The sequence below is a fragment of the Streptomyces sp. NBC_00237 genome, from assembly GCF_026342435.1.
Lineage (GTDB): Bacteria > Actinomycetota > Actinomycetes > Streptomycetales > Streptomycetaceae > Streptomyces.
Genome location: NZ_JAPEMT010000002.1, coordinates 977379 through 1092721, shown reverse-complemented (window position 1 = coordinate 1092721; position 115343 = coordinate 977379). Strand labels below are relative to the sequence as shown.

92 protein-coding genes (2 of these 92 cut by a window edge) are annotated in these 115343 nt (G+C 71.6%); 42 read left to right on the top strand and 50 right to left on the bottom strand.

The genetic code is table 11. The annotated features are described in order from the left end of the window. From OG897_RS19010 to OG897_RS18980, 7 genes are all read left to right on the top strand, one after another. Positions 1–419, top strand: the 3' portion of a protein-coding gene (locus OG897_RS19010; RefSeq protein ID WP_266658353.1) for an ROK family transcriptional regulator. The gene continues 886 nt to the left of window position 1, outside the view; the window shows 419 of its 1305 coding nt (coding positions 887–1305); the start codon falls outside the window, past its left edge; its stop codon occupies positions 417–419. Between the two features lie 51 nt (positions 420–470). Then, positions 471–1559, top strand: coding sequence for a substrate-binding domain-containing protein (locus tag OG897_RS19005; RefSeq protein WP_266658351.1), 1089 nt, complete (start codon positions 471–473; stop codon positions 1557–1559). 567 nt (positions 1560–2126) lie between these two features. Continuing rightward, complete coding sequence (locus OG897_RS19000; protein WP_266658349.1) at positions 2127–2906, top strand: ATP-binding cassette domain-containing protein; 780 nt, start codon at positions 2127–2129, stop codon at positions 2904–2906. 56 nt (positions 2907–2962) lie between these two features. Then, a complete protein-coding gene (locus OG897_RS18995; protein WP_266660307.1) occupies positions 2963–4219 on the top strand; it encodes a sugar ABC transporter permease in 1257 nt (418 codons plus the stop codon). Between the two features lie 265 nt (positions 4220–4484). Then, positions 4485–6407, top strand: a complete 1923-nt coding sequence (gene dxs, locus OG897_RS18990) for a 1-deoxy-D-xylulose-5-phosphate synthase (protein ID WP_266658347.1) — start codon at positions 4485–4487, stop codon at positions 6405–6407. A gap of 279 nt (positions 6408–6686) precedes the next feature. Further along, positions 6687–8126 carry an amino acid permease gene (locus OG897_RS18985; RefSeq protein WP_266660305.1) on the top strand — a complete coding sequence of 480 codons (1440 nt, stop codon included), beginning with the start codon at positions 6687–6689 and terminating at the stop codon, positions 8124–8126. 66 nt (positions 8127–8192) lie between these two features. Further along, a complete protein-coding gene (locus OG897_RS18980) occupies positions 8193–9650 on the top strand; it encodes a glycosyltransferase family 39 protein (RefSeq protein ID WP_266658345.1) in 1458 nt (485 codons plus the stop codon). Between the two features lie 21 nt (positions 9651–9671). On the opposite strand, the gene OG897_RS18975 is transcribed toward OG897_RS18980, so the two are convergent. Beyond that, complete coding sequence (locus tag OG897_RS18975; RefSeq protein WP_266658343.1) at positions 9672–10076, bottom strand: NYN domain-containing protein; 405 nt, start codon at positions 10074–10076, stop codon at positions 9672–9674. 81 nt (positions 10077–10157) lie between these two features. On the opposite strand from OG897_RS18975, the gene OG897_RS18970 reads away from it, so the two are divergent. Beyond that, on the top strand, positions 10158–11339 hold the full coding sequence (locus OG897_RS18970; protein WP_266658342.1) for a hypothetical protein: 1182 nt from the start codon (positions 10158–10160) through the stop codon (positions 11337–11339). A 153-nt stretch (positions 11340–11492) separates the two neighbouring features. On the opposite strand, the gene OG897_RS18965 is transcribed toward OG897_RS18970, so the two are convergent. After that, the gene (locus tag OG897_RS18965) at positions 11493–13625 is read right to left on the bottom strand and encodes a 3-hydroxyacyl-CoA dehydrogenase NAD-binding domain-containing protein (protein ID WP_266658340.1); all 2133 of its coding nucleotides are present in this window, start codon (positions 13623–13625) and stop codon (positions 11493–11495) included. After that, entirely contained in the window at positions 13622–14845 is a 1224-nt protein-coding gene (locus OG897_RS18960; RefSeq protein WP_266658338.1) for an acetyl-CoA C-acyltransferase, read from the bottom strand. Before OG897_RS18960 ends, OG897_RS18965 begins: the two co-directional genes overlap by 4 nt. A gap of 446 nt (positions 14846–15291) precedes the next feature. Between OG897_RS18960 and OG897_RS18955 the strand changes: the two genes are divergently transcribed. The 6 genes from OG897_RS18955 (at position 15292) to OG897_RS18930 (ending at position 22139) form a co-directional block, all read left to right on the top strand. After that, on the top strand, positions 15292–16569 hold the full coding sequence (locus tag OG897_RS18955) for an SAM-dependent methyltransferase (protein WP_266658336.1): 1278 nt from the start codon (positions 15292–15294) through the stop codon (positions 16567–16569). Between the two features lie 785 nt (positions 16570–17354). After that, positions 17355–18881 (top strand): glycoside hydrolase family 3 protein, encoded by a 1527-nt coding sequence (locus OG897_RS18950; RefSeq protein WP_266658334.1) that lies wholly within the window; start codon positions 17355–17357, stop codon positions 18879–18881. A 55-nt stretch (positions 18882–18936) separates the two neighbouring features. Then, the gene (locus tag OG897_RS18945) at positions 18937–19593 is read left to right on the top strand and encodes a papain-like cysteine peptidase (protein WP_266658333.1); all 657 of its coding nucleotides are present in this window, start codon (positions 18937–18939) and stop codon (positions 19591–19593) included. Positions 19594–19696: 103 nt separating this feature from the next. Beyond that, positions 19697–20473, top strand: coding sequence for a PIG-L deacetylase family protein (locus OG897_RS18940; RefSeq protein ID WP_266658332.1), 777 nt, complete (start codon positions 19697–19699; stop codon positions 20471–20473). After that, complete coding sequence (locus OG897_RS18935; protein WP_266658330.1) at positions 20467–21276, top strand: ABC transporter ATP-binding protein; 810 nt, start codon at positions 20467–20469, stop codon at positions 21274–21276. The genes OG897_RS18940 and OG897_RS18935 overlap by 7 nt, the downstream gene beginning before the upstream one ends. Further along, positions 21273–22139, top strand: coding sequence for an ABC transporter permease (locus OG897_RS18930; protein WP_266658328.1), 867 nt, complete (start codon positions 21273–21275; stop codon positions 22137–22139). The genes OG897_RS18935 and OG897_RS18930 overlap by 4 nt, the downstream gene beginning before the upstream one ends. A 140-nt stretch (positions 22140–22279) precedes the next feature. Here the strand turns inward: OG897_RS18930 and OG897_RS18925 are convergent, their stop codons facing one another. From OG897_RS18925 to OG897_RS18915, 3 genes are all read right to left on the bottom strand, one after another. Then, positions 22280–23569 carry a ribonuclease D gene (locus OG897_RS18925; RefSeq protein WP_266658327.1) on the bottom strand — a complete coding sequence of 430 codons (1290 nt, stop codon included), beginning with the start codon at positions 23567–23569 and terminating at the stop codon, positions 22280–22282. 247 nt (positions 23570–23816) lie between these two features. Beyond that, complete coding sequence (locus tag OG897_RS18920) at positions 23817–24482, bottom strand: response regulator transcription factor (RefSeq protein ID WP_189823049.1); 666 nt, start codon at positions 24480–24482, stop codon at positions 23817–23819. A 275-nt stretch (positions 24483–24757) separates the two neighbouring features. Further along, positions 24758–25453: a DUF3000 domain-containing protein gene (locus OG897_RS18915; protein WP_266658324.1), complete on the bottom strand. Its 696-nt coding sequence runs from the start codon at positions 25451–25453 to the stop codon at positions 24758–24760. 91 nt (positions 25454–25544) lie between these two features. On the opposite strand from OG897_RS18915, the gene hemE reads away from it, so the two are divergent. Then, on the top strand, positions 25545–26612 hold the full coding sequence (hemE, locus tag OG897_RS18910; RefSeq protein WP_266658322.1) for a uroporphyrinogen decarboxylase: 1068 nt from the start codon (positions 25545–25547) through the stop codon (positions 26610–26612). 84 nt (positions 26613–26696) lie between these two features. Here the strand turns inward: hemE and OG897_RS18905 are convergent, their stop codons facing one another. Next, a complete protein-coding gene (locus OG897_RS18905; protein ID WP_266658320.1) occupies positions 26697–28085 on the bottom strand; it encodes an FAD-dependent oxidoreductase in 1389 nt (462 codons plus the stop codon). Between the two features lie 236 nt (positions 28086–28321). Then, positions 28322–29440, bottom strand: coding sequence for a DUF4349 domain-containing protein (locus OG897_RS18900; protein ID WP_266658318.1), 1119 nt, complete (start codon positions 29438–29440; stop codon positions 28322–28324). 193 nt (positions 29441–29633) lie between these two features. On the opposite strand from OG897_RS18900, the gene hemG reads away from it, so the two are divergent. Further along, entirely contained in the window at positions 29634–31118 is a 1485-nt protein-coding gene (hemG, locus tag OG897_RS18895; RefSeq protein WP_266658316.1) for a protoporphyrinogen oxidase, read from the top strand. A gap of 4 nt (positions 31119–31122) precedes the next feature. Further along, positions 31123–31890 carry a hydrogen peroxide-dependent heme synthase gene (hemQ, locus tag OG897_RS18890; protein WP_266658314.1) on the top strand — a complete coding sequence of 256 codons (768 nt, stop codon included), beginning with the start codon at positions 31123–31125 and terminating at the stop codon, positions 31888–31890. 107 nt (positions 31891–31997) lie between these two features. On the opposite strand, the gene OG897_RS18885 is transcribed toward hemQ, so the two are convergent. The 5 genes from OG897_RS18885 to OG897_RS18865 form a co-directional block, all read right to left on the bottom strand. Continuing rightward, positions 31998–33623, bottom strand: coding sequence for an alpha/beta hydrolase (locus OG897_RS18885; protein WP_266658312.1), 1626 nt, complete (start codon positions 33621–33623; stop codon positions 31998–32000). A 178-nt stretch (positions 33624–33801) separates the two neighbouring features. Beyond that, positions 33802–34569 carry a TIGR04222 domain-containing membrane protein gene (locus OG897_RS18880; RefSeq protein ID WP_266658310.1) on the bottom strand — a complete coding sequence of 256 codons (768 nt, stop codon included), beginning with the start codon at positions 34567–34569 and terminating at the stop codon, positions 33802–33804. A 174-nt stretch (positions 34570–34743) separates the two neighbouring features. Continuing rightward, positions 34744–35850 (bottom strand): TIGR04222 domain-containing membrane protein, encoded by a 1107-nt coding sequence (locus OG897_RS18875; RefSeq protein ID WP_266658308.1) that lies wholly within the window; start codon positions 35848–35850, stop codon positions 34744–34746. A gap of 20 nt (positions 35851–35870) precedes the next feature. After that, positions 35871–37205: a DUF692 domain-containing protein gene (locus OG897_RS18870; RefSeq protein WP_266660303.1), complete on the bottom strand. Its 1335-nt coding sequence runs from the start codon at positions 37203–37205 to the stop codon at positions 35871–35873. A 218-nt stretch (positions 37206–37423) separates the two neighbouring features. After that, entirely contained in the window at positions 37424–38188 is a 765-nt protein-coding gene (locus OG897_RS18865; RefSeq protein ID WP_266660301.1) for a DUF4142 domain-containing protein, read from the bottom strand. 216 nt (positions 38189–38404) lie between these two features. Here OG897_RS18865 and OG897_RS18860 point away from each other — a divergent pair, with 216 nt between their 5' ends. Beyond that, positions 38405–39454 carry a hypothetical protein gene (locus OG897_RS18860; RefSeq protein ID WP_266658306.1) on the top strand — a complete coding sequence of 350 codons (1050 nt, stop codon included), beginning with the start codon at positions 38405–38407 and terminating at the stop codon, positions 39452–39454. Between the two features lie 3 nt (positions 39455–39457). Here OG897_RS18860 and OG897_RS18855 read toward each other — a convergent pair whose 3' ends face one another. Continuing rightward, on the bottom strand, positions 39458–40255 hold the full coding sequence (locus OG897_RS18855) for a peptidyl-tRNA hydrolase (RefSeq protein ID WP_266658304.1): 798 nt from the start codon (positions 40253–40255) through the stop codon (positions 39458–39460). A 72-nt stretch (positions 40256–40327) separates the two neighbouring features. Here OG897_RS18855 and OG897_RS18850 point away from each other — a divergent pair, with 72 nt between their 5' ends. From OG897_RS18850 to OG897_RS18835, 4 genes are read left to right on the top strand one after another with little or no spacing between them, the layout of a single operon-like run. Next, positions 40328–41005, top strand: coding sequence for an AIM24 family protein (locus tag OG897_RS18850; protein WP_266658302.1), 678 nt, complete (start codon positions 40328–40330; stop codon positions 41003–41005). A gap of 11 nt (positions 41006–41016) precedes the next feature. After that, the gene (locus OG897_RS18845) at positions 41017–41925 is read left to right on the top strand and encodes an ATP-binding cassette domain-containing protein (protein WP_266658300.1); all 909 of its coding nucleotides are present in this window, start codon (positions 41017–41019) and stop codon (positions 41923–41925) included. An 8-nt stretch (positions 41926–41933) separates the two neighbouring features. Continuing rightward, complete coding sequence (locus OG897_RS18840) at positions 41934–42602, top strand: ABC transporter (protein ID WP_266660299.1); 669 nt, start codon at positions 41934–41936, stop codon at positions 42600–42602. Positions 42603–42640: 38 nt separating this feature from the next. After that, on the top strand, positions 42641–42802 hold the full coding sequence (locus OG897_RS18835) for a hypothetical protein (protein ID WP_266658298.1): 162 nt from the start codon (positions 42641–42643) through the stop codon (positions 42800–42802). Between the two features lie 75 nt (positions 42803–42877). Here OG897_RS18835 and OG897_RS18830 read toward each other — a convergent pair whose 3' ends face one another. Further along, a complete protein-coding gene (locus tag OG897_RS18830; protein WP_266660297.1) occupies positions 42878–43732 on the bottom strand; it encodes a polysaccharide deacetylase family protein in 855 nt (284 codons plus the stop codon). 96 nt (positions 43733–43828) lie between these two features. Between OG897_RS18830 and OG897_RS18825 the strand changes: the two genes are divergently transcribed. Further along, positions 43829–44299 (top strand): GNAT family N-acetyltransferase, encoded by a 471-nt coding sequence (locus OG897_RS18825; RefSeq protein WP_266658296.1) that lies wholly within the window; start codon positions 43829–43831, stop codon positions 44297–44299. Positions 44300–44329: 30 nt separating this feature from the next. Here the strand turns inward: OG897_RS18825 and OG897_RS18820 are convergent, their stop codons facing one another. The 4 genes from OG897_RS18820 to zapE all read right to left on the bottom strand — a co-directional run bounded on the left by OG897_RS18820 (position 44330) and on the right by zapE (position 48482). Continuing rightward, complete coding sequence (locus tag OG897_RS18820; RefSeq protein WP_266658294.1) at positions 44330–45208, bottom strand: polyphosphate kinase 2 family protein; 879 nt, start codon at positions 45206–45208, stop codon at positions 44330–44332. A 169-nt stretch (positions 45209–45377) separates the two neighbouring features. Continuing rightward, positions 45378–46838 (bottom strand): alkaline phosphatase PhoX, encoded by a 1461-nt coding sequence (locus tag OG897_RS18815; protein ID WP_266658292.1) that lies wholly within the window; start codon positions 46836–46838, stop codon positions 45378–45380. A 113-nt stretch (positions 46839–46951) separates the two neighbouring features. Beyond that, a complete protein-coding gene (locus tag OG897_RS18810; RefSeq protein ID WP_266658290.1) occupies positions 46952–47377 on the bottom strand; it encodes an OsmC family protein in 426 nt (141 codons plus the stop codon). Between the two features lie 52 nt (positions 47378–47429). Further along, a complete protein-coding gene (zapE, locus tag OG897_RS18805; RefSeq protein WP_266660295.1) occupies positions 47430–48482 on the bottom strand; it encodes a cell division protein ZapE in 1053 nt (350 codons plus the stop codon). 125 nt (positions 48483–48607) lie between these two features. Here zapE and OG897_RS18800 point away from each other — a divergent pair, with 125 nt between their 5' ends. From OG897_RS18800 to msrB, 4 genes are all read left to right on the top strand, one after another. Beyond that, entirely contained in the window at positions 48608–49444 is an 837-nt protein-coding gene (locus OG897_RS18800) for a pyrimidine reductase family protein (RefSeq protein ID WP_266658288.1), read from the top strand. A 285-nt stretch (positions 49445–49729) separates the two neighbouring features. Further along, on the top strand, positions 49730–50200 hold the full coding sequence (locus tag OG897_RS18795) for an indole-3-glycerol phosphate synthase (protein WP_266658286.1): 471 nt from the start codon (positions 49730–49732) through the stop codon (positions 50198–50200). A gap of 42 nt (positions 50201–50242) precedes the next feature. Next, positions 50243–51652, top strand: coding sequence for a UDP-N-acetylmuramate--L-alanine ligase (gene murC, locus OG897_RS18790; RefSeq protein ID WP_266658284.1), 1410 nt, complete (start codon positions 50243–50245; stop codon positions 51650–51652). 16 nt (positions 51653–51668) lie between these two features. Next, on the top strand, positions 51669–52076 hold the full coding sequence (gene msrB / locus OG897_RS18785; RefSeq protein WP_266658282.1) for a peptide-methionine (R)-S-oxide reductase MsrB: 408 nt from the start codon (positions 51669–51671) through the stop codon (positions 52074–52076). Positions 52077–52086: 10 nt separating this feature from the next. Here the strand turns inward: msrB and OG897_RS18780 are convergent, their stop codons facing one another. The 7 genes from OG897_RS18780 to OG897_RS18750 all read right to left on the bottom strand — a co-directional run bounded on the left by OG897_RS18780 (position 52087) and on the right by OG897_RS18750 (position 58636). Then, positions 52087–53520: an MFS transporter gene (locus OG897_RS18780; protein ID WP_266658280.1), complete on the bottom strand. Its 1434-nt coding sequence runs from the start codon at positions 53518–53520 to the stop codon at positions 52087–52089. A 3-nt stretch (positions 53521–53523) separates the two neighbouring features. Beyond that, positions 53524–54039, bottom strand: a complete 516-nt coding sequence (locus OG897_RS18775; protein ID WP_266658278.1) for a DUF5825 family protein — start codon at positions 54037–54039, stop codon at positions 53524–53526. Continuing rightward, complete coding sequence (locus OG897_RS18770; RefSeq protein ID WP_266658276.1) at positions 54036–55919, bottom strand: RiPP maturation radical SAM C-methyltransferase; 1884 nt, start codon at positions 55917–55919, stop codon at positions 54036–54038. Before OG897_RS18770 ends, OG897_RS18775 begins: the two co-directional genes overlap by 4 nt. A gap of 112 nt (positions 55920–56031) precedes the next feature. Beyond that, positions 56032–56154, bottom strand: coding sequence for a hypothetical protein (locus OG897_RS18765; protein WP_266658275.1), 123 nt, complete (start codon positions 56152–56154; stop codon positions 56032–56034). 100 nt (positions 56155–56254) lie between these two features. Next, entirely contained in the window at positions 56255–56908 is a 654-nt protein-coding gene (gene pcp, locus OG897_RS18760) for a pyroglutamyl-peptidase I (protein WP_266658274.1), read from the bottom strand. A 55-nt stretch (positions 56909–56963) separates the two neighbouring features. Next, on the bottom strand, positions 56964–57932 hold the full coding sequence (locus OG897_RS18755; RefSeq protein ID WP_266658273.1) for a DUF979 domain-containing protein: 969 nt from the start codon (positions 57930–57932) through the stop codon (positions 56964–56966). After that, positions 57929–58636, bottom strand: a complete 708-nt coding sequence (locus tag OG897_RS18750; RefSeq protein ID WP_266660293.1) for a DUF969 domain-containing protein — start codon at positions 58634–58636, stop codon at positions 57929–57931. Before OG897_RS18750 ends, OG897_RS18755 begins: the two co-directional genes overlap by 4 nt. A 168-nt stretch (positions 58637–58804) precedes the next feature. Between OG897_RS18750 and OG897_RS18745 the strand changes: the two genes are divergently transcribed. Genes OG897_RS18745 through OG897_RS18730 form a run of 4 tightly spaced genes read left to right on the top strand, consistent with a single transcriptional unit; the run spans position 58805 to position 61879 of the window. Beyond that, positions 58805–59491, top strand: coding sequence for a GntR family transcriptional regulator (locus OG897_RS18745; protein WP_266658272.1), 687 nt, complete (start codon positions 58805–58807; stop codon positions 59489–59491). Then, complete coding sequence (locus OG897_RS18740; protein ID WP_266658271.1) at positions 59488–60273, top strand: LamB/YcsF family protein; 786 nt, start codon at positions 59488–59490, stop codon at positions 60271–60273. The genes OG897_RS18745 and OG897_RS18740 overlap by 4 nt, the downstream gene beginning before the upstream one ends. 38 nt (positions 60274–60311) lie before the next feature. Next, positions 60312–60944: an allophanate hydrolase subunit 1 gene (locus OG897_RS18735; protein ID WP_266660291.1), complete on the top strand. Its 633-nt coding sequence runs from the start codon at positions 60312–60314 to the stop codon at positions 60942–60944. Further along, positions 60941–61879, top strand: a complete 939-nt coding sequence (locus tag OG897_RS18730) for a biotin-dependent carboxyltransferase family protein (protein WP_266658269.1) — start codon at positions 60941–60943, stop codon at positions 61877–61879. Before OG897_RS18735 ends, OG897_RS18730 begins: the two co-directional genes overlap by 4 nt. Positions 61880–61884: 5 nt before the next feature. Here the strand turns inward: OG897_RS18730 and OG897_RS18725 are convergent, their stop codons facing one another. Next, complete coding sequence (locus tag OG897_RS18725; protein ID WP_266658267.1) at positions 61885–62019, bottom strand: hypothetical protein; 135 nt, start codon at positions 62017–62019, stop codon at positions 61885–61887. 538 nt (positions 62020–62557) lie between these two features. Between OG897_RS18725 and OG897_RS18720 the strand changes: the two genes are divergently transcribed. After that, a complete protein-coding gene (locus tag OG897_RS18720; RefSeq protein ID WP_266658265.1) occupies positions 62558–63061 on the top strand; it encodes a lamin tail domain-containing protein in 504 nt (167 codons plus the stop codon). A gap of 80 nt (positions 63062–63141) precedes the next feature. On the opposite strand, the gene OG897_RS18715 is transcribed toward OG897_RS18720, so the two are convergent. After that, positions 63142–69423, bottom strand: coding sequence for a DUF5979 domain-containing protein (locus tag OG897_RS18715; protein ID WP_266658264.1), 6282 nt, complete (start codon positions 69421–69423; stop codon positions 63142–63144). Between the two features lie 605 nt (positions 69424–70028). Next, positions 70029–72215, bottom strand: a complete 2187-nt coding sequence (locus OG897_RS18710; RefSeq protein ID WP_266658262.1) for a GTPase-associated protein 1-related protein — start codon at positions 72213–72215, stop codon at positions 70029–70031. A gap of 303 nt (positions 72216–72518) precedes the next feature. Between OG897_RS18710 and OG897_RS18705 the strand changes: the two genes are divergently transcribed. Beyond that, on the top strand, positions 72519–74006 hold the full coding sequence (locus OG897_RS18705; protein ID WP_266658260.1) for an aldehyde dehydrogenase: 1488 nt from the start codon (positions 72519–72521) through the stop codon (positions 74004–74006). 2 nt (positions 74007–74008) lie between these two features. After that, entirely contained in the window at positions 74009–74737 is a 729-nt protein-coding gene (locus OG897_RS18700; RefSeq protein ID WP_266660289.1) for a gamma-glutamyl-gamma-aminobutyrate hydrolase family protein, read from the top strand. A 393-nt stretch (positions 74738–75130) separates the two neighbouring features. Here the strand turns inward: OG897_RS18700 and OG897_RS18695 are convergent, their stop codons facing one another. From OG897_RS18695 to OG897_RS18680, 4 genes are all read right to left on the bottom strand, one after another. Further along, positions 75131–76357 carry an MFS transporter gene (locus OG897_RS18695; RefSeq protein WP_266658258.1) on the bottom strand — a complete coding sequence of 409 codons (1227 nt, stop codon included), beginning with the start codon at positions 76355–76357 and terminating at the stop codon, positions 75131–75133. Between the two features lie 134 nt (positions 76358–76491). Then, on the bottom strand, positions 76492–77238 hold the full coding sequence (locus OG897_RS18690; protein WP_266658256.1) for an arylmalonate decarboxylase: 747 nt from the start codon (positions 77236–77238) through the stop codon (positions 76492–76494). Positions 77239–77652: 414 nt separating this feature from the next. Next, positions 77653–77886: a tautomerase family protein gene (locus OG897_RS18685; protein ID WP_266658254.1), complete on the bottom strand. Its 234-nt coding sequence runs from the start codon at positions 77884–77886 to the stop codon at positions 77653–77655. Between the two features lie 30 nt (positions 77887–77916). Beyond that, positions 77917–81834, bottom strand: a complete 3918-nt coding sequence (locus OG897_RS18680; RefSeq protein ID WP_266660287.1) for an amino acid adenylation domain-containing protein — start codon at positions 81832–81834, stop codon at positions 77917–77919. Positions 81835–82139: 305 nt separating this feature from the next. Between OG897_RS18680 and OG897_RS18675 the strand changes: the two genes are divergently transcribed. Then, positions 82140–82757, top strand: coding sequence for a TetR/AcrR family transcriptional regulator (locus OG897_RS18675; protein WP_266658253.1), 618 nt, complete (start codon positions 82140–82142; stop codon positions 82755–82757). Here the strand turns inward: OG897_RS18675 and OG897_RS18670 are convergent. Further along, on the bottom strand, positions 82754–83092 hold the full coding sequence (locus tag OG897_RS18670; protein WP_266658251.1) for a helix-turn-helix transcriptional regulator: 339 nt from the start codon (positions 83090–83092) through the stop codon (positions 82754–82756). The two genes, OG897_RS18675 and OG897_RS18670, sit on opposite strands and share 4 nt — an antisense overlap. Before the next feature lie 101 nt (positions 83093–83193). Here OG897_RS18670 and OG897_RS18665 point away from each other — a divergent pair, with 101 nt between their 5' ends. Together OG897_RS18665 and OG897_RS18660 are read left to right on the top strand one after the other, a co-directional pair. Beyond that, positions 83194–84141, top strand: coding sequence for an NAD(P)-dependent oxidoreductase (locus OG897_RS18665; protein ID WP_266658249.1), 948 nt, complete (start codon positions 83194–83196; stop codon positions 84139–84141). An 83-nt stretch (positions 84142–84224) separates the two neighbouring features. Further along, on the top strand, positions 84225–85772 hold the full coding sequence (locus OG897_RS18660) for an FAD-dependent monooxygenase (protein WP_266658247.1): 1548 nt from the start codon (positions 84225–84227) through the stop codon (positions 85770–85772). A gap of 53 nt (positions 85773–85825) precedes the next feature. Here the strand turns inward: OG897_RS18660 and OG897_RS18655 are convergent, their stop codons facing one another. The 8 genes from OG897_RS18655 to OG897_RS18620 form a co-directional block, all read right to left on the bottom strand. Then, positions 85826–86401: a MarR family winged helix-turn-helix transcriptional regulator gene (locus tag OG897_RS18655; protein ID WP_266658245.1), complete on the bottom strand. Its 576-nt coding sequence runs from the start codon at positions 86399–86401 to the stop codon at positions 85826–85828. 112 nt (positions 86402–86513) lie between these two features. Further along, positions 86514–87977: an APC family permease gene (locus tag OG897_RS18650; protein WP_266658243.1), complete on the bottom strand. Its 1464-nt coding sequence runs from the start codon at positions 87975–87977 to the stop codon at positions 86514–86516. Positions 87978–87983: 6 nt separating this feature from the next. After that, positions 87984–88832, bottom strand: coding sequence for a fumarylacetoacetate hydrolase family protein (locus tag OG897_RS18645; RefSeq protein WP_266658241.1), 849 nt, complete (start codon positions 88830–88832; stop codon positions 87984–87986). Continuing rightward, entirely contained in the window at positions 88825–89763 is a 939-nt protein-coding gene (locus OG897_RS18640; RefSeq protein WP_266658239.1) for a 3,4-dihydroxyphenylacetate 2,3-dioxygenase, read from the bottom strand. Before OG897_RS18640 ends, OG897_RS18645 begins: the two co-directional genes overlap by 8 nt. A 2-nt stretch (positions 89764–89765) precedes the next feature. Then, entirely contained in the window at positions 89766–91256 is a 1491-nt protein-coding gene (locus OG897_RS18635) for an aldehyde dehydrogenase (RefSeq protein ID WP_266658237.1), read from the bottom strand. Positions 91257–91584: 328 nt separating this feature from the next. Further along, positions 91585–92388, bottom strand: coding sequence for an acetoacetate decarboxylase family protein (locus OG897_RS18630; protein ID WP_266658235.1), 804 nt, complete (start codon positions 92386–92388; stop codon positions 91585–91587). Then, a complete protein-coding gene (locus tag OG897_RS18625) occupies positions 92385–93620 on the bottom strand; it encodes an NAD(P)/FAD-dependent oxidoreductase (RefSeq protein ID WP_266658233.1) in 1236 nt (411 codons plus the stop codon). The genes OG897_RS18630 and OG897_RS18625 overlap by 4 nt, the downstream gene beginning before the upstream one ends. A 7-nt stretch (positions 93621–93627) precedes the next feature. Continuing rightward, positions 93628–93816 (bottom strand): ferredoxin, encoded by a 189-nt coding sequence (locus OG897_RS18620; protein WP_266658231.1) that lies wholly within the window; start codon positions 93814–93816, stop codon positions 93628–93630. A gap of 355 nt (positions 93817–94171) precedes the next feature. Between OG897_RS18620 and OG897_RS18615 the strand changes: the two genes are divergently transcribed. Together OG897_RS18615 and OG897_RS18610 are read left to right on the top strand one after the other, a co-directional pair. Next, complete coding sequence (locus OG897_RS18615; RefSeq protein WP_266660285.1) at positions 94172–95500, top strand: glutamine synthetase family protein; 1329 nt, start codon at positions 94172–94174, stop codon at positions 95498–95500. 21 nt (positions 95501–95521) lie between these two features. Beyond that, complete coding sequence (locus OG897_RS18610; protein ID WP_266658229.1) at positions 95522–96799, top strand: cytochrome P450; 1278 nt, start codon at positions 95522–95524, stop codon at positions 96797–96799. 100 nt (positions 96800–96899) lie between these two features. Here the strand turns inward: OG897_RS18610 and OG897_RS18605 are convergent, their stop codons facing one another. Next, the gene (locus tag OG897_RS18605) at positions 96900–97280 is read right to left on the bottom strand and encodes a hypothetical protein (protein ID WP_266658227.1); all 381 of its coding nucleotides are present in this window, start codon (positions 97278–97280) and stop codon (positions 96900–96902) included. Positions 97281–97458: 178 nt separating this feature from the next. Here OG897_RS18605 and cpt point away from each other — a divergent pair, with 178 nt between their 5' ends. Next, positions 97459–98016: a chloramphenicol phosphotransferase CPT gene (gene cpt / locus OG897_RS18600; RefSeq protein WP_266658225.1), complete on the top strand. Its 558-nt coding sequence runs from the start codon at positions 97459–97461 to the stop codon at positions 98014–98016. A 123-nt stretch (positions 98017–98139) separates the two neighbouring features. Here the strand turns inward: cpt and OG897_RS18595 are convergent, their stop codons facing one another. From OG897_RS18595 to OG897_RS18575, 5 genes are all read right to left on the bottom strand, one after another. Further along, positions 98140–101169 carry a glycoside hydrolase family 38 C-terminal domain-containing protein gene (locus OG897_RS18595; protein WP_266660284.1) on the bottom strand — a complete coding sequence of 1010 codons (3030 nt, stop codon included), beginning with the start codon at positions 101167–101169 and terminating at the stop codon, positions 98140–98142. A 961-nt stretch (positions 101170–102130) separates the two neighbouring features. Then, positions 102131–103393 (bottom strand): glycosyl hydrolase, encoded by a 1263-nt coding sequence (locus OG897_RS18590; protein WP_266658223.1) that lies wholly within the window; start codon positions 103391–103393, stop codon positions 102131–102133. A gap of 63 nt (positions 103394–103456) precedes the next feature. Next, positions 103457–104395, bottom strand: coding sequence for a carbohydrate ABC transporter permease (locus OG897_RS18585; RefSeq protein WP_266658221.1), 939 nt, complete (start codon positions 104393–104395; stop codon positions 103457–103459). After that, complete coding sequence (locus OG897_RS18580; RefSeq protein WP_266660283.1) at positions 104392–105285, bottom strand: carbohydrate ABC transporter permease; 894 nt, start codon at positions 105283–105285, stop codon at positions 104392–104394. The genes OG897_RS18585 and OG897_RS18580 overlap by 4 nt, the downstream gene beginning before the upstream one ends. Positions 105286–105422: 137 nt before the next feature. Continuing rightward, positions 105423–106769 (bottom strand): sugar ABC transporter substrate-binding protein, encoded by a 1347-nt coding sequence (locus OG897_RS18575; RefSeq protein WP_266658219.1) that lies wholly within the window; start codon positions 106767–106769, stop codon positions 105423–105425. A gap of 231 nt (positions 106770–107000) precedes the next feature. Here OG897_RS18575 and OG897_RS18570 point away from each other — a divergent pair, with 231 nt between their 5' ends. Beyond that, entirely contained in the window at positions 107001–111437 is a 4437-nt protein-coding gene (locus OG897_RS18570; protein ID WP_266658217.1) for an NEW3 domain-containing protein, read from the top strand. Then, positions 111434–112534: a LacI family DNA-binding transcriptional regulator gene (locus OG897_RS18565; protein ID WP_266658215.1), complete on the top strand. Its 1101-nt coding sequence runs from the start codon at positions 111434–111436 to the stop codon at positions 112532–112534. Before OG897_RS18570 ends, OG897_RS18565 begins: the two co-directional genes overlap by 4 nt. Before the next feature lie 92 nt (positions 112535–112626). Here OG897_RS18565 and treZ read toward each other — a convergent pair whose 3' ends face one another. Then, positions 112627–114390 (bottom strand): malto-oligosyltrehalose trehalohydrolase, encoded by a 1764-nt coding sequence (gene treZ, locus OG897_RS18560; protein WP_266658213.1) that lies wholly within the window; start codon positions 114388–114390, stop codon positions 112627–112629. Positions 114391–114452: 62 nt separating this feature from the next. Further along, positions 114453–115343: the 3' portion of a GNAT family N-acetyltransferase gene (locus OG897_RS18555; RefSeq protein WP_266658211.1), read on the bottom strand. It continues 54 nt past the right edge of the window; the window shows 891 of its 945 coding nt (coding positions 55–945); its start codon lies off the right edge, out of view; the stop codon is at positions 114453–114455.

The window sequence follows — 115343 nt, the reverse complement described above, 5'->3', positions numbered from 1 at the left end:
GCTGCCGCCGGGTGATCGCCGACGTGGGCCGCCACATCGGCAGCGGCGTCGCGAACCTCTGCAACCTCCTCAACCCCAGCCGGGTCGTCCTCGGCGGCGATCTCGCGGACTCCGGCGAGCTGGTGCTCGGGCCGATCCGTGACTCGGTGTCGCGGTACGCGATCCCCAGCGCGGCCCGGCATTTGAGCGTGCTCCCGGGGGCGCTCGGCGGACGCGCGGAGGTGCTGGGCGCGCTCGCGCTCGTACTGAGTGAAATGGGGGATTCGACCCTGTTGGACACGGCTCAGCCGGTGAATTCGCTGGGCAACTCGCTTGGTACAGACCAACGTTCGACACCCGCCTTCATTCAAAGAATAGATGGCACCGTTGTCATCTCGTTAAGGGTTTACTCCTTGACGCTATGGCGGCACGCGAGTTGACTTCCAGACACCTCGGCCGCAACGACGCGGCCTCGTCAGGGAGGTTGGACTGTGAAGACCCACATGCGTCGTGCCGCCATAGCCGTATCCGCTGCTGCCGTGCTGACCCTGTCCCTCGCCGCGTGCGGCGAAGCAGGTGCGGGCAAGGAGGAGAAGAAGGACGACAAGACGATCGGCCTGCTCCTGCCGGAGAGCAAGACGACCCGTTACGAATCCTTCGACTACCCGCTGATCAAGGCCAAGGTCACCGAGCTCTGCTCCGACTGCAAGGTCAACTACAAGAACGCGTCCGAGAACGTCTCGACCCAGAAGCAGCAGTTCGACGACCTCGTCGACTCCGGCGTCAAGGTCATCGTGCTCGACGCCGTCGACTCCACCGCCACCAAGGCGTGGGTCGAGGAGGCCGACAAGAAGGGCGTCAAGGTCGTCGCGTACGACCGTCTCGCCGAGGGCCCGGTCTCCGCGTACGTCTCCTTCGACAACGAGAAGATCGGCCAGCTCCAGGGCCAGGGCATCCTCGACGCGCTGGGCGACAAGGCCAAGGACGGCCGCGTCGTCATGATCAACGGCAAGGAGTCGGACCCCAACGCCGGGCTGTTCAAGAAGGGCGCGCACTCCGTCCTCGACAGCAAGGTCAAGAAGGTGGTCTACGAGCAGACGGGCGAGTGGGACCCGAAGATCGCGGGCGAGAAGATGGGCACCGCCATCACCTCGCTCGGCAAGGACGGCTTCGACGCCGTCTACTCCGCCAACGACGGCATGGCGGGCGGCATCATCGCGGCCCTCCAGTCGGCGGGCGTCAAGGGCATCCCGGTCGGCGGTCAGGACGCGGAGCTCGCGGGCATCCAGCGGATCCTCGCCGGTACGCAGGCGTTCACCATCTACAAGCCGTACAAGCCGGAGACGGACAAGACGGCCGAGGTCGCGGTGAAGCTGCTGAAGGGCGAGAAGATCGACTCGCTCCTCACCGCGAAGATCGACAGCCCGACCACCAAGGGCATTCCGGCGGAGCTGATCCAGGCCACGGTCGTGACCAAGGCGAACATCAAGGACACGGTCGTCAAGGACCAGCTCTTCAAGACGGCCGACATCTGCAAGGCGGAGTTCGCGAAGCCGTGCGCGGCCGCGGGCATCCAGTAGCCGAGTAGCCCGGGCCCGAGGGCACTTCGCCCTGGGGCCGGGCTCGCGGGCCGGGGTTTCTTTCCGGGTCTCGTTCCGGGCGGAGCGCCGGGGTCCGGCGGCTTCCGGCCGCGTCGGGCCAGGGCCCTTGGCACGACGGCTTCGGGCCGCGAGGCTCTGGCGCCTACGGTCTCGGCCGGTACGGCTCCGGGGCGCCGGGCTTCGGCCCGTGCGGGTCGGGACCGCGCGGAGCGGGGGCCGCGCAACTCCGGTCCGTACCGCACCGGTTCGTACCGCACCGGCCCGTGCGGCCCCAAGAGCCCGCCCAGCCCCAGCACGCTCAGCCCGTCCCGCACCACCTCGTACAGCCCCAGTCCGTACAGCTTCGGCCCGTACACGTACAGCCTCAGGCGTCGTGCCGAGGTCGCGTACGGGGTCCCGGTCGTCGTCCGCCCGCCGGACGGAGGCCGGGCCCCGGCGCGACCGCCGCGCGTCCGCCCCCCACCCACACGCCCCATCCCGCCGTACGCGAACCCCGCTGCGGCGGCCCCCCGCCGCACCTGCCGGCGGACGAAGGAGATGGTTCACATGTCCGCTGCGCCCGTCCTCGCGCTACGCGGAGTCTCCAAGCGGTTCGGAGCCGTGCAGGCCCTGACCGACGTCGACCTGGAAGTCCACGCCGGCCAAGTCGTCGCCCTCGTCGGCGACAACGGCGCCGGAAAGTCGACCCTGGTCAAGACGATCGCGGGGGTGCACCCCATCGACGAGGGCAGCATCGAATGGGACGGCAAACCCGTCTCCATCGCGCGCCCGCACGACGCCCAGGGTCTCGGCGTCGCCACCGTCTACCAGGACCTCGCGCTCTGCGACAACCTCGACGTCGTCGCCAACCTCTTCCTCGGCCGCGAACTCGGCCGGGCCAAGGTGCTCGACGAGGTCGCCATGGAGAAGCGCGCCAAGGAGCTCCTGGACACCCTGTCCATCCGCATCCCGAGCGTCCGCATCCCGATCGCCTCGCTCTCCGGCGGTCAGCGCCAGGTCGTCGCCATCGCCCGCGCGCTGGTCGGCGACCCCAAGCTGGTCATCCTCGACGAGCCGACCGCCGCCCTCGGCGTCGAGCAGACCGCCCAGGTCCTCGACCTGGTGGAACGGCTGCGCGAGCGGGGCCTCGCCGTCCTGCTGATCAGCCACAACATGGCCGACGTCAAGGCCGTCGCCGACGAGGTCGCGGTCCTGCGCCTCGGGCGCAACAACGGTGTCTTCAAGGTCAAGGACACCACCAACGAAGAGATCATCGCCGCGATCACGGGAGCCACGGACAACGCCGTGACCCGTCGCAAGGCGCGAGGCGCGGAGGCCGTGAAGTGAGTGACACCGTGAACACCCCGCCCCAGAAGCCCTCGAAGGCGCAGCAGCACGCGCCCGTGGACGCCGATCCCGGGGCCGCCGCCGGTGCCGTTCCGGTGGTCGACCCCCGGCTGCTCGTGCGCGAGCAGGGCTTCGCCGGGTACCTGACCGAGTTCAAGCGCAAGATCAAGGGCGGCGAGCTCGGCTCGATACCGGTCGTCACCGGCCTGATCGTGATCTGGACGATCTTCGAGATCAGCTCGGGACGCTTCCTCGATCCGTCCAACCTGAGCAACATCGCCCAGTACATCGTCGGTCCCGGCCTCATCGCGACCGGCATCGTCTTCGTGCTGCTGCTCGGCGAGATCGACCTCTCCGTCGGCTCCGTGGCGGGCCTCACCGCCGCCGCCAGCTCCGTGCTCGCCATCAAGCAGGACGTGAACGAGCTCCTGGCCGTCGTCATCGGCCTGCTCGGCGCGGCGGCCATCGGAGCGCTGCACGGCTTCTTCTTCGCCCGGATCGGCGTCCCGGCCTTCGTGGTCACGCTCGCCGGCTTCCTGGGCTGGAGCGGCCTCCAGCTGTTCGTCCTCGGGAACACCCTGAGCCTGAACAACATCTCCGGCGGCGTCATCTACCACCTGAACAACTACTACTTCAGCGACGTGGCCGCCGCGTACGGCCTGGCCACCGTCGCGGTCGCCGGGTACGCCTGGTCGCAGTGGAACGAGCACCGCCGCCGCAAGGCGGCGGACCTGCCGCACCGCCCGATGAGCGAGCTGGCACTGCGTACGGTCGTCGTCGCCGTACTGGTCTTCGCCGCCGCGTTCGTCCTGAACCAGGAGGACGGCCTGCCGCTCGGCCTGACCGTCTTCGTCGGCGTCGTCGTCCTCGCCAGCTTCGTGCTGCGCCGCACCACCTACGGCCGCCAGGTCTTCGCCGTCGGCGGCGGCGTCGAGGCCGCGCGCCGGGCGGGCATCAACGTGGTCTGGATCCGGATCTCCGTCTTCACGATCTCCGGCTTCCTCGGCGGTCTCGGCGGCCTCTTCATCGCCTCCCAGTCCGGCGTCGCCGACTCCAACCTGGGCGGCGGCGACACCCTGATGCTCGCCATCGCGGCGGCCGTCATCGGCGGTACGAGCCTCTTCGGCGGGCGGGGCACCCCCTGGTCCGCCCTGCTCGGCATCCTCGTGATCCAGTCGATCATGACCGGCCTGTACATGGAGGGCTCCTCCAGCAAGGCGGTCCAGTCCATGATCACGGGCGCGGTGCTGCTGGCTGCGGTCGTGCTGGACTCCGTGTCGCGCAAGAGCCAGAAGGCGGCGGGGCGCGCCTAGCGCCGCCGGAAGCGGCGGGGGCGTGCTGAGCGTCACCTTTCGGCGCCCGGACGCCCGGTTCCGCCGTGCGGACCCCTCCGCATAGCAGTCAAACCTCCATGTGCCCGGCACCGACACCCAGGTGCCGGGCACATTTGTGCCCCTGTGGACCCGTACGGGTGATGCAGGTCGCACAACCCGCCGATCGTCGCCGCGCGCGGAACATTAGACTCGTCAGATCGGCACGAACGTCCCAGCACGCCAGTTCAATCGCAAGGAGGCACGGGTGGCCCTGCTGACCCGCATCAAGGGACCGCGCGACCTGGACCGGCTGTCCCCGGAGCAGCTCGACCAGCTGGCCGCGGAGATCCGGACCTTCCTCGTCGACGAGGTGTCCAAGACCGGCGGCCACCTCGGCCCGAACCTGGGCGTGGTCGAGCTGACCATCGCCCTGCACCGGGTCTTCGAGTCCCCGAAGGACAAGGTCCTCTGGGACACCGGCCACCAGAGCTACGTGCACAAGCTGCTCACCGGCCGCCAGGACTTCACCCGGCTGAAGATGAAGGGCGGCCTCTCCGGCTACCCGGCGCGCGCCGAGTCCGAGCACGACGTCATCGAGAACAGCCACGCCTCCACCGTGCTGGGCTGGGCCGACGGCCTCGCCAAGGCCAACGAGGTGCTCGGCAAGGACGACGCGGTCGTCGCCGTCATCGGCGACGGCGCCCTCACCGGCGGCATGGCCTGGGAGGCGCTGAACAACATCGCCGTCGCCAAGGACCGCCCGCTGGTCATCGTCGTCAACGACAACGAGCGCTCGTACGCCCCCACCATCGGCGGCCTCGCCAACCACCTCGCCACCCTGCGCACCACGGACGGCTACGAGCGCTTCCTCGCCCGCGGCAAGGAGTTCCTGGAGCGCACCCCCGTCGTCGGCAAGCCGCTGTACGAGACCCTGCACGGCGCGAAGAAGGGGCTCAAGGACTTCATCGCCCCGCAGGGCATGTTCGAGGACCTCGGCATCAAGTACGTCGGCCCGATCGACGGCCACGACATCGAGGCCCTGGAGTCCGCGCTCCAGCGCGCCAAGCGCTTCGGCGGCCCGGTCATCGTGCACTGCCTCACCGAGAAGGGCCGCGGCTACCAGCCCGCCCTCGCGGACGAGGCCGACCGCTTCCACGCCGTCGGCAAGATCCACCCCGACACGGGCCTGCCCATCGCCTCCTCCGGCGTGGACTGGACCTCGGTCTTCGGCGAGGAGATGGTCAAGCTCGGCAAGGAGCGCGAGGACATCGTCGCGATCACCGCGGCCATGCTCCAGCCGGTCGGCCTGGACAAGTTCGCCAAGGCGTTCCCGAACCGCGTGTACGACGTGGGCATCGCCGAACAGCACGGTGCCGTCTCCGCGGCGGGTCTCGCCACCGGAGGTCTGCACCCCGTCTTCGCCGTGTACGCCACCTTCCTCAATCGTGCCTTCGACCAGGTCCTCATGGACGTGGCCCTCCACAAGTGCGGTGTGACCTTCGTACTGGACCGCGCGGGCGTCACCGGCACCGACGGCGCCTCGCACAACGGCATGTGGGACATGTCGATCCTCCAGGTCGTCCCGACCCTCAGGATCGCCGCCCCGCGCGACGCCGACCAGGTCCGCGCCCAGCTGCGCGAGGCCGTCCAGGTCACCGACGCCCCCACCGTCGTCCGCTTCTCCAAGGGCGCGGTCGGCCCGGCGGTCAAGGCCGTCGGCAAGGTCGGCGGCATGGACGTCCTCCGCAAGCCCACCACGGACGTGTCCCGCCCCGACGTCCTCCTGGTCTCGGTCGGTGCGCTCGCTCCCATGTGCCTGGAGATCGCCGACCTCCTCGACGCCCAGGGCATCTCCTCCACCGTCGTTGACCCCCGCTGGGTCAAGCCGGTCGACGAGGCGATGGCGCCGCTCGCCGAGCAGCACCGGGTCGTCGTCACCGTCGAGGACAACTCCCGCGCCGGAGGGGTCGGCTCCGCCGTCGCCCAGGCGCTGCGCGACGCGGATGTCGACGTACCGCTGCGCGACTTCGGCATTCCGCCGGTCTTCCTGGACCACGCCTCCCGCAAGGAGGTCATGGCCGAGATCGGGCTGACCGCGCCGGACATCGCGCGCCAGGTGACCGGCCTGGTGGCGAAGATCGACGGGCGGCTGGAGCGCGCGGTGGCGGCGGAGGCCGTCCGCGACTGACGCACCGCCGCTGCTGTGGTCCGGGTCCGGGCCGGAGGGAAACCTCCGGCCCGGACTTTTTCGTACATTCGCCCCATCGGGTGAAAACGCGTTCGCACGGTCGCGGACCCGCACGAATGATCACGATGATTGCGGTGACCCTCCACCCAGAGGTGGGGACAGCCGATCGGCGGAGGTGCTGTGGTGAGCACGGAAGACCAAGGACCATCAGCGGGCAGCAGGCAGGACAGCGCCAGCAGGCAGCAGGGCGTCTTCCGGACGAAGACGGTCGAGCAGTCCATCCGTGACACCGAGGAACCGGAGCACGCGCTCAAGAAGTCCCTCTCCGCCCTCGACCTCACGGTCTTCGGCGTCGGCGTCATCATCGGCACCGGCATCTTCGTCCTCACCGGCAAGATCGCGAAGGAGACGGCGGGTCCGTCCGTCGCCCTCGCCTTCGTGGTCGCGGGCGTCGTCTGCGGTCTGGCCGCCCTCTGCTACGCCGAGTTCGCCTCGACCGTCCCGGTGGCGGGCTCCGCGTACACCTTCTCGTACGCGTCCCTGGGCGAGCTGCCCGCCTGGATCATCGGCTGGGACCTCGTACTGGAGCTGGCGCTGGGCTGTGCGGTGGTGGCCGTCGGCTGGTCCGGCTACATGCGCTCGCTCCTCGACACGGCGGGCATCCACCTCCCCGACTTCCTCTCCGGCACCCACGACGGCTCCTTCGGCTTCGATCTGCTGGCCTGCCTGCTGGTCCTCGCCATCACGGCCGTCCTGGTCGCCGGAATGAAGCTCTCCTCCCGCGTGACCAGCGTCATCGTCGGCATCAAGGTGACCGTGGTCCTCCTGGTCATCGTCGTCGGCGCCTTCTTCATCACCGGCGCCAACTACGAGCCGTTCGTCCCGCCCGCCGTGGACACCGAAGGCGGCAACGGTCTCACCGCCCCGCTCGTCCAGCTCCTCTTCGGCTTCACCCCGACCAGCTTCGGCGTGATGGGCATCTTCACCGCGGCCGCGGTCGTCTTCTTCGCGTTCATCGGCTTCGACATCGTCGCGACCGCCGCCGAGGAGACGAAGCTCCCGCAGCGCGACGTCCCGCGCGGCATCCTCGGCTCCCTGATCATCTGCACGCTCCTCTACGTGGCGGTCTCCGTCGTCGTCACCGGCATGCAGAAGTACAGCGACCTCTCGACGGACGCCCCTCTCGCCGACGCCTTCAAATCCGTCGGCCATCCCTTCTGGGCGGGCCTGATCAGCTTCGGTGCGGCCGTCGGCCTCACCTCGGTCTGCATGATCCTGCTCCTCGGCCAGTCCCGCGTCTTCTTCGCCATGAGCCGCGACGGTCTGCTCCCCAAGACCTTCTCCCAGGTCCATCCGCGCTTCGGCACCCCGTACCGCTCGACGATCCTGCTGGGCGCGATCGTCGCCGTCGTCGCGGGCTTCACCTCGATCGACGAACTCGCCGAACTGGTCAACATCGGCACCCTCTTCGCCTTCGTCGTGGTCGCCATCGGCGTCGTCATCCTCCGCCGCAAGCGCCCCGACCTGCCGCGCTCCTTCAAGACGCCGCTGGTCCCGCTCGTCCCGGCGCTCTCGGTCCTCGCCTCGCTGTGGCTGATGCTGAACCTTCCGGCGGAGACGTGGCTGCGGTTCGGGGTGTGGATGCTGATCGGGATCGCCGTCTACTTCGTCTACGGCAAACGGAACAGCAAGCTCGGCAAGCGAAACGCCACTCCCTAACCCCTGCCCGCACCGCAGCCGCACCTCGCTGCCGCCCCCGGCACCCCCGCCGGATAACTTGGCCCCATGCTCGCCGAGCCCGCGCCCCCGCCCCGCCCCCCTTCCGGACCCGGGCCCAGCCCGGCCTCCACCCCGTACACCTACTGGTGGAAGCTCCTCCCCGCCCTCCTCACCCTCGCGGCGCTCACCCGTGTCCCCTCCTTCCTGCACCCCCTCTGGAATCCCGACGAGGGTTTCCTCGCCGTGCAGGCGGGCCAGCTCGCCGCCGGGGGGGAGCTGTACGACACGGTCGTCGACCGGAAGCCGCCCCTGGTGCCCTGGCTGTACGAGGCGGCCCTGGGCCTCTTCGGCGACCGCTCGCTCCTCCCGCTCAAGGTCCTCGCGATCCTGGCCCTGTTCGCGACGGCCGCCCTCCTCGCCTCGCTGGCCCGCCGCCGATGGGGCGACCGTTCCGGAGCGGTGGCAGGCGTCGCCTTCCTTCTCGTCTCCGTCGGGCTGCACCCCGAGGACACCCAGGCGGCCTCCTTCGGCCTCTTCACGCTCCCGTTCACCGCGCTGGCGGTGTGGTGCGCCGACCGCAGGGCCTGGGCCTGGGCGGGGGCGGCCGTGGCAGGGGCGTTCCTGACCAAGCAGACGGGCGGGGCGGTACTCCTCCCGGTCCTCTGGCTCGCCTGGACGGCCCCGAAGCGGACCCGAGCCCTCCTGTGCACCCTCGCGGGCTTCGCCGTCCCCGTCGCCGCCGCAGCGCTCCTCACCGACCCCTCCCGCTTCCTCTTCTGGGTGGTCACGGGCTCCGGCACGTACGCCGACCTGACCGGCTCGGGCCTGCACGCACTCGGCCGTGGGCTCGGCAACGCCGCCGTCCTGGCCGCCGCCTGCCTGGGCCTCCTGGTCCCGCTGCTACGTCGCCCGAAGACCCCCACCACGGACCTGTGGCTGTGGCTGGCCGCCTCGGCGCTGGCCGTCATGACCGGTTTCCACTTCTTCGGCCACTACTACCTGCAACTGATGCCGCCCCTCACCCTGCTCGGCACCGCGGCGCTGCACGCCCTGCCCCGCCGCTGGACGACCGGCGCGCTCACCGCCCTCGCCTGCACCTGCGTGATCTTCCTGACCTGGGGCTTCCTCGCCCCCCGCCCCGAACTCACCCACGCCCAGCGCGTCGCCGACGCGATCCGCGCCCGCACCACCCCCACCGACCCCGTCCTGATCTGGGGCATGCACCCCGAGACGTACTGGCTGGCCGACCGCACCCCCGCGAGCCGCTACCTCACCGCGGGCCTCCTCACGAACTTCAGCGGCGGCCGCAACGGCTCGCTGGTCGGTGAGCAGTACGGAGTCGAGGGCAGCTGGCCGGTCCTCCGCGCCGAACTCGCCGAGAAGCGCCCGCCCCTGATCGTGGACGACTCCCGGGGCAAGCCGTACGGCCCGGAGCGGATGCCGACGCTGCGACGGCTGCTGGCGGAGGAGTACGAGCGGGTGGCGACGGTGGACGGCGCGGTCCTCTACGCCCGCTCACGCTGACCCGGTCCCTTCAGGGCTCGCTCAGTCCCGTACGGTACGGGGCCCCACGCACTCCGCGCCGTACGCCTCGACCCGACGGCGCAGCTCGCGGTCGGCGGTGACCACGACGCAGTCCCGTCCGGCGGGCTCGCGCGTGGCGACCACCTCGACGATCCGGTCGTCCCCGCTCCCCGAGGCGGCCACGACCCGCACCCCGGGCACCGACTCCACCTTCTTGGCCGCGCCCTCGACCACGAGCACGACCTCCACCGGCCCCTGCCGCCCCGCGACGCCCTCCTCCGCGTACACCGGCAGACGGTCCCGCAGCCGCTCGGCGGCCCCGTGCCGGTCCTTCCACCAGCCGTCGGGCACGGATCCCACGACATTGGCCGCGTCGACGACGAGCAGGGGCGACGGGCCGGGAGGCACGGGCGGTGTGGACGTCATGGGGCCAGCGTCCCACGGCGGGCGCTGTCGGACCGGCCGCCTATCCTTGACTCGAACGCTCGACTCGAACTATCGACTCGAATGACGAACGGAACTGCGCGGAAGGCAGGGCAGGCGGCGATGGGGCTGGGAAGCGCTGACAGGGCCGGGAAGCGGGCGTCCGGCCCGGTGGCGGGCCACAGCTGGCTGCTGCGCGGCAAGGACGGCAGGCTCAGCGCGTACGCGGTGACCGACGGCGGCCTGCTGCGGTGGACCGAGACGCGCCCCGGCGGCCCCGACTGGGAGGGCCCGGAGTTCTTCGAGGCGGCCTCGGTCGAGGGCCTCGCGGTGGCGCAGGGCCCCGACGGCTTCGTGCACGTCGTGGGACGCGGCGTGGCCAAGGACGGTGCGCCGGACTACGTGCACGCCACGCAGTACCAGTCCGGCCGCCCGTTCGGCGGCTGGCACTCGCTGGGCAGCTACCGCTACTCCGACCCGGCCCGGACGGCCGAACTGGGCCTCCCCTCGGTCGCGGTCGGCGCCGGGGGAGCCGTCCACGTCTTCCTGCGGAACGCCTACGGAGGCGTACTCCTGCGCAGTCAGACGGCGGGCGGGAAGTGGGGCGGCTGGCAGGACCTGATCGGCTCACGGAGCGAGGGGACCCCGGTCGCGACGCGTCTGGCGTCGGACCGGATCGAGCTGTTCGCGGTGAAGGGGGACGGCACGGTGCTGCGCTGGACGCAGGAGAAGCCGGGAGCTCCCTTCGCGCCGGTGACGGTGATCCCCTTCACGGTCGCGGCGGGAACGGTGTCCGCGCTGGAGACCGCGGACGACAGCCTCACGTACTACGGGACCGCCCCGGCCGGGAGCGCGGACGCAACCGACGGAGGAACCGGAACCGGCGAGGCCGTCGCGTTCCGCCCGCAGCCCGCCCCGGAGGCGGACCCGACGGCGGCCCCGGCGATGACGTCCACCCCGCTGGGCGGCACTCCCTCCACCGCCTCCGCGACCCTGCGTACGTCGCTGGACGGCCACGACTGCACGGTCCTGGCCCACCGCACCACCGAAGGCCGCCCCGTCCTGGCCGCGTGCCGCACTCTCGCCGAGGCCGAGGGCGTGTGGTGGTCCCCGACGGGCCCGCCGTGCGTGGGTGCCCCCGCCCTGGCCCTCGACGCCGCCGACCGCGTGGTCATGGCAGTGATATCCACGGACGGCACCCTGCACACCGCCCGCCAGCGCACCGACGAAGAGGGCCTCTCCCTGGCGGCCTGGCGACCGGCCTGACCTTCCACGAACGCCGGGTGCACGAACGCCGGGTGCACGACGCCGCGTGCACAACGCCGGGTGTACGACGCCGGGTGTACGACGCGGGTACCGGGAACGCCGAAGGGGCCGTGCGGAGGACAACTCCGCACGGCCCCTCAGCACTTCAGCGCACTACGCGGGCACGCTCGCCACGCCCGGTGCCAGGAACTTCTTGCCGTTCACGCGCTCCGAGAAGCCCTCGCGGTCCAGGTACGGCGTGATGCCGCCCAGGTGGAAGGGCCAGCCCGCGCCCGTGATCAGGCAGAGGTCGATGTCCTGGGCCTCGGCGACGACGCCCTCGGCGAGCATCAGGCCGATCTCCTCGGCGACCGCGTCCATGACGCGGGTACGGACCTGCTCCTCGGTCAGGACGGTGTCGCCCTGCTTGAGGAGGGCCGCGACCTCGGGGTCGAGGACCGGGGCGCCCGAATCGTAGACGTAGAAGCCGCGCTTGCCCGCCTTGACCACGGCGGCCAGGTTCGGGGAGACGGTGAAGCGGTCCGGGAAGGCCCGGTTCAGGGTCTCCGAGACGTGCAGGCCGATGGCCGGGCCGACCAGTTCGAGGAGGACCAGGGGGGACATCGGGAGGCCGAGGGGCTCGACGCCCTTCTCGGCGACGGCGACCGGGGTGCCCTCGTCGATGACGTTCTGGATCTCGCCCATGAAGCGGGTCAGGATGCGGTTCACCACGAAGGCCGGGGCGTCCTTGACCAGGACGGCGGTCTTCTTCAGCTTGCGGGCGACGCCGAAAGCGGTGGCCAGCGACGCGTCATCCGTCTTCTCGCCTCGGACGATCTCCAGGAGCGGGAGGATCGCGACCGGGTTGAAGAAGTGGAAGCCGACGACCCGCTCGGGGTTCTTCAGCTTCGAGGCCATCTCCGTGATGGAGAGGGACGAGGTGTTGGTGGCGAGGATCGCGTGGGCGGGGGCGACCGCCTCGACCTCGGCGAACACCTGCTGCTTGACGGACATCTCCTCGAAGACCGCTTCGATGATGAAGTCGGCGTCGGAGAAACCGTCGGCCTTGTCCAGGACACCGGTCACCAGCGCCTTGAGGCGGTTGGCCTTGTCCTGGTTGATGCGGCCCTTGCCGCGCAGCTTCTCGATCTCGGTGTGGACGTAGCCCACGCCCTTGTCGATGCGCTCCTGGTCGATGTCGGTCAGGACGACCGGCACTTCGAGGCGGCGCAGGAACAGGAGGGCGAGCTGCGAGGCCATCAGGCCCGCGCCGACGACGCCGACCTTGGTGACCGGGCGCGCCAGGTTCTTGTCCGGGGCGCCCGCCGGGCGCTTCGCGCGCTTCTGGACCAGGTTGAACGCGTAGATGCCCGAGCGGAGTTCACCGCCCATGATCAGGTCGGCGAGTGCCTGGTCCTCGGCGTCGAACCCGGCGGACAGGTCGCCGGACTTGGCGGCGGCGATGATGTCGAGGGCGCGGTAGGCGGCCGGGGCCGCACCGTGCACCTTCGAGTCGGCGACGAAGCGGCCTCGGGCGACCGCCGCGTCCCAGCCCTCGCCCCGGTCGATCTCCGGGCGCTGGATCTGGAGTTCGCCGCGCAGGACCGCGGAGGTCCAGATCAGCGACTGCTCCAGGAAGTCGGCGCCTTCGAAGATCGCGTCGGCGATGCCGAGTTCGAAGACCTGCTTGCCCTTGAGCTGGCGGTTCTGGTTGAGCGAGTTCTCGATGATGACCGAGACGGCCTTGTCCGCGCCGATCAGGTTCGGGAGGAGGGCGCAGCCGCCCCAGCCCGGGACCAGACCGAGGAAGACCTCGGGGAGCGAGAAGGCCGCGATGGAGGTCGAGACCGTACGGTACGAGCAGTGCAGGCCGACCTCGACGCCGCCGCCCATCGCCGCACCGTTGTAGTACGCGAAGGTGGGGACCGCGAGGCCCGACAGGCGGCGGAAGACGTCGTGGCCGCCCTTGCCGATGGCGAGCGCGTCCTCGTGGCGGCCCAGGAGCTCGACGCCCTTCAGGTCCGCGCCGACCGCGAAGATGAACGGCTTGCCGGTGAGGCCGATGCCGACGATCTTGCCTTCGGCGGCCTCCGCCTCGACCTGGTCGATGGCGAGGTTGAGGTTCGCCAGGGACTGCGGGCCGAAGGTGGTCGGCTTGGTGTGGTCCAGGCCGTTGTCCAGGGTGATGAGCGCGAAGTTGCCGGCGCCGCCCGGAAGGGCGAGGTGGCGTACGTGCGCCTGCGTGACGACCTCGTCCGGGAACAGCTCGGCTGCGCCCTTCAGGAGCTCGGCGGTGGTGGTGCTCACTTGTCGTCGCCTCCGTTGAAGTGCGGGTTCTCCCAGATGACCGTTCCACCCATGCCGAAGCCGACGCACATGCTCGTCAGGCCGTAGCGGACGTGCGGCTGGTCCTCGAACTGGCGGGCCAGCTGGGTCATCAGGCGCACGCCGGAGGAGGCGAGCGGGTGACCGAAGGCGATCGCGCCGCCGTACTGGTTCACGCGCGGGTCGTTCTCGGGGATGCCGAAGTGGTCCAGCATGGCCAGCACCTGTACGGCGAAAGCCTCGTTGATCTCGAACAGGCCGATGTCGTCGATGGTCAGGCCCGCCTTGGCGAGGGCCTTCTCCGTCGCCGGGACCGGGCCGATGCCCATGACCTCGGGCTCGACGCCCGCGAAGGCGTACGACACCAGGCGCATCTTGACCGGCAGGCCCAGCTCGCGGGCGACGTCCTCGGCGGCGATGAGGGAGGCCGTGGCACCGTCGTTCAGGCCCGCGGCGTTGCCCGCCGTCACGCGGCCGTGCGGCCGGAAGGGGGTCTTCAGGCCCGCGAGGGACTCCAGGGTGGTGCCCGGGCGCATCGGCTCGTCGACCGTGGCCAGGCCCCAGCCGGTCTCGCCCGCTTCGGCGTTCGTACGGCGTACGGACACGGGGACCAGGTCGGCCTGGATCTTGCCGTCGGCGTACGCCTTCGCGGCCTTCTCCTGCGAGCGCACCGCGTACTCGTCCGCGCGCTGCTTGGAGATGCCGGGGAAGCGGTCGTGCAGGTTCTCGGCGGTCATGCCCATGAAGAGGGCGGACTCGTCTACCAGCTTGTCGGAGACGAAGCGCGGGTTGGGGTCCACGCCCTCGCCCATGGGGTGGCGGCCCATGTGCTCGACGCCGCCCGCGAGGGCGATGTCGTACGCACCGAAGGCCACGCCGCCCGCCACGGACGTCACGGCGGTCATCGCGCCGGCGCACATGCGGTCGATCGAGAAACCGGGGACGGTCGTCGGCAGGCCCGCGAGGATGCCCGCGGTACGGCCGAGGGTCAGGCCCTGGTCGCCGATCTGGGTGGTCGCGGCGATGGCGACCTCGTCGACGAGCGCGGGGTCGAGGTCCGGGTTGCGGCGCAGCAGCTCCCGGATCGCCTTCACGACCAGGTCGTCGGCCCGGGTCTCGTGGTAGATGCCCTTCGGGCCCGCCTTGCCGAACGGGGTGCGGACGCCGTCGACGAAGACGACGTCCCTGACGGTACGAGGCACGATTGGCTCTCCTCCGGGGTGCGGGGTGGTGCTGCTGCCGGTACGCGGACTCGCCGAGGTGGGCGCGTCCGCACACCGTCATGCTACTTGCGGGTAACCATGCTGCCCAGTCTTCCGCGCGGGAGCGGCGAAGGTCACATTCCGTGGGGGCGGTCGCCGGGTGCCGGTGGTGGCGGAAAGTCGCCGGTGCGTCCGTGGGGGCGGGGCGCGGGAATCGGCGGAGGCGGGGTGCGGGAATCGGCGGTCAGGTCCTCGCCGGGAGATTCCGACTGCGCCTCCCCGTACGGGATTTGAGGCCGTTCGGTTCCCTTTTGCGGCCGGAAAATTGGTCTGGACCATACCGCTCGGTAGCCCTTAGGCTCGCCACGAGATCGCCCGTCCTCGACGTGCGGTACCGCTTTGACCTGCCCTTTTCTGCTGTGCTCTGCCTGCCGACGGGATAGACCATGCCTGATGTGCCCCACGCGATGGACTTACTGGTAGTGCTGCGGGCCGAGGACGCCGTCCTCGACTTCCTCTCCGTCACCCGGGGTTCCGCTTCGGTGGACCAGGAGGCCGGGGAACACTCAGGCCGGGCGGCTCCCGGGAGTGCCGGGGGGAGTGCTCCGGGAGGCGCCGAGGGGTCTCCCGGCGGGGCGGTCCGGGTGCTGTGCTGCGACGTGCGGCAGTGGATCGACCTGGCGCCCGGAACCTCCCTCGCCGACCGGCTCGCCGCCCTCGCCCCGCACGTACGCTCGCCCGACGCGCGCAACGACCCGCCCGACACCGAGGAGCTCTCCCGGCTGCTGCGCGAGGCCGCCGGGGGGCGCGCCGCCCGGGTCTGGACCCACTCGCCCGCCGACAACCGGCGCGGCCGGGGCCGGATCGGGCGCGACGTCGCGGCGGGCGACCACGGGCTGCCGGTGCGGCACGCGGTCGGCTACTCCCCGTACCTCCAGTTCGTCAGCGACGAGGACCGCCCGCTGGACCGGGACCTGATCGCCGCGAAGCTCGACTTCGTCAACCGGCACTGCGCGCCACTGTTGAGCACGGACTCGCCCGAGTTCATGATCTACACCGCGCGCGTCCCGGCCGCCGAACGCTTCTTCACCACGGCGGGGGCCCGCGAGCGCGAGGGCCTGTTCGCGCTGCTGGCCAGCCTCGACGACGAGGCCGCCACGGTCGCCGACCCGTGGGAGTTCGAGACCTCTCCCTACGAAAGGGCCCGGCTGGACGCCACCACCGCATGGGTCGCCCGGCACCGCGCGCCCGACGAGGGGCCGCTGGTCGAGGTGGGTGCCTGTGAAGGGGCGCTCACGGTGCGGCTCGCGGCCAAGGGCTACCCGGTCGACGCGACGGAGCCCAACCCGCTCTTCCGCGACCGTCTCGCCCGCCACCTCGAAACGGGCTTCGACGGCGTACGGGTCCACGAGGACGCCCTCGAAGGGCTCGCGGCGGTACCCCGGCTGCCGGGTTCCGCCTACCTCCTGATCGAGATGCTCTATTACGGCCAGGACCTGGACCTCCTCGACGCCCTCCCGACCGACCTGGTTCTCCTCGCCCTGGAACCCGCCGCACTCGCCGAACGGGTCCGCCCGTGGCTGGCCGGAACGTCCCGGTGGGCGCTGGCGGACGAGACCGTGCTGGTCGCTCCCGCGCTGGAGCCGGTGTGCGGGGGGCGCGCCTATCTGAGCAAGCGGGGCAGTACGGGGCTCGTGCTGCGCAGAACGGGTGCGCGGGGCTGAGGGGAGGGTGCGCGGGGCTGAGGGGGAGGGCGCGCGGGGCTGAGGGGAGGGTGCGCGGGGCTGAGGGGAGGGCGCGAGGGGTGCACGACGCCCGCCCCGCGCCTTGCGGCCTGCCTCACCACCACACCTCCGCCCCCTCGACCAACGCACCCAGCTCCCTTGGGCGACGGCCCCTCCGCCTCCGCCTAGCCCTCTCGGGCGACGGCCCCAGCCCCTCCCCTTCCGCCTAGCTCCCTTGGGGCGGCGGGGCCAGCCCCCTCCGCATCCGCCTCCCTAGCCCCCTTGGGCGGCGGGGCCGCCCCCCGGGGGCGGAACGGGCGGGCAAGGGGGCGGCCCCCCTCCGCTCCGGGCCCACCCCGGAGCCGCCCGTTGTTACCTCCGCCATCAGGTGCGCCGCACCCGGGTGCGCCTGCGGCGGGCGCCCCAGACCCACCCCTTCACCTAAAGCGCTCGCCGCGCGGCAGTCCCGCACACGTGCAGGCGCGTCGTGGCTGGTCGCGCAGTTCCCCGCGCCCCTCAAGGGGCACGTTCACGCAAGCCCTAGTGAGCAGGGAGCGCCCGCGCGGCGGAGCCGCACAGTGATACAGCCCCGCGCCCCTCAAGGGGCACGTTCACGCAAGGCCCAGTGAGCAGGAGCGCCCGCGCGGCGGAGCCGCACAGTGACACAGCCCCGCGCCCCTCAAGGGGCGCACCCTCCCAGCCCCAGCGGAGCCGGGAGCGTCCGCGCGGCGGAGCCGCAAGTAAGTAGAGCCATTCCACCCGTCCCTCACCAAAGGTGCCCGAAAATGGACAGCTCCCTCACCCCCCTGGTGAACGCCTGCCTCCTCCCCGCCTACGACGGCCGCACCCCACCCGACTGGGTCAAACGCGCCCTCGACCAGGGCCTCGCCGGCGTCGGCCTCTTCGGTACCAATCTCCTCCCACCCGGCGGCCCCCTCCGCGACGACATCGTCGACCCCCTGCGCGCGGTGCGCCCCGACGCCCTGATCGCGCTCGACGAGGAGGGCGGCGACGTCACCCGCCTCGACTACCACCGGGGCAGCGTCTACCCCGGCAACCACGCCCTCGGAGCCGTCGACGACCCCGACCTGACCCGACAGGTCGCCGAGGCCATCGCCGACGACCTCCTCGACACCGGCGTCAACCTCTGCCTGGGCCCGTGCGCGGACGTCAACTCCCGCCCCGGCAATCCGATCATCGGCGTGCGTTCCTTCGGTGCGACCCCCGACCTGGTCGCCCGTCACACCCGCGCCTTCGTCACCGGCCTCCAGGGCCGAGGAGTGGCCGCCACCCTCAAGCACTTCCCGGGCCACGGCGACACCGGCACCGACTCGCACTCCTGGCTGCCGGACATCCCCCGCTCCCTCGACGAGCTCCGCGCACTCGAACTGCCGCCCTTCGTCGAGGGGTTCGACGCCGGGGCCAAGGCCGTGATGACCGGACACATACGCATTCCCCAGGTCGACGACCTCCCCGCCACCCTGAGCCGCCGCGTGGTCACCGGCCTGCTCCGCGAGGAGCTCGGCTACGACGGCGTCGTCATCAGCGACGCGCTGGAGATGGCCCCGATCCTCGACCGCTGGGGCTTCGGCGGGGCCGCCGTGCTCGCCTGGGCGGCGGGTGTCGACCTGGTCCTGCTCGGCGCCACGGACGGCGAGAAGATCCTCCCCGAGGTGTACGAGGCGGTGGAACGGGCTCTCCGGAGAGGAGAGCTGACGGTCGATCGCCTGGAGGAGGCCGCCGCGAGGGTCGCGGCCCTGCGCGCCTGGGCGGCTCCGAAGCCCGCAGCTCCCGTGCCCACTCCCGGTCCGGTCCCCGCCCCCGGCTTCACCGCCGGAGTCGGCCTCGCCGCCGCCCGCCGGGCCCTGTCCGGTGTGGCGCTCCCCGAACTCCCCGCACCCGCCCCCGTACACGTCCTCCGGCTGGCCGTGGGAGCCAACCTGGCGGTGGGGGAGGCCCCTTGGGGTCTCGCGCAGAGCCTGGAACGCCTCGGTCGGCTCGCTTCCGCCACCGACGTCGAGCCCGGCACCGACCCCCACGGCATCGCCCTGCCGGAGAGCCCCGGGGCGGAGGGCGCGAGCGCACCGCTCGTCGTGGTCGTCCGGGACGCCGCGCACGACCCCTGGCAGCAGGCGACGCTGGCCGCGCTGCGTGCGAGGCGGCCCGGACTGCTCACCGTCGAGATGGGCCTGACGCCCGTCCCGCTGCCGGAAGCGCCGACACTCCTGACCCGGGGCGCCGGTCTCGCCAACGCGACGGCCGCCGCCGAACTCCTCACCGGCCGCCCCTGGACCGCCCCCCTGCGCACCTGACCGTCCACCCAGCCCCCGCAGCCGCCCCCCTCCAACCCCGAGATCGGAGAGCCGCGTGCCCCCGGCACCCCCCGCCCCGCCCCCGTACGACACTTGCGTCGGCCTCGGTTACCACTGCGAGTCCACCCACCAGATCCGCCGCATCACGGGCGACGACCGCGCCCACTTCTTCGACTGGCTCGACCTCGACTTCGCATCCGTCCTCACGCTCCTGGACACCGACTTCCGCGACGTACTGCGGACCGGCGCGTCCGAGCCGTTCAGCGACGGGCGGTGCGCGCACGACCGGGGGACCGGCATCCGCTTCTTCCACGAGTTCCGCCCGACGGCCGGGGAGCGGCTCACCCAGGACGACATCGACCGCCAACTCCCGACCGTACGAGCGAAGTTCCTGCACCTCGCCGACAGGTGGCGTACGCGGACCCGCTCCGGCGAACGGACCCTGTACGTCCACCACGACGCCTTCGACGAGCTGACCGACACCGACCTGGCGCGGCTGCCGAAGCTCCTGGCACACCTGTACCCGGACCACCGGAGCGCGGTGCTCTGGCTGCGCCGCACCCCGCCCGCGAGCGTGGCCGCCCTGCCGCCCGGCGTCGTCTGGGACACCGTCCCCGAGGCACCCGGGCGCTGGGAGGGCTCCGACGCCGACTGGGACCGCGTCTTCGCCGCCCTCGACCCGGTCGCCCTGTGGCCCTCGACCACGCCCTGAGCGCCCTCACTGCTCCCCGCGCGCCCTGAGCCCCCTGCGGGGCGGCACTCCTCGCGGTACCGCCCCACGGGCAACACCCCCGTCCCACCCCGGAGGAACCCGCATGCCCGACACCCCGCCCACCCGCCGCCCCTGGCGCACCGTCGTCCTCTCCCCGCACTTCGACGACGCCGTCTTCTCCCTCGCCGCGACCCTGGCCGCCCTGCCCGGACCGACCGCCGTCGTCACCGTGTACGGCGGCGCGCCCGCCCCCGGGGCCCCCGTCTCCTGGTGGGACGCCACCTGCGGCTTCTCCTCCGCGCACGAGGCACACCGCGCCCGCGTGGCCGAGGACGCCGCCGCCTGCGCCAGGCTCGGCGTCGAGCAGATCGTGCTCGACCACCCGGACGGCCCGTACGCCGAAGGCCCCGAACTCCCCGGCCTGGACACCTTCCTGGCCGCCCTCCCCGCCGGAACCGACGTCTGGGTCCCCCTCGGCAGCAACCAGCCCGACCACGAGAACGTCCGGCTGCGCGCCACCCGCGTCCTGGCCGGACTCGGCACCCCCCTGCCCCGCGTCTACGCCGACCTCCCCTACACCGGCCACCTCCCCGAGTGGGGCACCGAGGCGGCGGACAAGGCCCTCGCGCAGAGCCCCATGTGCGGCCTCGCCTACCAGGACCTGCTGCGCACCCACCGCACCACCGTCCTGCACCACGTCGTGCCCGACGACGCGCAGTGGGCAGCCAAGCGCGAGGCCGTCCAGTGCTACGGCTCCCAGCTCGCCCCCCTCGCCGCCGACCACGGCCACTTCCTCGCCCGCACGGGACCGCTGCGCGCCGAGCTGGTCTGGTCCCTGGAGCCCGTCGAGCCCCACGCGCCCCTGGAACCCGCATGCTGACCCCCGCTACCGCCCCCGCCGACGAACGCCCGCCGGTCCTCGTCGCCCGCGACCTCGTCAAGGAGTACGCGCGCGGCCGTGCCGTCGACGGCATCTCGCTCACCGTCCGCGCCGGGGAGCGCCTGGGCCTCCTGGGCCCCAACGGTGCGGGCAAGACCACCACCCTTCTGATGAGCCTCGGCGCGGTCGAGCCCGACTCCGGCAGCGTCGAGATCCTCGGCCACCGGCTGCCGGGCGACCGGGCCCGCGCCATGCAGGGAGTCGGCTTCGTCGCGGGCTACCTCCCGCTGCCCGACCGCGTCAGGGTCTCGGAGTACCTGCGCCTGTACGCCGATCTGTACGGGCTGCGCGACCCGCACGCGGCGGTCTCCGAAGCCCTGGAACGCTTCGGCATCGGCCACCTCGCCGCCGCCATCGGCACCCAGCTCTCCAGCGGCCAGCGCACCCTGGTCGGCATCGCCAAGGCGGCCCTGCACCGGCCGCGCCTGATGATCCTGGACGAGCCCACCGCATCCCTCGACCCGGACATCGCCCTGAGGGTCCGTACCGCACTCCTCGCCCTGTCCGCCGAACGCGGCACCGCCCTCCTGGTCACCAGCCACGACATGACCGAGGTCGAGCGCCTCTGCGAACGCGTCGTCTTCCTGCACGCCGGGCGCATCGCCGCCGACGGCTCCCCCGGGGACGTGGCCCGCACTTTCGGCCGCGACGACCTCGAAGGCGTCTTCCTCCACCTCGCGGCCGAGCGGGACCGGGAACGGGCCCGCCAGGACCGCACACCCGAAACGGCGGCCACCGCATGAGCAGCCCCACCCTCACCGTGCCCCCGGAGACCGAGGGCCCCGCCCTCCGCTCCCCGGCCGCCGCCTCCGCCCACCGGGTGCGGGCGGTGGCCCGACGCCACTGGCTGGTGCTCAAGCGCAGCCCGCACCGGTTCTTCGACGTACTGGTCTGGCCGCTCGTCGACACCCTGCTGTACGGATCCATCGGCCTGTTCGCCGCCCAGACCGCCGGGAACAGCCCGAGCGCCACCACCGCCGTCGCCGTCTACCTGCTCAGCGGCACCGTCCTGTGGCACCTCGTCCACCAGACCCAGATCTCGCTGGCCACCGGCTTCCTGGAGGAGACCTGGTCGCGCAACATCCTGGGTCTGCTGGCCACCCCGATGCGGGACTGGGAGTACCTCGCGGGCGTCGGCCTGTTCGCCCTCGTGCGTACGGCGGCCAGTACCGTCGCGGTCGCCGTCCTCGCCCTCGCCGCGTACGCCTTCGACATCACCCGCCTCGGCCTCGGCCTGATCCCGGTCGCCGCTCTGCTGCTGGCCTCCGGCTGGGCGGTCGCGCTCCTGGTCGTCGGCCTCGTCCTGCGGTACGGCAGCGGGGCCGAGGCCCTGGTGTGGGGCGCGCTCTCCGTGGTCATGCCGCTGTCCGGCGTCTTCTACCCGATCACCACCCTGCCCACGGTCCTCCAGCCCGTCGCACAGGTCCTGCCCACCACCCACGTCTTCGCCGTCGGCCGCACCCTGGCCGCCGGGAAGCCGATGCCGTGGGGCGAGTTCGCGCTGGCCGCCGGGGGCACGGCCGTGCTGACACTGCTGAGCCTGCTGGCCCTGCGCCGGATGCTCCGCACCTTCCGCCGCAAGGGCCTGGTGACCCGCTACTCCTGAGCGGATCGGCGGTACAGCGGAACGGAGGTACAGCGGAACGGCGAATCGGCGAATCGGCGGAACGGCGGAACGCGTGAGGCCCCCGGTCACAGGGACCGGGGGCCTCACTCACGCGTACCGCCGCCGGGAGCGGCGCGGGCTCACTCCGCCGCCGGGGCGGGCTTCGCCGCCAGAGCCTCCACCAGGAGCGGGGTGACCAGCTTGACCTGCCACTGGCGCGCCCCGTACGAGGCCAGGGCCTCCGCGACCGTCTCCGCCGTCGCGGGCTTCGGCGGCTCCCAGCACACCCGGCGCACCGTGTCCGGCGTGATCAGGTTCTCCTGCGGCATGTTGATCTCCTCGGCCTGCGCCGAGACCGCCGCGCGGGCCGCCGAGAGGCGGGCTGCCGCGACCGGGTCCTTGTCGGCCCAGGACCGGGGCGGCGGAGGGCCCGCGACCGCCTGGCCTGGCTGCGGGAGTTCGATGTCGGGGAGTGCCTTCGCCCGGTCGATCGCGGCCTGCCACTGCTCCAGCTGGCGACGGCCCATCCGGTGGCCGAAGCCGGGCAGGGCGGCGAGCACGGTCACGTTCAGCGGGACGGCGAGGGACGCCTCGACGATCGCCGCGTCGCTCAGCACCTTGCCGGGGGAGACGTCCCGGCGCTGGGCGATCGCGTCCCGGGCGTTCCAGAGTTCCCGTACGACCGCGAGACGGCGACGGCCACGCACCTTGTGCATCCCGGACGTGCGCCGCCACGGGTCCTTGCGCGGGGGTGCGGGCGGGGCCTCGGCGATGGCGCGGAACTCCTGGAGCGCCCAGTCCAGCTTGCCCTGCCGGTCCAGTTCCTTTTCGAGGGCGTCGCGCAGGTCGACGAGGAGCTCGACGTCCAGGGCGGCGTAACGCAGCCACGGCTCGGGGAGCGGACGGGTGGACCAGTCGACGGCCGAATGGCCCTTCTCCAGGGCGTACCCGAGGAGGTTCTCGACGATCGCGCCGAGGCCCACGCGCGGGATGCCCGCCAGGCGGCCCGCCAGCTCCGTGTCGAAGATCCGGGTGGGGATCATGCCTATTTCGCGGAGGCAGGGGAGGTCCTGCGTCGCCGCGTGGAGGACCCATTCCGCGTCGGCGATGGCGTCGCCGAGGGCGGAGAGGTCCGGGCAGCCGACCGGGTCGATCAGCGTGCTGCCCGCGCCCTCGCGGCGCATCTGCACCAGGTACGCCTTCTGCCCGTACCGGTAGCCGGACGCGCGTTCGGCGTCGACGGCCACGGGGCCGGTTCCGGCGGCGAATGCCGCGATCACTTCGTCGAGGGCCTCCTGCGTCGCCACGACGGGCGGAATGCCCTCGCGTGGCTCCAACAGCGGGATCGGCGCCGGTTCGACGTCGTCCGGGGGGCCGCCCCCGGTGGTTCGCAGGTCTGCTTCTGCTGCGGTCTCTTGGGCGTCGGTCACCTGTCAAGGGTATAGGGGTATGACAGCGGCACGACGACGGAGCGTACGGGAGTGCGGAACGGGGACCCGGAGAAGCCGGCGCGCGCGCCGGGTCGGGCACGTGCGAGAGCCCGGCGGCGGAACGTTCCGCCGCCGGGCTCCGGTGCCTGGAGGACACATGGCGCGGGCCCGCCGGGTGCCTGGAGGTTCACCCGGCGAGGCCGCCCGCGGACGGACCGACGGGCGCTGCCGTACTGCTCACGAGGGGCTAGTGGATGATTCCGGTGCGCAGGGCCACCGCCACCATTCCCGCGCGGTCGCCGGTGCCCAGCTTGCGCGCGATGCGGGCCAGGTGGCTCTTGACGGTCAGGGCGGAGAGGCCCATCGAGACGCCGATGGCCTTGTTGGACTGGCCCTCCGCGACGAGTCTCAGTACTTCGACCTCACGGCCGGAGAGTTCCCGGTAGCCGCCCGGGTGGCTCGGGGTGCCCGGGGGACGGCGGTGCATCCGGGCGGCTGCGGCACCGATGGGGGCGGCGCCGGGGCGGCCGGGGTGCTGGCCGATGTTGTTGCGGGTGCCGGTGACCACGTAGCCCTTCACGCCGCCCGCGAGGGCGTTGCGTACGGCGCCGATGTCGTCGGCGGCCGACAGGGCGAGGCCGTTGGGCCAGCCCGCGGCACGGGTCTCGGACAGGAGGGTCAGGCCCGAACCGTCGGGCAGGTGGACGTCGGCGACGCAGATGTCGCGGGGGTGGCCGACACGGGGCCGGGCCTCGGCGATGGAGGACGCCTCGATGACGTCACGTACTCCGAGGGCCCACAGGTGGCGGGTGACGGTGGAGCGTACGCGCGGATCGGCCACGACGACCATGGCGGTCGGCTTGTTCGGCCGGTAGGCACCAATGCTTGCGGGCTGCTCGAGGAGAACGGACACCTGGCCTCCGGAGGAGTGGCGGATGGCACCGGCTGATGGGGGTCAAGCCGGGGCGAACCGTGCTGGAAGGGTCAATGACTCCTTCGGCAGCAACCCCGCCCGCCTTTAGAGAAAGATCACGAATTGATGAGTAACATTTCGGGCAATTCGGATAGGCGATCGATGGAGTCGCTGATCGGGGCGATCCTTTGGCCCCCGTCCGACGCCCCCAAGCGCCCCTCCGACGCTCCTCAAGCACCCGTCCGGTGCCGCTCGGGTACCCGTCCGACGCCCCGTCAGGGCAGTTGCGGGCCGCGCCGCTGGGGCAGGGAGACCACTCCCGGCAGGTTCTGGACCCCGGTGTCGGGTCCGTGCGCGGGGGCGGGCGGCAGGCCCGCGACCTGGCACAGCAGATCGCACCAGGCCGCCAGGTAGGACGCCGTGTCCGGTACGCCGCCGAGACCCTCGCGCGGGGTCCAGGACGCCCGGATCTCGATCTGGGTCGCGGGCCTGCGGTCCGAGAGGCCCCCGAAGTAGTGCGAGCCCGCGCGCGTGACGGTGCCGCTGGCCTCGCCGTAGGAGAGGCCGCGGGCGTCCATCGCGCCGGTCAGCCAGGACCAGCAGACCTCCGGGAGGAGGGGGTCGGCGGCCATCTCCGGCTCCAGCTCGGCCCGTAGCAGGGTGACGAGCCGGAACGTGCCCTGCCAGGCGTCGTGCCCGGCCGGGTCGTGGAGCAGGACGAGACGGCCGTCGGCGAGGTCCTCGTCGCCCTCGACGGCCGCCGCCTCCAGCGCGTACGCATAAGGAGCGAGGCGTTTGGGGGGCTTCGTCGGGTCGATCTCCACCTCGGGGCGCAGCCGGGCGGCACGCAGCGCGTCTACCGCCTGGCGGAAGGGGAGCGGGGCAGTGTTCTCCTCCGTTGCGTCCCTGGTGTCTCTGCCATGCGAGTGACCGTGCGCGTCATCTGAAAATCGTCCCTGAGCCGGAGCCATGCGGGGAAGGGTAGGCGGAACGCGGCCCCTACGGCGGGAGAGACACCCGGCCCGGGGCGAGTGCTTCCACGCGCGTGCGAAGATTTGGTACGTGAGTGCCAACGAAGCCCCCACGGGCCGCCCGCAGAGCAAGACGTACGACTCGGCCTTCCTGAAGGCGTGCAGGCGCGAAGAAGTGCCGCACACCCCGGTGTGGTTCATGCGGCAGGCGGGGCGCTCGCTGCCCGAGTACCTGAAGGTGCGCGAGGGCATTCCGATGCTGGATTCGTGCATGATGCCGGAGCTGGTCAAGGAGATCACCCTCCAGCCGGTGCGCCGTCACCAGGTTGACGCGGCGATCTACTTCAGCGACATCGTCGTCCCGCTCAAGGCGATCGGCATCGACCTCGACATCAAGCCCGGCGTCGGCCCCGTCGTCGCCGACCCGATCCGCACCCGGGCCGACCTGGACCGGCTGCGCGACCTGACCCCCGAGGACGTCTGGTACGTCACCGAGGCGATCGGCATGCTGGTGGAGGAGCTGGGCGAGACCCCGCTCATCGGCTTCGCGGGCGCTCCGTTCACCCTCGCGAGCTACCTCGTGGAGGGCGGCCCGTCCCGCAACCACGAGAACACCAAGGCCATGATGTACGGCGACCCGCAGCTGTGGGCCGACCTCGTGGACCGGCTGGCGAGCATCACCGGCGACTTCCTGAAGGTGCAGATCGAGGCGGGCGCCTCGGCGGTCCAGCTCTTCGACTCGTGGGTGGGGGCGCTCTCCCCGGCCGATTACGTGAAGTCCGTGATGCCCGCGTCCGCGAAGGTCTTCGACGCGGTGGCCTCGTACGACGTCCCGCGCATCCACTTCGGTGTGGGCACGGGCGAGCTGCTGGGGCTGCTGGGGCAGGCCGGTGCGGACGTGGTGGGCGTCGACTGGCGGGTTCCGCTGGACGAGGCCGCGCGGCGGGTCGGACCCGGCAAGGCGCTCCAGGGCAACCTCGACCCGGCCGTCCTCTTCGCCGGGCCCGAGGCCGTGATGGCGAAGACGGACGAGGTGCTCCAGGCGGCGAAGGGCCTGGAGGGCCACGTCTTCAACCTCGGGCACGGCGTGCTGCCTTCGATGGACCCGGACGCGCTCTCGCGGCTCGTGGAGTACGTCCACACGCGGACCGCGCGCTGACGATTCCGGTCCCCGGCCCGGTCCACGGGGCGGAGACCTTCGGCGGAGGGGCGGACCGTACCGGACGTACGGTCCGCCCCCGCGCTACGCCCCCGCCTTGCGCACCGCCGCCACCGCCTTGCGGGCCGCGACCAGGACCGGGTCCCAGACCGGGGAGAACGGCGGGGCGTAGCCCAGGTCCAGGGCGGTCATCTGGTCGACCGTCATGTTCGCGGTGAGGGCGACCGCCGCGATGTCCACGCGCTTGCCCGCGCCCTCGCGGCCGACGATCTGGACACCGAGGAGGCGTCCGGTGCGGCGTTCGGCGGTCATCTTGACGGTCATCAGGGACGCGCCCGGGTAGTACCCGGCGCGGCTCGTCGACTCGATGCGTACGGTCACGAACTGGAGGCCCTCGGCCGTGGCCTCCTTCTCGCGCAGGCCCGTGCGGGCGATCTCCAGGTCGCAGACCTTGCTGACGGCGGTGCCGACGACGCCCGGGAAGGTGGCGTAGCCGCCGCCCACGTTGGAGCCGATGACCTGGCCGTGCTTGTTGGCGTGCGTACCGAGCGGGATGTGGCGCAGGCGGCCGGAGACCAGGTCCAGGACCTCGACGCAGTCGCCGCCCGCCCAGATGTTCTCGTGGCCGCGCACCCGCATGGACAGGTCGGTGACCAGGCCGCCGGAGGCGCCCAGCGGCAGGCCCGCGGCCTTCGCGAGGGTGGTCTCCGGGGTGACGCCGATGCCCAGGACGACGACGTCGGCGGGGTAGGTCGCCTCGTCGGTCGCGACGCCGCTGACCCGGCCGTCCGCGCCGGTGAGGATCTTGGCGACCTCCGCGTCGGAGACGACGGTGATGCCCATGCCGGTCATCGCCTCGTGGACGAGCGCGCCCATGTCGGGGTCGAGGGTGGCCATCGGCTGCTTGCCCCGGTTGATGAGGGTGACCTCGTAGCCTCGGTGGATGAGGGCTTCGGCCATCTCGACGCCGATGTAGCCCGCGCCGACGACGACCGCGCGCCGTCCCTCGGTGCGGGTGAGGGTGTCCAGGAGGGCCTGGCCGTCGTCGAGGTTCTGCACGCCGTGCACGCCGGGGGCGTCGATGCCGGGGATCGGCGGGCGGACCGGGCGGGCGCCGGTGGCGATGACGAGCTTGTCGTACGAGGTCCAGACGTCGTTGCCGGTCTTGAGGTTGCGGGACTTGACGCGCTGGTTCTCGACGTCGATCTCGACCGCCTCGGTCTGCATGCGCAGATCGATCTCGCGGGCCCGGTGCTCGTCGGGCGTACGGGCGATGAGGTCGTCCCGTTCGGAGACGTCGCCGCCGACCCAGTACGGGATGCCGCAGGCGGAGTACGAGGTGAAGTGGCCGCGCTCGAACGCGATGATCTTGAGTTCGGCGGGGCCCTTGAGTCTGCGGGCCTGCGAGGCGGCGGACATGCCGGCCGCGTCGCCGCCGATGACGATCAGGGTCTCGGGTGGGGTGGAGGTCATGAGCACACGCTATGGCCTTGCCCTGACGGAGGGTGGGGTGAGGCTGCCGCCACGGGGCTCGCTCCTGGGGCGGCTGGGGCTACAGCCGGGGGCTCCGCTCCCGGACCCCCGCGACCAGCCACGACGCACCTGCACATCACCGGGACCGGCCGCGCGGCAAGCGCTTGAGGGAAGGAGCGGAGAGGGGAGAAACGCCCCGCGCAGCGGCCTGAATCCCGGCCCACCCCCCACCCTGTCTACTCCTCCGAGGACTTCGGGCCCGGAGGGTTCTGCTGCGGCGTGTGAGCCGAAGGAGCGGACGGAGCCGAAGGAGCGGACGGAGCCGACGGAGCGGACGGGTGCGACGGGTACGACGGGAAGGCCGGGGTCCGGCCCCGCTCGCCACGCCTCGGCAGCCTCGGTGCCACGAGCCTCCGCCACACCAGATACACCAGCGCCAGCGCCGCCGCGAACGGTGCCACCGCCCCCACCACCATCGCGATCCACCGCACCGTCGTCAGGAACGCCTGCCAGCCCCCGTCCAGCGCGTCCACGAATCCCGGCTCGTCGTCCTCCGGCTTCTCCGCGGCCTTCTTCGGCGGCGTCTCCGTCAACACCAGCGTGATCGTGCTCATGCTGGTCTGGTCCGCCAGCGACGCCTGCTGGGCGAGCAGCGACTCCAACTCCGCCTGGCGGTTGGAGAGTTCCGCCTCCAGCGTGACCACGTCGCTCAGCTTCGTCGCCCGGTCCATGAAGTCCCGGACCCGCGCCACACTTACCCGCTGCGACGCGATCCTGCTGGTGAGGTCGACCACCTGGCCGGTGACGTCCTTCGCGTCCGCCTTCCGGGACAGGAGCTTCCCCCGGTCCTTCTCCAGTGCCCCCAGCGTCTCCGAGAACTTGTCCTGCGGCACCCGCAGCGAGATCCGCGAGTAGACGTGCTCGCCGTCGCGCTCGGTCGACTCGTTGCCGACGTAGCCGCCCGCCGCCTCGGCCATCGTCCGCGCGTCGAAGAGCGTCTTCACCGTGCTCTTCACCTCCATACGGAGTTCGGCGGTGCGGATGACGTGCGTCTTCGCCGCAGGGGCCTTCGGTTTGGTCACCGTTGGGCTGCCCGCGCCCTGCGAGCCCGGCTTCGCCCGGTCCGCCGCTCCGCCGCCCGTCCCCGAGCCCGGCTGCGGCTGCTTCGCGTCTTCCTGAGCCGGTGCGGCAGCCCCCTTCTGGGCCCCGCCGCCGTCCGAACCGGAGGCAGACCTGTCGCTCGCGCCGCAGCCGCCGACCGCCAGCGTCGCGGCGACCACCGCCGCACCGACCAAGGACGTCCGCCGCGACGGCCGTCGTGTCCGCTTGCCCGTTGAACCTGCTGCTGCCCGCATCTCGGTCCCCCCGAAAGTTGGTGAAGGATGTTGCAGGTTCGACGTATGGGGTGGGTGCAGGGGTTGCCGCTTTCCGGTCCCGAAGAGGCCCCGAACCGGTCACGGTCGGGACTCGAAGACCGCTCGAAGACCGCTCGAAGGCCGCTCGAAGGCCACGGCCGGGGCACGGCCGCGCGTTTGAGACAGTGGAGCCATGAACGGCATTAACGGCACCAGCGGCCAGCACGGCACGAGCGCTTCGCACACCCCGCGCACCCCGCACGTCGTCGTCGTCGGAGGCGGCATCTCCGGCCTCGCCGCCGCCCACCGGCTGACCGGTTCCGGGGTACGGGTGACCGTCCTGGAGGCCACCGACCGGCTCGGCGGCAAGCTGGAGGCCGGTGAGATCGCCGGGGCCCCCGTCGACCTCGGTGCCGAGTCGATGCTGGCCCGCCGTCCCGAGGCCGTCGCCCTGGCCCGTGAGGTCGGGCTCGGTGACCGGCTTCAGCCGCCGTCCACCGCCACCGCCTCCCTCTGGAACCGGGGCACGCTCACCCCCATGCCCAAGGGGCACGTGATGGGTGTGCCGGGTGATCCGTCCGTGCTGGGCGGCGTTCTGTCCGCCGAGGCCCTCGCCCGGATGGAAGAGGACCGCGCACTTCCGCGTACCGAGGTCGGCGACGACATCGCGATCGGCGCGTACGTCGCCGCCCGGCTCGGGCGTGAAGTCGTCGACCGGCTGGTCGAGCCCCTCCTCGGCGGCGTGTACGCCGGGGACGTCTACCGGACGTCACTGCGGGCCGCCGTCCCGGCCCTGTACGACGCGGCGACGCGGCACGACTCCTTGCTGGAGGGGGTCGGGGAGATCCAGCGGCGGGCCGCCGCCCAACAGCAGACCGGGCCCGTCTTCATGGGGATCGACGGTGGCATCGGCGTGCTGCCGGGGGCCGTCGCCGATGCGGTGCGGGCGCGGGGCGGCGAGATCCGTACCGAGACGCCCGTGCTGGGGCTGAGCAGGGCGGACGGTCACTGGGCCGTACGCACGGAGGAAGGGGTGATCCAGGCCGACGGCGTCGTCCTCGCCGCGCCCGCCTGGTCCGCCTCCGCGCTCCTCGCCGACGCCTCCCCGGCCGCCTCGGCCGAACTCCAGGGGGTCGAGTACGCGTCGATGGCGCTCGTCACCATGGCCTTCGCACGGAGCGAGGTGGCCGGTGTGCTGCCCGAGGGGTCGGGGTTCCTGGTGCCGCCCGTCGACGGGCACACCATCAAGGCGTCGACGTTCTCCTCCCGCAAGTGGGGGTGGGTGAGCGAGCACGCCCCCGACCTGTTCGTGCTGCGGACGTCCGTGGGGCGGTACGGCGAGGAGGAGCACCTGCACCGGGACGACGCCGACCTCGTGGACGTGTCGCTGAAGGACCTGGGAGCAGCGACGGGGCTCGCCGCCCGGCCCGTCGAGACCCGGGTGACCCGGTGGATCGGGGGGCTCCCGCAGTACCCCGTCGGCCATCTCGCGCGCGTCGCCCGCATCCGGGAGGCCGTCGCGAAGCTGCCCGGGCTGCGGGTCTGCGGAGCCGCGTACGACGGCGTCGGCATCCCCGCCTGCGTCGGCAGCGGGCAGCGGGCGGCCGACGGGATCGCGGAAGAGATCTTGGTCATGCCCACCCTGGTGGAGGGCACGGCAGACGGCACGGGACAATAGCCACATGACTGCTCAGGAGAACGCCGCGCACGAGGCCGCCGACCAGGCTGCCGTCGCGCACGGCAAGGCCCCGAACGCGGGCAAGAAGGCCAAGGACCTCAACGAGGTCATCCGCTACACCCTGTGGTCCGTCTTCAAGCTGCGAGACGTGCTTCCTTCTGAGGGAACAGACCGCGACGGCTACGCCGACGAGGTCCAGGCGCTCTTCGACAAGCTCGCCGCCGAGGACGTCACCGTCCGAGGCACGTACGACGTCTCCGGGCTGCGCGCCGACGCCGACGTCATGATCTGGTGGCACGCCGAGACCTCGGACGAGCTCCAGACCGCGTACAACCTCTTCCGTCGTACGAAGCTGGGACGCGCGCTGGAGCCCGTGTGGTCGAACATGGCGCTGCACCGTCCCGCCGAGTTCAACAAGTCGCACATCCCGGCGTTCCTGGCCGACGAGAACCCGCGCGACTACGTGTCGGTGTACCCGTTCGTGCGGTCGTACGACTGGTACCTGCTGCCCGACGAGGACCGTCGGCGGATGCTCAAGGACCACGGCATGATGGCCCGCGGCTACCCCGACGTGCGCGCCAACACCGTCGCCTCGTTCTCGCTCGGCGACTACGAGTGGCTGCTCGCCTTCGAGGCCGACGAGCTGTACCGCATCGTCGACCTGATGCGCCACCTGCGCGCCTCCGAGGCCCGGATGCACGTCCGCGAGGAGGTGCCCTTCTACACCGGGCGCCGCAAGAGCGTCGCGGACCTGGTGGCGGGGCTCGCGTAAGCCCCGTAGACCTGGACTTCCGTACGGGAGCGACTCCCGTACGGCTCGCATGACTTGGTGGTGTTCCTGGCGCGTATTCGCCAGGAGCACCACCCCAGCCCGGAAGATCAGACGGCGGCCGGAATCCCCCGCAGTGGGAGGGCGCGCTCGTCCAGCGACACCGGGTTCGGCTCCCGGTGCGGCGCGCAGGCCGCGCGCCGCACCGGTGTCTTTCCGGTCAGCAGGTACGTCTCCATGTGCGTGTTGACGCAGGCGTTCGCGCCGCCCCCGATGCCGTGCGTACCGGAGTCCTTCTCCGTGACCACCGCCGCGTCCGGCAGCCGCTTCTGGAGTTCCAGCGCCCCCTTGTACGGAGTCGCCGCGTCGCGCTCCGCCGCCAGGATCAAGGTCGGCGGCAGGGCCCCCTTCGCGACCCGTACGTCCACCGGCTGCTGCCGGGGCGCGGTCCAGTACGCGCAGGGGAGGTTCATCCACGCGTTGTCCCACGTCTCGAACGGGGCGCGCTTCGCGAGGCGCGTGTTGTCCCGGTCCCAGATCCTGAAGTCGGTCGGCCAGGGGGCGTCGTTGCACTCCACGGCCGTGTAGACGGCGCTGCCGTTCTCGTCGTCCTCGGCCGCCTCGGGGCGGGGGGCGGCCTGCTCGATCAGGGGCTTGGGGTTGCCCTTCAGGTACTCGGCGAGGGCCGTGGCGCGCATCGCCCACAAGTCGTCGTAGTAGCCCGTCTTCAGGTACGCCGCCTGGAGCTGGCCGGGGCCCACCTTGCCGCCAGCGGGCTTGTGGGCGAGCTCGGCGCGGACCCTGGCGTAGCTGTGCTGGACCGCCTCCGGCGAGTCGCCGAGTCCGTACGTCCCGTCGTGCTTGGCGACCCAGGTGCGGAAGTCCTCCCAGCGGCCCTCGAAGGCGGCCGACTGGTCGAGGTTGTTGCGGTACCAGATCTGGGCGGGGTCGGGGTTGACCGCCGAGTCGAAGACCATCCGGCGCACGTGCGAGGGGTAGAGGGTCGCGTAGAGGGCGCCGAAGTAGGTGCCGTAGGACGCGCCCATGAAGTTGAGCTTCGGCTCGCCGAGGGCGGCGCGCAGGACTTCCAGGTCGCGGACGTTGTTGAGGGAGTGGTAGTGGCGCAGCGCCTCGCCCGCGTTGCGGGCACAGCCCTGCGCGTAGGTCTTCGCGCGGGCGATCCGCTCCTTCTTGTACGACTCGGAGGGGTTGACCGGAGACTGCGTGGGGGCCTCGGCGAAGCCCTTCGGGTCCGTGCAGGAGAGGGGGGCGCTGCGGGCGACGCCGCGCGGGGAGTAGCCCACCAGGTCGTACGCGGCGGCGATGTTCTTCCACTCCGGCGTCCCGGCGACCAGGGGGAAGTACATGGAGGAGGCGCCGGGGCCGCCCGGGTTGAAGAGCAGCGCGCCCTGGCGGGGGACGGGCTTCTTGGTCTTCGCGTCCTTGCCGCCCGCCTTCAGGCGGCTGACGGTCAGGTCGATCTGCCTGCCGCCCGGCTTCGCGTAGTCGAGGGGGACCTTGACGGCGGCGCAGCGGACCGTGTCGGGGAGTTGCTCCGACGCGGGGCACGCGCCGAAGGCCGGAGGGGTGGTGCGGGCGCGTTCGGCGGCGAGGGCGACGCCGCGGGCCTCCGGGGTCTCGTGGGGGGCGGTGAGCGCCCCGGTGGGGGCCGTCGCGAGGGCGGTCAGGACCAGGGAGCCGAGGGTGGTGGCTCCGTACAGCGCTAGTGCTCTCATCGCGATCCCTGATCCCTTGTTCCTGCGCACCTGTGGGCGGCGTGGCACACAGGGCGGGTGACGTGCTGGACGTACTCGACAAAAGGGATACTTGGATGGGGAGTTGGTGAAGTAAAGCACCGGTGTGCGGTGTCGGGCTCATTGACCCCGTTGCTTCACGGAGCCGTCAGCCCGAGCTTCACGGCCGCGTCAACGCCGTGCGCAGCTCCGGATCGGGTATCGCCCGCGCGCCCGACACGGCGACGGCGGTCAGCAGCGCGCGGCGGCCGTCCCCGCCGCCGTCCCGGTCCACCGCGCGCAGCCGGATCTGACCGGCCGTGGAAGCCCACTGGGTGTACGGGTGGACCTCGATGCGGGCGACGGCCAGGCAGCCGAGCGTGAGGACCAGCGGGAGGGAGAACCACAGGGCGACCGGGCCGGATTCCGCCGCGTCCTGCGGCAGCGCGAGCGAGGCCACGGCACCCAGCGACAGGATCAGCACGCTCGCGCCGCGCACCGCCCGCACCCCGGAGTCCACCGCGCGCTGGAGGTGGGCGGGGACGGCGAGGCCGGAGGCGATCAGCCGCTCGGCGAGCGCCCGTACGGTGTCGGCGGTCGCCACCGCGGCCCGTACCGCTGCCGTACGGGACTGTCCGTCGGGGCCCGCCGCGCCGATCGCCGCGCGCTCCAGGGCGTTGTGGCCGTGCGGGGCGACGACGGTGGTCCAGCCGGTGTGGGCCAGCAGGAGGCGGCGGTCGGCGTGCATGGAGACGAGGGTCAGCTCGGCGACCCGGTCGGGGCCCCCGCACAGGAACGCGGCCTCGTGCAGGGTCAACTCGTCGTCGTGGGGCGGCAGATCGGGAGCGGAGTCGCCGACGGCCGCCACGGCGGTGGCGGCGCGGACGAGACGGACGCAGGAGGCGACGGCGGCGACCCAGGCGATGACGAGGAGCAGGACCCAGAACATGGCGGATTTCTATGCGAGGAGAGTCCGTTGTTGTCATGTCGTGGCCATGCTGTGTGCGGGGTGTTGTGCTTTCGTTACCGAGCGTGGGGGATGTGCGGCGTGGTGAGGTATTTGGGCCGGAGGTGGCGCGAGGCGGACGTGAGGTGTTACGGGGCGAGTGGGGATGATGGTCTGTCAGGAGCTGCTGCTCCCGCAGGAACTGCCGCTGCTGCTACTGCCGCAACTGCTTCCGCTGCTGCTGCTTCCGCAACTGCTTCCGCTGCTTCCGCCGCAGCTCGACCCGCTGCCGGAGGAGCAGCCGCCGCCGCCTCCGCCCCCTCCGCCGCCTCCGCCCCACCCTCCGCCGCCCCCGTCGGAGCAGGTGCTTCCTCCGCCGCCCGAGCAGCCGGTCCCGCCGCTCCCGCACGCGGATCCGCCGCACGCCGCGCCGGGGCCGCCGCCCGGCACCGTACCGGCGCACCAGATCAGGACCGGGTAGGGGGACGACGAGCTGTCGGAGTGCGGGTGGGGGGCCGGGCGGTGGCGGGTCGACGCCCGGAGCTGATCGCGCAGGTCGGGGTCGGGGACGGCACGGATGCCGCCGACCGCCACCTGCTGAGGGGGTGTCAGGTGGTTCGCCGGGTCGGCGCGGTACGCGCGCAGCGCCTCCTGCCCCAGTTCGGTGATCCGGCGCTTGGCGCGCGAGGCCCAGCGGAAGCCGGTCACCGCGCCGAAGACCAGCGCGGGCAGGATCTTCAGGACGAAGGGGAAGGAGTCGTTCCCGCGAGGATCGCCGAACTCGAAGGCGAGCGTGTAGAGCCCCGCGAGCGGAAGGGCGATCACGCACAGGACGCCCTGAAGGTTGCCCCAGGCGTACGGCCGGTGGGATCCCTGCGACGGCAGGAGCAGCCCGCGCGCGGCGAGGCTGTCGCCGATCTCCTGGACGGCGGGGTTGCGCATCGCCGCGTAGCGCAGGGTGTGCAGGGCCCCGTCGGGGGCGGCGGTGTACTCGTGCAGCACCGCGCGTTCGACGGTGTCCCCGGCCGTCCACCCGTGGACGACGACGACGCCGGGCCCGCCGACGGCGAGCCGCCCGTCCTGGTGGAGGGCGGTGATCGCGGTGTCCACGGCGCGGCCGGGCCCGCCGATCAGGAACGCGGCCTCCATGAGGTCCAGGTGTCTGGGCGGCCCCGGGTTCTCGTCGGGGGGAAGCTGGGGCCGGGACTGGCGCACGGTGTGCATCAGGAGGAGGGCGGACGCGGGGACGAGGACGTAGACGACGACCGTGAGAGCTGTGGACAACGAGCCGTACATGGCGGGGCTCACCTCCTGACGAGGGCCGCGGCGGCGCGGACGAGACGGGTGGTGCGGGACGGCGGCCTGGCGTCGGTGCGGTCCTGCCACCAGTGCGTGAGGTCGCGGCGCTGTGCGGGGTAGAGCGTGGCATGGACGAGGGCGTGCTCGGCGAAGTCGAGGGCGTCGCGGCGGTAGCCGCCGCGCAGCGGGCGGCTCGTGGCGTACGCGAAGAACGCGGGACGGAACCCGGGGCCGAGGACGCGCGGCAGCTCGGGGGCCAGCTTGGCGACGATCCCGGCCCGCTTGGCGACGAGGGCACGGGCCTGGACGCGTACGCGCGGCCCGTCGAAGCCTTCGGGGACGGGGCCCCCGGCGACCAGTGCTTCCAGCAGGGAGGCTTGGGCGAGGGCGAGGTTGCTGCGGGGAGCTTCGCCGTCGGGCTCCGGCCGTGCGGGCGGAGCGAAATCCAGCCTCTCCGGCGCTTGAGGAGCGGAGGTCCGGGGGCGGAGCCCCCGGCCTGTGGCGCTGACCCCCACGAGCTGCGGAGAACCGACGGATTCCCGGATGAGGCTCAGCTCCGCCGCCAGCTCCTGGGCCGGAGGGAAGTCCTCGTCGCGCTCCAGCAGGACCCCGGGCGGCGACACCCGGGACCGCAGCTCCGCGAGCACCTCCAGCACCGGCTCCGTGACCGGATGGGCGTGCGTGTCGTGCCACACGCCGTCCTTCTCGACGCCGCCCGCCACGTGCACGTACGCGATCGCCTCGACCGGCAGCTCGTCCAGTGCCCGCGCCGGGTCCTCGCCCCGGTTGACGCGGTTCGTGTGCAGGTTGGCCACGTCGATCAACAGCCGTACGCCCGTCCGCTCCACCAGCTCGGCGAGGAACTGCCCCTCCGTCAGTTCCTCGCCCGGCCACGAGAACAGCGCCGCGATGTTCTCCAGGGCCAGCGGCACGGGCAGCTGGTCCTGGGCGATCCGCACGTTCTCGCACAGCACCCGCAGCGCGTCCCGGGTGCGCGGCACCGGCAGCAGGTGCCCGGCCTCCAGGGCGCGGGACGCGGTCAGGGCCCCGCCCGCCCGGACGAACGCGATGTGCTCGGTGATCAGCGGCGCGCCCAGCGCCTCGGCGCGCGCGGCCAGGGACGCCAGGCTGACCGGGTCGGGCCGGTCCGCGCCGCCGATGCCCAGCGAGACGCCGTGCGGGACGACCTTCGTGCCACGGGCGCGCAACCGCAGGAGGGAGTCGGGGAGATGGCCGGGGCAGATGTTCTCCGCGACCACCTCCACCCAGTCGATGCCGGGCAGCGCCTCGATCGTGTCGGCGATCTCGGGCCGCCAGCCGATGCCGACGCCGAGCTGAATCGCCGGTGGCGTCTCGTGCCGGATCTTCTGCCGGATCCCCTGCCCGGTTCCCTGGTCCTCGCGTTGCATGTGGTCCCCCTCGGTACGTGCCGTGCAGGGGTCATGGCCCCGTCAGGCCGTGCTGAATCCACGAGGGGGGACGTTCAGAGGTTGATTTGAGGTTCCGGGCCCGGTGGGGGCCCGTGAGGGCCTGTGGGGCCCGTGGGGCCCCGTGTGGACTACGACCGGGCCGCCGGGCTCCCGATGTCGCCGACCGTCGGCGCGGACGGCAGCGAGGTGAAGGTCTGGGTACCGGTCGGCGAGGCCGGTTCGGGGGCTGGGACGGGTGCTCCGGGCACCGGCGGGGGAGGACCGGTGGGGCTGGCGGTGGCGTTGCCCGCGGCCTCGTTGGCGATGGCGTCGAAGTCGACGAGACCGGTCGCCTCCAGCATGGTGATGTGGTCCAGGACGGTCTGGTTGGAGGCGTCGGCGAGCTGCCGGATGAGCGCGTTGCGGGTGGAGTTGCGGACCTGGGCGATGACGGCGAAGACCTTGCCGTGGGCGCGACGGAGGAGGTTCGCGAAGAGGCGTTCGTACGTCGTCCCGGTGGAGGCCGTCAACTCCCTCAGCCAGCCCTGCTGTTCGGGGGTGGGCTGGTTCGGGAGCTCCACCCCGAGCTGGGAGGCCGCCGAACGGGCGCGCGCGTCCAGGTCGGTGTGCCCGACGACGAGGTGGTCCCCGGCCGCCTTGACGGACTGGCTGGGCGCGCGCTCGATGGCCTGCTGCCCGGCCGGGAGCTCCCACAGTCCGGCGAGGCGCACCTTCACCAGGAGGTCCCGGTCGGCGGCCGACAGGGGCCCCCACTTGGTGGGCACGGTCGACGCCGCGAGGTTGGCCTGGCCGGTGCCGGAGCGGTCCGCGTACGACCAGACGGGAAAGGCGAGTGCGGCGAGCGTGGCGATCAGGGCGGTGACGATGAGCGCGGTGCCGTTGATCCGGCGCAACAGGGTGAGGAGGACGGGGGGCATGGTCGGGTCTCCCGGATGCGGTGCGTGGTGCTGGTGCTGCGGTACGCGATCGAATCAACCGGCAAGTACCTTGATCCTTCAGGCACTTGGCGTCATTCATGGGTACGTGTGAGGCACGCGACATGTTCAGGGGAGCGCGGCGCGGGGGGCGGGCCGGGCGCGTTGTCAGTGCCGTCGCCCATCATGACGCCCATGTTGATCACTGAGGACGTACTCCACCGGGCCTGGCGGGAACTGGCCGCCCGCTGCGACCTGCTCGACGAGTCGATGCTGCCGAAGACCACCACGGAGCCCGACTACTACGAGGAGCACGAGGAGGAGCTGGCGGAGGCCCTCCTGCTGGTGGTCGACCCGGACGGCACGGTCCGCGGAGTCGACGGCTCCTTCGGCGAATCCTTCGCCACCCGGGACCTCGGCCGGGCCCTGTACTTCGCCGCGGAGTACGCGGTGCGCACGCTCGTCGAGCGACAGGCGTCCGGCCCGCGCGGTCCCGGCCTCGTGGCCGTGCGGGCCGAGCTGATGGACCGTATCGCCCCTGCCTGGGGCCAGTGGTTCCGCGAAGGGGGCCCGGACGGCCCCAAGCCCCTCGAACCGTGCACGTGCGATCCCCTGGAGGGCTTCGCCTGGGCCGCCGGACCCTGGCGGGACCAGGCCCCGTACACCGAGCTGAACTTCTACCGGGGCGAAGGTATCGACGCCGCGCGGCTGGCCCTGCGCCTCGGCGCGGACCCGGAGCAGGTCGCGCGCGGCATGCGCCTGGCGGAGCTGCGCACCCTCACCGGCAAGGAAACCTGCCCCTGGGACGCCGCTCAGGGCTGGGAGACCTTCTGCTTCGGGCAGGCCGGTGACTGGGCCTTCGTGTTCCAGCACGACACGCCGCCCCGCACCCGCCCCGACCCGGAGCCGTGGCCGCACTGCACCGAGTCGGTGCACCTGAGCGCGTGCATGGGGAAGGCCATCTACACCTTCGCCCACCAGCGCGACGGCCGCCCCGTCGACGACGGCCTGGACATGGCGCTGGAAGTGTCCTGGTACGAGCCGGGGCAGGCCCTCTTCCGCCACGCCGGCGAGCTCGACTTCCTCAACCGCGCCCTGCGCCGCGCCGAACTCGACCACCCCGAACTCGGCAGCCACCAGCTCTTCTTCCACGCCCTGGAGGCATCACTCGGCCTGCGCCTGCCCCGCCGCGACTTCCAGGAGGGCACGGTCCTGGCCGCCCAGTGGGCCCGCGACCCGGCCTGAGCCTCAGGCCCTGAGTGCCGGATGGTCCGCGATCACCGTCTCGGACCCCGGGGCGATCTCCGTGAAACCCGCGTCCCGGACCACCGGCAGCCCCGCGCCGGTCAGCTCCCGCCACCTTTCCGGCGAAGCCGTCCGTACGGACAGCGGGAAGCCCGCGTCGCGCCACGTCGCGCGGTCCGCGTCGGAGAGGTCCCACCAGGCGAGCTGCGCACCGTGCCCGGCCTGGGCCATCGCCTTGCCCGCCGACATGTCCAGGTCCGGGCTCGTCCACAGCACCGCGACGCCCGGGTCCGGGGCGTCCGGCTCCTGCGGGTCGTCCAGGTCGGTGCCCGACACCTGGAGCTTCGCCAGCTCCTTGGGCCAGCCGTCGAGGGGGACCGGCGGGAAGACCCGCACCTCGGCGGCCTTGCCCGTGACCGTGATCCCCGGCAGCGCCGACGCCTTGCGCCACTCCCCGCCGCGCGCCCGCCGCACCACCTTGCGGATGCGGGCGTCCTGCCAGTCGCGCATCACCTGCGCCCACTCGCCCTCACCCGCGGAGCGGGGGTCGGACAGGATCGTCAGCACCGCCCGCGCCGCCGTCTCCAGTGCGTCCGTACGGGCCGGGGGGTCCGACTTCTCGATGTGCACCACCAGCGGAAGGACGAACTGGGGCGCGGCGTCGCGCCCGGCGGACACGGACTGCACGTCGGCGGAAGCGGGCTGTGCCCCGGGGGGCGCGTCCTGCCGGGACGGGCTGTCGTCGTCCTGCCGGGAGGGGATGCCATCGTCCTGCGGGGAGGTGATGTCGTTGCTGCTCATTCCGCCAAGTTTGCCAGGGCGTGATGTGGAGCTCCTTGTGGGACCAAAACCCGGCGCGCGAGGATGACCGACATGAAGAGTGACATTTTCGCCTCCGAGAACATGGCCCAGCCGGCGACCGCCCCCGGCATGACCCTGCAGAACGCCAAATCGGTGAAGTACGTGGTCAACGGCGAGATGCACGCCCGCCAGGGCGCGATGATCGCCTACCGGGGAAACCTCCAGTTCGAGCGCAAGGGCCAGGGCATCGGCGGCATGCTCAAGCGTGCCGTGACCGGCGAGGGCCTGCCGCTGATGGCCGTGCGCGGCCAGGGCGAGGCGTGGTTCGCGCACGAGGCGCAGAACTGCTTCATCGTCGACCTGGACCAAGGTGACGCCCTCACCGTCAACGGTCGCAACGTGCTCTGCTTCGACGCCACCCTGTCGTACGAGATCAAGATGGTGAAGGGTGCCGGAATGACCGGCGGCGGCCTCTTCAACAGCCTCTTCACCGGTTACGGCAGGCTCGCCGTGGTCTGCGACGGCAACCCCATCGTCATCCCCGTCACCGGGAACATGCCGGTGTACGTCGACACGGACGCCGTGGTCGGCTGGAGCGCCCAGCTCAACACCTCGCTGCACCGCTCGCAGTCGGTCGGGTCGATGATCCGGGGCGGCTCGGGGGAGGCCGTGCAACTGGTGCTCCAGGGCGAGGGCTTCGTGATCGTACGGCCCAGCGAGTTGACCCAGACGAAGCCCACCGCGAACTGAGCCGCGCACCGGTGAGACTTCTGCGGGTGGGGCGTCGCTACGGGCTGCGCGGGGACTGGGTCCTGCGGGGCGTCGACCTGGAACTGCGCCCCGGCTCCCTGGTCCGCTTCCAGGGTGTCAACGGCACAGGCAAGTCAACCCTGTTGAGAGTGCTGGCCGGTATCGACGCACCCACCGAGGGGCGCGTCGAGGGTCGCCCGCGCCGTGTCGCGTACGTGCCCGAACGCTTCCCCGGCGGCCTGCCGCTGACCGCTGTCGGCTACCTCGTCCACCTCGGCCGCATCCACGGCCTGGGCCGGACGGAGGCACGTGACGCGGCACTGGCCTGGCTGGAGCGCTTCGGTGCGGGCGGTCATGCCCGTACCCCCGTCGCCGAACTCTCCAAGGGCACCGCCCAGAAGGTCGCCGTCGCCCAAGCACTCGTGGCCGCACCGGAGTTGCTGGTGCTCGACGAGGCGTGGACGGGCCTCGACGAGGCGGCCAGGGGCGAGCTGGACCGGGCCGTCGCGGAGCGGGTGGCCGCCGGGGCGACGGTGGCCTTCGTCGACCACGACCCGCGTCGGCTGGCAGGGACCGTGGGTGCGGCGTACGAGGTGACGGGGCTCGGGGTGCGACCCGCCAACTCCCGCGCGGGGGAGGCGGATTCCTGTCCTCGGGATTCCGGTCCTCGGGTACGTATTCTCGCGGTCGGGCCCCAGGGGGCGGGCCTCCCGGCGGGGCTGCCCGGTGCACCGGCCGTCGCGCCCGAAGCCGACGGCTCCACGACGCTGACGGTAGCGGCGGTGCACTCGGACGCCGTCCTGCGCGCACTGCTCGGGGCCCAACCCCCCTGGCACGTAAGGGCGGTGACGCAGCTCGGCCCCCTGGCCGGGAAGACACCCGTGACGTCCGACCGGGAACCAGAACGGAACCAGGCATGACCACCGCCATCGCCCCCCTCGTCCGCTACCAGTTCGCCCTCCTCGCCACGTCGCAGCGGTGGCTCGCCCCCGTCCTGCTCTACGCGGCCTTCGTCGCCGTCGGCGTCCAGGGCGGACAGCCGGTCCTCGACTCGCTCGGGTACGGTGCTGCGGCCCTGCTGCCCGTCGCCGCCTGGCTGGCCAGGCTCTGCGTGAGCAACGAGCCCCCCGCCGCCCGGCACTGCGTCGCGGCCGCCACCTCGCCGTCCCGGGCACACCTCGCGGCCCTGCTCACGGCGTTCGGCTGCGCGGCGGGGCTGGGGGCGGTGGCCACCGCCTTCGTGGTGCTGGTCAGCAGGTGGGCGGACACCGAGGGGCACGTACGGATCAACCCGCTCACCGCCGCCGGAGCCGGACTCCTGGCCGTGCTCGTCTGCGCCCTGCTGGGCACGGCGGTCGGGGCCCTCGGCAGCCGCCCGGTGCTGCACGGCACCGGCTGGGGCCTCGCCCTGACCGCCACGGGCGTGCTGCTCGCCCTGGTCACGGCCGGTTCCCCGGCCCGCGCGGCGGTGACCGCACTGGTCGGCGGGTCGCGCACGGGCGCGGTGAGCCTGCCGCTGGTGCCGTTCGGGGCGGCGGTGCTGCTCGCGGCGGCCGTGGGCGCGGTGGTGTGCGGGCTGAGCGCTCGGCGGGGCTGAGGGGGGCGTCGTACCGGCCGCCGCGTAGGCTCGTACGCATGAACGCGACACCCGAGCAGGCCCCCGAGGCCCCCGTGACGGACCTCGCCGACTGCGTGCTGTGCGGCAGGCCGACCGAGTACCCGGAGACGGTCCGGGGCATCGTGCACTGCCCCGTCTGCGAGTGGCAGGAGGCCCAGCGAACGGCCTGCTCCGGATGATCGCCTCCGGCTAGAGCCTCCAACCAGCGCCTTCGACTAGCGTCTCCGACCAGCGTCTCCGACCAGCACCTCCGGCTACAGCCGCCCGACGAGGTCCGACACCTTCACGAACCGGTACCCCTTCTTCCGCAGCTCGGGCACCACCCGCCGCAGTGCCTTCTCCGTCACCGGGGCCGCGCTGCGCGTGCAGTGCATGACCACCAGCGAACCCGGCTTCACCCCGGCGAGCACCTGCTCCGCCACCGCGTCCGCGTTCGTCGCGAAGGCGTCGCCGCTGACCACGTCCCACTGCACCGCCGTCACCTTCGCGGGCCCCAGGCTGCGCAGCGCGCGGTCGTCGTAACACCCGCCGGGGAAGCGGAAGTACGGCACCACGTTGCGCGCCCCCGCCTTGCGGAACGCGGCGAAGGCCCGCTCCACGTCCCTCTTCATCGCCTTCGGCTCGACCGTCGGCAGCCCGTAACAGGGCGAGGAGAAGGCGTGGTGGCTGTACGAGTGGTTGGCGATCTCGAAGAGCGGGTCGGTGCCGATCGAGCGTGCCTGGTCCGGGTACTCCTCGGCCCAGCGCCCCGTCATGAACACCGTCGAGGAGACCTTCCACTTCCGCAGCGACGCGATCAGCTCCGGGTTGTCGAAGTGCTCGCCGCGCGCCGCCCTGGGCCCCTGGTCGGCGGTCATGTCCGCGTCGAAGGTCAGCGCGACGACCTTTTCGGCGCTCTTCCCCCTGGCCCGCTCGAAGACGGGCGTGAGCCCTCCGGGCCCGGCCGCCACGGTGGGCACGGAGGTGGGCACGGCCGAGGGTGCGGGCGTCCGAGGGGGAGTCTTCGCCGGTACGGGGGCGGAGGGCGATCGGTGTGCCGAGGGCCCGCCTCCGCCTCCTCCGCTGCCGCATCCGGTCAGCACCGCACCCAACACCGCCGCCGCGAGCATTCGTCGTACAAAAGTGGTCACGCACGGAAAGTAGCTGATCAGGTCCGGCGGGTACGGCTGCGGCACGGCGTGCCCCGTGCGGGTCATACTCGCGGAGTGACAGCACAGACGACGCCCGGCGGATCCGTCCGCATCCGCCGGGCCACCGCTCGGGACGCCAAGCGCCTCACCCGCCTCGTCCGCACCTCCCGCGCCTACGAGGGCCCGTACGCGCCGATGGTCGAGGGGTACCGGGTCGGGCCCGACTACCTCGAGCATCACGAGGTGTACGCGGCCGAGTCGCCGGACGGGGGCGTCCTCGGCTTCTACTCCCTGGTGCTCGACCCGCCCGAGCTGGACCTGATGTTCGTCTCCGACGCCGCACAGGGCAGGGGCATCGGCCGCCTGCTGATCGGCCACCTCACCGAACGCGCCCGGGCGGCGGGCCTGACCGAGGTGCGGATCGTCTCCCACCCGCCCTCGGAGGGCTTCTACCGCAGCGTCGGCGCGGAGGTCGTCGGCACGGTCCCGGCGAACCCTCCGGCCGTGTACTGGGACCGGCCCGAGCTGGTGCTCGCCGTCGGCTGAGCGCCGACGGGGTCCGGCCGGGCGGGGCCCTCAGCCCAGCTCCAGCAGCCTCTTCCGGCACTCCTCGACGTCGAAGTCGGCCTTCGGATACTGCGGATCCAGGGCCGACAGATGTTCCAGGAGGAGATTGCTGACGGCCCAGTTCCGGTACCACTTGCGGTCGGCCGGGACCACGAACCAGGGGGCCGCCTCCGACGAGCAGCGGCGCAGCGCGATCTCGTACGCCTGCTGGTAGGCGGGCCACAGGGCGCGCTCGTCGATGTCGCCGGGGTTGAACTTCCAGTACTTCCGGGGGTTGTCCAGGCGCTCCAGGAGGCGGCGCTTCTGCTGCTCGTAACTGATGTGCAGGAAGACCTTGACGATGGTGACGCCGCTTTCGGCGAGGGACCGCTCGAAGGTGTTGATCTGGTCGTAGCGGCGCTCGATCTCCTCCGGCGGGGCCAGCTCGCGGACCCGGCCGATCAGGACGTCCTCGTAGTGCGAACGGTCGAAGATGCCGATCTCGCCCGCTTCCGGGAGCGCCTTGGTGATCCGCCAGAGGAAGGAGTGCGCGCGCTCCTCCTCGGTCGGGGCCTTGAAGGCGCGGATGCGGCAGCCGGACGGGTTGAACTGCCCGATGACGTGCTTGACCGTGCCGCCCTTGCCGCTGGTGTCCATGCCCTGGAGCACGAGGAGGAGCCGGCAGGAGTCCCCGGCCGTGCTCGCCGCGTACAGGCGCTCCTGGAGGTCGGCGAGGGGCTCGCCGAGGAGGGCGGTGGCGGCGACCCCTGCCGCCTTCTCGCCCGGGCCCACGGGGGTGGCGTCCGCCGGGTACGTGGTGAGGGAGACGTGGGCGCCCGGGGGCACCCGCAGGGCGTCGGTCACCGATTCGGTAGGGCGTTTCCGTGCGGGTTTGTCCTTCTTGGCCATGGGCTCCCCATCGGCTCCGGCGGGTCGGATCCCTCGATCGTGCGACGGATCGGCCCGGAACGCGAGTGCTGGGGCGAAGCCGACGCGTGCGCGGACCCGGTCGGCGGAAAGGCCACCGCGTGCCCGAGTCCGCCGCCGAGGGCCCCGCATCGGCCGATGGGAGCGGATGTCAGTCGTCCCAGGGGCCGGTCACCGCGAACGTCGTCCCCGGCTTGTAGCAGTTGAGGTACATGGTCGACTCGTCGGGGGAGAAGGTGACCCCGGCGAACTCGCCCCACTCGGGAGCCTCGGGCGTGCCGATGTTCTGCCGCCCGCGCGCCATCGCGTACAGGCGGCCCTTGCGGCTCAGCCCGTACACATGCTGCGCGCCGTCGCCGTCCTCGCACACCATCAGGCCGCCGCTCGGGGCGAGACAGATGTTGTCGGGGGACTCGCCAGGCAGCTGGATGTCCGTCGACGGGCCGAAGACCACGACCAGGGTGAGGCGGCGGCGGTGCGGCTCGTACTTCCAGACCTGCCCGAAGTGGTCGCGGGCCGAGCCCTCCTTGGAACGGGCGAAGCTGGAGACGAAGTAGACGGCTTTGTCGCCCCAGTAACAGCCCTCCAGCTTCTGGGCGTGGGTGATGCCCTTCGTGCCGAAGTCCTGGAGCCTGATGGGGGTTTCCTCGGCGAGCGGGTCGGGCACCGGCACCCACTCCACCCCCGAGAAGCTCCGGCCGGGCTCGTGGACGGCCGAGAGGTCCGGTACGCCGGGCACGCGCATGGCCTCCAGTGCGCCGCCCGCCCGCAGCGAATTCACGCCGCCGCAGGGCTTCTCGGGGAGGAAACGGTAGAAGAGGCCGAAGGGGTGCGCGAAGGCGTCCTCCGTCTCGTACACGATCCCGCTCTTCGGGTCGAGGGCGATGGCCTCGTGCTGGAAGCGGCCCATCGCGGTCAGCGGGACGGCGCCGGTGCGGTGCGGGTCGGACGGGTCGACCTCGAAGATGAAGCCGTGGTCCTTGGTGTAGCCGTTGGACCCGGCCTTCTCCTCGTTCTCCTCGCAGGTGAGCCAGGTGCCCCAAGGGGTGGGCCCGCCCGCGCAGTTGACCGCCGTCCCGGCGATGCCGACGCGCTCCTCCAGGACGTTGTTGCGGCCGTCGAGGGTGAGCGAGGTGCAGCCGCCCTTGGCCGCCGGGTCGTAGGTGAGGCCCTTGACCGTGGGCACGCCGAGCTTCGCGGACTGCCGGTTCTCGTGGTTGCGGACCAGGTGCACGCGCCCGCGACGGCCTCGGAGCGCCGTCATTCCGTCGTGGTTGCCCGGTACGGGACCCTCGCCCGATCTGAGCGGCTCGCCCTCGCGGGAGAGGACCTTGTAGCGGAAGCCCCTGGGGAGGTCGAGCAGGCCCTTGGGGTCGGGCACCAGCGGCCCGTACCCGGCGTGGCCGTGGCCTCCGCCGCCGCGGGGTCCGGCCAGTGCCGTACCCGCGAAGAGTTCGGAGAACGCGCCGGTGAAGGCGATTCCCGCGCCCAACGCCCCGGTGCGGGCGAGGACGTGGCGTCGTGACGCTCCGGACGCCGCGACTGTTTCCGGTGAAGCCGGTGAAGCCGGTGAATTCGGCGAATCCGGTGAAGGCGTTTCGGTCGAGGACATGAGGCAACTCCCTGCTGGCGGACAGGAATGTGACCCGCACGTGTGTATCACGCAACCTGTGACACGTGAACCGTGCGGGCCACAACAGCCTCAGCGGTACGTACGCCGGTACGTCAGACGAGCGAGGCGCTCAGCGTGATCGTCGTACCCGAAAGCGCCTGGCTCACCGGGCAGTTGGCCTTGGCGTCCTCGGCGGCCTTCACGAAACCGGCCTCGTCCAGACCCGGGACCTCGCCCTCCACGGTGAGGTGGATGCCGGTGATGCCGGTGCCCGGCTGGAAGGTCACCGCGGCGGCGGTGTTGATCCGGGTCGGGGTGTGACCCGCGCCGGACAGGCCGTGCGAGAGGGCCATCGAGAAGCAGGACGAGTGGGCGGCGGCGATCAGCTCCTCGGGGCTGGTCTTGCCGTTCGCCTCCTCGGCGCGCGAGGGCCAGGACACGGCGTAGCTGCCGACCTTGGAGGAGTCGAGGGAGACGGTGCCCTCGCCCTCCATGAGGCTGCCGGTCCAGACGGTGTGCGCGTTGCGGGTGGTGGCCATGGTGAACCCCTTCACGGGTGTGCGTAGGTCAAGGAAAGTGACGCCCTCGAACCTACTGCGCCACCAGCCCCTTCGCGTCCCTCGCCAGCGCCGTGAGCCGGGAGATGGCCCGGAAGTACTTCTTGCGGTACCCGCCGTTCAGCATCTCGTCACTGAAGAGCCGGTCGAAGGGCACCCCGGAGGCGAGCACCGGCACCTCGCGGTCGTACAGCCGGTCGGCCAGTACCACGAGCCGCAGCGCGGTCGACTGGTCGGGCACGGGCACGACCCCGGTCAGGCAGACCGCCTTGAGGTCGTCGGTCAGCGCCCCGTACCGGCTCGGGTGGACCTTCGCGAGGTGGTCGAGGAGCGCGGGGAAGGCGTCCAGGCTGGCGCCCTCCGTCCCGTACGCGGCCTTCGTGACCTGCTCGTCGGTGTACGGAGCCGGAGCTTCCGGCAGGCCCCGGTGGCGGTAGTCCTCGCCGTCGATGCGCAGCGGGCGGAAGTGCGCGGAGAGTCCCTGGATCTCCCGCAGGAAGTCCGCCGAAGCGAACCGGCCCTCGCCCAGCTTGCCCGGCAGGGTGTTGGACGTGGCCGCCAGCGCGACCCCCGCCTCCACCAGCCTGCTGAGCAGCGAGGACACCAGCACCGTGTCGCCCGGGTCGTCCAGCTCGAACTCGTCGATGCACAGCAGCCGGTGCCCGCTCAGGGTGGTCACCGTCTGCTGGAAGCCGAGCGCGCCGACCAGGTTCGTCAGCTCCACGAACGTACCGAACGCCTTGAGGGACGGCTCGGCGGGCGTCGCGTGCCAGAGGGAGGCCAGCAGGTGGGTCTTGCCGACGCCGTACCCGCCGTCGAGGTACACCCCGCGCGGCCCGGCCGGCTTCGCGGCGGGCTTCTTGGCGAACCAGCGCCGCTTCCCGGCCTCCGGCGCGGACCCGAGCCCGGCCGCGAAGGCGCTCAGGACCGTGACGGCCTCGGGCTGGCTCGGCTGGTTCGGGTCGGGGATGTACGTCTCGAACCGTACGGAGTCGAAGCGCGGCGGCGGCACCATCTCGGCCACCAGCCGGTCGGCGGGGACCCGAGGCTCGCGGGCGCACAGGGAGAGGGGAACCGCGTCGGCTATGGGGCTGCTGGGCCCCTGAGCGGCGGACTTCGACGGAGACGGCTGTGAGGACGACACAACCGACCACTCTAGAGCCTGCCCCGGCGGGCCGGTCCTGGTGGATCGTGCCGTGCCAGACTGCCCTTATGCGACGCCTGTTCCCTGTGACCGACGAAACACCGCACGCCACGCCGCACGGCCCCGACGGGGACCCTTCGGCGGACGGCGCCGGGGAGTGGAGCCTCGACGCGCTGGCCGACGCCTACGCGTACCCCTCCGGGGCGGACGGGGCCGAAGGGGCGGCCGGGGCGGACGGGGCCGACGGGTGGCTGCGCGCCAACATGGTCTCCTCGCTGGACGGTGCGGCCCAGCACGACGGCCGTTCCCAGCCGATCTCCTCCGACACCGACATGAGGATCTTCGGCACCCTGCGGGGTCTCGCCGACGTGATCGTGGTCGGTGCGGAAACGGTACGGCTGGAGGGCTACCGCCCGGCCCGCGCCCGCGCGGCCTTCGCTGAGCGCCGTAAAGCAGCAGGTCAGGCCCCTGCACCGGCCATCGCGGTGGTCAGCGCCAGCCTGAACCTGGACTTCTCCCTCCCTCTCTTCACCGAGCCCCTCGTCCCGACCCTGGTCCTGACCGGCGCGAGAGCCCCCCTGGACGGGATCCGTGCGGCCCGCGAGGCGGGGGCAGAGGTGCTGATCGCCGGGGACGGCGCCCGGGTGGAGACGGACAAGGCGGTACGGGCGCTGGCCGAGCGGGGCCTGAAGCGCCAGCTCACGGAGGGCGGGCCCCGGCTGCTGGCCCAGTTCATCGCCGACGGCGTGCTGGACGAGCTCTGCCTGACGGTCTCCCCGGTGCTCACGGCGGGCCGGGCTCAGCGGATCGCGGACGGACCGGGCCTGGCGGTTCCGGATCGCTTCGCTTTGGCGTCGATTCTGGAGGAGGCCGGGTTCCTGTTTACCCAGTACCGTCGGAATTAGTGCCGTATGTGATCATTCACGGCAGGCTGACAAACGGCGGAATTTGTCGTTCCGCTTAGTTCTCGCTGGGCACACTTACCCCACGCGGTCCCCGTGCCCGCGCGGGGAAGGATGGTTTCCGCAAGGTTTCGCGGCTGCTGCTGCGCACAGGCGTACGGAGGCGCTGGCGCACGGACGCGCGGGTCCACGGACGCACTGACGTACAGACGCACTGACGCACAGCGCGCTGGCGTACCGGCCAGAGAGCTGGCGGACAGGGCCAGAGAAGGAGAAAGGGCGCCCGACATGTTCACGAGCGTATTGATGATCGAGAAGCCCCTCACTGCGGCCGACGTGGAGTTCGTCACGACCCTGCACGGCGATGAGGCGGTCTCGTTCGTGGTGCTGATGCAGCCACGCGGAGATCAGGCCGACGTGCTGCTCAGAGCCATTGACGACGTGGCCCTGGGCGAGCTGGAGGAGGCCGTCCACGAGGGCGACGAGCCCGAGGGCGAGGACGCCAGGCCGGTCGCCGAGCAGGGCCTCGACGTCTCCCTGACGGCGCTGCGGGCGGCGGGCAGCGAGGCGGTGGGCCGGGTGGTCGAGGAACACCCCCTGGACGTCCTGAGGTCCGTCGTCGACGAAACCGGGGCGGACGAGGTGATCGTCCTGACCGCGCCGCACTACGTGGAGGAGTTCTTCCACCGCGACTGGGCGTCCAGGGCCCGCCACAAGGTCGGCGTCCCGGTGCTCAAGCTCTTCTCGCACAGCGAATAGGCTGAAGCCTTCCTTCCGCCAGCAGAACCCTTGGAGAACCGCATGGCACCCGGCATCCCCACCGCCCTGGACCGACCGCACTTCATCGGCATCGGCGGCGCCGGAATGTCGGGCATCGCGAAGATCCTCGCCCAGCGCGGCGCGAAGGTCGCGGGCAGCGACGCCAAGGAGTCCGGCACGGCGGACTCCCTGCGCGCCCTCGGCGCGACGGTCCACATCGGCCACGCCTCCGGCAACCTCGCGGACGACGCCACCAGCGTCGTGGTGTCGTCCGCGATCCGCGCCGACAATCCGGAACTGGTCCGCGCCGCCGAGCTGGACATCCCCGTCGTCCACCGCTCCGACGCGCTCGCCTCCCTCATGGACGGCCTGCGTGCCATCGCCGTCGCGGGCACCCACGGCAAGACGACCACCACCTCCATGCTGGCCGTCGCCCTGACCGGCATGGGCCTGGACCCCTCCTACGCCATCGGCGGCGACCTGGCGGGCCCCGGCACGAACGCCCTGCACGGTGAAGGCGACATCTTCGTCGCCGAGGCGGACGAGAGCGACCGCAGCTTCCAGAAGTACGACCCCCAGGTCGCCATCGTCCTCAACGTGGAACTCGACCACCACGCGAACTACGCCTCGATGGACGAGATCTACGAGTCCTTCGAGACCTTCGCCCGCAAGATCGTCCCCGGCGGCACCCTCGTCGTCAACGCCGACCAGGAGGGCGCGGTCGAGCTGACCACGCGCCTGCGCAACGACGACCTCCTCAACATCGTCACGTACGGCGACTCCGCCCAGGCGGACGTCCGCGTCCACAAGATCACCCCGCGCGGCCTGTCCAGCGAGGTCACCGTCCTCCTGAACGGCAAGTTCCTCACCTTCACCGTCTCCGTCCCGGGCGCCCACTACGCCCACAACGCGGTCGCCGCCCTCGCCGCGGGCGTGGCCCTCGGCCTCCCGGCCCACAACCTGGCCTCGGCCCTCGGCACGTACACGGGCGTCAAGCGCCGCCTCCAGCTCAAGGGCGAGGAGCAGGGCGTCCAGGTCATCGACTCGTACGCGCACCACCCCACCGAGATGACCGCCGACCTGGAAGCCATGCGCGGCGCCACCGCCTCGGACTCCGCGGACTCCCGCCTCCTCGTGGTCTTCCAGCCCCACCTCTTCTCCCGCACCCAGGAACTGGGCAAGGAGATGGGCGAGGCCCTGGCCCTCGCCGACGCCTCCGTGGTCCTCGACATCTACCCGGCCCGCGAGGACCCGATCGAGGGCATCACCAGCGCCCTGATCGTCGACGCCGCGAAGGCGGCGGGCGCGGACGTGACCGCCGTCTCGGACGCCGCCTCCATCCCCGACGTGATCGCGGGAATGTCCCGCCCCGGCGATCTGGTTCTCACCATGGGCGCGGGCGACGTGACGGACCTGGGCCCCAAGATCCTGGCCCGCCTCGCGCAGAAGTAAGAAGGGGACGCACACCATGCCGTACGACATCGAGAAGCCCGACGAGCAGTGGCGCGAGGAACTGACCCCCGCCGAATACGCGGTCCTCCGCCAGGCGGGCACGGAACCCGCCTTCGTCGGCGAGTACACGGACACCAAGACGACCGGCGTCTACTCCTGCCGCGCGTGCGACGCCGAGCTGTTCCGCTCGGACACGAAGTTCGCCTCGCACTGCGGCTGGCCGTCCTTCTACGACCCGAAGGACACGGACGCGGTCGAGCTGATCTCCGACACCTCCCACGGCATGGTCCGCACGGAGGTCCGCTGCGCCCGCTGCGGCTCGCACCTGGGCCACGTCTTCGAGGGCGAGGGCTACCCGACGCCGACGGACCAGCGCTACTGCATCAACTCGATCTCGCTGCGGCTGACGCCCGACGGCGAGTGATCTCGGGTCCTCACTCCGGCACGTCCTGATCCCGCTCGGCCATCCTCCGGATGACGCCGGGCGGGATCGCCGTTTCCCGGGCGGCGTCCGAGGCGGCGTCCGAGGCGACGTGACGCTGGCCGCGCAGTCCGCCCGCGCCGTTGTCAGTGGCGGGTGTCATCATCCCCGTATGTCCGACAACGGCGTGGGAACCGGTGGGGAGGGTGCGCTGCGGCAGCCAGAAGGAGGAGGCGGCGAGGACGGTCGTCGTCGCGGCTCCGGTCAGGACGGGTACGTTCCCCAGCCAGGCCGCCAGCGCGCCCGCCGACAGGGCTCCGACCGGGACGGTGGTCAGCAGGGCCGCCTGGGTGAAACCGGCGACGCGGCCCTGGAGCCGGGGCGGGGCGATCAGCTGCTGGGTGGTCGTCATGGAGATCGCCCAGACGCTCGCCGTGATGCCGAAGAGGAGTTGGTACGCGAGAAGTGCGGGGAAGGCGAGTCCCAGTGACGCCGCCGGGACGAGGAAGATCGCGAGGGCCGCCACCATCGCGCAGATCCGCGTCGCCCGGTACAGCTCCACGGACGTCGCGAACCTGCCCGCGAGCAGGACCCCGGCGACGGTGGCCACGCTGAAGGCGGCGTAGACGAGTCCCAACTGCCAGGAGGTGAGGGCAAGTTGTCGAGTGGCGTACACGACGAAGAGCGCGTCCGCAGCCCCGCTGCCGAGGTTGAAACCCGCGCCTGCCAAGACCTGGCGGCGCAGCACCGGATGCGCCCTGACCACGGCGAACCCCTCGCGGAGCGCGGCGAACCGGGGGCCCCGGTCACCGGTGGGTTCGGCAGGCCGGTTCAGCGACGCGGGCAGGGCGAACAGGAGTACGGCCTCGATGGCGTACGCGCTGCTGCCCGCCAGCAGGGCAGTGGAAGGACCGACCAGCCCGACGAGGACGCCGCCCAGGGCGGGGCCGCCGATCTGCCCTGTCGTACGGGCGCCGGTCAGCGCCGAGTTGCCGGTCAGGAGCTGCTCGGGCTCGACCACCCGGGGCAGTGCCGCCTGGAGCGCCACCGCGAGCGTCCACGTCAGGGTGCCGGACAGGGCAGCCACCCCGTACAGGTGGGGCAGGCCGAGAGCGCCGAGCGCCCCGGCGAGCGGGACCGAGCCGACCACCAGCACCTGCGAGGAGGTCAGTACGACGGTCAGGGTGCGCAGCCGGGCCCTGTCGGCGAGCACACCGGCGAGGGGGCTGAGCACGGCACCCGGGAGGTACGTCAGTGCCAGGAGCGCCGACGCCCCGAACGGGCCCGCGTCCAGGCGGGTCACGGCCAGCAGCGCCAGCGCCAGCGCGGTGATCTGCCGCCCGACCGAGCTGGCCGCCTGCTCGCCGCAGAGCAGCAGGAACGGGCGGTGCCGCCGCAGCGCACCCCACGGCGTGCGGCCGTGCGGGGGGACCGTCGGCGAGGTCAAGGGTCAGATGCTCGTACAGGGGACGGGCCAGCGGCGCAGGCGCGGCGGCAGCGCCACCGCCCACCCCCGCGTGACCAGGACGAGGCGCTCGTCCGCCAGCACGGACACCGCCTCGTGCTGCGCACGGTCGAGCGTGTCGAGGGCCGTGACGTCCTGGACGGTGAGGAACGCGGCGAGCAGCGCCGGCTCGTCGAGGGTGAACCGGGCCGACGCCGAGGGGTCCCTGCGGTCCAGGACCGTCACGAAGTCCGGGCCACGGCGGTGGTAGAGGAGGCCGTACGCGTAACGGGACCGCCACAGGGCCGCCGCCTCGTCCGAAAGGGTGGACGGGGAAGCGGGTGGCGGGAGGTGGTGCAGCAGCCCGGTGTCGAAGGGCAGGGCGTCGGTGTCCGGCTCCCAGCGCACCGGGCGCGCCTGGCTCTGGCACTCGCGGAGGAAGCGCACGGCGTCGGCGGTGGCGCGTCCGCCCGCCCCCAGCGGGAGCGGTTCGTCCACGACGACCTGTCCGCCGCCGGTCATACGGTCACCGCTTCCGCGTCGCCGGAATCGGAGGTGGCATCGGCACCGGTACGGACCGGCGCGTTGCGCAGCGGCAGTGCGACGTACGACCGTCCGTCGCAGAACAGCAGCCCCAGGGACACGCCCTTGCCGAGCCACTCCGTGAGCCGCCCCGCATCGACCGGATGCCCCTCCTCGGCGAGCAGCCGGTGCAGAGCGGGACCCGAGCGGCCGTGCTCCAGGTGCGCGAAAGCGGCGGCCTCCCAGCCGTACAGCCGATGCGTGCGCACCGGCCAGCCGCGCCGCCGGTCGTGCACCAGCAGCTCGCCCTCCCCGCCGGACTCCATCAGCAGGGTGGAACCGGCGTGCTGGGCACGCCAGTCGGCCACTGCCCGGGTGAGTCGTCCCTCCGCCCCGCCGCCGATTCCGCGCGGCGGAGTGTCGAAGAGGTACACCAGATCGGCGAGCTCCTCCTCGGGAAGGTCGTACACGTGGCCGTACATCTCGGCGGGGGTCCGCTCGGCGAAGCCGAGGGCCGGATCGGCGAAGTGCGGGCTGAACCGCTCCAGTTGGATGCGGAACGCGCCGCCCGGCGGCTGGAGGTGGACGAGCGCGGGGAACTGGTCGACGACCGCGTCGTAGTCGTCCGCCGTCTCGCCCGGGAACCCGTACAGGTAGTTCCACGTGCAGGTCAGTGACTTGTCGGCACACTCGCGGAGCGTACGGACGTTGCGGGAGCCGGTGACGCCCTTGTCCATGAGGTCCAGGACGCGGTTGTTGAGGCTCTCGATGCCCGGCTGGATGTGCACGGCGCCCGAGCGGGCCAGCAGCGCCAGCTGTTCCGTGGTGAGGTTGGACTTGACCTCGTAGTGCATCAGGAGGTCCCAGCCGCTGTCGGCGGCGCGCGGCAGGAAGTCCGTGAAGTACGCCATGTCGATGATGTTGTCGACGGTGACGACGTCGAGGATCTTGTGCCGTCGGACGAGCCGCTCGACCTCGGCCCACAACTGCTCGCCGGGCTTGGCGCGGAACGCCATCGCCGAGCCGTTGAGACCGCAGAAGGTGCAGTGGTGCTTCTCGCCCCACCAGCAGCCGCGCGCGCCCTCCACGACCAGTTTCGGACGGACGTACTCGGCCACCGGGGAGGCGTCCAGCTCCGCCTGCCAGACGTCGTACTCGGGCGAGGCGATGTCACGCGGGGCCACCGTGCGGCGGGATTCCTCGTTGGCCCGCGAGATTCCACCGTCCCACCAGCACAGCCCCGGTACGTCGACGGGCGGGGTACGGGCGTCCAGATGGGCCAGCAGGGCGGGGAACGCGTACTCCCCCTCCCCGCGCACCGCGAAGTCGACGAACGGGTGGTTGCGGTGCAGGGCGTGGCCCATCGGCCCCTCGCAGTTGCTGCCGCCGAAGACCACGGTGAGGCCGGGGCGGCGGCGCTTCAGCTCGGCGGCGAGGGCCAGCGAGGACACGTTCTGCATGAAGGTGCTGGTGAACCCGACGACGTCCGGGTCGTCGGACAGGATCTGTGAGGCGCTGCGGGAGACGAACTCCGCCGCGTGGACCCGCATGGCGTGCGCCTTGTCCACCGGGATCCCGCGCCGCCGCGCGTAGTCGCCGAGCCGTGCGACGCCCCAGTCGGGGTCCTCGTACAGGACGCCGGAGAAGACCCAGTCGCCGAGCCCGTCGAAGATCGAGTCGCTGCCCACCTCGACGTGGTCGGCCGGGCGCAGCAGCCCGTCCGTGCGCTCCAGCAGGAATTCCGCCCAGCGCAGCGAGCCGTGGAACTCGTGCACCTCGTCGGACGGCCGCGTCCGGGTCAACAGGGCGTGCAGCAGGCCGATTTGGAGCGAGGGCAGGTCGATCGGCTGCCAGGGCATGGTCACCAGGTGAACGCGCATGCGGCCCTCTCCGTCCGGTCGTACTCGACCGCATCGTGCTCGTACGAGGTTCGGTACGGGGCGACGACGCCCGGCGCCCGCCGTGCCGCGCCGGGCGTCGCGCTCCGCCCGGTCAGGACGCCGGTCGCTTCTCGATGGTGAGCCGGTCCCGCTTCCTGGCCTCGTCGCGCACGGCGACCTTCTTGAGCTCCGGCTTGGCCCGGGTGTCGTCCTCTGGTGTCCTGTCGTTCTCCATGGCGCCTCCCTTTCCTCAAGTCCGGTGACCGTAAAGGCAGTTACTCGTGTGATGCAAGGGGTACTTTCGGCCCCGCTCGCCGCCGTCCGCCCGATGGTGGTCAGTGCGTGGCCCCCTCCGGGACGCGCAGGTCCGTCTCCGTCGTCAGTGCGGCCGTGATGATCGCGCGCAGGCCGTCCGCCATCGCGGAGACGGGCAGGGAGGGCAGGGCGCGGTCCTTCACCTGTTCCGGGGCGTACGGGACGTGGACGAAACCGCCGCGCAGGAGGGGGAGTTCGGTGGCGATGAGGTGGGACAGGCCGTAGAAGACGTGGTTGCAGACGAAGGTTCCGGCGGTCTGGGAGACCGATGCGGGGAGGCCCGCCTCGCGTACGGCCGCCACGCAGGCTTTCACCGGGAGCGGGGCGAAGTACGCGGCCGGGCCGTCCGGGGCGATCGGCTCGTCGACGGGCTGGTTGCCCGCGTTGTCGGGGATGCGGGCGTCGTCGACGTTGACGGCGACGCGCTCGACGGTGAGGTCGGGGCGTCCGCCCGCCTGGCCGACGCACAGGACCAGGTCGGGCGTGAAGTCCCGTACCGCGGCGTGGAGTTCGTCGTTCGCCGTGCCGAAGGCGCAGCTGAGGCGGACCGTGTGGAGGTCGACGCCGTCCGGCGGGGTGTCCCGTACGAGGGAGACGGCCTGCCAGGAGGGATTGACGTCCTCGCCGCCGAAGGGCTCGAAGCCGGTGAGCAGGACGCGGGGGAGGGGTGACATGGGGTTCCTCGGGGACCGGACCGGAAGGTGGAGAGGGGGCGGGGGTGACCAGGGCTCAGAAGGCGAACAGCGAGAGGATCGCGATGTTGCACAGCAGCAGCGCGCCCGCCGTCGGAATCTGTGCCTTGATCGGTCCGTACTGGTCCTTGAGTTCCAGCAGTGCCGCCGGTACGAGGTTGTAGTTGGCCGCCATCGGCGTGCACAGCGTGCCGCAGAAGCCCGCCAGCATGCCGACCGCGAGCACGACCGCCGGGTCTCCGCCGCCCGACTCGATCAGGACCGGCCAGCCGATGGCCGCCGTCATCACCGGGAACGCGGCGAACGCGTTGCCCATGATGATCGTGAAGAGGGCCATGCCGAGGCAGTAGACGATGACCGAGACGTAGATCATGCCGCTCGGGAGGACGGCTTCGGTGATCCTGCCGACCTGCGTGCCGACGCCCGTCTTCTGGAAGATCGAGCCGAGTACGGCCAGGAGCTGGGGCAGCAGCAGCGCCCAGCCCATGGCCTCGACCATGTTGCGGCCTGCGTGGATCGGGACGGTGATCTTCTTCTCGCGGAGCAGGAGCATCCCTACGGCGAGCGCCACCAGGGAGCCGACGCCGAGACCGAGGATGGTCTCGCTGCCGTCCTGGAAGATCGGCTCGCCTCCGACATGGATCTTCTTCACGAGCGTCGCGCACAGCATCGCCACGACCGGAATCGTCAGCGCCGGAATGAAGAGCTTGCTGCCGAAGCGGACGGCGGACGCGGTGCGCTGCCCGGGGGTGGTGGTGCTGACCTTGCCTCGGCCGGTGAAGTTGAAGCCCGCGAGGACGATCATCACGAGGACCAGGGCGCCCAGCGGCTCGGAGGGTGCCGACTTGTCGACGACCCAGGTGCTGTAGACGAAGCCGACGCCGAGCAGGCCCCAGAAGGCGGCGGTGCCGAGACGCTTGGGATTCGTACGGTCGAGGAACATCTGCGCGGCCATCACCAGGAAGACGGCGCCGATCAGCCAGTAGAACCACTCTGCCCTGATCACTTGGCGCTCTCCTTGTCGGCTTCCGTGGCTCCGGCTGCCGCGAGTTCCCGGGCCATCTGACGGTCCAGGCGGAGCAGGCGCGCACCGTGGATGAAGAAGGCGCACACGGCGGTCGGGATCGCCCACAGAGCCAGGTGCAGGGGTTCGAGGTGCTGGTTGTACGTGGTGTTCACGAAGCCCGTGATGAGCAGGATCGAGCCGATCGCGAGGAAGCAGTCCTCGCCGAAGAACAGACCGACGGTGTCCGCGCCGGAGGAGTGCGAGCGGACCTTCTCGCGCCATTTCTCGGGCAGCGGCCCGTACTTCTTCTCCGCCGCGGCCTCCGCCATCGGTGCGACCAGCGGGCGCACGGACTGCGCCGGGCCGCCGAGGGTGGTGAGGCCGAGCGCGGAGGTGATCTGGCGCAGGCCGAGGTAGAGGGTCAGGAAGCGGCCCGTGGTGAGTCTGGCGAAGCGGGAGATGAGGCGACGGGCCTGCTCCTGGAGGCCGTATCGCTCCAGGAGTCCGATCACCGGCAGCGTGATCACGAAGATCGTCACGGACCGGCTGGAGGCGAATCCCTCGCCGAAGGAGGCGAGCACTTCGCGCGGCGACAGGCCGCCGAGCAGGCCGGTGGCTATGCCGGCGATGCCGACCACCAGCAGGGGATTGCGTCGGGTGGCGAATCCTGCGATCACCACGGCGACGCCGAGAAGGACGATCATGCGCCGTCCGCCTTCCAGTCGGTCCGTCATTCGGTCGGTCTCGGCCCTGGTCTCGTTCCCTGGGAACGGACCGGCGAATTCCGGTGACAGTAAGGTATTGCTCAACAATCCCACAATGGTTTCCGTCATGCGGATGTCCGGCGGACAGTGAGTAGTCGAGGAGGAGCCGTGGATACGGTCACTGGTACGGGTGAGGGCACCGGCACCGCCGAGCGCCTGGCCGCCTCGTTGCGCGACCGCATCGCCGAGGGCGGCCTGAAGCCCGGCGAGCAGTTGCCCGAGGCGGCGTTTGCCCAGGCGTACGGTGTCTCGCGCAACACGGTGCGCGAGGCGTTCCGGCTGCTGGTGCACGAGAGGCTCGTGGTGCACGAGTTCAACCGGGGCGTCTTTGTGCGCGTGCCGGGCCCGGCGGACATCACGGACATCTACGCGGTCCGGTTCGCGCTGGAGACGGCAGGTGTACGAGCGGCGGGCGCGGCCGCACCCCGGCTGATCGCCGATGTGCTCGCGGCGGTCGCCGCCGGTGAGGCCGCCGCCGCGACCGGCGACTGGGTGCAGGTCGCCGACGCGGGAATCCACTTCCACCGCGCACTCGCCGCGCTCGCGGGCAGCCCGCGCACCGACTCCTACATGAGTGCGATCCTCGCCGAACTGCGTCTGGTGTTCCAGGAGATGCCCTCACCCGCCCACCTCCACGAACCCTTCGTGGGCCGCAACCGCGTCATCGCCGAACTGCTCGAAGCCAGTGAACTCGACGCGGCTGAAACGGAGTTGCGGGCCTACCTCGCCGACTCCCGTCAACTGATCCTCGACACCCTCACGGCAGCCGTGTCCCCCTCGGAGGTACGAGCATGAGCGCAGCACCCGATACGTCCGCCCCGCCCGGTGCGATCGACCTGAACGCCGACCTCGGCGAAGGCTTCGGCCGCTGGACCCTCACCGACGACGAGGCCCTGCTCTCCGTCGTCACCAGTGCCAACGTCGCCTGCGGCTTCCACGCGGGCGACCCCTCCACGATGCGCAGGGTCTGCGAACGGGCCGCCGAGCGCGGGGTGCGGATCGGCGCCCAGGTGTCGTACCGCGATCTGGCGGGCTTCGGGCGGCGCGCGATGGACGTGCCGCCGGACGAGCTCGCCGACGAAGTGGCCTACCAGATCGGCGCGTTGGAGGTCTTCGCCCGCGCGGCCGGGTCCCGCGTCTCGTACGTCAAGCCGCACGGCGCGCTCTACAACCGTACGGTTCATGACGCGGAGCAGGCTGCGGCGGTCGTCGCGGGCGTGCGCCTCGCGGGGGACTTCCCGGTCCTCGGCCTCCCCGGATCGAAGCTGCTCGCAGCGGTCGCCGGAGCCGAACTCCCGGCCGTCCCCGAGGCGTTCGCGGACCGGGCCTACACCGCGCAGGGCACGCTGGTGTCGCGCCGCGAGCCGGGAGCGGTGATCCACGACCCGGACGCGGTGGTCGCCCGCGCCCTCGCGATGGCCACGGCCCACGAGGTCGTGGCGCTGACCGGCGAGAAAATCCCGGTGCGTGCCCGCTCCCTGTGCCTGCACGGGGACACCCCGGGAGCGGCGGAACTCGCAGCGCGAGTGCGAGCCGAACTACTGGGCGCGGGAGTCGAGCTGGGAGCATTCGCGTGAGTGCGGGGCAGGTGAACGGCAGCCCCCACGCCCTCCCCATGGGCCCGCACGCCCTCCTCGTCGAGCTCGACGACCTCGCCCATGCCCAGGCGTTCCACGCCGAGGTCCTCCGACGCCGCGCCGCCGGGAACCTGCCCGGGGTCCGGGACATCGTCCCGGCCGCGCGGACCGTGCTCCTCGACGGACTCGACGATCCGCAGGCCCTCGCCGCCGACCTCCGCACGTGGCACATCCCGCCGCTCGCCTCCGACGGGGGGCGGCTGATCGAGATTCCGGTGCGGTACGACGGGCCCGATCTGGCGGAGGTGGCACGGCTCTGGGGCATGCCCGCCGAGCGGGTCCCCGAGACACTCGCCGACCTCGAACTCCGCGTCGCCTTCTGCGGTTTCGCGCCCGGCTTCGGGTATCTCTCCGGGCTGCCCGCCGAACTCCACCTGCCCCGGCGCGCCACCCCGCGCACCGCCGTCCCCGCCGGTTCGGTCGCCCTCGCGGGGGAGTACGCGGGCGTCTACCCCCGCTCTTCCCCCGGCGGCTGGCAGCTCGTCGGCTCCACCGACGCCGTCCTCTGGGACCCCGGCCGCAAGCCCGCCGCTCTGCTCGCCCCCGGCACCCGGGTCCGCTTCACCGCCGCAGACGAGTTCACCGCCGCACACGAGGAGTCCCGTACGTGACGACCGCCGACGGCACCACGACCGCGCTCGACGCCGACGGCACCACGACCGCGCTCGACGCCGACGTCACCGCGTCCGCCCTCGACGTCGTACGCGCCGGAGTCCTCACCACCGTGCAGGACGAAGGGCGTCCCGGCCATGCCCACCTGGGCGTTCCCCGTTCCGGTGCCCTTGATGTGCACGCCCACCGGCTGGCCAACCGGCTCGTCGGCAATCCCGCCGACGCCGCCACCCTGGAGACCACCCTCGACGGCGTCGCCCTCCGCACCCGTACCGCCGTGACGATCGCCGTCACAGGCGCTCCGGCTCCCGTCCGGATCGGCGGTCGGCCCGCGCCGTGGGGTGCGCCCGTACGCGTCCCGGCCGGTGAGGTCCTCGACGTCGGACGCCCAACTGCCGGTCTCCGTACGTACGTTGCCGTCGCAGGAGGTGTCGCGGTCGAGCCGGTCCTCGGCAGTCGCTCCACGGACCTCCTCTCCGGTCTCGGGCCCGCCCCGCTCACCTCCGGCGCGGTGCTCCCCGTCGGAACCCCGCAACGCCCCGCCCCGCCCGCCCCGGACGCGCACCCCTGGCAGGCCCCGCCCCACGAACTCGTCCTGCCCCTCCTTCTCGGCCCCCGCCACGACTGGTTCACCGAGGAGGCGCTCCGTACCCTCGCCGGGCCCGGATACCGCGTCTCCCCGGCCGCCAACCGCATCGGCCTGCGCACCGAGGGCCCCGCCCTCGCCCGTATCAAGGAGAACGAACTCCCCAGTGAGGGAATGGTGTTGGGGGCGGTCCAGGTACCCCCGGACGGGCTGCCCGTCGTCTTCCTCGCCGACCACCCCGTGACGGGCGGCTACCCGGTGATCGGCGTCGTCCCGGAGCAGCACCTCGCCGCAGCGGCCCAGGCGGTACCCGGCACCCCGGTCCGGTTCGTCGTCCGGGGCGGCTGACGACGTCACCGCTTGCCCCGGAAGGCGCGGACGACGGTCGCGGCGGCCGTGAGGATGCCTGCCCGGTCCTGCGACGTCGCGTGCAGTCCGACGCCACCGACGATTTCCGACGCGACCACGAGACCTTCCTGCGCGCGCACGACGGGATCGTGCGGCGGGCGCGGGGCGTGGACGGCCGGGTCACGACGGAGGGAGAGCGGCAGATCGCCTGGTGGCTGTTCCACGAGTGGGCCGACCACCGCCGGGTGAACGCGGACACCGTGCTCGACGCGGCGGCAGCTGGAGTCGATGGCAGGGACGTCGGGGATGACCTGTGGGCCGTCCTGGAACGCGAGCCCCTGCGTCGTGGGGGATATCGGCTTCGGCCGAGGTTCCGGTGGAGATCGACGATCTGGCCCGTCGGCTGCTCCGGCTCAATGTCGGACGAGACGGTTACGGACTGCCTCTGCTCCCGCTCCTCGGAGAGGCTCCCGTCCAGGTCTTCTTGGCAATGGTCGAGCTCACCCATGCCGAACCGGCCGAAGTGGCTGCCTCCTGGAAGACGAGCGTGAGCCCGGCGGGAAGGCCGTGCGCGCGGAAATCGACATTCGCTGAACATGCCGCCGTGGGACACCAGTTGTGATGGCATGTGTCCATGAGGTTCACGGTGTGTGAGCCCTGTGAATGGTGGGGGTTTGAATGTTTCGTGGGAACGGCATACGAGTGGTCGCGCCGGTCGCGGTAGGGGTGGCCGGGCTGCTCGTGTGCGCGGTGGCTCCGGCGCAGGCCGCGCCGAGGCACCAGGGGGGTGTCCACTTCGGGTGGATCACGTACAACGGGGCCGGTAACGACACCGGTTCGAACGCGAGCCGGAACTCCGAGTACGTCCAGATCCACAACGCGGGGCGGTCCGCCGTCCAGCTCCAGGGCTACAAGGTCCGCGACAAGAACGGCTGGACGTACACCTTCCGGGCGCTGAAGGTGGGCGCGGGCAAGACGGTGACCCTGCGTACGGGCAGCGGGCGCAACACCGCCGCGAACGTGTACTGGGACCACCGGTACCGGGGGCGTGCCGCGTACGTCTGGAACAACAGCGGCCAGGAGACCGCCACCCTGTACAACGCCCGGGGCAGGAGCATCGACTCCTGCTCCTGGAAGGGCAAGGGGAGCCCCTCCAAGGCCGAGAGCGTCAACTGTCACTGACGTGATGACACCGCTGCCCCGCACCGGTCCTCCCGGTGCGGGGCAGCGAGTCCTGGATCACGGGGCCCTGCGAGGCCCTGTTACCGCTTGGGCTTCGGGGGCTTCGGCGGGAAGGTGTTCGTCACCCGCACCCACACATCGCCCTTCGCCCGGACGACTCCGTCCGTCGCGCCGCCCGCCGTACGCGGGTCGGAGTCGCGGACCGTGACCTTCGCGCCGCGCGGCACGCTGGTCTCCCGTGCGGAGCAGAGCGAGCCCTCAGGGACGGTGAAGGTGCGGCTGCGGCCCGGCAGGAGCGTGAAGTCCACTTTCAGGAAAGGCCGTTGGGCGCCCGGAGCGGTGCACGTCGCCCGGAAGGCGAACGGGCCGGGACCGCTGCCCACCACCTGCTTGGACACCGTGAAACGGGCCTTGGGGGACGGCGGCGGAGGCTTCGGCTTGAAGGTGTTCGTGGCCGTGATCGTCAGCGGTTCGGAGTCCTTGCCTCCGATGGTGACCGCCTTCTCCGGGGTGTCGTGGTCGACCACCGACTGCGTGGCCCCGCCGTTGTCCGTCTCGGTCGCCCAGCAGCGCGCGCCCTTCGGGAGCGGGAAGCCGAGGTCGTCCACCTCACGCGAACCGGCTGCCGCGAAGGTGTAGGGGCGGCGGTCGACCAGGACGATTTCCTTGCCGTCCTCGATGCGCTGGGTACAGGTGAGGGCGAGGGTGAAGGGGCGGCCCGAGGGGGTGCCGACGACCTTCTTGGCGAGACGCAGGGTGCCCGTCTCGTAGGTGTTCGTAGCCGTGATCGTCAGTGGCTCGGAGTCCAGGCCGCCGATCGTGACCGCCTTCTCGGGGGTGTCGTGGTCCACGGTGCTGGTGGTCGCCCCGCCGTTGTCGGGTTCGGTGGCCCAGCAGCGGGTGCCCTTCGGGAGCGGGAAACCGAGGTCGTCCACGGCGCGGGAACCGGCCTCCGGGAAGGTGTAGGGGCGGCGGTCCACCAGGACGATTTCCTTGCCGTCCTTGGTGCGCAGGGTGCAGGAGAGAGCGAGAGTGAAGGGACGGCCCGAGGGGGTGCCGACGACCTTCTTGGCGAGGAGGAGAACGCCCGTCTCGTACGTGTTCTTCGCCGTGATCGTCACCTCCGGGGCGTCCTTCGTGACGACGACCGCGCTGCCGTGGCTGCTGTGGTCGACATCGGCGTGGGTGGCCCCGCCGTCGTTCAGTTCCTCCGCCCAGCAGCGCGCCCCGATCGGGAGGTCGCCGGGGATCTTCAGCGTTTCGCCCGCCTTGACCGTGAAGCGCTTGCGGACGACGAAGGCGACGATCGGATCGCCGTCCGAGGTCTCCGACTCACGGATGCAGGTCACGTAGAACTCGTAGCTCTTCGCGTAAGGAGCGTCCGCCGGAGCGCCCTCGATCTCCTTGCGGAGGGTGAGGTGGCCGAGGGAGAAGGTGTTGGTGAAGTCCACCGCGACGGTGGGGGTCGGACCGCTCTTGGTGATGGTCACCGGGCCGACCGGCTTCGGCGTCTCGTCGGCGCCCGCCGTGTCGACCTCCTCCACCATGCACTCGGCGCCGACCGGAATGTCGTCGACCTGGCCGGTGAGGGTGGGCTTGCGGGACGTGACCATACGGACGACCGCGTCCTTCTTGCCGTTGAAGGAGCACAGCACCCGGAAGCGGAACGTCCGGTTGGCGAACGCGGCGCCCGCGCCCGTGACCTGCTTCACGACCTTCAGCGAACCGGTCGGGAAGTCGTTGGTGACGGTCAGTCCGGCCGTCTCGCCCGTGACGGATCCGATGACGGCGGCGTCCTTGTCCGCCGAGCCGGTGGTGGTCACCTCCACGGTGTGCGCCCCGCCCCGGCCGGGCTCGGTCGCCGTGCAGCGGGCGCCGGTGGGCAGACCGTCGATGCCGGTCTCGCCGTCGCCGTGGAAGGTGAGGTCCTGGGGGAATCCGGCCAGTTGCTGGTTCCGGAAGCGGCAGTCGACCGTGACCGTGAACGGGCCCTTGCCGTAATCCTTGGCCGCCGCACCGGTGGTCTTCTTGCGGACCTTGAGCGAGGCGTCCACGAAGGTGTTGGTGATCTCGATGTGCTCCCCGCGCTCATTCGGAGAGGCCGGGGTGATGATCACGACCTGGGGGCCCGGGCCGCCGAACCGGGCGGGCGTCGCCGCGCCGCGCGTGTTGATCTCCCAGACCTCGCACCGGGCTCCCGCCGGTACGCCGATCAGTGCCATCGGAGAGTACGGAGTGAACTCGAAGACGCCCTCGCGCACCACCTGAGGCTCGCCGCCGGTCGGGGTGACCGTGCAGCGGTATCCGGCCTTGTACGAGCCGACGTCGACGCCCTCCGGCGGATTGATCTCGATCTTGTCGATGCGCAGGTTGCCGAACCGCATTCCGATGCCCACCTTGGGCGGCTCGGTGGTCGGCAGGTCCGTCTTGCGGCCGTTCTGGATGACCGTCTCGGAGTGCGCGAAGGAGTTCCAGGCGACGGACGGGTCGCCGGGCTTGTCCAGGTCGACGGGGGAGGACATCGGCATCCGTACGAAGATCTCGCCGCCGGGCGGCAGGGTCTTGTCGAAGGTGACGCGCATCTCGACGCCGGTGGCCTCCTTGGTGTGGCCGGGCTTCCAGTCGCCCTTGGCGCAGTCGCGGCGGGGAGTGGCGATCAGGTCGGAACACGGGTTCGCCACGGTCGCGTACTTGGTGGCCAGGGTGCCGGGTCCGACCAGTTCGGGCGCACCGGTCAGCCGGGGGCGGGGGCTCCACTCGGTGCCCCGGGCCTGGTTGCCGAGCAGTACGCCGGTGTCACCCAGATAGGGGAAGACGTCCAGCAGCCGTACCTCCGTGGTCGCGTCGGTACCGGAGTTGACGGCCCGCAGCAGGTAGTCGAAGTTCTCTCCGGGCTGGACGAGCGCGATGCACGGGTACTGCGTGTAGGTCCGGCCGCCCTGCTTCAGCACGGGGCAGGCGGGCGAGCCCAGGTCCACGTAACTCTTGGTGACCGAGTTGTAGAAGCCCAGCGCGTCATTGCCCGAGACCCACTTGCTGGCCTCGAACGCGGTGCCGGGCAGGGTGGTGATCTCGGCGCGGGAGGTGCAGTAGCGGCCCGGGCCGAAGTTCTTGGTGTCGTCCACGCTCTCGCCGTCGCGCGGCGTGTCCTTCTGGCACTCCAGGTCCTTGTCGGTCTCCGAGCCCGCGCCGAACACGTTCTGGATGACGGAGTCGCCGGGGACACCGGGGGCCAGCTTCACCTGGAAGGTGATCTTCACTTCGGCGCCGGGCAGCATCGACCAGTCGGGGAAGCGCCATCTGACGTGTGTGATCCGGCCGTCGGGGCCGCGCGTCGGTTCGAACACCGGCTGCGGCGGCTCGGGCGTACCTGCGGGCACCTTGAAGGTCATCCGGAACGGCAGCCCACCGGTACCGGCGTACGTCTCGTCGAAGCGCAGCAGTTCGGGAATCGGGTCGGCCATCACCAGCGAGCCGACCGGGCCGGTGCCGGTGTTGCGGACGGTCAGGGTGAACGGGGCGCTCTCACCGGGTCCGATGCGTGAGTCGGGGCCCTTCGCGACGGCGAGCTTGCCGCGCCCTTCCTGCACCTTCAGGGTCGCCGTGCTGTCCCCGAACGGGAACTTCTGGCCCGGCTGCTGGAGCGGGCTCTCGCCTGCCGCGCTCGCCGTGTCGGAGAGCGTCTCGGGGATCGGGGTGGCGGGGTCCGAGCGGAGGTTCTGCCGGGCCGCCACCTTGAAGCAGACGATGTTCGGGCAGGCGCCGCGCCGGTCGGGGGCGCCGGGCGTCAGGACGTATCCACCGCTGGAGTTCGAGAAGGTGAAGCGCAGTCCGCGCACGTCGGCCGCGTCGACACCGGCCGGAAGGCCCGGGGTGGTGGAGGTGCCGGTCGTCCCGTTGACGTACACCGGCGGGTTGGCCGTGCAGCCGTCCGTGCACGCGTCGACGCGCACCTGGTTGGCGCCCGGCGGGAAGGTCACGCCGGTGATGCGGACGAAGTCCGCGGCGTCGAAGAAGTCCGCGTCGGCGTCCGTGACGACGAGTTCCTTCAGGTTGACGTTGCCGGTGTTGAGGGCCTCGATGCGTACGTCGGGCTCCTGGCGGGGGACGCCGGGCAGGGTCCTGGCGACCACGGACGGCGAGATCGTCTTCTGGACGGAGCCGCCGCTGCGGGCGGGCTTGGTGACGTTGGGCTCACGGGTGCAGGGGTCGCTCCCGATCGGCCGGCCGTTGGAGGTGATCCGCGCGCAGTTGGTGAAGCTGACGTCCTCGGCGACACCGTCCCTGCGCTGCACCACCACATCGACGATGATCCGCCCGTTCGGCGGCAGGCTGCCGTCGGCGAGCCGGGCCCGCACGCCCTTGGCGCGGGTCAGCAGCGCCGTGTCCGCGGCGTTGTACGCGACCCAGGCGGACGTCGTCGGGTCGTAGACCTCCAGGAGCACGGGCAGACCGGACGGCTCGCGGTAGCGCAGCTTCAGCTCGGTGAGGCGTACGACGTCGAACGGGTTGCCGGCGGCCTTCGGGTCGCCCGGGTCGGTGATCGCGGGCCGGTCCATGGCGATGGTGCCCGCGTTGGCCAGGTCCAGGGTGAAGGTCACCGGGGTGTCCGGCGGGACCTCCGTCTTGTCGGCCGTCTTGGAGGTGCGGATGTCGTTCCGAGGGTTCTCCGGGAGGAGGCTCTTGCAGGCGGTGCCGGAACCCGACCCCGAGCCGTCCACCGGGTTGGTGGCGGAGACGTCCGCGCAGTTGCTGATCCCGTCGACGGCGTCCTGGGCGACGGCCTTGTCGTTGAGGGTGCCGTGGAGGGAGAGGCGGCCGAGGGCGTTGGAGGCGATGGTGCCGCTGCCCTTGGCGTCGGTGCCCCGGAAGGTGACGGAGACCTGCTTGGGAGGGTTGCCCGGCGGGCATCCGGTGTTCGGCAGGTCCTGGCGGCCGGGGGCCGGAGAGAGCTGGACCGGGGCCGGCTTGGAGCCGTCGCGGCACACCACGGTGAGGGTGGCCGAGGTGGCTCCCTGGGGGAACTCCACCGCCATCTTCGAGGCGTCGAACTTGTCGAACTCGCTGGCCGCGCTGTCCGAGGGCTCGGTGATGGTCAGGGTCGCGACCGGGAAGGACGCGGTGTTGCGGGCCCCGACGACCATGCTGACGGGAGGCTTGGTGCCGATGAGGGCGGTGCCGTTCTCCCGGTAGTCGCCGGAGGTGTCGGAAAAGTACTCCTTGGTGCCCTGCACGGTCGCGATGTTCGGCAGGATGTCGTGGCTGGCGCACGCCTCGGGTCCGGCGACCGTGCCGACCGTGGCGTCCTTGGCGCTCACCGAGGCGCAGTTGCGCACCTCCTGACGGGTCGGCGGATCGATCGGGGCACCGGTCTCGCGGAGCTTGTCCCGCAGGACGACGTCGATGGCGACCTGGCCGCCGGTCGGGTCGTACGGGAGCTTCGCGCCGGAAGCGGCGGTGAACTCGAACTGCACCCCGGTGATGCGGTCCGGCGAGACGCCGGGCGGCAGCGTCACCCCGGGCCCCGGGCCGATCGGCCCGGCCACGAACTCGCCGGGTCCGCAAGGGGTCTTGGTCGGCTTGGTGCACACCAGCACCCGCACCCGGTCCGCCCCTGCGGGGAACCGGGAGACCGGCCCGACGCCGGTGACGTTGAAGTTCTCGTAGGTGGCGGCCGTGGTGTCGCCGACGGTCAGCGCGGTCACGTCGGCGGAGGTCGAGGAACCGTTGCGCACCCCGAGGGTGATCGTGGAGTTCTCGCCGGACTGGGCGACCGTCGAGCTGAACGACCAGTTCTTGGTGGTGGCGGGGCGTACCACGCGCGGAATGCGGACCGTGACGTCGGCGGACGAGGATTCCGGGCCCGCGTTGTCGGCGTTGATGGTCGCCGTGTTCGGGATCTTCGACCCGTCGGTGAGCGTGGTCTCGGCAGGCACCCGCATGCCGATGGACACCTCGCGGCTGACACCCGCGGGGAGTCCGGCGGAACCGGGCGGGGCGGGCGGGCTCGCGAGCGGCTCGGCGAAGTGGATGGTCAGCTTCCGGGTGGCTTGGTCGTAGGTGACCGTCCGGGTGTCGGTCGACTTGGGCAGCGACGTGATGTCGAAGTCGGCCGGGAGGACATCCTCGACGACGGGGTTGACGCAGGCCGTCGTCAGCGACGAGCAGGAGGCGGTGAGGGTGTACGAGAACACACCGCCGGGTTCGATGGGCATGGCGGCGCCGGTGACGCGTTTGGTGATGCCGACTTCGGCGTCCGCGAGGCGCGCGGAGGCGCTTGCCGGGGAGGCGGCCAGGGTGCCCGCCACTGAGGAGAGCAGCACGGCTGTCGCCACGCCGCTCCGGATGATGCGCTCCCGCACGTGTGCTCCTTGGATGTGTCGGTGGGGTGCTGTGCCGACAGCTCTCGACAATGTGCGCAAGGCTCACACGGGTGGTGGTTTGTCATACTTATGTGGGGGTGTGGGGTGGGCGTGTCTTGCCTGATTGGCGGTACGGGGTGCGCCCCTTTAGGGGCGCGGGGAACTGCGCGGCCAGCCACGACGTGCCCGCACGTACGCGAGACAGCCGCGCGGCGAGCGCTTTAGGTGAAGGGGCGGGGAGGGGCAGCCCGCCGCAGGCGCACCCGGGCGCGGCGCACCTGATCGCGGAGGTAAAGGCGGGCAGCACCGGTCCGACCCCCGTGCGAGGGGCGAGGCGGTACCGGGGCTGGCCGGGGGTGCTCCGGGGCGGGCCCGGAGCGAGAGGGGCCGCCCCCTTGCCCGCCCGTCCCGCCCCCGGGGGGCGGCCCCGCCGCCCAAGGAGGCTAGGCGGAGGGGGAGGGGGAGGGGGAGGGGGCCAGGCGGAGGCGGAGGAGGCTGGGCGGAGGCGGAGGGGGGCTGGGCGGAGGGTGCGGCCCCGCTGCCCAAGGGGGCTGGGCGGAGGCGGAGGGGGCTGGTTCCGCTGCCCAAGAGGGAGGGGGTGCTCCTCACCTTCGGCCGAAGCGGCGGGCCAGGCGGCCCAGCGGGCCCCCCGGCTTGTGCCAGGCCCGGAAGTCCGAAGCGTGCGTCCCGCCCGCCCGGTCCAAGTGATCCAGCAGAGAAGCGATCTCACGGCTCGTCATGTGCTGAAGCGCAGGCCGCAGCACCTCCTCCAGCAACGCCGCCCGCGTGTCGTCCCACAACCCACTCGCCCCGGTGTGCGCCGTCCACGCCATGAAGCAGTCCGCCGCGTACGAGGGAGCGGTACGCAGCCGGTCGAGCAGGGGAGCCGTCCGGGCCACGGACCCGTACGCGCCCAGCAGGTCCGCGTCACCGGAGCGCGCCAGCGCCGACAGCTCCCCGAGCGGCCGCTGCTCGGACAGCAGCTCCCGGGCCACCAGCCCGTAGGCCCGTTGGAGAACGTTCGCCTCGACCGGGTGCGCCGCCGACCGCAGCGTCAGCGCCGTGGCCACCGGCCCCGCCCCCGCCCGCCCCTCCGCCAACGACTCCGCGAACTCCAGCATCCGCAGCGCCCCCAGCTGCCGCGCGTCGATCTCGTGCGGGAAGCACCGGATCAGATCGGCGGCGAGCGGCGTGACGTCCGGATCGTCGGCGGGCCCTTCGAGCGCGGCCCGGATCAGCTCCGGGTACGTCCCCGCCGTGCGGTGCGCGTCCGAGCCCGTCTCGCCCAGGATCCAGCGGGCCTCCTGCGGAGTGGGCAGCAGGTTCTCCGGCCAGACCAGCCGGAACCCCGTCCGCAGCACCAGCGGCTCGATCATCGGCGAGACCCCGGCGGCCCGCAGCACCGTGTGCAGCGTGGAGTCACGGTCCTCCGCGTCCGGCCCGTGTTCCTGTGCCTGCCCCTGCCGGGACGCCCCCGGCAACGGATACGCGGCGCACATCCGCAGATGCGGCAGCCCGTCCGGAACACCCCGCACGAGATCGGCCGTGTGCAGCAACCGCACCACCGAGAACGGGTTGTCTGGAGCCAAGTCATCGAGATGTACGAGGAGTTGGGCGTGCAGCGCGGAGTGCCGGTCCAGGGCCTCCCGCACCGCCGCACTGCGCGCCCGGTCCGGTTCGGCGAGCAACTCGTGGGCGAGCTGGCGCGCCAGCTCGGGGACGGCCGCCGGATTGTCGTCCTCGGCGGCGAAGAGGGCGGCCAGCGGAGCCAGGATCTCGGTGGGCACCTTGCCGTCGATGCGCTCGGCGAGCCGGGCCAGGGCGTCGAGTTCGCCGTCGGGCCGGGATCCTGGCACGGGGGCGCACAGGGCCCCCAACAGGGCAGGCCAGTCGGAGGCGTTGAGTCCGTCCGCGTGCTCCTCCGCCCACAGGGTGGCGGCCGTACGGCCCCGCGAGTCGAGTGGGACTCCGGCGCTGAGCGCGGTCGCGGCCAGCGGGCCCTCCTCGAACTCCCCGTCGTGCAGGGAGGGTTGTGCGGCAGCTCGTTTGAACAGCTCCGGCCGCGCCGCCAGCCACACCTGCGCCGCGACTGCGGCCCAGGCGTCCTCGACACCGGCCGAGCCCGCATCCGTACCGACGCGGCCGGGGCGGTGCACCCGGAACTCCGCCGCGGGGAAGACCACGTCAGGCGACGTCCCGATGATCTGCTGGAGTGCGTGCTCCGGCCGTTCCGCGTACGTCGTGAACGTCAGCCCGTGCGCGTGCTCGCGCGGCAGCGCCGCACCCAGCACCGCCACCCAGCGTGCGATGTCCGCCGGGTCCTCCTCCACCAGCACCACCGGCCGCGCGCCCGGGTCCTCGCACAGGGTGCGTACGTCCGCGAGCACGCCCGCCAGCCGCGCCCCGCACGACGCCGCGAAGTCCGCGAGGCCGTCCCGGTCGAAGAACCCGGCGGCGGGGGTGAGGAGGTCGAGCGGCTCGGGCGTGCTGCCGGGTGCGGGGGCGAGGGGCGCCCAGCGCGGCGAGTCCCACGCGGTGATGGGCAGCGCGCCGCCCGGCAGGCGTACTCCGGCGGGCAGATGGACGGCGTGGGTGTGCGCGGCGCCGCTCTCCGGGTCCGTCGTCGTACGGCTCAACAGGCGGCTGCCGTCGGAGAGTTGGGTGAGCGAGAAGGCGGAGGCGGGGAAGGCGGCCAGCACCTCCTCGGCCTCGTCGAGGAGGTCGCGGGGGACGTCGGGGCTGACCGCCGTGAACCCGGCGGCCGAGGTGTAGTGAAGCTGGGCCAGGCTCATGCGGGTCGCTCGCTCCCTTGGTGCGGTGGGTGGGACGACAGGGATGCCGTGGCTGGCGGCGGGTCGGCGTACCTCCAAGATCACTTGTCCCTGCGACGGACCTATACCAGCAGATCCCGGCGCTGCCTGCTGTGCTTTAGGCGATTTTCATGCTCGTAAGTGGGGTGGAAACGGGCGCGCCCACCCCCTTGTGGTCGCTCGCGCCGTCCGCTTATCGTTTGGGTTCAAATGGAAATGCGGTGGTGCTGCCCGCCGGTCCGACGTCCCGGGCGACCCCGTCGCGAACTCCGGAGGTACCTCACAGTGGACATTTCTTACGAAGGCTGGCTCCAGCGCGCCACGTCCCTCCGGCATCCGACGGGACACCACATCGACGGCCGCGAGGAGGCGGGCGGCGGTGCGGACTTCGCCGTCGTCTCGCCCCGTGACGGCCGCGAGCTGACACGTGTCGCCGACGCGGGGGAGGCCGAGGTGGACCTCGCCGTCGCCGCCGCCCGCCGCGCCTTCGACCACGGCCCCTGGCCGCGCCTCGCCCCCGGGGAGCGCGGACGGGCCCTGTTCCGGCTGGCCGAGCTGATCGAGGAGCGGCGCGAGGACCTCGCGCTCACGCTCAGTCTGGAGATGGGCAAGCCGATCTCCGACGCGTACGGCATCGAACTGCGCGCCCTCGTCAACACCTTCCGCTACTACGCGGGCCTCGCCGACAAGCTCGCCGACGAGGCCCCGCACACCGCGCCCGACGCGCTCGCCCTCGTCACCCGCGAGCCCGCCGGAGTCGTCGGCGCGGTCGTCCCGTGGAACTTCCCGCTCACCCTCGCCGGTTGGAAGATCGCCCCGGCACTGGCCGCGGGCTGCACCGTCGTCCTCAAGCCCTCCGAACTGTCCCCGCTCTCCGCGCTCCTCCTCGGACGGCTCGGCACGGAGGCGGGACTGCCCGACGGCGTACTGAACGTGGTCGCGGGCGACGGACCGACCGCCGGCCGCGCCCTCGGTCTGCACCCCGGCGTCGACGTCCTCGCCTTCACCGGCTCCACCGCCGTCGGCCGCCACTTCCTGCACTACGCGGCCGACTCCAACCTCAAGCGGGTCTGGCTGGAACTGGGCGGCAAGTCGCCCAACATCGTGCTGCCCGACGCCCCCGACCTGGCGCAGGCCGCCGCCACCGCCGCGTGGGGCATCTTCTTCAACCAGGGCGAGATGTGCACCGCGCCCTCCCGTCTCCTCGTCCACTCCTCCGTCGCGGAGAGGGTCGTCGACGCCGTGGTCGACCGCGCTCAGGCGCTCAGGGTCGGCGACCCGCTCGACCCGGCGACCGAGATGGGCGCGATGGCGGGGGAGACGCACCTCAACAAGGTGCTGGGCCATATCGCCGCAGGCCAGAAGGACGGTGCACGGCTTCGTACGGGCGGCGTCCGCATCCACCAGGAGACCGGCGGCAGCTACCTCGCACCGACCGTCTTCGACGGGGTCGCCCCCGACGCCCGCCTCGCCCGCGAGGAGATCTTCGGCCCCGTCCTCTCCGTCTTCGCCTTCGACACGATCGACGAAGCGGTACGCCTCGCCAACGACACCGAGTACGGCCTCGCCGCCGGGCTCTGGACCGCGAACCTCTCCACCGCCCACCAGGTCTCCCGCCGCCTGCGCGCCGGAACCGTCTGGGTCAACTGCTACGAGGAGGGCGACCTCACCGTCCCCTTCGGCGGAATGAAGCAGTCCGGCAACGGGCGCGACAAGTCCGCGCACGCCCTGGAGAAGTACACCGAGCTCAAGACGACCTGGATGCAGCTGTGAGCATGCCGGACGGCCGCCCCCTCATCGCTCTCCCCAACCGCTTCGCCGCGTCCGCCTCCGTCCTGCGGTACGCCGCCGAGGTCACCGCGCGCGCCCTCGTCGACGCGGTGTGGCGGGCCGGGGGCGAGCCGTTCATGCTGCACCCGTACGCCCCCGACTCCATCGCCGACCCCGCCGAGGTCGCGGCCCGCCTCGCTCGCTGTGACGGCGTGCTGCTCCCCGGCGGCGGCGACCTCGCCCCGCAGACGTACGGCGCACGCGTCGCGCACGACAGCGTGTACGACGTCGATACGGAGCAGGACGCCTTCGACCTCGCCGTGGCGCACGCCGCACTGGAGGCGGGGCTGCCGCTGCTGGCGGTCTGCCGGGGCATCCAGGTCGTCAATGTCGCCCTCGGCGGCACCCTCCAGCAGGACATGGGCGGCCCGGACCACGAGCACCGGCACCTCGTCCACCCGGTGGTGCTCCAGCCCGGCTCAGCCGTCGCCGCCGCCGCAGGCACCGACAAGGTCGACGCCTCCTGCTACCACCACCAGCGCGTCGAAGCACTCGGCTCCGGCCTCGTCGCCACCGCGCTCGCCTCGGACGGAACCGTCGAGGCCCTCGAACTCCCGGACACCCAGGGGTGGTTCGCCGCCGTCCAGTGGCATCCGGAGGACACCGCGGCGCACGACCCCGCCCAACAGGGCCTGTTCGACGCGCTGGTGCGCGCGGCATCGCGTACGGCCTGATCCCGTACCCCGCCCGCCGGGCCTGCGCGAGTCGGCGCGATCTGGACGGCGATCCCGCAGTTCATGCTGCCGATCCAGGTGCAGCGCATCACCGGCACCACCGACTCGGCCGCCCTCGCCACCGCGAGCCTGCTGGGCACCGTCGCCGCGACCGTCGGCAACCCGGCGCGACTTCACCGCGATCGTCCCGTGCATGCCTGCGCTGCTGCCTTGGGCGAACCGGGCGGTGGAGGAAGAGCTTCTTCGCGGGCGTGGCTGAGGCGTCGGAATCCAGCCTGCGGAAGGTCGCAACTAGTGGTGACTGCGCTTGAGTTGGGGTGGAGGTCACATTGTGGGGCGCGGGCCGTGTGCGGGAGAGCGACACCCGCACACGGCCCTGCGTACGGGTGCGGATCAGGCCGCGCCCCGGCTGCCCGCCTTGAAGGCGTGGGACTTGGCCGTGCCGACGATCAGGAGGGCCACCACGCCCAGGGCGAGCAGGACCCAGGGGAAGGTGCCCGCGCCCGAGGACTCCAGCAGGAGGCCGCCGACCACGCCGCCGCCCGCCACCGCCAGGTTGAAGATCGTAACGAGCATGGACTGGGCGACGTCCGCGCCGTCGCCCGCCGCGTCCGCGATGGCGGTCTGGAGGAGGGTCGGTGCGCCGCCGAAGGTGAGGCCCCAGGCGACCACGCCGATGACGACGGCGACGGGGGAGTTCTGGCCGATGCCCAGGATCAGTGCGGCGGCGGCGAATCCGGCGAGGCTCGCCAGGGTGAGGACGCGGAGCTTGCGGTCGACGAACAGACCCGTGAACCAGATGCCCGCGATGGCGGTCGCGCCGAAGACCAGCAGCATCACGTCGACGCGCTCGCCCAGGCCCGCCTTGGCCATGAAGGGGGCGATGTAGGTGTAGAGGATGTTGTGGGCCAGGATCCACAGGAAGATGACGGCCAGGATCGGCCGGATGCCGGGGGTGAGGAAGATCCGGCGGATGGGCAGGCGCTGTTCGGCGGACTGCCCGGGGAAGTCCGGGACCAGGGTGCGGACCCAGACGACCAGGAGCAGGGCCACGGCCGACATGATCCAGAAGACGCCCTGCCAGCCGAAGAGCGAGCCCAGCAGAGTGCCGAGCGGGACGCCGAAGGTCAGCGCGATCGGCTGGCCGACGCCGACGATGGCGAGGGCCCGGCCCTGGAGGTGCTCGGGGACCAGGCGGCGGGAGTAGCCCGCGAGGAGGCCCCAGATGACGCCGGACGCCATGCCCGCGATGAAGCGCGCGCCGAGGGTCAGTGCGTAGTTGGTGGAGAGTGCGGTGACCGTGTTGAAGACGAAGAGCGAGCCGACCGCGTAGAGGAGCAGGGGGCGGCGGGACATGGCGCGGGTCGCGGCGATCACGGGGATCGCGGCGACGACGGAGCCGATGGCGTAGAGGGTGACGAGCTGGCCCGCGAGACCCTCGGAGATGCCGAGGCCCTTGCTGATCTGGGGAAGCAGGCCGGCGGGCATCGTCTCGGTCATGATCGCGAGGAAGCCCGCAGCGGTGAACGCGAGGAGCTTGAGGATGGGGAGGCGCTCTGTGGCGGGGGGCTGGGGGGATGCGGTGGTGACTGTCTCGGGGGTGCTGGCTGTGCTCGTCACGAAGGTCTCCAGAATGCCGGGGGCGGCCGGGTGTGCGCGTGGCGTCGGGCTTGTGGTGCCTGGCGTGTGGCGTGTGGCGTGTGTGCCGGTGGCCGCCCCCTCGGCTCGGGCGGGATGGGTGAGTGGTGCGGGGCTCAGTGCTCGGAGAGGAGGGAGCCGTGGCCGTGGACGTGGTCGGTGATGCCGAGGCGGCGCAGGGCGTGCCAGTACAGGACCGTGTTGTTGGAGATGACCGGCTTGTCGAGCCAGGTCTCGGCGACGGCGGCCAGGCGGGTCATGGCGACGTTCGTGCCGACCTGGACGATCGCGTCGACGTCGGGGCCGTCGATGTCCCGGACGGTGTCGCGGAGTTGGGCCTCCGACACGTGGGAGATCTTGGCGGGACTGGAGACGCCGAGGCCCTGGATGCGGACGACGTCGTAGTCGTTGTCCTTGAAGAAGCGGCTGACGGAGTCGTCGCCGACGGGGAGGTACGGGGTGATGACGGCGACGCGGCGGGCCCGGTAGACGTCCAGGGCGGCCTTGATGGCATCCGGGCTCATGATCACCGGCAGGCCGTCGGCGGCTTCGGTGAGGGAGGCGAGGACGCGGGAGTGCGAGTCGGGGCCGTCCCAGTAGCTCTCCGGGGAGACGCCGATGACGACGCCGTCGGGGTTGCAGCTGACGACGCTTTCGATGGCGGGGACGGTGGAGCGGCGGATGCTGTGCATGACGTGGTCAAAGCCGGGTTCGTCGACCATCGAGTCGTCGCCGATGAGCATGCGGCCGGTGTGGTTGGTGACGTGGTGGGGGCGGAGGGACTCCATTTCGGGCTGGGCGGAGGTGTTGGTGGAGGGGAGGACGATGCCGAGCTTGAGGCGGGGGCCGAGGGAGTCGGGCATGGGGTGGCCTTTCGGTGGGGTGGGGTGGGGGTTGGGGCGTACGGGGGTGGGGCGGGGCCCCTTGGCGGGGTTGGGCGGTGTCGGGGTGCGGCGGGGGGTGCTCCGGGGTGGCCCGGAGCGAGAGGGGCCGCCCCCTTGCCCGCCCGTCCCGCCCCCGGGGGGGGGGGGGGGGGGGGGGGGGGCGGCCCCGCCGCCCAAGGGGGCTAGGCGGAAGCGGAGGGCGGAGCCAAGGGGGGAGGGCATTGAGGGGCGCGGGGAACTGCGCGACCAGCCACGACGCACCCGCACGGAACGGGACTCGGCTCCGGCAGGGTTGAGGTGAAGGGGTGGGGAGGGGCAGCCCGCCGCAGGCGCACCGAGGGGCCACACACGGCATGGAACGGGGCCCGCCGCAGGCGCGAGCGGCCCCCGGGGCTAGGCCGGTCTGTAGGCAGGGGGCTTGATGAGGTGGGGCTCCTGGGCCGTGATGAGCGGGGCCACGACCCGCTCGGCCCAGTCCTCGGGCGGGATCGGGTGGAGGGCGATCGAGACCGCCCCCTCGTACGTGTCGAAGTGCCGGACGACGACCGCCGTCAGGTCCTCGGCCAGCCGCGCCCGCTGCACCGCGGTCAGCTCGGCCGGGAAGTGGCTCAGGTCGATGTGAGGCATGGGGCTACTCCAAGTACTTCACGAGAACGGTTAGTTGGTGGCCAGGCGGGAGCGGATGGCCGTGAGGAGTTCCGGCAGGCCGTGCCGCTTGAGGACCGCGTAGTGGTCACCCGCGAGGTTGACGACCGTCGCCGGGGACACCGTGTAGCCCGTCGCGTCCTCGATGAACGAGTAGTCGTCGCCGGTGGCCTTGAAGACGGTCACCGGAGCCTGGATCTGACGCTCCGTCAATTCGCGGAAGTTGTAGTCGAACTCGTACGTCTCGGCGACGATCCGGGTGATCCGCCGGATCAGGTCCTCACCGAGGGCCGGTATCCGCCCGTGGGTGAAGGCGATGAAGGACGCCTCGTCGTGGGTGGCCGCCAGGCAGTCCGCGAGGTCCGGGCCGGAGATGGAGCCCGTGAAGACGGAGTGCAGGATCGTCACGTAAGCGGGGTTGACGTAGGACGACTCGCGGCCGTGCTCGGCCCCCTCGGCGGCGCGCACCTTCGGGTTGCCGGGGCAGATCAGCAGGAGGTCCGAGACCTTCTGGCCCGCCTGTTCCAACTGCCAGGCAGCCTCGAAGGCGACGCGGGCCCCGAAGGAGTAGCCCCAGAGGAGATAGGGGCCCTCGGGCTGGACGCGGCGGATCTCGGCGACGTCGGCCGAGGCCATCTCCTGCACCGTCGGGTACGGAGTCTCACCCGCGTTGATGCCGTGCGCCTGGATGCCGTAGAAGGGGCGGCCGAGCCCGGATTCGCGGCCGAGGAGGCGGAGGTTCATGGGGTAGCCGCCGAGGCCGGGCCAGCAGAAGACGGGAGGGAGGGCGGCGGACTCCTCCGCGTACAGCGGGATCAGCCTGGAGGCAGAGGCTGTCCCCTCCGGAGCGCCTGCGGAAGCGGACTCGATCCGTGCCGCCAGCTCACCCAACTTCGGTGCCTCAAAGATGACTTGGAGCGGCAGTGAAGTGCCGAACTCCCGGTTGACGCGGTTGACGAGGGCCACCGCGACGAGCGAGTTGCCGCCCGCCGTGAAGAAGTCGTCCGCCGTCGAAGGGTCCTCGTACTTGAGGGCCTTGCCCCACGCCTCGGCGAGCCACCTCTCGTGCGCGGTCGCCGGAGCGACGTACGGGGCGTCGCTGCCCGCAGCGCGCACGGTCTCGTCGGCGGCGAGCGCCTTCGCGTCGACCTTGCCGTTCGCGGTGAGCGGCAGGCTGTCGAGGACGAGTACGCGATTGGGGATCATGTAGTCGGGAAGCAGGGTCGCCAGCTCGTCCTTGATGATCTCGGCGGGCCCCTTGGAGTGCACCGAGTCCTCGTACATGCCCTCGCTGCGGATCTGCTCCTCGCTGACCCGGCCGCCCAAGAAGAAGTAGGACGGGCCGCGCGGCACTCCCTGCTCCGCGAGGATCTCGTCGATGCGGCGGGAGGCGGGCAGCGGGTTGCCGGACTCCGAGCTGTAGCCCGCCGACATGAAGCCGAGGCCCAGGCCGTTGCGCTGGAGGTGGTGGAGCTTGGTGCCCATCGCCACGTACGCGAGCCAGGGCTCGGCGGCGCGGCTGACGGCGGCGATGCCGAACGACGCCCGGTCGTACACGCCCTGGTTGATGGCGATGACGTGCTTGCGCTGCACCAGACCGGCGGAGAAGGGCACCAAGGCGCCGTTGGAGTAGAGGTATTGACCGCTCGTCACGTCTGCGATCCGGCCCGGGTGGGCCTGTACGTAGACCTCGGTGGGATCGGCGGCGGGGGTGCCGTCGTTGCGGACGATTTCGAAGGTGCCCAGGTAGTGGTCCTCGTCGGGGACGCCGAGGAGACCCTTGACCGCCTCCCGGTACCCGACGGGGCGCACCGCCAGCCCGTACTCCGGGAGCACCTCCTCGAAGACGCCCAGCATGTGGCCCGTCTCGAACTCCAGGACCTCGCGGATGTTGTTGGCGTAGACCGGCTCGATGGCCTGGTTCTTGCCCAGGAAGTGCAGGCGGATCCGGGGGCCTTCGCCGCCGGGGAACAGCCCTGACGGGCCCGCGATCCGGATCAGGGTGTGATCGGCGGGGTGGTGGTAGTGGATGCCGTCCGCGATGCCCGAGGTGTCCGGGACGCCCTCGAAGCCCGTGACCTCCACGTAGAGCTGGGTCGCGTACAGCGCGCCCGGGGAGGCGTACGCGTACTTCGGCAGGAGGCGTTCGGTGCTGCGGAAGGGACCGAACCAGCGGAGTATTTCCCCGAGTTCGTCGAGCGAGAGGGATTCAGGGGCTCTTCCCCCGACGGTGGACGGCGTGCGGGGGGCCAGCAGCCTCAGCAGGTCGTCGCGGGTCACCTCGCCGCCGTCGTAGAAGCGGTACGTCTTGCGGGCGAAGGTCTCCCGGCGCTGGCGCTCGGTGCCGTCGCGGCCCGGCAGGTCGAGCACGTCGTGGCCCTGTACGCCCAGGTCCAGCAGGTCCTCGGCGTCGCGCACCCCGGCGTGTGACAGCTGGGCCTTGACCTGGAGCTTGCTGGCCTTGGACTGGTGGTGGCCGCCGTGGTTGCCCTGGTCCATCAGGGCCGCCTCGCGCGGGTTCAGCTCGACCACGGCCACCAGGTTCCGGAAGCCGGTGCGTGCGTCGTCGGTGACCACGGCCGCCGCCCGGCGCACCCAGGTGTGCTCCTCGACGGCGACCGCGATCTCGTCCAACTCCACCCGGTAGCCGCGCAGTTTGACCTGGTTGTCGGCCCGGCCGAGGCAGGTGATCGTGCCGTCCGGATTCCAGTGCGCGAGGTCGCCGGTGCGGTAGAGGCGTTCGGTCGGGACGAACGGGGAGGGGACGAAGCGCTCTTCGGTGAGGTCCGGACGGTGCAGGTAGCCGCGCGCCAACTGCACGCCGCCTATGTAGAGTTCACCGGCCGTGCCGATGCCGACCGGGCGGCGCTCCTCGTCCAGGATGAAGCACTGGGTGTTGTCGACGGGGACCCCGATGGGGACGGTGCCGTTGCCGGTGGCCGCCTCGGACGCGTCGTCCAGTGCGTCCGGGTCGACCAGGTTGGCCGTCGCGTTGATGGTGGTCTCGGTGGGGCCGTACAGGTTGACCAGCGAGGCTTCCGACAGTGCGGCCAGCAGTTCACGGGCGAGCCGCCGCGACAGTGCCTCGCCGCCGGAGAACACCCGGCGGAGGGAGGTGCAGGAGGTGAACTCATCGGTGTCCAGCAGGGCTTGGAGGAGGGTGGGGACACCCTGAAGGGTCGTCACCTCGTACCGGTTGATGGTCTCGATCAGTGCTTCGGGATCCCGGTAGCTGCCCGGCGGTGCGACGACGACCTTCGCGCCGGTGGCCGGGGCCAGGATCTCCCACTGCGCCGCGTCGAAGCTCATCGGCGTCTTCTGCAACACCGTCACATGGCTGCCCAGGTGACCGATGGTGTGCATCCAGCGCAGCTGCGACACGACGCTGCGGTGCTCGATCATCACGCCCTTGGGGCGGCCGGTGCTGCCCGAGGTGTAGATGACGTACGCGAGGGAGTCCGGTCGCGGGGCGGGTGTCGCCTGGAGTGACCGGGGTGCCCGGGCGCCGGGGATCACCGTGCAGTGGTGCACGTCGGCGGTCGAGACGTCCCGGGCCTCGTCGGGCGTGACGATCCGGGTGCCCGCCGGGGCGATGGCGGCGAGGCGCTCGCGCAGGTGTTCCTGGGTGACGACGACGGTGGTCCGACTGTTCTCGATCATGTAGCGCAGCCGGTCCTCCGGGTACTCCGGAGAGAGCGGCAGATAGGCGGCCCCGGCGAAGAGGACTCCCCACGCCCCGACCATCAGGTCGAGCGAGGGCTCCGTGAAGACGCCGACGCACTCATCCGTCTCCACGCCCAACAGGTGGAGCTTCGCGGCCAGTTGGCCGCTCGCGAGGCCCAGTTCTCGGTAGCTGAGGCTGCGGTCGCCGCTGACGACCGCCACGGCGTCGGGACGTACCGCGATCTGTCGTTCCAGGAGGCCGGGCAGGCAGGAGGCGTGCTCCTGGTGGAGGTCGCGGGTGGTGTGGGCCTGACGTACGACGCGCACGGCGCGTTCCGGTACGGCGGGCTGGGCTCCAGGCAAGGTGTTCTCCCCAGTGATGAAGCGCTCTCGGTGCCCGGTTTCCGGGCTTCCCCCCGCGCCCGCTCCCCGTGGCGCGACATGCCGTGAAGCGGCAGGGCGTACGGGGTGGGCGGCGAGCTGCGCGACTGAGACAAGCACACAACCCGCATCGATTGCACGCTGCGCAATGGAAGTTTAACAATCGTTCCAGAACGGCTAACCTTGCGGATATGTCACCTCGCCAACGGGGCTTCGACCTCGAAAAAGCACTGGACGCGGCCATGGACACCTTCTGGGAGAAGGGCTACGCGGCCACTTCCGCCCAGGATCTGGTGGACAGCACGGGTCTCGGCCGAGGCAGCCTCTACAACACGTTCGACAGCAAGTACGGCCTGTTCCAGGCGGCGCTGAAGCGGTACGACACCGAGTGGACGACCCGCCTGGTGACCCTCCTCGAAGAGGGCGAGGGCCCGGCCCGCGACCGGATCCGTACGGTCCTGATGAGCGTCGTCGAGGAGGAGACCTCGGGGCACCCTCAACACCGGGGGTGTCTCGTGGTCAACTCCGCCTTGGAGTTGGCCGGTCGTGACGCCCGGGTCACCCAGTACGTCCGGGACACCTTCGGCCGCATCGCGGAAGCCCTCGCGGTCTGCGTCGGGCAGGGGGTGCGCGACGGATCGCTGCCGGAATCGGCGGAAACACCACGCGACCGCGCGCTCTACCTGCTCAATTCCATGTACGGGCTGCGCGTGCTCGGCAAGGTCTCCGACCGGCGCGAACTGGCCGCGCTCGTGGACCGCATCCTGCCGCCGGAGGCATCGGCCCGGCGCGAGAGCCCTGCGGTCTAACGGGGTCCTTCGAGGGAGCCTTCGGGGGGCCCTTCGAGCCGCAGCAGGCTGTCCAGCAGCCCCGGGAAGCGCTCCTCGAAGTCGGGGCGCAACCGCAGCAGCATCCCCGTGCCCGTACTGCGCTGGACGATCAGCCCCGCTTCGCGGAGCACCTTCCAGTGGTACGAGCGGGTGGACTTCGACCCCGGGACGTCGAGGGTCGAACACGGGACTTCCTCGTCCGGCGACGACGCCAGCCGGACGACCACGAGTCGCCGGTGCCGATCGGACAACGCCCCGTACACGGCGTCCAGTTGGATATCGCCGAGAGGCGGATGGGAGAGCTGGAGCGGCATCGGCGACCTTTCATCCGGAGTTCACGAGGGGGCGTTGCCAGCATATCCGGGGGTCCCTATGGTGACGGGGTACGAAAATTTTCGAACCGTAGGAGTCCGACATGACCACTCCCCAGGCCGCCGAGCAGGCCACCCCCCAGCCGGTCGTCGCCGTCCTCGGCACCGGAATCATCGGCGCCCCCGTCGCCCGCAACCTCGCCAAGGGCGGCTTCACCGTCCGCGCCTGGAACCGCACCCGGGCCAAGGCCGACGCCCTCGCCGCCGACGGAGTGCACGTCGCCGACACCCCCGCCGAGGCGGTGGACGGCGCTGACGTCGTCCTGACCGTCCTCAACGACGGCCCCCGCGTCCTGGAAGCCGTCCGTGCCGCAGCACCCAAGCTCGCAGCCGGTACGGTCTGGGTGCAGGTCAGCACGGTCGGAGAGGACATCGACGAGATCGGCGCGTACGCCGCCGAAGCCGGGCTCGTCCTCGTCGACGCCCCCGTCCTGGGCACCCGCCAGCCCGCCGAGCTGGGCAAACTCGTGGTCCTCGCGGCGGGCCCGGAGTCCGTGCGCCCCACGGTTCAGCCGCTCTTCGACACCATCGGCTCGCGCACCGTGTGGATCGCCGACGACGGCGCGAAGGGCGCGGCCAGTCGCCTCAAGCTGGTCCTCAACACCTGGGTCATCGCCCTCACCAACGGCGTCGGCGAAGCCCTCTCCCTCGCCAAGGGCCTCGACGTGGACCCCCGGCACTTCGTGGACGTCATCACCGGCGGTCCCCTGGACAGCGGCTACTTCCAGGGCAAGTCGGCGGCCGTCCTGGCCGAGGACTTCACTCCCAGCTTCACCGTCGACAACGCCGAGAAGGACGCCCGCCTCGCCGCCGAGGCCGCCCGGCGCACGGGCCTGCGCCTGGACGGGGTCGAGGCGGGCCGCGACCGCTTCGCCCGCGCGTCCGCGCAGGGCCACGGCGGCGAGGACATGGCGGCCGTGTACTTCGCGAGCTTCGACGACGCGGACGCCGCCGATGCCTCCGCCGCTTCCGACGCCGAGCCGAAGGTCTGACCGAAGCCGAAGCCGAAGCCGAAGCCGAAGCCGAAGCTAAAGCCGAAGCCGAAGCCACCCACAGTGCAACAGGGAGCACTTTCATGCTGACCGACCGGTTCCCCGAACGCACATGCGTCCTGATCGCGGGCGGCGGCCCCGTCGGCATGCTGCTCGCCTGCGAACTCGCCCTCCAGAACGTCGAGGCGATCGTCCTGGAGCAGGACGTGCGGGTCAGGGACACCCCACGGGCCGGAACCCTGCACGCCCGCAGCGTGCAGTCCCTGCTCCGCCGGGGCTTCTTGCGGCTCCCCGAGCCCGGCCGCCTCGACCTCCACCACCGGACCGGCTTCCACTTCGCCGGACTCCCGCTCCTGGAGATCACCACGCCCACGGCCGAGGGCCCGCCGATCTTCCACCAGTCGCAGTCCGCCCTGGAGGAAGCCTTCGAGGCCAGGGCCCGCACTCTCGGCGCGGTGATCCGGCGCGGAGTACGGGTGACCGGCCTGACCGAGTACGCCGACCGCGTCGAGGCGGAGACCCTCTCCGAGGACGGCACCCGGTCCCGCGTCGAGGCCGACTGGCTGGTCGGCTGCGACGGCGCGCGCTCCACCGTCCGCGAGGCGGCCGGTGTCCCCGCGACGACCACCCCGCCGTCGTTCAGCGGACTCGTCGCCCTGGTGGAACTCCTCGACCCCCAAGGCACCCCCGGCGGCTGGGCGCACGGCCCCGAGGGCTCGACGCTGATCAACGTCAATCCGTACGGACTCAGCCGCGTCGTCGTCCACGACTTCACGCCGCCCTTCCCCGAGCGCCAACAACCCCTCACCTTCGCGGAGTTGACAGGGGCGACGAGGCGGGTGCTGGGCCGTGACATACCCATGCGCGGGGCGACGTACCTCTCCCGGTTCAGCGACTTCACCCGCCTCGCCGACACCTACCGCTCAGCCGGACCCGGGCGCGTCCTGCTCGCGGGCGACGCCGCGCACGTTCACGCGCCCCTCGGCGGGCAGGGCCTCAACACCGGCCTCCAGGACGCCTTCAACCTGGGCTGGAAGCTCGGCGCGGTGGCGCGGGGCGACGCGCCCCCGGCGCTCCTGGACACGTACACCCGTGAACGCCGGCCCGTCGGCCAGGAGGTCGTCGACAACACCCGCACCCAGGCCGCCGTCATGAACCCGCACCCCGAGAACGGCCGCCTGCGCGCCCACTTCACCGCACTGCTCGCCGAACCCGAGCAGGTCAAGGAGATGGCCGACACGGTCAGCGGCCAGGGAATCCGCTACCCGCGACCGCCCGGCTCGACCTCCCTGGAGGGCGCCTTCCTCCCCAACCACGCCTTCACGACCGACGACGGCCCGACCACCGTCGCCCAACTCCTCACCCCGGCAGAGCCGTTGCTCCTCCTGACCGAAGGGGCCCGGGACCCGGAGGAGACCAGGTCCGGGCTCCGTACCGTACGAGTGAGCAGCCCGGAGCCCCTCGCGTGGAGCGCGCTGCTCCTGCGCCCCGACGGCTACATCGCGTGGGCGGCACCGGCGGGCGCGGACCCGGCAGGCGTGGAACCGGACGCCGACGCGAGCGGCCTGGCCGACGCGCTCGACCGCTGGCTGGGCCCGCCGAAGCCGCTCCGGAGGTGCCAGGCGGCCTGAGCCCAACACCCGTACCCGGTGAGGAGTCCCAACACCCGTACCCAGTACAAAAGTTACGGCTTGGTGGCCCGGCGGCCGCTGCGGCGCGGGGCGGGCTCCTCGCCGTTCAGCAGCTCGCGGCGGCGCTCCTCGCCGTGCTCCTCGACCTGGACGACGATGCGGCGCAGGGCGTCCGCCGTCTTTTTGCACTCGTCGGCGTCCAACTGCTGCGCCACGAAAGCCTCTTCGGCGTTCAGCTCGGGGAAGACGCGGCGCATCAGCGCCTCGCCCTCCTCGGTGAGGCTGAGCAGTACGCGACGCCCGTCGGAGGGGTGGTTCGTGCGCCGCACCAGGCCGCGCCCCTCCAGGGTTCTGGCCACGCCGGTCAGCGTGCCCTTGGAGATGCCCGCCTCCTCGGCGACGTAACGGGTCTCCTGCTCGCCCCAGATCCAGACCACCCACAGCACCACGAACGCGGTCCAGGTGAGGTCCGAGCCGCGCAGCACCGAGTTCTCGAAGTGGCCCCGGACGGCGGCGGCGGCACGGTGGATGTTGGCGATGACCGCCATCTGCTCGTGCTGGATGGGGATGCCGCCGAGCTTGGACTCGACCAGCTTCTCGGTCTCGATGATGGAACGCTGGCCGGGCACAGGCTCTCCTTCGGACACACCTAGCGGTTCGGTCGTTCGACATCAAATTGTACGGGTGGCCGGGCCCCTGGTCAGGGGCCCGGCCACCGTGCTCGACGGAAGTCGGTGCTGGTCAGCGGTCCGACCGCGCCGCCCGTCTGGCGTACGGCAGCCGGGACAGGCCCGCGCACAGCACCAGCGCCGCCGGAACGGTCAGCGCCAGCCACGTCGCGGTCGCCGCGTTCCCGCCGATCAGGGTGGGGAAGTTGTCGACGACGAGGAAGATGGCGCCCGCGATGCCGAGCGACCCGAGGAGCGGGGCGATCAGCGTGTTCCAGACGCGGGTGTCCTGCCGGGTGCGGCGGAAGAAGACGATCACCGACACCGAGGTCAGGAAGTACAGCAGTGTGATCGCGAGGGCCGCGACGCCGCTGAACCAGGAGAACATCGTCAGCACCGGGTCCTTGCCGAGCACCACGAACGGCAACGCGAGCGCCGTCGCCGTCAGCGTCTGGACGACACCGGCCACCCACGGAGACTGCCGCTTGCCGAGCACCGACAGCCTGCGCGGGAGCAGACCGTCGCGGCTCAGCGAGAACAGATAGCGGTTGGCCGAGTTGTGGAAGGCGAGGATGCCCGCGAAGAGAGAGGTGGCGAGGAGGAAGGGCAGGACGTCGTTGGTCCACGCCCCGAACCGCGCGGCCACCGGTGCGAACACGAACGCCGCCCCGTCGCCGCCCGCCAGCGCCGCCCCTGCCGCCGCCGCGCTCCTGGACGCTCCGTACGAGGAGACGACCATCCACGTCGTGAACGCGAAGAAACAGGTCACGACCGCGACCGCCAGGTAGGTGGCACGCGGGACCGTCTTCGTCGGGTCGCGCGCCTCCTCTCCGTAGATCGCCGTCGCCTCGAAGCCGAGCATCGAGGCGAGCGCGAAGACGAGCGCCACACCGGGCGCGCCTTCGAGCAGGGCCGACGGCGAGAAGGAGGCCCCCGCGTTCAGCCCCTCGGGCCCGCCGCCCTGGAACAGGGTCACGACCCCGAACGCCAGCAGGATGCTGAACTCGGCGAGCACGAACACCGTGAGGACCTTCGCCCCCACCTCGATGCCCAGCACGCCGAGCAGCTGCACGATCGCCATGGTCGCGAACGCGCAGACCCACCAGGGGACTTCGAGCCCCGCGTAGTGCTCGAAGAGCCGACTGGTCGTCGCCCCGTAGAGCCCGTACATCGACGCCTGGATGGTGCTGTACGCGAGCAGGGCCACGCCCGCGCTGCCGATGCCGGTGGTCCGGCCGAGCCCCCTGCCGATGTACGTGTAGAACGCGCCCGCGTCGACGACGTACCGTCCCATCGCCACGAAGCCGACGGAGAAGAGCAGCACGATGCCACCGGCGACGGCGTACGCCGCCGGGGTGCCGGGGCCGTTCCCGATGGCTATCGCGATCGGGGCGGCCCCGGCCATGCCGGTCAGCGGGGCCTGTGCGGAAAGGACGAAGAAGAGGATGCCGAGGGCACCCAGGGCGCCCCGCTTGAGTGTGCGGGGCGCGTCACCTGCTGCTGGAGACTTCGAGGTCTCCGTCCGCTGGGGGGTCACGGCCGGTCAGCCTCTCTTCGGCGCGCGGACGCCTCGGAACTCCCAGTCGCCGCCGAAGGCCGTGGAGACGACCTCCTCCGACTCGGTGGGCTGCGCACCGCAGTCGTCGCGGACCGGGAGCGGGCCGGAGACGATGTGGTTCGTCAGCTTCCCGAGCCCTTCCACCTCGACCTCGACGACGTCACCCGGCTGCACGGGACGGGAGTTGGCGGGCGTGCCCGACAGCAGGACGTCGCCCGGGTTGAGGGTGATGGTGCGGGCGATGTCGGCGACCAGGTAGTGCATGTCCCACTCCATCTCGGAGGTGGAACCGTCCTGGACGACCACGCCGTTGACATACGTACGCAGGTATTTGCTGCGGAAGTCCCAGTCCGTCACGAGCCCCGGGCCGAGCGGGCACAGCGTGTCCGAGCCCTTCACGCGCAGCATCGATCCGGCGTCGGTGTCGCGGAAGTCGTGCAGCCCGTAGTCGTTGCCGATGGTGTACCCGGCGATGTAGTCACCGGCCTCCTCGGGTGAGATGTTGCGGGCGGTCCTCCCGATGACGATCGCCACCTCGCCCTCGTAGTTGAGGTACTTGCAGCCCTCGGGGCGCACGACGGCGCCCTGGTGGGAGTTGAGCGCGGACGTCGGCTTGTGGAAGTACGTCGGCGTGGGCGCGAGGCCGATCTGGAACTCCTCGACCCTGCTGCGGTGATTGAGGTGTACGGCGACCACCTTGGAAGGTACGACCGGGGGGAGGTGGCGGGCGTCGTCGGCCTTGACGCGGCGACCGTCGGAGGAGACCAACTCGTCCTCCTGGCGCTCTACTTGGACGACGGCACCGTCGAGGAGGATGCGGCGGTACTCAGGCATGGGCGGTCTCCAGGGAGGTGGTGTCGTCGTGGGCCGTGCTGTCGGCGGTCGCGGTCCAGCCGCCTTCGGGGCGGTCGAACCAGATGTGGACCTGGCCGGTGCCGACGGAGTTCTCGTACGCGCTGAACAGCCGTCCGGGGGCGGTGCAGCGCTCCTCGCCGAGGGCCCCGGCCATCATCAGGTAGTGGCCGAAGCGGGCCTCGGGCTTGAACCGGTAGAACTCCGGCATGGTGCGCAGGACGTCGTCGTGCCGTCCTTGTTCGAACCAGGCGATCCGTTCGTAGTCGGCCTCGCGGGCACCGGCGCTGTGGATGTGGCTGGGGTCGCTGGACTCGTGGTCGCGCAGTTCGCGCAGCGACCAGAAGGTGTGCGACAGCGCGCCGGACGCGATGACGATCACCTTGCGGTCGGTGGCGGCGATGCCGTCGGCCAGTGCGCGGCCGAGCCGGAGGTTGTCCTCGGTGTCGGCGGTCTGGCAGACCCCGATCGACACCCACTTCTTCTCCGGCAGCCCTTCGCCGAGGTACTTCCACAGGTTGATCGTGGCGTAGTACACGGGGAGGTACGGGTCGTCGATCGGCGTGATCCAGGTGCCGTGCCGGTCGGCGAACCCGGCGATGCTGTGGGCGAGTTCGGGGTCGCCCGGGTAGTCGTACGGCATGCGGCACATGCCGCGCGGCAGCTCCTCGGAGGTGAAGAGACCGGCTCGCCTGTCCTGGGCGGCGACGACGTACTCAACGGTGGTCGCCCAGTGCGAGTCGAGGACGACGACGGTGTCGTAGTCGAGCGTCTCGAAGACCTCCTCGCGGAGCTTGCGCAGTCCGGGGACGAGGCTGATCTCGCGGCCCTCGTTGAGCTCCTTGCGGGTCTCCTCGGGCAGAACGATGGTGGGGACGTGGGACAGGAGCCCCGCGCCGACGATTTCACCCATGTTTAGGCCCACCCTGATTCCTGTGCGGTGACGGTGTTCTTGAGGTCGCAGTAGAAGTCGAAGCTCCAGGTGCCGCCCTCGCGGCCGATGCCGGACTGGCGGGAGCCGCCGAAGGGGGCGCGGAGGTCGCGTACGTAGAAGCAGTTGACCCAGACGGTTCCGGCGACGAGCTGTTCGGCGATCCGGTCGGCGTGCGCGCGGTCGCCGCTGACGAGGGTGGCGGCGAGACCGAACCGGGTCCCGTTGGCCAGCGTGACGGCTTCCTCGTCGCTCCCGAAGGTCTGGAGGGTGAGCACAGGACCGAAGATCTCCTCCTGGACGGCTTCGGCGTCCTGCGGGAGCCCGGTGAGGAGGGTGGGCCGGTAGTACAGCCCGCCCAGTTCCTCGTTCAGCGCGGTGTTCGGCCCGCCGCCGATGACGGCCCTCGCGCCCGCTTCGACCGCGCGCCGCACGAAGCCGTCGATCTTCTCCAGCTGGCGGGGGTGGATGTTGGGCCCCAGGTCGGTGGCGGCGTCGCGCGGGTCGCCCTGGACCAGGGAGCCCGCCTTCGCGACGAAGCGCCGGGTGAACTCGGCTTCGAGCGACTCGTGCACGAGGAGCCGGGTCCCGGCCAGGCACACCTGCCCGGCGTTGTCGTACTGCTCGACCGCCAGCTCGACGGCCAGGTCGAGGTCCGCGTCCTCCAGGACGAGGAGGGGGGACTTGCCGCCGAGTTCGAGGGAGGTCGGGGTGAGGTTCGCCGCTGCTGCGGCGGCGACGTGCCGGGCGGTCGGCACGGAGCCGGTGAAGCTGATGCGGCGGACGTCGGGGTGCTCGGTGAGGGCCTGGCCGACCTCGGCCCCGTATCCCTGTACGACGTTCAGTACACCGGCGGGGAGTCCGGCCTCGGCGGTGATGTCGGCGAGGAGGGAGGCGGTGAGGGGCGACCACTCGGCGGGCTTGAGGACGACGGTGTTGCCCGCGGCGAGGGCGGGGGCGACCTTCCAGCTCTCCATCATGAGGGGCGCGTTCCACGGAGTGATCAGTACGCAGGGTCCGGCCGGGTCCCAACTCACGTGATTGCGCCGGGTGTTGGTGTCGAAGTCGGCGTGACCGAGGTCGTTGGTCAGCCAGTCCGCGAAGAAGCGGAAGTTGTGGGCGACGCGGGGCATGACGCCTCGGCGGTGGGAGCGGACGAGGGCTCCGTTGTCGCGGGTCTCGACCTGGGCGAGCTCTTCGAGCCGCTTCTCGACGCCGTCGGCGATGGCGTGGAGGATGCGGGCCCGCTCCTGCGGCGAGGTCGCCGCCCAGCCGGGGAAGGCGGCCTTGGCTGCGGCGACGGCGGCATCGGCTTCCGGCTTGCCGCCTCGGGAGATCCGGGCGAGCTCGGTGCCGTCGATGGGGGAGTGGTCGGGGAAGGTGGCCCGGTCGGCGGACTCGACGCGGACGCCGTTGATCCAGTGGCGGGTGTCGACGCGGGTTCCGGCGATGGGGGTGGGGGCGGGGTGGGGCACGGGGTCTCCTGGGTCGTTCGTGGGTGGGGAGGTACGGCGGTGGGGCGGGCCCCCCTTGGTGGGTGCGGCCGGTAGCGGGGTGGGGGAAGGGGGGGCTGCGAAGCATGCCCCTAGGGGCGCGGGGAACTGCGCGACCAGCCACGACGCACCCGCACATGAACGGGACAGCCGCGCGGCGAGCGCTTGAGGTGAAGGGGCGGGGAGGGGCAGCGCCGCAGGCAAACCCGGTACGGCCCAACAGCCCGCAGACGCAAGGCCACAACCGCCCGACCCCACCGGGCCCCGAGCCCACCGGAGCCACACCCCCGCCGCCGCCCGCAGCCTAGGGCTAGGTTCCGGTCATGCCCGTCTCCAACAACCGCCCCCCGTCCCACACCACCCCCACCTGCCGGAAGTACGCCCCGATCGGCTCCCTGATCTCCAGCCGCGCCAGCTCCTCCGTCGGCGACTCGAAGAGCGAAACCTCCGCGTCGGCAGCCCAAGCCGCCCCCGCTTCGAACGAAGCCGCACCCGTCTCCACGAGTTCGTCGAGCGCCAGCCCCTTCCCCTTCTCCACCGAGGGAAGCCACCGGTTGTGGATCATCGGATGCCCGTTCACGAACCCATGGGTCGCACTCTCCTCCCGCAGGGTGAACGTCGCCTCCGCCAGCCTCCGGTCCGCCGCCGCCAGCGTCGCCCCGAAGCGCGCCCCGGCCGCCACCCGAGGCGCGGGACCGTACGGATGCGGCCGCGTCTGGTGAATCGATCCGAGCTTCTTCGGATACCCCTGATGCAGCCCCCGCGCGATCGCGAAGTCCTTGTCGACCCAGATGTAGACGCACCGCGAGTACGTTCGTCCCTGGTACGAGCACCGCACCACCACGAACGCCTCCTTGTACTGCGCCCGCACCGGGTCGAGCAGCTCCTCCCGCGAGGCCGAACAGGACTGCCAGTCCGCCCAGATCAGCGCGACCGCACCGGGGTCCTCCGCCGCCAACTCCAGCGGATCGGGAAGCAGTTCACGCACCCGCTCCGGATCGGTCCGGTACTCGAAGGTCAACAGGTCCCCCGAGTAGTGCCACGGCGGCGCCGGGATCAGCGACGAGGAACCGCTCGCCGTCTTGGGGTGGAAGTAACCGCGAACGCTGCTCACGTCAGTGCTCCTTGAGTTGCGGAAGTGTCAGAAGTCAACTCGGCCCGGTAGGTCGCGGCCCGCGCCACCACTCCGGCCCCACCCAGCGCCGCGACTCCCACGAGCCGCCCGCCCCGGTCGTGGTACCCGACCAGCACGTCCCCGTCCGGGTCTCCGACCGGATCCCCGTCCAGCACCCGCACATCGGCCACCCCCAGCCCGGGCGCCCCGAACGACTGGATCCGGTACGCGTACTGGTCGGACCAGAAGGAAGGCAACGGCGCGAACGCCTCCCGCCCCTCCCCGACCAGCACCTTCGCGGCGTGCTTGGCGCTGTCCCCGGGCACCGACCAGTGCTCGACGCGCCGCGCCACACCGTCGTACCGAGGATGGGGAAACTGGGCGACGTCCCCGACGGCCACCACGCCCTCCGGCGCCCCGACCACCCGCAACCGCGCGTCGCACAGCACGCCGTCCCGCAGATCGAGCCCGTTCCCCGCCAGCCACTCCACGTTCGGCAGCGATCCGACCGCCTCGACCACGACATCGGCGGCGACCCGCGTCCCGTCGTCCAGCACGACCCCGCCGACCCGCTCCTCCGTACCGACAAATCGACTGACCGTACGCCCGAGAGCGAAGCGAACCCCCTCGGCCCGGTGCCTGGCCAGCAGCGCCCGCGCGAGCAGTTCACCCAGCGCACGCACCAGCGGCAGCGGCTCCGGCTCAACGACGGTCACCTCGGCGCCCAGGCCCCGCGCGGTCGCGGCGACCTCGCAGCCGATGAAGCCCGCGCCGACGACGACCACCCGCGCGCCCGGCCGGAGCGCGCCCTGCAACGCCCTGGCGTCGTCAAGGGTGCGCACGGTGTACCGGCCTCCGGCCGGACCTGGCACATCGAGCCGCCGGGGCCGCAGTCCGGTGGCCACGACCAGCCCGTCGTACGCCAGCGACTCCCCGTCGCCGAGCCGTACGGTCCGCCCGGCGAGGTCCGCCGCGACGACGCCCGAGCCCGGGCCCGCGCCCAGCCGCCAGACCACGTCGGCCACGGCGGCCTTCGGCCGGAAGGCAAGCGAGGCGAAGCCGGCCTTCCCGGCGAGGACTTCTTTGGAGAGGGGCGGACGGTTGTAGGGCATGTGGGGTTCGTCGCCGACGACGACGATCTCCCCGACGAATCCGGCCCTGCGCAACTGCTCGGCCGTGCGCAGTCCACCGAGGGAAGCCCCGGCGACGACGATGCGATCGGTAGTGCTCATGCGCGGGTCAGTCCTCGATGGTGATGGCCTGGAGGGGGCAGACGTCCGCCGCGTCCTCGACGTCCTCGCGCAGCGACTCGTCGGGCTCGGCGACGTACAACAGCCGTCCCTCGTCGCTGAGTCGGAAGACTTCCGGGGACGCGAAGGCGCACTGCCCGTGGTCCTTGCAGACGTCCATGTCCACGACGACCTTCATGGGGTGGTCCTCTCGGGAGAAGTGGGGGCCGCAGGTGCGAGAGCGAGTGGATCGCCCGCACGACCGCCTACGGGGAAGCACGAAGGGTCTCTGAGGAATCCATTCACTAACTCGTTTGAGTTCAAACAAGTTAAACCCCCGGGCCCGGCCGGTCAACAGTCGTGTGAAGGTGGGGAAAGTTGCCTCCCACCCCTTGTCCCCATGTCGGGAGCCTGCATATCTTTTGGAGTCAAACGACATGGAGGATTCACCGGTGAGCGCTCAGCAGTCCCCGTCGCCCTCGCATGCGGCGGCCGCTTCCGCACCGGCAGCCGCCACCCGCTACGCCGCGCTGCCCCCGCAGGCCCGCGAGCCCCTGGAGCGGCTGGCCGCCCAGGGCGACGAGATAGATGTCGTACGCGTGACCTTCCCCGACCTCCTCGGCACAGACCGGGCCCGTGACATCCTCGTCGAGCACCTGCCCTCGGCGCTCGGTCACGGCCTGGCCTTCTGCCGCGCCGTCTACCACACCTCCCCGCGCGGCGACACGGTCGACGTGGCGGGCGGCCTGGACGCCGGACTGCCCGACATCCTCGTCAAGCCCGACCTCTCCACCCTCGTCGCGCTGCCCTGGGAGCCGGGCGTCGCCTCGTGCCTGGGCGAGGCGACCGACCCGGCGACCGGCGAGCGCGCCCCGGAGTCCCCGCGCGGCGTCCTCCAGCGGGTCCTGGATGCCTGGGCCGAGTACGGCCTGGTGCCCGTCGTCGGCCCCGAACTCGAATACTTCCTCTGCGAGGAGGCCCCCGGCACCCCCACCGGCTGGCGCCGTTACGCCGAGGCCCCCGGCAACATCTACACGGCGGGCCTGCGCGGCGACCCGGACCGCCACCTGCTCCGTACGATCCGCAGCCTGCGCGACCTCGGGCTGCGCGTCACGGCGGGCAACCACGAGTACAGCAGCGGTCAGTTCGAGATCAACCTCGACCACTCCGAGGCTCTCGACGCGGCCGACCGGGGCTTCCGCTTCAAGGCGGCCGTCAAGGAACTCGCCCGCAGGGAAGGGAAGTTGGCCACCTTCATGGCCAAGCCCTTCAACGACGAGGGTGGTTCGGGCTTCCACATCCACCTCTCGGCGGTCTCCGACACCACCGGCCAGAACGCCTTCGACGACGCGTCGGCCCCGCACGGCCTCTCCGGCCCGGCCCGCCACGCCATCGCCGGAATCCTCGCCCACGCCCCCGCGCTCGCGGCTCTCCAGAACCCCACCATCAACTCCTACAAGCGCTTCGGCCCCGACACCCTCGCCCCCTGGCTGATCGACTGGGGCCTCGACAACCGCAGCGCCATGCTCCGCATACCGCCGGAGCGCGGCTCGGCCTCCCGCCTCGAGATCCGCCTCGGCGACGCCAGCGCCAACCCGTACCTGGTCATCGCGTCGACCCTGGCCGCCGCCCTCCTGGGCATCCGCGCGGGCGAAGAGCCCCCCGCCCCCCTTGAGGGTTACGGCTACGACGTCAGCAAGGCCCCCCAGCTCCCCGCCTCCCTCCCCGCCGCGCTGGACGCCCTGGTCGCCGACGGCCCCCTCACGGAACTCCTCGGCAAGGACTTCACGTCCACCTTCCTCGCCTACAAGCGCAACGAGGTCGAACGCTTCCAACAGCACGTCACCGACTGGGAGTTCGGCGAGTACGCGTACCACCTCTAAGCCTTTCAGGAGCGCACCCAGATGCTTGAACCCCTGCCGCCCCTCCCTCTCTCGGCCGTGGACCTGGCCGACCCGGACAAGTTCCTCGACGGCGAGACCCCCTGGCGGATGCTGGACACCCTGCGCCGCGAGGACCCCGTCCACTGGCAGATCGAACCCGCCCCGAACAGCGGCTTCTGGGCGGTCACCCGGCATGCCGACATCGTCGCCGTGGACCGCGATCCGGAGACGTACACCTCCACCCGCTTCACCAACCTCGAAGAGGTGGACGACGACCAGATCGCCATCCGCCGCTCGCTCCTGGAAACCGACGGCCTCCGTCACCAGGCGATGCGCCGCCTCCTCCAGAAGTCCTTCACGTCCAAGGCGGTCGCCGCCTACGGCGACTTCCTGCGCTTCCTCACCCGCCGCACCCTGGACGCCGCCCTCGCCAAGGGCTCCTTCGACTTCGTCAACGAGGTCTCCGCCGCCTTCCCCATCAACGTCCTGGCCCGGATGCTCGACGTTCCCGAGGACGACACCCAGCAGCTCATCGACTGGGGCAACCGCATCATCGGCAACACCGACCCGGACTACGCGGACGTCCTGCTGCACTCCTCCGAAAGCGAGCAGTACCGCGACCTGCCCTTCCGCAGCCCCGCGTCGCTCGAAGTCTTCGCGTACGGACGGAAGTTGGCGGAGGAGCGGCGCGGCGGCGAGGGTACGGACCTGGTCAGCCTCCTGGTCAACCAGACCCCGAAGGACGGCGTCCCGCTCAGCCCGGCCGACTTCGACAACTACTTCCTCCTCCTGGTCGTCGCGGGCAACGAAACCACCCGCCACGCCATCTCGCACTCCATGCTGGCCCTCATCCAGCACCCGGAGGAACTGGCCAAACTCCAGGCCGACCCGTCCCTGATCCCGGGCGCGGTGGAGGAGTTCCTGCGCTGGGCGTCCCCGGTCTACCACTTCCGCCGCACGGCCACGCGCGACACGGAACTGGGCGGCAAGCAGATCAAGGCGGGCGACAAGGTCGTGCTCTGGTTCGCCTCCGGCAACCGGGACGAGGACGTCTTCCCCGACCCCTACACCTTCGACGTCACCCGCGAGAACATCGACCACGTCACCTTCGGCAAGGGCAGCCCGCACTTCTGCCTGGGCAACTCCCTGGCCCGCCTCGAAATCCAGATCCTCTTCGAGGAACTGCTGCCGCGCATCGACACGATCCGGCTGACGGGCGACGTCCCGCGCGTGCGCAGCAACTTCGTCAACGGCATCAAGAAGCTGCCGGTGGCGGTCTCCCTGGCGGCGCGGAGCTAGCGCCTGTTCGGACCGGCGAGCGGGGCGGGGCGATGCGCCGGGCGGGGCAGCGAGCCGGGCGGGCCGATGCGCCGCCCGGCTGCCGAGGGGCAGCTGAGGATCAGCTCTCCGAGAAGTATCCCGAGTTCCTGCACACGAGGTCGTTGGTGCCCGGCCAGCAGATTTCCATCTTGTACTGGGTCGTGCCCTTGACGTCGTACACCTTGCTGTCGCACCCGCCGTCGCCGCCGTCATTGACGGTCATGACGACGGTGCTCGCGCCGCCCACGGTGCGCCACAGGAAGCCCGTGACGCCCGCTCCGTCGGCCCTGGTGTCGCAGACGGTGAATTTGTCGCCGTCGTCGGTGTGCTTGAAGTAGCCGCGGCCGTCCGGCAGGTTCACCGTGCGGTCCGCCGCGTAGGCGGAGGTGGAAAGCGACAACATCGCACCCACGGCGACGAATCCGACAGCAGTTGCCCGACTGAGGTTCCTGAGCCTCACGGCGTCTCCAATCCTTGCTGGCCGGCGAACCGGCCCGTTGATGATCGAGGCCGACTATCGCGCATCCGTACGGTGCGGACAACGGGAGGATGTCATTCCGCTTGCAACTTTTCGGGGCGAGGCCGCACGGACTCAACTGCCTGGCGTCGACCTCCCGTCGCCCCCTACCGTGGCCCCCGTGAAGACCCAGATGATCGTGCTCAACGGCGGCTCCAGCTCCGGCAAGTCGGGCATCGTCCGCTGCCTCCAGTCGGTCCTGCCCGACCCCTGGCTGGCCGTCGGGACGGACCTGTTCGTCGGCATGCTGCCCCTGTCCATGCGCGAGCCCGAGGCCGAGGGGGCGGGCTCGGGCAAGGGCCTGGTGATCGCGGCCGACGGGACCGTGACCGTGGGCGAGGAGTTCAACCGTTTGCAGGACGCGTGGGTCGCCGGGGTCGTGGCGATGGCACGGGCCGGGGCGCGGATCATCGTGGACGAGGTGTTCCTCGGCGGAGGGGAAGCCCAGGAGCGCTGGCAGCGGGCGCTCGGCGGCGACGTCGAGGTGCTGTGGGTCGGAGTGCGGTGCGACGCCGACGTCGCCGCGGGCCGCGAGATCGCACGCGGCGACCGGACCGGGGGAATGGCCGAGGGCCAGGCGGAGGTGGTGCACCGGGGAATGCGCTACGACCTCGAAGTGGACACCACCCACACCGAATCCCTGGACTGCGCCCGCCGCATCGCGGCCCACGCGAAGTAGGGACCGTCAGGGGGAGGGGCGGGGAGGGGAGAAACGCCCCGCGCAGCGGCCTGAACCCCCGCCCCGCCTGAACCCCCGCCCCGCCTGAACCCCCGCCCCACCCGAACCCACCCACCCCCGGCCTCAGCCCCGCGCCATCCTCAGCGTCAGGACCTGGAAGGGCCGCAGCGCCACCTCCACGCCGCCCGCCGGACTCAGCCCGTACGGTCCCGCCTCGGGCAGCGCCCGCTCCAGCAGGTCCGTCTCCGCGACCGACCTCGCCGGGAAGCCCACCGTCAGCGTCCCCGAAGCCCGGCCGCCCGCCGACTCGTAGAGCCGTACGACCACGTCCCCGCTCCCGTCCTCCGCCAGCTTCACCGCCTCCACGACGATGCGGTCGTCGGACATCCGGAAGAGCGGTTCGACGCCCGACGCACCGCCCGTGACCGTGCGCTCCGGGAGGTTGATCCAGTGGCCCTCGCGGACCGCGTCCGTCACGGAGGCGCCCGGCGCGAGGGCGAAGCGCAGCCGGTGCGAGCCCTGGTCGGTCTCCGGGTCGGGGTAGCGGGGCGCCCGCAGCAGGGAGAGGCGGACCGTCGTGGTCTGCCCGCCGTCCGCCCGTACGTCACGCGTCACGTCGTGTCCGTACGTCGAGTCGTTGACGACCGCCGCACCCCACCCCGGCTCCTCCACCTGGATCCAACGGTGCGCGCAGATCTCGAACTTGGCCGCCTCCCACGAGGTGTTGGTGTGCGTGGCCCGGAAGACGTGCCCGAACTGCGTCTCCGCCGCCGACCGGTCCGCCTTCACGTCCAGCGGGAACGACGCCTTCAGGAACTTCTCCGTCTCGTGCCAGTCCACGTCCGTCTCGATGTCGAGGACCTTCGCCCCCGAGCGGAGCGTGAGCCGCTGGACGATCGTCGACTCCCCGAAGGATCGGGTGATCGACACTGTCGCCAACTCCGCATCCGAAGAAGCGAGTTCGAGCGACGCGACGGCGGTCAGGTCCGTGACGTTGTGCCGGTAGAACTCGTCGATGTCCCACGCGTCCCACATGTTCGGGAAGTCCGGGTGGACCTGGAGGAGGTTCGCGGCCAGGCCCGGCGCGACCGACTCGCGTCGCGCCTCGACGTCGTACGCGGACGTGACCAGTCCGCGCGCGTCGACGGTGATGCGCAACAGCCCGTTGGCCAGCTCGAAGCCGCCGTCACTCGGGGTGGCCGTCACGGGCTCCGTCGTACGGACGGGAGAGGCGGTCGCTCCCAGTGCGGGAACCGCATTCCGTTCGTGCGGGGCCGAGTTGAAGACGAGCGGCGTCGAGCCGTCCCCGGCGAGGGCCGTCTGCGCGGAGAGGGTGATCGCCTCCAGCTCCGCCCGCACCCGTGCGTACGTCTCCCGGGCCTCCCGGTGCACCCAGGCGATCGACGAACCCGGCAGGATGTCGTGGAACTGGTGCAGCAGCACCGTCTTCCAGATCCGCTCCAGGTCCGCCTGGGGATAGGCGTATCCGGGTACGCGCACCGCCGCCGTGGACGCCCACAACTCGGCCTCCCGCAGCAGCGATTCGCTGTGCCGGTTGCCCTGCTTGGTCTTGGCCTGGGAGGTGTACGTCCCCCGGTGGAGCTCCAGGTAGAGCTCGCCCGCCCACACCGGCGCGTCCGGATACTCGGCCTCCGCCTTGGCGAAGAAGGCCGACGGCTTCTCGACCGTCACCTTCGGGGACCCTTCGAGGTCCCGCAGCCGTTCCGCCCGCGCCAGCATCTCGCGGGTGGGCCCGCCACCCCCGTCCCCCCAGCCGAACGGAGCCAGCGAACGCGAACCCCGCCCCTTCTCCCGGTAGTTGCGGGCCGCGTGCGCCATCTGCTCGCCGCCCAGGTCGGAGTTGTACGTGTCGACCGGCGGGAAGTGCGTGAAGACACGCGTGCCGTCGATGCCCTCCCACCAGAAGGTGTGGTGCGGGAACTTGTTCACCTGCGACCACGAGATCTTCTGCGTCAGGAACCACTTCGACCCGGACAGCTTCACGAGCTGCGGCATGGCCGCCGTGTACCCGAAGGAGTCCGGCAGCCAGACCTCGTTGGTCTCGATCCCGAACTCGTCCATGAAGAACTTCTTGCCGTAAAGGAACTGACGGGCCATCGCCTCCCCGCCGACCATGTTGGTGTCCGACTCCACCCACATGCCGCCCACCGGCACGAACTGCCCGTCCGCGATCTTCTTCTTGACCTTCGCGAACACCTCAGGCCGATGCTCCTTGATCCAGGCGAGCTGCTGCGCCTGGGACATCGCGAACACGAACTCCGGGTGGTCGTCCATGAGCGCGACCATGTTCGAGGAGGTGCGCGCCACCTTCCGCACCGTCTCCCGCAGCGGCCACAGCCACGCCGAGTCGATGTGCGCGTGCCCGACCGCGCTGATCCGGTGGGCGGACCGGGTGGCGGGGGAGGCCAGCACCTCGGCCAGTTCGGTACGGGCGCGGGCGGCCGACCCGGCGACGTCGGTGAGGTCGACGGCGTCCAGACAGCGCTCGATCGCGCGCAGGATGTCCCAGCGGCGGGCCTCGTCCTTGGGCAGGTTGTGCATCAGCGAACCGAGCACCTCCAAGTCCTGCACCAGCTCCCAGACGTCGGTCTCGAAGACGGTCAGGTCCATCCGCTCGATGCGGTACAGCGGATCCTGACGGGCCGTCAGTCGGTCGCCCTCGTACGTCGGAGCGTGGTCCACCAGGATCGGGTTCGACGACGCCTCCACGTACAGCAGCACCTCCTCGCCGCCCTCGACCCGGTCCCCGCCGATCCGTACCCAGTCGTTGCGCGGGTTGAGTGCCTTCACGGCCTCCCCGTCGGGCCGGTAGACGAGGCCCTCGCACTGGAAGCCCGGCATGTTCCGGTCGAAGCCGAGGTCGATGACGGCCTCGACGGTCTTCCCGGCCCACTCGGCGGGCACGCGCCCGGTCACGCGGAACCAGGTGGTGCCCCAGGCAGGACCCCACGGCTCCCCGGCGGCGGCGGGCCCGTACCCGGCGGCCAGCCCTTCCGCGACGGGCACCGGCTCGCCCGGAGCCTCCCAGCGCTCGATCGTGAGCGGGACGGACAGCGAGTGGACGGCGGGCTGGATGCGCTCGTGGAGCACGCGCCTCAGGCGGTGTTCCACGATGCTGCGGTCGTCGTGCATGAGGGGTACTCCGTACGTGATCGGGGGGATGGCGAGGGTCGGTCGCCGGGCAGTCGTCGGGCAGCCGACGGACAGTCGAGGGTCAGTCGTGATTCGGTCGTGATTCGGTCGTGATTCAGTCGTGGGCCATGAGGAGGAGGGCCAGTCGAGGGTGACGGGGGCGGGCCGGGAGGATGCGTACAGCGCGCTCACCGCACGTACCTCCAGAGTGGTACGCGACGGGCCCCGCGCGCCACGGTGCACCGCCGGAACGTAGTACGCGGTCGACGCCGTGCCGCCGAGGAATCGCCGCGAACCGTCGGGGAGCACCTGGTGCACCTCGTAGTGGCGCGCCCCGGCCACCGGCCGCCAGCGCAGCCGCAGTTCGGCGACACCGGGGGCGGTGACGCGGCGATCGGTCACCCGGACCCGGGAGGGCGGCTGCGGGAGGGGCGCCCGGTGCTCGCGCACGGACAGCGCACCGAGCCGCCACGACACCGGGCCGCTGCCGGTGAGGCGTACGCCGAGGGAGTGGACCTCGGTGCGGGGGAGGTGGGCGCGGGCGACGGTCCAGCCGTTGACGGTGCGCTCGGGGGTGAGGGGGAGGACGTGGATCGCACCGGACCCGTCGCTGAAGGTGGCCTCGACTTCGGCGCTCCCCGTCACATGACGGTACGTCAAAGTCACCACTGCATCTCTCACTTGGAATCTCGTACGGTACAGATCCAGCTCGACCGGAGCGGACGCGGCGAGGTCGCCGGACACCAGCAGGCTGCTTCCGCCGTGCCAGGCCGCGTCGAAGGCGAACCCGGCCTGTGGACGGGTGCCCTTCGTGCGGATCGTCCAGCGGCGGGAGGGCAGCACGTCCTGAAGCCCGAGATGATTCCACGGTGTCTCGCCGACCCGGCTCCCCCGGAACTCCCCAGCCCGCAGAACGCCCGCGGACCGCCCCCGCCCCCACTCCCTGCACCAGGAATCCCCCTCAACCCCCCACCTCCTCCACCCTCACCACCTCCCTAATCCCCCGCCCCTCCAAGTGCTCAACATCCGACGCCAGGTCCGCCAGGACCACCCCCGCCCGCACCCCGTCCGACGCCAACCGTGCCCACGCCTCGTAGAAGTCCCCGCCCGGCGCGCACGTACCCCGCCCCGGTGCGGTATCCGCATCCCCCACGTCCAGCACCAACGCCGTGCCCCTGGGCACAGCCCCCGGAGCGGACCCGGCCCGCACCCGCCCCGCCATCTCCGCCAGCGCCTTCCCCTGCGGCTTCACGACCCGCTCCGACGTGAGCAGTCCCAGCCCGTACTCCAGCTCCGGAAAGTCCGCCAACTCCCGCGAGACATCATGCGAACACCACCACGTCACCCCGTACAGATCCTCACAGGTAAGAGCGTTCTCGACCGTCGCGGTCACGAACTCCGCCGCGTGCTCCGGCGGAATCAACGGCGCCGGAGCACCCACCTCCTGCAACCACACCGGCCGCCCCACCGGCGCCCACGCACGCGACAACTCGATCAAATATTCAGCAAGGTGAACGGTCGCCGCTCCCTCCCTCCCGTGCCGCTGCGCCGTCCCGTTGAACACCCACGAGTGGATCGTCGTCACATCGCCCAACCGCGCCGCATGCGCAGGCGTGAAGGGATGCCCGGGCTGGAACCACACCGCGTCGTACTCCGAGTGGGTGTGCAGCTTTCCCGGCGCCCCCCGCTCGCACGCCGCGAGCAGCCGCTCCAGCCACAGTCCCGCCTGGTCGTACGTACAGGGGTCAGGATCCGGATGCGGCCGGTCCGAGAACTGGTTGACCTCGTTCCCGAGCGTCATCCCCATGAAGTTGGGCCTCCCCGCCAGCTCCGACGCCAGCGTCTCCACATACCGCGCCTCCGCCTCCACCACGTCCACGTCCGTGAACATGTTCCGCCGGTGCCACGTCGTCAGCCACGACGGTACGAAGTCGAAACTCGACAGGTGCCCCTGGAGCGCGTCGACCGCCACGTCGAGCCCCCGCTCACCCGCCGCGTCCACCAGCTGCCCCAACTGCTCGACCGCCCGCCCGCGGATCATCGACCGGTTCGGCTGGAAGACCGGCCACAGTGCGAAGGCCCGCACGTGATCGAGGCCCAGAGCGGCCAGCGAGTCGAAGTCCCTTCGCACGTCGTCGAGTTCGAAGTCGAGCCAGTGGTGGAACCACCCCACCGACGGCGTGTAGTTGGCCCCGAAGCGCGGGCGCGCAGGTTCGGCGTTCATGCGGCAGGAATCCCCAAATCTCTCTCAGAACAACGCAGTTCGGTTCGCAGGCAGGGCCGAGGATCAGGTTTTGATCGCCCCTTCCCCGACCCCTCTGAAGAAGTACCTCTGGAGCGCGAAGAACAGCAGCAGCATCGGCAGCAGCGCCGCCATCGCCCCCGCCGCGATCAACCGCTGGTCATTGACGGTCGTGGCACCCGCGAGCGTCTTCAACCCCAACTGCAACGTGTAGTTGTCGCTGTTCGTCAGCACGATCAACGGCCACAGGAAGTCGTCCCACGCCCCCATGAAGCTCGTGATGCAGACAACGGCCAACGCCCCCTTGGCGCTCGGCACGAACACCCGCCGGAACCGCTGCCACTCATTGGCCCCGTCCAGCACCGCCGCCTCCTCCACCTCCTTCGGCACGGCGAGGAAGGCAGCCCGCATGATCATCAGATTCAGCACGGACACAGCGCCGGGCAGCCAAACGCCCACCAGCGTGTCCACCAACCCCATCTCACGCACCGTCAGGAACATCGAGATCATCACGGACTCGAACGGGAACATCAGCGTCGCGATCAGCACCGTGAACACCGTCTTGCGCCCCCGCCACCCGGCCCGCGACAGCGCGTACCCGCCCATCGCCGCGAAGAGGCAGTTCGAGGTGATGGCCAGCGCGGCGACGATCAGCGTGTTCCCGACGTACTGGAACAACGGGAAGGCTTCGGCGACCCGCGCGTAGTTGTCGAGCGTCGGATCGCTGGGCAGCACCCCCTCGTAGACGTTCTCGCCGCGCCCCTTCAGCGAGGTCAGGAACTGCCAGACGATCGGCCCGACCAGCACCACCAGCATCAGACACAGCGTGAGATACCGTCCGGACAGCCCGACGAGCACCCGCCTGCTGTACTTCCTCGGTTTCCCGGCGGCGGCCTTGCGGGCAGCGGCCTCGCGGGCGGCGGCCTCGCGGGCGGCGGCCTTCGCGGCGGCGGCCTCGTCAGCGACCGGGGCTGTCGTACTCAACTCTCGTCCCCCTTGGACAGCCGATGCCCCAGCACGCTGAACACCAGCGTCAGCAGGAACAGCAGAATCGAAATGGCCGCCGCGTACCCCGTCTCACCGGCGAAGCCGAGCCCCACCTGACGGATCAGGAACGGCAGCGTCCGGGAGTCGCCGCCCGGCCCGCCGCTCTCGCCGCCGAGGATGTAGATCTCGGTGAACACCCGCAGCGCGGAGATCGCCGACAGCGTCCCCACCAGCAGCATCATCGGCTTCACCGTCGGCACGGTGATCGAGAAGAACCGGCGCACGGGCCCCGCCCCGTCGATCGCCGCAGCCTCGTACAGCGAGGTCGGTACGTTGCCCAGCGCGGCCAGGTAGAAGACCATGTAGTAGCCGAGGCCCTTCCACACGGTCACGATCATCGCCGAGACCAGCAGCATCGTGGAGTCCGTCAGGAACGGAATCGGCTCGCTGATGACACTCAGCTTCTCGAAGACCGTGTTGACCAGACCGTCGCTGCGCAGGATCCACTGCCACATCAGCCCGACCACCACCGCCGACGCGATCACCGGCGTGTAGAAGGCCGACCGGAAGAAGCCGATCCCGGGAATCTTCTTCTGTACGAGGACCGCCAGCGCCAGCGGCAGGAACACCAGGCACGGCACCACCACGACCGTGTACAGCACGCTGTTGAACAGCGCCAGCCAGAAGGTGTCGTCCCCGACCGCCCGCACGTAGTTGTCGAACCCCACGAACCCGCCGCCGCGCAGGATCTGAGCATCCGTCAGTGACAGGATCACGGTGTTGAGGAACGGCCAGAGGCTGAACAGCACCACCATGGCGAGCCCCGGCAGCAGGAACAGATACGGCGTCCACCAGCGGCGGTGCACCAACCCCGTCTCCGTGCCCATGTCCTTCTTCAGGCGGCGGGCCTCGCGCCGCGCCTCGCGCGCGTTCGGCGGGACCGGGTCGCCGCCCCGCGCGGCGTCCTCCGCGCGGGGGTCGGTGTCCCGGCCGGTGCCGGTCATCTGTGACACGTGCCCGTCGCCTACTTCTTCTTCTGCTGGGCCTGCTGGGCCAGGATCTTGTTCGCTTCTTCCTGTGCCTTCGTCAGCGCGGTCTTCGCGTCGACCTCGCCCTTGATGGCCTTCTGCATCTCGCGGACCACCGCGTCACCGATCTGGCTGGTCCACTCGACCGGGGTGTTCGCGTCGAGCTGTGCCTCCTTCAGCTCCTCCGCGCCGAGGGCCCGCGCCAGGGTCTCCGGGTCCTTGCCGTCGCCCTTGTCGGAGAAGTACGGGTCGGCCAGCCCCTTCGCGTTCGAGGGGTAGATCGCGACCTCCTTGGAGAAGGCGACCTGGTTCGGCCCGTTCGTCACCCACTTCGCGAACTCGGCAGCGGCGTCGGGGGACTTGGTGTCCTTGCGGACTCCCAGCGACTGCGTGTAGATGCCGATGTGGCCGAGGACCCCGGTGACCGCCTTCTGCACCTGCGTCTTCGCGTACACCTTGGGCGCGTTCGCCTTGACGTCCCGGATGAAGCCGGGCGAGCCCGGACCGAAGACGAGCTTGTCCGCGCCGTACAGCTGGCTGGTGTCGTCGGACTTGGTGAGCGACTCCTTGGGCATCGCGCCCTTGGCGTACAGCTCCTTCATCCGCTCGACCCACTCGACGGCCTTCGGCGTGTTGAAGGTGAAGGCGTCCTTCTTCGCGCTGAGGACCGGAACGCCCATCTTCTGCCAGTCTCCGGGCAGCCGCGACTTCGGATCGGCCATGAACGCGGCGTACTTGCCGCCGGACTTCTCGGTGATCTTCTCCGCGTAGTCGAAGAACTCCTCGACGGTCGTCGGCGGCTTGTCCACGTCGAGACCCGACCTGGCGAAGAGGTCCTTGTTGTACGTCAGGATCTCCGGCGTCACGTACCACGGGTAAGCGAACACGCCCGGCTTCGAGGGGAGCTTGTACTGGTCCCAGGCGCCCGGCACGTAGTCCTTCTGCACCGCCGGGTCGAGCTTGGCCACGTCCGCCAGCATGCCCCGGTCCGCGAGGAGCTGGAAGGAGTCCGTGTTGAGGTTGACGACGTCCGGCAGAGCGCCGGCCTGGGCGTCCGCGACGAGCTTCTCGTTGTAACCCTCGCCCGGTACGTCCTCCCACTTCACCTTGACGTCCGGGTACTTCTTCTCGAACGCGTCGATCACGCCCTGGACGTACGTGGTGAAGGTCGGCTTGAGCTGGAGCGTGCGGAAGCTGATCTCGCCGGACACCTTGCCCGACTTCTCGGGCTGCTTGGCATCGTTGTCATTGCCGCTGCCGCCCACACCGCAGGCGGCGGTGGACAGCAGGGTTGCCGCCATGGCGGTGGCGATGGAGATGCGGGACGGGCGCCCACGGGACATCGTCGTTCCTCCTCTTCGCACCGGCCGCGCTGCCGGATTGCGAGACACACGATGGGTCGGCGGAAGACATTCGTCAACAGGTAGGCCAGCATTGTTTTTTGAACGGCTGTGAGCTGGACTAAAGCGGTTGAGTGGGGAGTTGACACCACACAATGCGCGCGGTAATGCTTCGTCGCGCTAATGCGGTTTAGCTGCTACTCGCTTGATGGCAGCCGGAGGTGGGGAGATCGGGTGGACGACGTGCACACCGGAGTGACGGTCACCGGGGTGGAGACCCCGAGTCTCTTCACCGGCCCCGAGGAGCGTCCGTCACAGGTGGTACGGGTGGGAGTGCGCCGGAGCCGCCCGGTCGGGCCCCTCGTCGTCTCACTCGCCGGACCGCAGGTCGAGACGGAGCACCCCCGCTGGCTGCGCGCGGACTCCGTGGAGGCTTACGCGGGAGTCGACGCGGCGTCCGAACTGAGCGCCGATCGCGGTGGCGTCGCCCGGGATGAAACCGTCGAGGTCTCCGTCGACCTGGGCGGTGCGGCCCCCGGCACCCGCCTGCCCGCCACCGTCCGCGTTACCACCCCGGGCGGTCTCCTCCTCGCCTCCCGCCCCTGCGAACTGCTCGCCGCCGAACCCGGCTGGACGGTCCGCCTGGTCCCGCACTTCCACTACGACCCGCTCTGGTGGAACACCCAGGCCGCCTACACCTCCCAGTGGGACGCCCCCGTGCGGGACGGCGAACCGGAGAAGGGCTGGGAGTACGCCGGGGTGCCCGCCTTCACCCTCGTACCGCTGCACCTCCAGCAGGCGCGCGACGACCCCGCGTACCGCTTCGTCCTCTCCGAGATCGACTACCTCAAGCCGTTCTGGGACACGCATCCCGAATACCGGGACGAGATGCGGCAGTTGATCACCGAAGGCCGCCTGGAGATCGTCGGCGGCACCTACAACGAGCCCTCCACCAACCTCACCTCCGCCGAGACCACCGTCCGCAGCGCCCTGCACGGACTCCGCTTCCACCGCGACGTCCTGGGCTCCGACCCCCGGACGGCCTGGCAGCTCGACGTCTTCGGCCACGACCCCGGCTTCCCCTCCCTGATGGCCGGCGCGGGCCTCGACTCGGCGGTCCTCGCCCGGGGCCCGTACCACCAGTGGGGTCCGATGATGGACACCTGGGGTGCGGCGCTGCGGCCCCCGACCGCCATGCAACTCCCCAGCGAATACGAGTGGATCGGCCCCGGCGGCGGCCCCGGGCTGCTGCTGCACTACCTGCCCGCGCACTACTCGGCGGGCTGGTTCTCGCACGCCGAACCCGACGCGGAGGCCGCCGCCGCGAAGATCCTCGAACTCTTCGAACTGCTCCGGCAGTCCGCCACCACCCGCAACGTCCTCATCCCGATGGGCACGGACTTCTCCTGGCCGCACCCGTGGGGGCTCGCCGTCCAACGGGAGTGGACCGCGCGCTACACCTGGCCGAAGCTGGAGCACGCGACCCCGCGCGACCATTTCGCAGCAGTGCGGGACGAGTTGGCGGGCCGGGGGGAGTCTCCACTCCCGGTGACGCGCGAAATGGGCCCGGTCTACACGGGCAAGGACGTCTCGTACGCGGACGTGAAACAGGCCCACCGAGCCGCCGAGAACCTGGTCCAGGAGGCCGAGACCCTCGCCGCCCTCGCGTACGCGCACGGTCGCTTCCGCTACCCGCAGGCCGCCCTCGACAAGTCCTGGCGGCACCTGCTGCACGCGGCCCACCACGACGCGGTCACCGGGACCTTCTCCGACCAGGTGTACCTGGACCTGCTGCCGACCTGGCGCGAGGCGTACGAACTCGCCTCGGGGGTAAGGGAATCGGCGTTGGACGCCTTGGTGGGGGAGGCGGTCGGGTCTTCGGTGACCGTCGTCAACGCGCTGTCGTGGAACCGGACCGACGTCGTCAGGGTGGAGCTTCCCGGACTGGCCGCACGCGCGGGATCGTTGGCCGTACGGGACGAGACGGGCGCGCTCGTTCCGGTGCTGGTGGAAGGGGTGTCCGCGGAGGGCGCGGTGACCATCGCGTTCTTGGCGGCCGACGTGCCGGGGCTCGGGCAGCGGACCTGGTCGGTGACGTCGGGTGAGACAGGGATGTCCGAGGGATGGACCGTCGAGACCGGTGCCGCGCCCGTCGTGAGGAACGGGCTGTACGAGGTCGAGGCCGATCCCGCGCGCGGGGGCGGCCTGTGCCGTGTCACGCAACTCGCCGACGGGCGTGAGCTGTTGGCGGCGGGCGAGGTGGACGCTCTCGTCGTCCAGGACGAGTATCCCGCCCATCCGTTCTTCGAGGAGGGGCCCTGGCACCTGCTGCCCAAGGGGCCGGGGGAGTCGTCGGAGTCCGCGCCCGCCGACTCGGTGCGCGTGGAGCGGTGCCCGATCGGCGTGCGGATCGTGGCCTCGGGGCGTACCGGGCCCGTGGCGTGGACCCGTACGACCACCCTGTGGGACGGCGTGGACAGGGTGGAACTGGCCACGCGGATCGACGGCTTCGCGGGCAGCGACCAGCTCGTACGGCTGCGTGTGCCCGTCGACGTGCCGGGGGCGCAGCCCGTCGCGGAGACGGCCACGGCTGCGGTGGGGCGTGGCTTCGCCTTCCCCGAGGCCGACACGGGCGTCGACCACACCCGGGCCCCGTGGACGCTCGACACCCCCTGCCTGAACTGGTTCGGTCTTACGTCCATGACCAGGGCGTCGCTGACGGGCCCCGACGGCACACCGGCGGGCGTACGGACGCTGGGTGCGGGCGAGATCGTGCTGCCCGACGCGGGGCCGCCGGAGGGGCTGCGGGAGTGCGTCACGGCCTTGGGGGCGCTCGGCGTCACGACGACACCGACACGGTCCCACGGGCCCCGCTGGGGCGACCTCGCGGTCGACAGCAGCCTGCCCGACTTCCGGCTCGCCCTGGGGGGACCGGACGCCAACGCCTTCACCGCCGGCGTGCTGGCCGCCGCCGACCCCGTGTACACGGACGCCGTGAAGGGCGGCGCCCCGGTGGTGTGGGTGCCCGCGCTCCGGCCGTTGCGCGAGACCTGGCTGCCCGGGTGCGACCTGACGGGCGTGCGGGACCTTCCGGTGCTGGTGCTCACGGGTTCCCTCGCGGAGTTCACAGACACTGTCGTACGCGAGCACCTCATAGAAGGGCTGCACCCTCTGCCCACAGAAGGGGCGCAGGAGCACGCCGACTTCGAGGACCGTACGGTCGCCCTGCTGGTGCGCGGCACTCCAGGGTGCGCGGTGGACACCCGGGGGCGGCTGCACAGCTCACTGCTGCGGTCGTGCACCGGGAGGCCCAGCGGCGCGTGGATGGACCCGCCGCGCCGTACCGCCCCCGACGGCAGCTCCTTCCAGCTCCAGCACTGGACGCACGAATTCGCGCACGCCCTGCTGTCGGGGGCGGGGGACTGGCGGGACCTTGACCTGGTGCGCAGGGGGCGGGAGTTCAACGCGCCGATGACGGCCCGGGTGACCTCCACGGCACCCGGCGCGGAGCGCTTCCTGGCCGTGGAGGGTCTGATGGCCGAGACCGTGAAGCGCACGGCCGACGGAGGCGTCGCCGTACGACTCAGGGAGGCGCGGGGGCGTACCACCACGGGCTTCGTGCGCGCGCCCTTCCCGGTGGCCGCCGCAGCACGGGCCGACCTCCTCGACGTACCGCACGAGACGCTCGCGGCGGAGCCCGGCGAAGGGGCGTACGACGACGGTGCGTGCGGCGGCGGTGCGCGCGGTGGTGGTGCGTACGACGGCGGGGCGTACGGCGGTGGTGCGTACGCGATGACACTCGGCGGGAATCAGTGGACGACCCTGCACCTCACCCTCCCGGACGGCCCGCGCCCCACCGTCGCGCACCAGGAGGCGGCGCGGCCGGGCTTCAGCCGGTACTGGCTGCACAACACCGGCACCGCACCGCTGGGCGACGCACCGTACGCGGTGACGGTCACGCCTTCGGAGGTGACGGTCGCCTCAGGCGGCCCCGCGGGCGAAGCAGCCGTGACCGTGCACGCGCCCTCCGGCTGGGTGACCTCCTTGACCCGGGAAACGGTCACCCTGGAGGCGGGCGGCCACGTGCGCCTGCCGTTCTCGGTGCGGCCGCCTCAAGAGGCCGCACCGGGCGACCACCTGGTGCGGGTGACGGCCGAGTTCCAGGACGGCACCGCCGTGGAGGACAGCCTCACCGTCACCGTCGCGGGCCATGACCCGTCCGTGCCGGGCATCACCGTGACAGTGCCCGAGGGGCCCGTCCGCATCGCCGCAGGGGCGAGCACCCCCCTGCCCGTCCACCTGTCGAACACCCTGCGCGGCGCCGTCCGCTGCGAAGCCATCCTGGTGTCCCCGTACGGTGGTTGGCAGTTGGCCGGTCCCCGCTCGTGCGTCGTCGACGTCCCGGCGGACGGCACGGCCGAGGCCCGCTTCACCCTGCACCCTCCCGTCGACACCGCACCCGGCACGTACTGGGTGCTGGTCAAGGCGGTCGGACAGGGCCGCGTCGCGTACAGCGCGGCCGTCGACGTACGGGTGGAAGAACCTCTTCCGCCGCATCCAGAACCGTCTGCACCGAGCCCCGAACCCCCTGCACACGCCCCCGAACCCCCTGCACACGCCCCCGAATCCCCTGCACAGACCCGCGCCCCCGAGAGGACCCCCGCCCCATGACCTCTGCTGCCGCGTCCGGTGACGGCATCCGGCCCCGTCCCTCGCGCAGGCCCACCATGAAGGACGTCGCCCGCCGCGCCGGAGTCTCCGAGAGCGCCGTGTCCTTCGCCCTCAACGACCGTCCGGGCGTCTCGCCCGGCACGCGCGAAAGGGTGCGCAGGGTCGCCGAGGAACTCGGCTGGCAGGCCAACAGCGCCGCCCGCGCGCTCTCCGGCGAACGCTCCGGGTGCGCCGGACTGGTGCTCGCCCGCCCCGCGCACACCCTGGGCGTCGAATCGTTCTTCCTCCAGCTCGTCTCCGGCATCCAGGAGGCGCTGTCGTCCCGTCAGGTGGCACTGCTCTTCCAGGTGGTGGAGGACCTCGACACGGAACTGGCCGTCCTGCGCCGCTGGTGGGCCGAACGGCGCGTCGACGGCGTCCTGGTGGTCGACCCCAGGGTCGACGACCCGCGCCCCGCCCTGCTGGCCTCCCTGGGGCTGCCCGCCGTCGTCATCGGCGGCCTGGAGGCCGACGCCCACCGCGCGCAGACGCCCCTGCCCGTCTCCAACGTGTGGGCGGACGACGCGGGCGCCATGGCCTCCGTACTGGACCACCTGCACTCCCTCGGACACCGCCGCATCGTCCACGTCGCCGGAATGCGCGGCCTCGCGCACACGGAGCGGCGCATCGTGTCGCTGCGCGCGGAGGCGGCCCGCCGCGACCTCACACCGGACGAGGTGCGCTCGGTGGCCACCGACTACTCCGACGCGGAGGGCGCCGAGGCCACCCGCCGCATCCTCGACGAGCCGCCGCGCACCCGCCCCACGGCAATCGTCTACGACAACGACGTGATGGCCGTCGCCGGTGCCTCCGTGGCCGCCGGACGCGGCGTCTCCGTGCCCGGTGAGCTGTCCATCGTCGCGTGGGACGACTCGGCGCTCTGCCGGGTCACCCACCCCCGGCTGACCGCCCTGGTGCGCGACACCCCGGGCTTCGGCCGCCTCGCCGCACAGGAGCTCCTCGCGGTCCTCGACGGCTCACCCGTACGCAGCCTCCAGGGCGAACTGCCGCACCTGGAACCCAGGGAGAGCACGGGGCCGCCGCCGCACCAGGGGTGACCTGCGGGGTGTCGCCTCTCTCTGAGGCGGCACCCTTCTTCGAGGCGGCACCGGGCTCTGTGAGGCGGCACCGGGCGCACGCGCCCGGTTGGTCAACTCCCCAGCACCACGCACGCCTGCGCAGGCAGCACCAGCACCCCGTCCCGCTTCGGCGCCTCCACCGGCTCCCACGCCGCCAGCACCCTGGTGCGCCCGTTGCGGCCCAGCCCGATGGTCGCCGGGTCCTGTGCCAGGTTCACCGCCACCCGCACATCACCCCTGCGGTACGCGATCCAGCGCCCCGCCCCGTGCGCCGCGTGGGCGACCCGTACCGCCGCCAGGTCCGGGTCGGACAGGTCCGGGTGCGTGCGGCGCAGGGCGATCAGCTCCCGGTACCAGGCGAGCAGGCGGGCGTGCGGCTCACGGTCCGGCTCCGACCAGTCCAGGCAGGAGCGCTCCCGGGTGCGCGGGTCCTGGGGGTCCGGGATGTCCTCCGCCGCCCAGCCGTGCGCCGCGAACTCCCGCCTGCGGCCGGTCCTCACCGCCTCGGCCAGCTCCGGATCGGTGTGGTCGGTGAAGAACTGCCAGGGCGTGCGCGCACCCCACTCCTCGCCCATGAACAGCATCGGCGTGAACGGGCTCGTCAGCACGAGCGCCGCGGCGCACGCCAGCAGCCCGGGGGAGAGCGAAGAGGACAGCCGGTCGCCCAGGGCCCTGTTGCCGATCTGGTCGTGCGTCTGCGCGTACCCGAGGAAGCGGTGCGCGGACGTCGTCGTGCGGTCCACCGGGCGCCCGTGCGTACGCCCCCGGAAGGACGAGTACGTGCCGTCGTGGAAGAACACCCGCGTGAGGGTCTTCGCGAGCGCCTCCAGTGGTGCGCGCGCGAAGTCCGCGTAGTACCCCTGGGACTCGCCGGTCAGGGCGGTGTGCAGGGCGTGGTGGAAGTCGTCGTTCCACTGTGTGTGCAGGCCGAGCCCGCCCGCCGTACGAGGGGTGGTGGTGCGCGGGTCGCCCTGGTCGGACTCGGCGATCAGGAACATCGGGCGGCCCGCCTCCGCCGCCTGGGCGTCCACGGCGGCCGACAGCTCCTCCAGGAAGTGCAGCGCCCTGGTGTCGGCGAGCGCGTGCACGGCGTCCAGCCGCAGCCCGTCGATCCGGTAGTCCCGCAACCAGGACAGGGCGCTCTCGCGCAAGTACGCGCGCACCTCGTCGGAGCCCGGCGCGTCCAGGTTCACCGCCGAACCCCACGGGGTGTGGTGCGTCTGGGTGAAGTACGGGCCGAACAGCGGCAGGTGGTTGCCGGACGGGCCGAGGTGGTTGTGCACCACGTCCAGGACGACCCCGAGCCCCGCCGCGTGCGCCGCGTCGACGAACCGCTTCAGCCCGTCCGGACCGCCGTACGGCTCGTGCACCGCCCACAGCGACACCCCCTCGTACCCCCACCCGTGCGTCCCCGGGAACGGACACACCGGCATCAGCTCGACATGGGTGATCCCGAGCTCCACCAGATGCGCGAGCCTCTTCGCCGCCGCGTCGAAGGTGCCTTCGGGGGTGTACGTGCCGATGTGCAGCTCGTAGAGCACCGCACCCGACAGCGACCGCCCCTCCCACTCCCGCGCCCACTCGTACGCGTCGTGGTCCACGACGGCACTGGGCCCGTCGGGCCCCTCCGGCTGGCGGCGCGAGCGGGGATCGGGGCGGACCGGCCCGCCGTCCAGGGAGAAGCCGTACGGGCTGCCGTGCCCGGCCTCCGCCCGTACCGTCCACCAGCCCGCCCGATCCCGGTCGCGCTCCATGGCGTACGTCTGCACAGCCGCTTCGGGCAGGTGCAGCGTGACCCGTTCGTCGGCTTGCGGCGCCCACACCTCGAACAGCACTGACGGCCCCTCTTCGTCGGCGAGCTCTGCACGGGGACGGCTCTGCCCGGGGGAGAGCTCGGTCAGCCCCAGGTCATATTGAGTGCCCGTTCGAAGGTGACGTAACCGGCGCGGGCGAACGCCCCGGCCATCGGTACGTTGCCGAGATCCGTCGCGGCGCGGATGCGCGGCACGTCCTCGGCGGCGAGCACACGGGTGCCCTCGGCGAGGATCTCGTCGATGTAACCGTTGCCCCGGTGGGCGGGCAGTACCCCGATGTAGGCGATGATCGGGTGGTAGTTGTTGCGGGCCGGGACGACGAAGCCCACCGGTGCGCCGCCCTCGGCGAGTTCGGCGACGCGCCACCAGCTCCGTGGTGTCGTGAAGTGCGCGAACTCCTCGTCGTAGTGCAGTTCGGCGGCCTCGCGCGGGCTCAGCCCGCCCGCCAGGTCGGCCTGGCCGTGCGCGTCGAGGGTGCCCTCCAGCACCGGTGTCATCAGCGCCACCAGATCCTCGCGGTCCTTCACGGGCCGGAAGGCCAGCCGCCCCGACGGCTCGGCGACCGGCGTCCCCGGACGCCACTCCAGCCGCAGGCGTTCCACCAGCAGCCGGGCCCCGGTCGCCTCCAGGATCTTCATGCGGGCCTCGACGGCGCCCCGTACGGCGTCGTCCTCGTGCCAGTCGCCGGGTACGAAGCGGCCGTACTCCGGCCACGCGGACACCTCATCGGGCAGCACGGCCGCCGCCGCCCGCTTCAGCAGCTCCGCCCCGACGCCGGAGCGCTCCGGCTCCGGAAGCGTGTCGTCCAGATCGAAGAAGTCCAGAGCCTGCGGCGCGCCCCCGGGCTGCCCGGTCCACCAGGCGACCCTGGCCAGCACCCGGCCCCCGCGCTCGGCGACCCACATCCACGAGGGCAGTCGACGGCCTCCGGCGAGGTCGTCGGCCAGTTCGTGGTCGAGCGAGTAGGTGAGCCC

Bases quoted from the DNA above. Each gene is read 5' to 3' on its own strand.
- OG897_RS19000 (WP_266658349.1), top strand. From the start codon at position 2,127: ATGTCCGCTGCGCCCGTCCTCGCGCTACGCGGAGTCTCCAAGCGGTTC.
- OG897_RS18980 (WP_266658345.1), top strand. From the start codon at position 8,193: ATGCTCGCCGAGCCCGCGCCCCCGCCCCGCCCCCCTTCCGGACCCGGG.
- OG897_RS18975 (WP_266658343.1), bottom strand. From the start codon at position 10,076: ATGACGTCCACACCGCCCGTGCCTCCCGGCCCGTCGCCCCTGCTCGTC.
- OG897_RS18970 (WP_266658342.1), top strand. From the start codon at position 10,158: ATGACGAACGGAACTGCGCGGAAGGCAGGGCAGGCGGCGATGGGGCTG.
- OG897_RS18955 (WP_266658336.1), top strand. From the start codon at position 15,292: ATGCCTGATGTGCCCCACGCGATGGACTTACTGGTAGTGCTGCGGGCC.
- OG897_RS18950 (WP_266658334.1), top strand. From the start codon at position 17,355: ATGGACAGCTCCCTCACCCCCCTGGTGAACGCCTGCCTCCTCCCCGCC.
- OG897_RS18940 (WP_266658332.1), top strand. From the start codon at position 19,697: ATGCCCGACACCCCGCCCACCCGCCGCCCCTGGCGCACCGTCGTCCTC.
- OG897_RS18935 (WP_266658330.1), top strand. From the start codon at position 20,467: ATGCTGACCCCCGCTACCGCCCCCGCCGACGAACGCCCGCCGGTCCTC.
- OG897_RS18930 (WP_266658328.1), top strand. From the start codon at position 21,273: ATGAGCAGCCCCACCCTCACCGTGCCCCCGGAGACCGAGGGCCCCGCC.
- OG897_RS18915 (WP_266658324.1), bottom strand. From the start codon at position 25,453: ATGGCTCCGGCTCAGGGACGATTTTCAGATGACGCGCACGGTCACTCG.
- OG897_RS18905 (WP_266658320.1), bottom strand. From the start codon at position 28,085: ATGACCTCCACCCCACCCGAGACCCTGATCGTCATCGGCGGCGACGCG.
- OG897_RS18900 (WP_266658318.1), bottom strand. From the start codon at position 29,440: ATGCGGGCAGCAGCAGGTTCAACGGGCAAGCGGACACGACGGCCGTCG.
- hemG (WP_266658316.1), top strand. From the start codon at position 29,634: ATGAACGGCATTAACGGCACCAGCGGCCAGCACGGCACGAGCGCTTCG.
- hemQ (WP_266658314.1), top strand. From the start codon at position 31,123: ATGACTGCTCAGGAGAACGCCGCGCACGAGGCCGCCGACCAGGCTGCC.
- OG897_RS18885 (WP_266658312.1), bottom strand. From the start codon at position 33,623: ATGAGAGCACTAGCGCTGTACGGAGCCACCACCCTCGGCTCCCTGGTC.
- OG897_RS18880 (WP_266658310.1), bottom strand. From the start codon at position 34,569: ATGTTCTGGGTCCTGCTCCTCGTCATCGCCTGGGTCGCCGCCGTCGCC.
- OG897_RS18860 (WP_266658306.1), top strand. From the start codon at position 38,405: ATGTTGATCACTGAGGACGTACTCCACCGGGCCTGGCGGGAACTGGCC.
- OG897_RS18855 (WP_266658304.1), bottom strand. From the start codon at position 40,255: ATGAGCAGCAACGACATCACCTCCCCGCAGGACGATGGCATCCCCTCC.
- OG897_RS18850 (WP_266658302.1), top strand. From the start codon at position 40,328: ATGAAGAGTGACATTTTCGCCTCCGAGAACATGGCCCAGCCGGCGACC.
- OG897_RS18835 (WP_266658298.1), top strand. From the start codon at position 42,641: ATGAACGCGACACCCGAGCAGGCCCCCGAGGCCCCCGTGACGGACCTC.
- OG897_RS18830 (WP_266660297.1), bottom strand. From the start codon at position 43,732: ATGCTCGCGGCGGCGGTGTTGGGTGCGGTGCTGACCGGATGCGGCAGC.
- OG897_RS18820 (WP_266658294.1), bottom strand. From the start codon at position 45,208: ATGGCCAAGAAGGACAAACCCGCACGGAAACGCCCTACCGAATCGGTG.
- OG897_RS18815 (WP_266658292.1), bottom strand. From the start codon at position 46,838: ATGTCCTCGACCGAAACGCCTTCACCGGATTCGCCGAATTCACCGGCT.
- OG897_RS18810 (WP_266658290.1), bottom strand. From the start codon at position 47,377: ATGGCCACCACCCGCAACGCGCACACCGTCTGGACCGGCAGCCTCATG.
- OG897_RS18800 (WP_266658288.1), top strand. From the start codon at position 48,608: ATGCGACGCCTGTTCCCTGTGACCGACGAAACACCGCACGCCACGCCG.
- OG897_RS18795 (WP_266658286.1), top strand. From the start codon at position 49,730: ATGTTCACGAGCGTATTGATGATCGAGAAGCCCCTCACTGCGGCCGAC.
- murC (WP_266658284.1), top strand. From the start codon at position 50,243: ATGGCACCCGGCATCCCCACCGCCCTGGACCGACCGCACTTCATCGGC.
- msrB (WP_266658282.1), top strand. From the start codon at position 51,669: ATGCCGTACGACATCGAGAAGCCCGACGAGCAGTGGCGCGAGGAACTG.
- OG897_RS18775 (WP_266658278.1), bottom strand. From the start codon at position 54,039: ATGACCGGCGGCGGACAGGTCGTCGTGGACGAACCGCTCCCGCTGGGG.
- OG897_RS18770 (WP_266658276.1), bottom strand. From the start codon at position 55,919: ATGCGCGTTCACCTGGTGACCATGCCCTGGCAGCCGATCGACCTGCCC.
- OG897_RS18765 (WP_266658275.1), bottom strand. From the start codon at position 56,154: ATGGAGAACGACAGGACACCAGAGGACGACACCCGGGCCAAGCCGGAG.
- pcp (WP_266658274.1), bottom strand. From the start codon at position 56,908: ATGTCACCCCTCCCCCGCGTCCTGCTCACCGGCTTCGAGCCCTTCGGC.
- OG897_RS18750 (WP_266660293.1), bottom strand. From the start codon at position 58,636: ATGATCGTCCTTCTCGGCGTCGCCGTGGTGATCGCAGGATTCGCCACC.
- OG897_RS18740 (WP_266658271.1), top strand. From the start codon at position 59,488: ATGAGCGCAGCACCCGATACGTCCGCCCCGCCCGGTGCGATCGACCTG.
- OG897_RS18735 (WP_266660291.1), top strand. From the start codon at position 60,312: ATGGGCCCGCACGCCCTCCTCGTCGAGCTCGACGACCTCGCCCATGCC.
- OG897_RS18720 (WP_266658265.1), top strand. From the start codon at position 62,558: ATGTTTCGTGGGAACGGCATACGAGTGGTCGCGCCGGTCGCGGTAGGG.
- OG897_RS18710 (WP_266658262.1), bottom strand. From the start codon at position 72,215: ATGAGCCTGGCCCAGCTTCACTACACCTCGGCCGCCGGGTTCACGGCG.
- OG897_RS18700 (WP_266660289.1), top strand. From the start codon at position 74,009: ATGCCGGACGGCCGCCCCCTCATCGCTCTCCCCAACCGCTTCGCCGCG.
- OG897_RS18690 (WP_266658256.1), bottom strand. From the start codon at position 77,238: ATGCCCGACTCCCTCGGCCCCCGCCTCAAGCTCGGCATCGTCCTCCCC.
- OG897_RS18685 (WP_266658254.1), bottom strand. From the start codon at position 77,886: ATGCCTCACATCGACCTGAGCCACTTCCCGGCCGAGCTGACCGCGGTG.
- OG897_RS18675 (WP_266658253.1), top strand. From the start codon at position 82,140: ATGTCACCTCGCCAACGGGGCTTCGACCTCGAAAAAGCACTGGACGCG.
- OG897_RS18670 (WP_266658251.1), bottom strand. From the start codon at position 83,092: ATGCCGCTCCAGCTCTCCCATCCGCCTCTCGGCGATATCCAACTGGAC.
- OG897_RS18665 (WP_266658249.1), top strand. From the start codon at position 83,194: ATGACCACTCCCCAGGCCGCCGAGCAGGCCACCCCCCAGCCGGTCGTC.
- OG897_RS18660 (WP_266658247.1), top strand. From the start codon at position 84,225: ATGCTGACCGACCGGTTCCCCGAACGCACATGCGTCCTGATCGCGGGC.
- OG897_RS18645 (WP_266658241.1), bottom strand. From the start codon at position 88,832: ATGCCTGAGTACCGCCGCATCCTCCTCGACGGTGCCGTCGTCCAAGTA.
- OG897_RS18640 (WP_266658239.1), bottom strand. From the start codon at position 89,763: ATGGGTGAAATCGTCGGCGCGGGGCTCCTGTCCCACGTCCCCACCATC.
- OG897_RS18625 (WP_266658233.1), bottom strand. From the start codon at position 93,620: ATGAGCACTACCGATCGCATCGTCGTCGCCGGGGCTTCCCTCGGTGGA.
- OG897_RS18620 (WP_266658231.1), bottom strand. From the start codon at position 93,816: ATGAAGGTCGTCGTGGACATGGACGTCTGCAAGGACCACGGGCAGTGC.
- OG897_RS18610 (WP_266658229.1), top strand. From the start codon at position 95,522: ATGCTTGAACCCCTGCCGCCCCTCCCTCTCTCGGCCGTGGACCTGGCC.
- OG897_RS18595 (WP_266660284.1), bottom strand. From the start codon at position 101,169: ATGCACGACGACCGCAGCATCGTGGAACACCGCCTGAGGCGCGTGCTC.
- OG897_RS18590 (WP_266658223.1), bottom strand. From the start codon at position 103,393: ATGAACGCCGAACCTGCGCGCCCGCGCTTCGGGGCCAACTACACGCCG.
- OG897_RS18580 (WP_266660283.1), bottom strand. From the start codon at position 105,285: ATGGGCACGGAGACGGGGTTGGTGCACCGCCGCTGGTGGACGCCGTAT.
- OG897_RS18575 (WP_266658219.1), bottom strand. From the start codon at position 106,769: ATGTCCCGTGGGCGCCCGTCCCGCATCTCCATCGCCACCGCCATGGCG.
- OG897_RS18565 (WP_266658215.1), top strand. From the start codon at position 111,434: ATGACCTCTGCTGCCGCGTCCGGTGACGGCATCCGGCCCCGTCCCTCG.